Annotated in this window: 109 protein-coding genes and 1 pseudogene (1 of these 110 only partly in view); 63 read left to right on the forward strand and 47 right to left on the reverse strand. The window is 60.5% G+C overall.

Features of this window, described 5'->3' with window-relative positions; genetic code table 11:
• Positions 1–316: 316 nt before the first annotated feature.
• Together AC0Z4S_RS06250 and AC0Z4S_RS06255 are read right to left on the reverse strand one after the other, a co-directional pair.
• Positions 317–1,537, reverse strand: coding sequence for a CaiB/BaiF CoA transferase family protein (locus tag AC0Z4S_RS06250; protein ID WP_485622439.1), 1,221 nt, complete (start codon positions 1,535–1,537; stop codon positions 317–319).
• Positions 1,538–1,551: 14 nt separating this feature from the next.
• On the reverse strand, positions 1,552–2,733 hold the full coding sequence (locus AC0Z4S_RS06255) for an acyl-CoA dehydrogenase (protein WP_123417590.1): 1,182 nt from the start codon (positions 2,731–2,733) through the stop codon (positions 1,552–1,554).
• A gap of 157 nt (positions 2,734–2,890) precedes the next feature.
• Between AC0Z4S_RS06255 and AC0Z4S_RS06260 the strand changes: the two genes are divergently transcribed.
• The 10 genes from AC0Z4S_RS06260 to AC0Z4S_RS06305 all read left to right on the forward strand — a co-directional run bounded on the left by AC0Z4S_RS06260 (position 2,891) and on the right by AC0Z4S_RS06305 (position 12,743).
• Positions 2,891–3,790, forward strand: a complete 900-nt coding sequence (locus AC0Z4S_RS06260) for a LysR family transcriptional regulator (protein ID WP_485622440.1) — start codon at positions 2,891–2,893, stop codon at positions 3,788–3,790.
• A 434-nt stretch (positions 3,791–4,224) separates the two neighbouring features.
• Positions 4,225–5,346, forward strand: a complete 1,122-nt coding sequence (locus tag AC0Z4S_RS06265; protein ID WP_485622441.1) for a Re/Si-specific NAD(P)(+) transhydrogenase subunit alpha — start codon at positions 4,225–4,227, stop codon at positions 5,344–5,346.
• 15 nt (positions 5,347–5,361) lie between these two features.
• The gene (locus AC0Z4S_RS06270; protein ID WP_003220416.1) at positions 5,362–5,682 is read left to right on the forward strand and encodes an NAD(P) transhydrogenase subunit alpha part 2; all 321 of its coding nucleotides are present in this window, start codon (positions 5,362–5,364) and stop codon (positions 5,680–5,682) included.
• A complete protein-coding gene (locus AC0Z4S_RS06275; protein WP_110644713.1) occupies positions 5,682–7,115 on the forward strand; it encodes an NAD(P)(+) transhydrogenase (Re/Si-specific) subunit beta in 1,434 nt (477 codons plus the stop codon). Before AC0Z4S_RS06270 ends, AC0Z4S_RS06275 begins: the two co-directional genes overlap by 1 nt.
• A gap of 214 nt (positions 7,116–7,329) precedes the next feature.
• Positions 7,330–8,823, forward strand: a complete 1,494-nt coding sequence (scpC, locus tag AC0Z4S_RS06280) for a succinyl-CoA:acetate CoA-transferase ScpC (protein WP_485622442.1) — start codon at positions 7,330–7,332, stop codon at positions 8,821–8,823.
• A gap of 320 nt (positions 8,824–9,143) precedes the next feature.
• Complete coding sequence (locus AC0Z4S_RS06285) at positions 9,144–9,359, forward strand: DUF1127 domain-containing protein (RefSeq protein ID WP_008081135.1); 216 nt, start codon at positions 9,144–9,146, stop codon at positions 9,357–9,359.
• A gap of 334 nt (positions 9,360–9,693) precedes the next feature.
• Positions 9,694–10,011, forward strand: coding sequence for a DUF2388 domain-containing protein (locus AC0Z4S_RS06290; protein ID WP_329516873.1), 318 nt, complete (start codon positions 9,694–9,696; stop codon positions 10,009–10,011).
• 108 nt (positions 10,012–10,119) lie between these two features.
• The gene (locus tag AC0Z4S_RS06295) at positions 10,120–10,437 is read left to right on the forward strand and encodes a DUF2388 domain-containing protein (protein WP_485622443.1); all 318 of its coding nucleotides are present in this window, start codon (positions 10,120–10,122) and stop codon (positions 10,435–10,437) included.
• Positions 10,438–10,464: 27 nt separating this feature from the next.
• On the forward strand, positions 10,465–10,785 hold the full coding sequence (locus AC0Z4S_RS06300) for a DUF2388 domain-containing protein (RefSeq protein WP_253497682.1): 321 nt from the start codon (positions 10,465–10,467) through the stop codon (positions 10,783–10,785).
• Entirely contained in the window at positions 10,782–12,743 is a 1,962-nt protein-coding gene (locus AC0Z4S_RS06305; RefSeq protein WP_485622444.1) for a DUF7844 domain-containing protein, read from the forward strand. The genes AC0Z4S_RS06300 and AC0Z4S_RS06305 overlap by 4 nt, the downstream gene beginning before the upstream one ends.
• A 55-nt stretch (positions 12,744–12,798) precedes the next feature.
• Here the strand turns inward: AC0Z4S_RS06305 and trpA are convergent, their stop codons facing one another.
• Together trpA and trpB are read right to left on the reverse strand one after the other, a co-directional pair.
• On the reverse strand, positions 12,799–13,608 hold the full coding sequence (gene trpA, locus AC0Z4S_RS06310) for a tryptophan synthase subunit alpha (protein WP_485622445.1): 810 nt from the start codon (positions 13,606–13,608) through the stop codon (positions 12,799–12,801).
• The gene (gene trpB, locus AC0Z4S_RS06315; RefSeq protein ID WP_130910987.1) at positions 13,608–14,840 is read right to left on the reverse strand and encodes a tryptophan synthase subunit beta; all 1,233 of its coding nucleotides are present in this window, start codon (positions 14,838–14,840) and stop codon (positions 13,608–13,610) included. The genes trpA and trpB overlap by 1 nt, the downstream gene beginning before the upstream one ends.
• 113 nt (positions 14,841–14,953) lie before the next feature.
• On the opposite strand from trpB, the gene AC0Z4S_RS06320 reads away from it, so the two are divergent.
• Positions 14,954–15,871 (forward strand): LysR family transcriptional regulator, encoded by a 918-nt coding sequence (locus tag AC0Z4S_RS06320; RefSeq protein WP_485622446.1) that lies wholly within the window; start codon positions 14,954–14,956, stop codon positions 15,869–15,871.
• Here the strand turns inward: AC0Z4S_RS06320 and AC0Z4S_RS06325 are convergent.
• Positions 15,844–16,170 carry an ElaB/YgaM/YqjD family protein gene (locus AC0Z4S_RS06325; protein ID WP_039757078.1) on the reverse strand — a complete coding sequence of 109 codons (327 nt, stop codon included), beginning with the start codon at positions 16,168–16,170 and terminating at the stop codon, positions 15,844–15,846. The genes AC0Z4S_RS06320 and AC0Z4S_RS06325 overlap by 28 nt on opposite strands.
• Before the next feature lie 166 nt (positions 16,171–16,336).
• Here AC0Z4S_RS06325 and AC0Z4S_RS06330 point away from each other — a divergent pair, with 166 nt between their 5' ends.
• Together AC0Z4S_RS06330 and AC0Z4S_RS06335 are read left to right on the forward strand one after the other, a co-directional pair.
• On the forward strand, positions 16,337–16,552 hold the full coding sequence (locus AC0Z4S_RS06330; RefSeq protein ID WP_039757080.1) for a dodecin: 216 nt from the start codon (positions 16,337–16,339) through the stop codon (positions 16,550–16,552).
• Between the two features lie 129 nt (positions 16,553–16,681).
• Positions 16,682–16,906, forward strand: a complete 225-nt coding sequence (locus tag AC0Z4S_RS06335) for a DUF1161 domain-containing protein (RefSeq protein WP_024015026.1) — start codon at positions 16,682–16,684, stop codon at positions 16,904–16,906.
• Between the two features lie 164 nt (positions 16,907–17,070).
• Here the strand turns inward: AC0Z4S_RS06335 and AC0Z4S_RS06340 are convergent, their stop codons facing one another.
• Positions 17,071–18,072, reverse strand: a complete 1,002-nt coding sequence (locus AC0Z4S_RS06340; RefSeq protein ID WP_485622447.1) for an LLM class flavin-dependent oxidoreductase — start codon at positions 18,070–18,072, stop codon at positions 17,071–17,073.
• Between the two features lie 240 nt (positions 18,073–18,312).
• Between AC0Z4S_RS06340 and AC0Z4S_RS06345 the strand changes: the two genes are divergently transcribed.
• Both AC0Z4S_RS06345 and AC0Z4S_RS06350 read left to right on the forward strand, forming a co-directional pair.
• A complete protein-coding gene (locus AC0Z4S_RS06345) occupies positions 18,313–18,744 on the forward strand; it encodes an OsmC family protein (RefSeq protein ID WP_485622448.1) in 432 nt (143 codons plus the stop codon).
• 233 nt (positions 18,745–18,977) lie between these two features.
• Positions 18,978–19,217, forward strand: a complete 240-nt coding sequence (locus AC0Z4S_RS06350; RefSeq protein WP_485622449.1) for a DUF1161 domain-containing protein — start codon at positions 18,978–18,980, stop codon at positions 19,215–19,217.
• A 4-nt stretch (positions 19,218–19,221) separates the two neighbouring features.
• Here AC0Z4S_RS06350 and AC0Z4S_RS06355 read toward each other — a convergent pair whose 3' ends face one another.
• Together AC0Z4S_RS06355 and AC0Z4S_RS06360 are read right to left on the reverse strand one after the other, a co-directional pair.
• Positions 19,222–19,641: a PA0061/PA0062 family lipoprotein gene (locus tag AC0Z4S_RS06355; RefSeq protein ID WP_253497664.1), complete on the reverse strand. Its 420-nt coding sequence runs from the start codon at positions 19,639–19,641 to the stop codon at positions 19,222–19,224.
• Between the two features lie 40 nt (positions 19,642–19,681).
• Entirely contained in the window at positions 19,682–20,104 is a 423-nt protein-coding gene (locus AC0Z4S_RS06360) for a PA0061/PA0062 family lipoprotein (RefSeq protein ID WP_485622450.1), read from the reverse strand.
• A 58-nt stretch (positions 20,105–20,162) separates the two neighbouring features.
• On the opposite strand from AC0Z4S_RS06360, the gene AC0Z4S_RS06365 reads away from it, so the two are divergent.
• The gene (locus tag AC0Z4S_RS06365; RefSeq protein ID WP_485622451.1) at positions 20,163–21,239 is read left to right on the forward strand and encodes an aminopeptidase; all 1,077 of its coding nucleotides are present in this window, start codon (positions 20,163–20,165) and stop codon (positions 21,237–21,239) included.
• A gap of 99 nt (positions 21,240–21,338) precedes the next feature.
• On the opposite strand, the gene AC0Z4S_RS06370 is transcribed toward AC0Z4S_RS06365, so the two are convergent.
• Both AC0Z4S_RS06370 and AC0Z4S_RS06375 read right to left on the reverse strand, forming a co-directional pair.
• Positions 21,339–21,989: an HAD family hydrolase gene (locus AC0Z4S_RS06370; protein ID WP_485622452.1), complete on the reverse strand. Its 651-nt coding sequence runs from the start codon at positions 21,987–21,989 to the stop codon at positions 21,339–21,341.
• A gap of 28 nt (positions 21,990–22,017) precedes the next feature.
• Positions 22,018–22,563 (reverse strand): gamma carbonic anhydrase family protein, encoded by a 546-nt coding sequence (locus AC0Z4S_RS06375; RefSeq protein WP_485622453.1) that lies wholly within the window; start codon positions 22,561–22,563, stop codon positions 22,018–22,020.
• 62 nt (positions 22,564–22,625) lie between these two features.
• Here AC0Z4S_RS06375 and prlC point away from each other — a divergent pair, with 62 nt between their 5' ends.
• The 3 genes from prlC to AC0Z4S_RS06390 all read left to right on the forward strand — a co-directional run bounded on the left by prlC (position 22,626) and on the right by AC0Z4S_RS06390 (position 27,132).
• Positions 22,626–24,704, forward strand: a complete 2,079-nt coding sequence (prlC, locus tag AC0Z4S_RS06380) for an oligopeptidase A (RefSeq protein WP_485622454.1) — start codon at positions 22,626–22,628, stop codon at positions 24,702–24,704.
• A complete protein-coding gene (locus AC0Z4S_RS06385) occupies positions 24,701–24,991 on the forward strand; it encodes a YheV family putative zinc ribbon protein (protein WP_016772316.1) in 291 nt (96 codons plus the stop codon). Before prlC ends, AC0Z4S_RS06385 begins: the two co-directional genes overlap by 4 nt.
• A 113-nt stretch (positions 24,992–25,104) precedes the next feature.
• Entirely contained in the window at positions 25,105–27,132 is a 2,028-nt protein-coding gene (locus tag AC0Z4S_RS06390; RefSeq protein WP_485622455.1) for a M3 family metallopeptidase, read from the forward strand.
• A gap of 5 nt (positions 27,133–27,137) precedes the next feature.
• On the opposite strand, the gene AC0Z4S_RS06395 is transcribed toward AC0Z4S_RS06390, so the two are convergent.
• The gene (locus AC0Z4S_RS06395; protein ID WP_485622456.1) at positions 27,138–27,785 is read right to left on the reverse strand and encodes a phosphatase domain-containing protein; all 648 of its coding nucleotides are present in this window, start codon (positions 27,783–27,785) and stop codon (positions 27,138–27,140) included.
• 278 nt (positions 27,786–28,063) lie between these two features.
• Here AC0Z4S_RS06395 and AC0Z4S_RS06400 point away from each other — a divergent pair, with 278 nt between their 5' ends.
• The 6 genes from AC0Z4S_RS06400 to AC0Z4S_RS06425 all read left to right on the forward strand — a co-directional run bounded on the left by AC0Z4S_RS06400 (position 28,064) and on the right by AC0Z4S_RS06425 (position 35,630).
• The gene (locus AC0Z4S_RS06400; RefSeq protein ID WP_329516858.1) at positions 28,064–28,810 is read left to right on the forward strand and encodes a gluconate 2-dehydrogenase subunit 3 family protein; all 747 of its coding nucleotides are present in this window, start codon (positions 28,064–28,066) and stop codon (positions 28,808–28,810) included.
• A gap of 2 nt (positions 28,811–28,812) precedes the next feature.
• A complete protein-coding gene (locus tag AC0Z4S_RS06405; protein WP_485622457.1) occupies positions 28,813–30,597 on the forward strand; it encodes a GMC family oxidoreductase in 1,785 nt (594 codons plus the stop codon).
• Between the two features lie 12 nt (positions 30,598–30,609).
• A complete protein-coding gene (locus AC0Z4S_RS06410) occupies positions 30,610–31,911 on the forward strand; it encodes a c-type cytochrome (protein WP_485622458.1) in 1,302 nt (433 codons plus the stop codon).
• A 74-nt stretch (positions 31,912–31,985) separates the two neighbouring features.
• The gene (locus tag AC0Z4S_RS06415; protein WP_485622459.1) at positions 31,986–33,044 is read left to right on the forward strand and encodes a PA0069 family radical SAM protein; all 1,059 of its coding nucleotides are present in this window, start codon (positions 31,986–31,988) and stop codon (positions 33,042–33,044) included.
• 240 nt (positions 33,045–33,284) lie between these two features.
• Positions 33,285–34,013, forward strand: a complete 729-nt coding sequence (locus AC0Z4S_RS06420) for a carbonic anhydrase (RefSeq protein ID WP_064365244.1) — start codon at positions 33,285–33,287, stop codon at positions 34,011–34,013.
• 90 nt (positions 34,014–34,103) lie between these two features.
• Complete coding sequence (locus AC0Z4S_RS06425; RefSeq protein WP_016772324.1) at positions 34,104–35,630, forward strand: SulP family inorganic anion transporter; 1,527 nt, start codon at positions 34,104–34,106, stop codon at positions 35,628–35,630.
• A 136-nt stretch (positions 35,631–35,766) separates the two neighbouring features.
• Here the strand turns inward: AC0Z4S_RS06425 and AC0Z4S_RS06430 are convergent, their stop codons facing one another.
• Positions 35,767–36,417, reverse strand: coding sequence for a hypothetical protein (locus tag AC0Z4S_RS06430; protein WP_024015006.1), 651 nt, complete (start codon positions 36,415–36,417; stop codon positions 35,767–35,769).
• 369 nt (positions 36,418–36,786) lie between these two features.
• Between AC0Z4S_RS06430 and coxB the strand changes: the two genes are divergently transcribed.
• The 4 genes from coxB to AC0Z4S_RS06450 all read left to right on the forward strand — a co-directional run bounded on the left by coxB (position 36,787) and on the right by AC0Z4S_RS06450 (position 41,174).
• The gene (coxB, locus tag AC0Z4S_RS06435) at positions 36,787–37,914 is read left to right on the forward strand and encodes a cytochrome c oxidase subunit II (protein ID WP_016772326.1); all 1,128 of its coding nucleotides are present in this window, start codon (positions 36,787–36,789) and stop codon (positions 37,912–37,914) included.
• A gap of 82 nt (positions 37,915–37,996) precedes the next feature.
• Positions 37,997–39,583, forward strand: coding sequence for a cytochrome c oxidase subunit I (gene ctaD / locus AC0Z4S_RS06440; RefSeq protein WP_042609004.1), 1,587 nt, complete (start codon positions 37,997–37,999; stop codon positions 39,581–39,583).
• 126 nt (positions 39,584–39,709) lie between these two features.
• Positions 39,710–40,261, forward strand: coding sequence for a cytochrome c oxidase assembly protein (locus AC0Z4S_RS06445; RefSeq protein WP_039757111.1), 552 nt, complete (start codon positions 39,710–39,712; stop codon positions 40,259–40,261).
• A gap of 25 nt (positions 40,262–40,286) precedes the next feature.
• Positions 40,287–41,174: a cytochrome c oxidase subunit 3 gene (locus tag AC0Z4S_RS06450; RefSeq protein ID WP_485622460.1), complete on the forward strand. Its 888-nt coding sequence runs from the start codon at positions 40,287–40,289 to the stop codon at positions 41,172–41,174.
• A 9-nt stretch (positions 41,175–41,183) separates the two neighbouring features.
• Here AC0Z4S_RS06450 and AC0Z4S_RS06455 read toward each other — a convergent pair whose 3' ends face one another.
• Positions 41,184–41,387 carry a twin transmembrane helix small protein gene (locus AC0Z4S_RS06455; RefSeq protein ID WP_016772330.1) on the reverse strand — a complete coding sequence of 68 codons (204 nt, stop codon included), beginning with the start codon at positions 41,385–41,387 and terminating at the stop codon, positions 41,184–41,186.
• A gap of 70 nt (positions 41,388–41,457) precedes the next feature.
• On the opposite strand from AC0Z4S_RS06455, the gene AC0Z4S_RS06460 reads away from it, so the two are divergent.
• The 5 genes from AC0Z4S_RS06460 to AC0Z4S_RS06480 are packed head-to-tail and all read left to right on the forward strand — an operon-like array spanning position 41,458 to position 45,366.
• Positions 41,458–42,198 (forward strand): SURF1 family protein, encoded by a 741-nt coding sequence (locus AC0Z4S_RS06460; protein ID WP_485622461.1) that lies wholly within the window; start codon positions 41,458–41,460, stop codon positions 42,196–42,198.
• Positions 42,164–42,757 (forward strand): hypothetical protein, encoded by a 594-nt coding sequence (locus AC0Z4S_RS06465; protein WP_485622462.1) that lies wholly within the window; start codon positions 42,164–42,166, stop codon positions 42,755–42,757. Before AC0Z4S_RS06460 ends, AC0Z4S_RS06465 begins: the two co-directional genes overlap by 35 nt.
• 10 nt (positions 42,758–42,767) lie before the next feature.
• Positions 42,768–43,847 carry a COX15/CtaA family protein gene (locus tag AC0Z4S_RS06470; protein WP_485622463.1) on the forward strand — a complete coding sequence of 360 codons (1,080 nt, stop codon included), beginning with the start codon at positions 42,768–42,770 and terminating at the stop codon, positions 43,845–43,847.
• Positions 43,835–44,734, forward strand: coding sequence for a heme o synthase (cyoE, locus tag AC0Z4S_RS06475; RefSeq protein ID WP_253497606.1), 900 nt, complete (start codon positions 43,835–43,837; stop codon positions 44,732–44,734). The genes AC0Z4S_RS06470 and cyoE overlap by 13 nt, the downstream gene beginning before the upstream one ends.
• Entirely contained in the window at positions 44,731–45,366 is a 636-nt protein-coding gene (locus AC0Z4S_RS06480; RefSeq protein ID WP_485622464.1) for an SCO family protein, read from the forward strand. The genes cyoE and AC0Z4S_RS06480 overlap by 4 nt, the downstream gene beginning before the upstream one ends.
• Before the next feature lie 279 nt (positions 45,367–45,645).
• On the opposite strand, the gene AC0Z4S_RS06485 is transcribed toward AC0Z4S_RS06480, so the two are convergent.
• The 3 genes from AC0Z4S_RS06485 to AC0Z4S_RS06495 all read right to left on the reverse strand — a co-directional run bounded on the left by AC0Z4S_RS06485 (position 45,646) and on the right by AC0Z4S_RS06495 (position 48,205).
• Positions 45,646–46,416: a MetQ/NlpA family ABC transporter substrate-binding protein gene (locus AC0Z4S_RS06485; protein ID WP_485622465.1), complete on the reverse strand. Its 771-nt coding sequence runs from the start codon at positions 46,414–46,416 to the stop codon at positions 45,646–45,648.
• A 65-nt stretch (positions 46,417–46,481) separates the two neighbouring features.
• On the reverse strand, positions 46,482–47,192 hold the full coding sequence (locus tag AC0Z4S_RS06490; RefSeq protein ID WP_485622640.1) for a methionine ABC transporter permease: 711 nt from the start codon (positions 47,190–47,192) through the stop codon (positions 46,482–46,484).
• 5 nt (positions 47,193–47,197) lie between these two features.
• The gene (locus AC0Z4S_RS06495; RefSeq protein WP_016772338.1) at positions 47,198–48,205 is read right to left on the reverse strand and encodes a methionine ABC transporter ATP-binding protein; all 1,008 of its coding nucleotides are present in this window, start codon (positions 48,203–48,205) and stop codon (positions 47,198–47,200) included.
• Between the two features lie 262 nt (positions 48,206–48,467).
• Here AC0Z4S_RS06495 and katE point away from each other — a divergent pair, with 262 nt between their 5' ends.
• Complete coding sequence (gene katE / locus AC0Z4S_RS06500) at positions 48,468–50,609, forward strand: catalase HPII (RefSeq protein ID WP_485622466.1); 2,142 nt, start codon at positions 48,468–48,470, stop codon at positions 50,607–50,609.
• Between the two features lie 126 nt (positions 50,610–50,735).
• Here katE and AC0Z4S_RS06505 read toward each other — a convergent pair whose 3' ends face one another.
• Genes AC0Z4S_RS06505 through AC0Z4S_RS06520 form a run of 4 tightly spaced genes read right to left on the reverse strand, consistent with a single transcriptional unit; the run spans position 50,736 to position 53,535 of the window.
• On the reverse strand, positions 50,736–51,449 hold the full coding sequence (locus tag AC0Z4S_RS06505) for a PA5502 family lipoprotein (protein ID WP_485622467.1): 714 nt from the start codon (positions 51,447–51,449) through the stop codon (positions 50,736–50,738).
• Positions 51,450–51,486: 37 nt separating this feature from the next.
• A complete protein-coding gene (gene znuB / locus AC0Z4S_RS06510; protein ID WP_016772340.1) occupies positions 51,487–52,275 on the reverse strand; it encodes a zinc ABC transporter permease subunit ZnuB in 789 nt (262 codons plus the stop codon).
• Positions 52,268–53,053: a zinc ABC transporter ATP-binding protein ZnuC gene (gene znuC / locus AC0Z4S_RS06515; RefSeq protein ID WP_024014991.1), complete on the reverse strand. Its 786-nt coding sequence runs from the start codon at positions 53,051–53,053 to the stop codon at positions 52,268–52,270. Before znuC ends, znuB begins: the two co-directional genes overlap by 8 nt.
• The gene (locus AC0Z4S_RS06520) at positions 53,053–53,535 is read right to left on the reverse strand and encodes a Fur family transcriptional regulator (RefSeq protein WP_042608298.1); all 483 of its coding nucleotides are present in this window, start codon (positions 53,533–53,535) and stop codon (positions 53,053–53,055) included. Before AC0Z4S_RS06520 ends, znuC begins: the two co-directional genes overlap by 1 nt.
• A 57-nt stretch (positions 53,536–53,592) precedes the next feature.
• Between AC0Z4S_RS06520 and AC0Z4S_RS06525 the strand changes: the two genes are divergently transcribed.
• Positions 53,593–54,522: a zinc ABC transporter substrate-binding protein gene (locus tag AC0Z4S_RS06525; protein ID WP_485622468.1), complete on the forward strand. Its 930-nt coding sequence runs from the start codon at positions 53,593–53,595 to the stop codon at positions 54,520–54,522.
• A gap of 124 nt (positions 54,523–54,646) precedes the next feature.
• Here AC0Z4S_RS06525 and AC0Z4S_RS06530 read toward each other — a convergent pair whose 3' ends face one another.
• Entirely contained in the window at positions 54,647–55,600 is a 954-nt protein-coding gene (locus AC0Z4S_RS06530; RefSeq protein ID WP_485622469.1) for a homoserine kinase, read from the reverse strand.
• 54 nt (positions 55,601–55,654) lie between these two features.
• Positions 55,655–55,945: a DUF2782 domain-containing protein gene (locus tag AC0Z4S_RS06535; protein WP_485622470.1), complete on the reverse strand. Its 291-nt coding sequence runs from the start codon at positions 55,943–55,945 to the stop codon at positions 55,655–55,657.
• A 74-nt stretch (positions 55,946–56,019) separates the two neighbouring features.
• Here AC0Z4S_RS06535 and polA point away from each other — a divergent pair, with 74 nt between their 5' ends.
• Complete coding sequence (gene polA / locus AC0Z4S_RS06540; RefSeq protein ID WP_485622471.1) at positions 56,020–58,824, forward strand: DNA polymerase I; 2,805 nt, start codon at positions 56,020–56,022, stop codon at positions 58,822–58,824.
• 410 nt (positions 58,825–59,234) lie between these two features.
• Here polA and yihA read toward each other — a convergent pair whose 3' ends face one another.
• Positions 59,235–59,879 carry a ribosome biogenesis GTP-binding protein YihA/YsxC gene (yihA, locus tag AC0Z4S_RS06545; protein WP_016772346.1) on the reverse strand — a complete coding sequence of 215 codons (645 nt, stop codon included), beginning with the start codon at positions 59,877–59,879 and terminating at the stop codon, positions 59,235–59,237.
• A gap of 191 nt (positions 59,880–60,070) precedes the next feature.
• On the opposite strand from yihA, the gene AC0Z4S_RS06550 reads away from it, so the two are divergent.
• From AC0Z4S_RS06550 to AC0Z4S_RS06580, 7 genes are all read left to right on the forward strand, one after another.
• Positions 60,071–60,376 (forward strand): c-type cytochrome, encoded by a 306-nt coding sequence (locus AC0Z4S_RS06550; protein ID WP_039757140.1) that lies wholly within the window; start codon positions 60,071–60,073, stop codon positions 60,374–60,376.
• Positions 60,377–60,406: 30 nt separating this feature from the next.
• Entirely contained in the window at positions 60,407–61,018 is a 612-nt protein-coding gene (locus tag AC0Z4S_RS06555; RefSeq protein ID WP_042608292.1) for a c-type cytochrome, read from the forward strand.
• A gap of 199 nt (positions 61,019–61,217) precedes the next feature.
• Positions 61,218–61,859, forward strand: a complete 642-nt coding sequence (locus AC0Z4S_RS06560) for a thiol:disulfide interchange protein DsbA/DsbL (protein WP_485622472.1) — start codon at positions 61,218–61,220, stop codon at positions 61,857–61,859.
• Between the two features lie 14 nt (positions 61,860–61,873).
• The gene (locus AC0Z4S_RS06565) at positions 61,874–62,752 is read left to right on the forward strand and encodes an endonuclease/exonuclease/phosphatase family protein (protein WP_253497570.1); all 879 of its coding nucleotides are present in this window, start codon (positions 61,874–61,876) and stop codon (positions 62,750–62,752) included.
• Positions 62,749–64,764 (forward strand): GGDEF domain-containing protein, encoded by a 2,016-nt coding sequence (locus AC0Z4S_RS06570; protein ID WP_485622473.1) that lies wholly within the window; start codon positions 62,749–62,751, stop codon positions 64,762–64,764. Before AC0Z4S_RS06565 ends, AC0Z4S_RS06570 begins: the two co-directional genes overlap by 4 nt.
• A 101-nt stretch (positions 64,765–64,865) precedes the next feature.
• Positions 64,866–65,648: an N-acetylmuramoyl-L-alanine amidase gene (locus AC0Z4S_RS06575; protein WP_485622474.1), complete on the forward strand. Its 783-nt coding sequence runs from the start codon at positions 64,866–64,868 to the stop codon at positions 65,646–65,648.
• Between the two features lie 75 nt (positions 65,649–65,723).
• Positions 65,724–67,337: an EAL domain-containing protein gene (locus AC0Z4S_RS06580; protein ID WP_253497562.1), complete on the forward strand. Its 1,614-nt coding sequence runs from the start codon at positions 65,724–65,726 to the stop codon at positions 67,335–67,337.
• Here AC0Z4S_RS06580 and AC0Z4S_RS06585 read toward each other — a convergent pair.
• Together AC0Z4S_RS06585 and algB are read right to left on the reverse strand one after the other, a co-directional pair.
• A complete protein-coding gene (locus tag AC0Z4S_RS06585; protein ID WP_471878866.1) occupies positions 67,334–69,124 on the reverse strand; it encodes an ATP-binding protein in 1,791 nt (596 codons plus the stop codon). The two genes, AC0Z4S_RS06580 and AC0Z4S_RS06585, sit on opposite strands and share 4 nt — an antisense overlap.
• 10 nt (positions 69,125–69,134) lie before the next feature.
• Positions 69,135–70,481: a sigma-54-dependent response regulator transcription factor AlgB gene (algB, locus tag AC0Z4S_RS06590; RefSeq protein WP_039757147.1), complete on the reverse strand. Its 1,347-nt coding sequence runs from the start codon at positions 70,479–70,481 to the stop codon at positions 69,135–69,137.
• Between the two features lie 428 nt (positions 70,482–70,909).
• On the opposite strand from algB, the gene AC0Z4S_RS06595 reads away from it, so the two are divergent.
• From AC0Z4S_RS06595 to AC0Z4S_RS06615, 5 genes are all read left to right on the forward strand, one after another.
• Positions 70,910–71,194, forward strand: a complete 285-nt coding sequence (locus AC0Z4S_RS06595) for a hypothetical protein (protein ID WP_024014979.1) — start codon at positions 70,910–70,912, stop codon at positions 71,192–71,194.
• Between the two features lie 75 nt (positions 71,195–71,269).
• Positions 71,270–71,434, forward strand: a complete 165-nt coding sequence (locus AC0Z4S_RS06600) for a DUF1328 domain-containing protein (protein WP_003177151.1) — start codon at positions 71,270–71,272, stop codon at positions 71,432–71,434.
• A 2-nt stretch (positions 71,435–71,436) separates the two neighbouring features.
• Positions 71,437–71,901, forward strand: a complete 465-nt coding sequence (locus AC0Z4S_RS06605; protein ID WP_485622475.1) for an inhibitor of vertebrate lysozyme family protein — start codon at positions 71,437–71,439, stop codon at positions 71,899–71,901.
• Between the two features lie 716 nt (positions 71,902–72,617).
• Positions 72,618–73,949: a glutamate/aspartate:proton symporter GltP gene (gltP, locus tag AC0Z4S_RS06610; protein WP_253497553.1), complete on the forward strand. Its 1,332-nt coding sequence runs from the start codon at positions 72,618–72,620 to the stop codon at positions 73,947–73,949.
• A 215-nt stretch (positions 73,950–74,164) separates the two neighbouring features.
• A complete protein-coding gene (locus tag AC0Z4S_RS06615; RefSeq protein WP_042608285.1) occupies positions 74,165–75,394 on the forward strand; it encodes a nucleoside recognition domain-containing protein in 1,230 nt (409 codons plus the stop codon).
• A gap of 85 nt (positions 75,395–75,479) precedes the next feature.
• Here AC0Z4S_RS06615 and AC0Z4S_RS06620 read toward each other — a convergent pair whose 3' ends face one another.
• From AC0Z4S_RS06620 to AC0Z4S_RS06665, 10 genes and pseudogenes are all read right to left on the reverse strand, one after another.
• Positions 75,480–76,106, reverse strand: coding sequence for an ABC-type transport auxiliary lipoprotein family protein (locus tag AC0Z4S_RS06620; RefSeq protein ID WP_485622476.1), 627 nt, complete (start codon positions 76,104–76,106; stop codon positions 75,480–75,482).
• A complete protein-coding gene (locus AC0Z4S_RS06625) occupies positions 76,103–77,041 on the reverse strand; it encodes an MlaD family protein (RefSeq protein ID WP_253497548.1) in 939 nt (312 codons plus the stop codon). The genes AC0Z4S_RS06620 and AC0Z4S_RS06625 overlap by 4 nt, the downstream gene beginning before the upstream one ends.
• A 1-nt stretch (position 77,042) precedes the next feature.
• The gene (locus AC0Z4S_RS06630) at positions 77,043–77,846 is read right to left on the reverse strand and encodes an ABC transporter ATP-binding protein (protein WP_485622477.1); all 804 of its coding nucleotides are present in this window, start codon (positions 77,844–77,846) and stop codon (positions 77,043–77,045) included.
• Entirely contained in the window at positions 77,843–78,991 is a 1,149-nt protein-coding gene (locus AC0Z4S_RS06635; RefSeq protein ID WP_485622478.1) for an ABC transporter permease, read from the reverse strand. Before AC0Z4S_RS06635 ends, AC0Z4S_RS06630 begins: the two co-directional genes overlap by 4 nt.
• A gap of 54 nt (positions 78,992–79,045) precedes the next feature.
• On the reverse strand, positions 79,046–80,074 hold the full coding sequence (locus AC0Z4S_RS06640) for a DUF5924 family protein (RefSeq protein ID WP_485622479.1): 1,029 nt from the start codon (positions 80,072–80,074) through the stop codon (positions 79,046–79,048).
• 190 nt (positions 80,075–80,264) lie between these two features.
• Positions 80,265–81,659 carry a M16 family metallopeptidase gene (locus AC0Z4S_RS06645; protein ID WP_485622480.1) on the reverse strand — a complete coding sequence of 465 codons (1,395 nt, stop codon included), beginning with the start codon at positions 81,657–81,659 and terminating at the stop codon, positions 80,265–80,267.
• Between the two features lie 181 nt (positions 81,660–81,840).
• Positions 81,841–83,499 (reverse strand): Na/Pi cotransporter family protein, encoded by a 1,659-nt coding sequence (locus tag AC0Z4S_RS06650; protein WP_129998046.1) that lies wholly within the window; start codon positions 83,497–83,499, stop codon positions 81,841–81,843.
• A gap of 298 nt (positions 83,500–83,797) precedes the next feature.
• On the reverse strand, positions 83,798–84,436 hold the full coding sequence (locus tag AC0Z4S_RS06655; protein ID WP_485622481.1) for a hypothetical protein: 639 nt from the start codon (positions 84,434–84,436) through the stop codon (positions 83,798–83,800).
• Positions 84,433–85,589: pseudogene (locus AC0Z4S_RS06660) on the reverse strand (DUF2515 family protein). Before AC0Z4S_RS06660 ends, AC0Z4S_RS06655 begins: the two are co-directional and overlap by 4 nt.
• A 17-nt stretch (positions 85,590–85,606) precedes the next feature.
• Positions 85,607–86,104 carry a PAAR domain-containing protein gene (locus AC0Z4S_RS06665; RefSeq protein ID WP_485622482.1) on the reverse strand — a complete coding sequence of 166 codons (498 nt, stop codon included), beginning with the start codon at positions 86,102–86,104 and terminating at the stop codon, positions 85,607–85,609.
• A gap of 575 nt (positions 86,105–86,679) precedes the next feature.
• Here AC0Z4S_RS06665 and AC0Z4S_RS06670 point away from each other — a divergent pair.
• The gene (locus tag AC0Z4S_RS06670) at positions 86,680–87,039 is read left to right on the forward strand and encodes a DUF6124 family protein (RefSeq protein ID WP_485622641.1); all 360 of its coding nucleotides are present in this window, start codon (positions 86,680–86,682) and stop codon (positions 87,037–87,039) included.
• 130 nt (positions 87,040–87,169) lie between these two features.
• Here AC0Z4S_RS06670 and AC0Z4S_RS06675 read toward each other — a convergent pair whose 3' ends face one another.
• Positions 87,170–87,937, reverse strand: a complete 768-nt coding sequence (locus AC0Z4S_RS06675) for a TerC family protein (RefSeq protein WP_116658574.1) — start codon at positions 87,935–87,937, stop codon at positions 87,170–87,172.
• 85 nt (positions 87,938–88,022) lie between these two features.
• Entirely contained in the window at positions 88,023–89,330 is a 1,308-nt protein-coding gene (locus AC0Z4S_RS06680; protein WP_042608269.1) for a CitMHS family transporter, read from the reverse strand.
• 328 nt (positions 89,331–89,658) lie between these two features.
• Here AC0Z4S_RS06680 and AC0Z4S_RS06685 point away from each other — a divergent pair, with 328 nt between their 5' ends.
• On the forward strand, positions 89,659–90,069 hold the full coding sequence (locus AC0Z4S_RS06685) for a GFA family protein (protein ID WP_485622483.1): 411 nt from the start codon (positions 89,659–89,661) through the stop codon (positions 90,067–90,069).
• On the opposite strand, the gene AC0Z4S_RS06690 is transcribed toward AC0Z4S_RS06685, so the two are convergent.
• Complete coding sequence (locus AC0Z4S_RS06690) at positions 90,066–90,392, reverse strand: DOPA 4,5-dioxygenase family protein (RefSeq protein ID WP_042608267.1); 327 nt, start codon at positions 90,390–90,392, stop codon at positions 90,066–90,068. The genes AC0Z4S_RS06685 and AC0Z4S_RS06690 overlap by 4 nt on opposite strands.
• Positions 90,393–90,473: 81 nt before the next feature.
• On the opposite strand from AC0Z4S_RS06690, the gene AC0Z4S_RS06695 reads away from it, so the two are divergent.
• Positions 90,474–91,139 carry an NAD(P)-dependent oxidoreductase gene (locus AC0Z4S_RS06695; protein WP_485622484.1) on the forward strand — a complete coding sequence of 222 codons (666 nt, stop codon included), beginning with the start codon at positions 90,474–90,476 and terminating at the stop codon, positions 91,137–91,139.
• Positions 91,140–91,185: 46 nt separating this feature from the next.
• On the opposite strand, the gene AC0Z4S_RS06700 is transcribed toward AC0Z4S_RS06695, so the two are convergent.
• A complete protein-coding gene (locus AC0Z4S_RS06700; protein WP_485622485.1) occupies positions 91,186–92,136 on the reverse strand; it encodes a choline sulfate utilization transcriptional regulator in 951 nt (316 codons plus the stop codon).
• A 114-nt stretch (positions 92,137–92,250) separates the two neighbouring features.
• On the opposite strand from AC0Z4S_RS06700, the gene betC reads away from it, so the two are divergent.
• The 3 genes from betC (at position 92,251) to AC0Z4S_RS06715 (ending at position 96,527) form a co-directional block, all read left to right on the forward strand.
• Positions 92,251–93,765: a choline-sulfatase gene (gene betC, locus AC0Z4S_RS06705; protein ID WP_485622486.1), complete on the forward strand. Its 1,515-nt coding sequence runs from the start codon at positions 92,251–92,253 to the stop codon at positions 93,763–93,765.
• Positions 93,766–93,781: 16 nt separating this feature from the next.
• Positions 93,782–94,702 carry a choline ABC transporter substrate-binding protein gene (gene choX / locus AC0Z4S_RS06710; RefSeq protein WP_485622487.1) on the forward strand — a complete coding sequence of 307 codons (921 nt, stop codon included), beginning with the start codon at positions 93,782–93,784 and terminating at the stop codon, positions 94,700–94,702.
• A gap of 256 nt (positions 94,703–94,958) precedes the next feature.
• Positions 94,959–96,527 (forward strand): SulP family inorganic anion transporter, encoded by a 1,569-nt coding sequence (locus tag AC0Z4S_RS06715; protein ID WP_485622488.1) that lies wholly within the window; start codon positions 94,959–94,961, stop codon positions 96,525–96,527.
• Positions 96,528–96,604: 77 nt separating this feature from the next.
• Here AC0Z4S_RS06715 and aroE read toward each other — a convergent pair whose 3' ends face one another.
• Both aroE and hemF read right to left on the reverse strand, forming a co-directional pair.
• Complete coding sequence (gene aroE, locus AC0Z4S_RS06720) at positions 96,605–97,426, reverse strand: shikimate dehydrogenase (protein WP_485622489.1); 822 nt, start codon at positions 97,424–97,426, stop codon at positions 96,605–96,607.
• A gap of 9 nt (positions 97,427–97,435) precedes the next feature.
• Positions 97,436–98,350 carry an oxygen-dependent coproporphyrinogen oxidase gene (gene hemF / locus AC0Z4S_RS06725; protein ID WP_485622490.1) on the reverse strand — a complete coding sequence of 305 codons (915 nt, stop codon included), beginning with the start codon at positions 98,348–98,350 and terminating at the stop codon, positions 97,436–97,438.
• Between the two features lie 150 nt (positions 98,351–98,500).
• On the opposite strand from hemF, the gene AC0Z4S_RS06730 reads away from it, so the two are divergent.
• The gene (locus AC0Z4S_RS06730) at positions 98,501–99,478 is read left to right on the forward strand and encodes an NADPH:quinone reductase (RefSeq protein WP_485622491.1); all 978 of its coding nucleotides are present in this window, start codon (positions 98,501–98,503) and stop codon (positions 99,476–99,478) included.
• Between the two features lie 172 nt (positions 99,479–99,650).
• Here AC0Z4S_RS06730 and AC0Z4S_RS06735 read toward each other — a convergent pair whose 3' ends face one another.
• The 4 genes from AC0Z4S_RS06735 to AC0Z4S_RS06750 form a co-directional block, all read right to left on the reverse strand.
• Positions 99,651–100,397, reverse strand: a complete 747-nt coding sequence (locus AC0Z4S_RS06735) for a hypothetical protein (protein ID WP_485622492.1) — start codon at positions 100,395–100,397, stop codon at positions 99,651–99,653.
• Positions 100,398–100,580: 183 nt separating this feature from the next.
• Complete coding sequence (gene tsaC, locus AC0Z4S_RS06740) at positions 100,581–101,138, reverse strand: L-threonylcarbamoyladenylate synthase type 1 TsaC (protein ID WP_042608257.1); 558 nt, start codon at positions 101,136–101,138, stop codon at positions 100,581–100,583.
• Positions 101,139–101,192: 54 nt separating this feature from the next.
• Positions 101,193–102,290, reverse strand: coding sequence for a DNA-processing protein DprA (dprA, locus tag AC0Z4S_RS06745; protein ID WP_485622493.1), 1,098 nt, complete (start codon positions 102,288–102,290; stop codon positions 101,193–101,195).
• 84 nt (positions 102,291–102,374) lie between these two features.
• A complete protein-coding gene (locus tag AC0Z4S_RS06750; protein WP_253497499.1) occupies positions 102,375–103,400 on the reverse strand; it encodes a LysM peptidoglycan-binding domain-containing protein in 1,026 nt (341 codons plus the stop codon).
• A 158-nt stretch (positions 103,401–103,558) separates the two neighbouring features.
• Here AC0Z4S_RS06750 and def point away from each other — a divergent pair, with 158 nt between their 5' ends.
• From def to AC0Z4S_RS06775, 5 genes are all read left to right on the forward strand, one after another.
• Positions 103,559–104,065 (forward strand): peptide deformylase, encoded by a 507-nt coding sequence (gene def / locus AC0Z4S_RS06755; RefSeq protein ID WP_042608254.1) that lies wholly within the window; start codon positions 103,559–103,561, stop codon positions 104,063–104,065.
• A gap of 57 nt (positions 104,066–104,122) precedes the next feature.
• Positions 104,123–105,082 (forward strand): methionyl-tRNA formyltransferase, encoded by a 960-nt coding sequence (gene fmt / locus AC0Z4S_RS06760; RefSeq protein ID WP_485622494.1) that lies wholly within the window; start codon positions 104,123–104,125, stop codon positions 105,080–105,082.
• Positions 105,079–106,389 (forward strand): 16S rRNA (cytosine(967)-C(5))-methyltransferase RsmB, encoded by a 1,311-nt coding sequence (gene rsmB, locus AC0Z4S_RS06765; RefSeq protein ID WP_485622495.1) that lies wholly within the window; start codon positions 105,079–105,081, stop codon positions 106,387–106,389. Before fmt ends, rsmB begins: the two co-directional genes overlap by 4 nt.
• Positions 106,390–106,410: 21 nt before the next feature.
• Positions 106,411–107,787: a Trk system potassium transporter TrkA gene (trkA, locus tag AC0Z4S_RS06770; RefSeq protein ID WP_042608251.1), complete on the forward strand. Its 1,377-nt coding sequence runs from the start codon at positions 106,411–106,413 to the stop codon at positions 107,785–107,787.
• A gap of 150 nt (positions 107,788–107,937) precedes the next feature.
• Positions 107,938–108,252: a tetratricopeptide repeat protein gene (locus AC0Z4S_RS06775; protein ID WP_485622496.1), complete on the forward strand. Its 315-nt coding sequence runs from the start codon at positions 107,938–107,940 to the stop codon at positions 108,250–108,252.
• A gap of 51 nt (positions 108,253–108,303) precedes the next feature.
• Here AC0Z4S_RS06775 and AC0Z4S_RS06780 read toward each other — a convergent pair whose 3' ends face one another.
• Both AC0Z4S_RS06780 and AC0Z4S_RS06785 read right to left on the reverse strand, forming a co-directional pair.
• Positions 108,304–109,191 (reverse strand): lysophospholipid acyltransferase, encoded by an 888-nt coding sequence (locus AC0Z4S_RS06780; RefSeq protein WP_024014955.1) that lies wholly within the window; start codon positions 109,189–109,191, stop codon positions 108,304–108,306.
• 41 nt (positions 109,192–109,232) lie between these two features.
• Positions 109,233–109,790 (reverse strand): DNA-3-methyladenine glycosylase I, encoded by a 558-nt coding sequence (locus AC0Z4S_RS06785; RefSeq protein WP_485622497.1) that lies wholly within the window; start codon positions 109,788–109,790, stop codon positions 109,233–109,235.
• Between the two features lie 81 nt (positions 109,791–109,871).
• Between AC0Z4S_RS06785 and glyQ the strand changes: the two genes are divergently transcribed.
• Both glyQ and glyS read left to right on the forward strand, forming a co-directional pair.
• Complete coding sequence (gene glyQ / locus AC0Z4S_RS06790) at positions 109,872–110,825, forward strand: glycine--tRNA ligase subunit alpha (protein ID WP_003187265.1); 954 nt, start codon at positions 109,872–109,874, stop codon at positions 110,823–110,825.
• Positions 110,822–112,380: the 5' portion of a glycine--tRNA ligase subunit beta gene (glyS, locus tag AC0Z4S_RS06795; RefSeq protein WP_253497485.1), read on the forward strand. Its footprint extends 496 nt past the window's final position; only the first 1,559 of its 2,055 coding nucleotides appear in the window; it begins with the start codon at positions 110,822–110,824; its stop codon lies beyond the right edge, outside the window. Before glyQ ends, glyS begins: the two co-directional genes overlap by 4 nt.

A 112,380-nucleotide genomic window follows, 5' to 3' on the forward strand; every position in this document is an offset into this window, starting at 1 on the left:
GCGTTAATCGCTGCTGTCAACACCTATTTTCTCCGCTTTCGACCGAGAAGATCGAACCGTTAAAAGAGCTACACATCACTGCTCTTTCAACTCCTTCCAGGCTTCGATGATCTGAAGCAAGCCGCTGCCGAAAACTGCGTAACTCTTTGAACCTCAAGGAGTTTTCCGTTTCGACTGCGCCGGAAGTGGGGCGAATTATAGACCTCTGGAATCTGCCGTCAACCGTTAATTTCGCTTTTCTTTCAATAACTTGCGTATTGGCTAAAAAACAGGCCAATCGGAGGTGAGATCCAGGTCTTCTATATAGAAGAAAGACTCAAAGGACCCCTTCGTCCTTAAGCGCGGCCACTGCGCCCGCTCCCAGACCCAAGACTCGCTGCAGAACTTCCAATGTGTGCTCCCCCAATAAAGGAGGCGCATGACGATACTCCACCGGCGTCTCCGACAACCGAATAGGACTGGCTACCTGAGGCACCATCCCCGCCAATGGATGGGGCAGCGCGATAGCCAGGCCGCGCGCTTTCACTTGAGGATCCTCAAATACCTGAGACAAATCATTGATCGGCCCACAAGGCACCCCCGCCTGCTCGAGCTGAGCAACCCACTCGGCCGTGGTCTTGAAGACCGTCGCCTGACGAATCAACGGGATCAACGTTGCGCGATTCGCCACCCGCAGCTTGTTGGTCGCGAAGCGAGGATCGTCCGCCCACTGCGGCTGCCCAGCGACTTCGGCGAACTTGCGGAACTGTCCGTCATTACCCACGGTGAGAATGAAGTCGCCATCCGCTGTAGGAAAGTCCTGATAAGGCACGATGTTGGGATGCGCATTGCCCAGCCGCTTTGGGGCATTGCCCGTGGTCAGGTAGTTCATCGCCTGGTTGGCCAGACACGCAACTTGCACGTCCAGCAACGCCATATCGATGTGTTGGCCACCACCCTCGTGATCGCGATGAGCCAATGCCGCGAGAATCGCCACTGTCGAGTACAGGCCGGTGAGGATATCCGTCAGCGCCACGCCCACCTTCACCGGCCCGGCGCCTTCATCTCCTTCGGGACGGCCGGTGAGGCTCATCAAGCCGCCAAGCCCCTGGATCATGAAGTCATACCCTGCGCGCTTGGCGTAGGGGCCGGTCTGGCCGAAGCCGGTGATGGAGCAATAGATCAGACTCGGGTTGAGTGCCTTCAGCGACTCATAGTCCAGACCATACGCCGCCAGACCGCCAACCTTGAAGTTCTCGATCAGGATGTCCGACTTCGCCGCCAAGTCGCGCACCAGCTTTTGCCCTTCAGGACGCGTGAAGTCGATGGTGACCGATTGCTTGTTGCGGTTGGCAGAGAGGTAATAAGCCGCTTCTGACGTGTTCTCGCCGTAAGCGTCCTTAAGGAAGGGCGGCCCCCAGGCGCGAGTGTCATCACCATTGCCCGGGCGCTCGACCTTGATCACCTCGGCGCCAAGGTCAGCGAGTATCTGCCCGGACCACGGCCCGGCCAACACGCGCGATAAATCCAGTACCCGTAGATGCGACAGCGCGCCCATGGTCCGCCCTCCTGTTAATAGAACGCCTGCAGACCGGTTTGCGCACGCCCGAGGATCAGCGCGTGAACGTCGTGGGTACCTTCATAGGTATTCACCACTTCCAGGTTGACCAGGTGACGGGCCACGCCGAATTCATCAGAGATGCCATTGCCACCGAGCATGTCGCGCGCCATCCGCGCAATATCCAGCGACTTGCCGCAGGAGTTACGCTTCATGATCGAAGTGATTTCAACGGCAGCTGTGCCTTCGTCCTTCATCCGCCCCAGTCGCAGGCAGCCCTGCAGCGCCAGAGTGATCTCGGTCTGCATGTCGGCGAGCTTCTTCTGCACCAATTGGGTCGCGGCCAATGGGCGGCCGAATTGCTGACGGTCCAGAGTGTATTGACGCGCGGTGTGCCAGCAGAACTCGGCGGCGCCCAGCGCGCCCCAGGAAATGCCGTAGCGTGCGGAGTTGAGACAGGTGAACGGACCTTTCAGGCCACGGACATCCGGGAAGATGTTGTCTTCCGGCACGAACACGTTGTCCATGACAATCTCGCCGGTAATCGAAGCGCGCAGGCCGACCTTGCCGTGAATCGCCGGAGCGCTCAGACCTTTCCAGCCCTTCTCCAGAACGAAGCCACGAATGTCGCCGGCGTCGTCCTTGGCCCACACCACGAATACGTCGGCGATCGGGCTGTTGGTAATCCACATTTTCGCGCCAGTCAGGCTGTAGCCGCCATCAACCTTGCGCGCCCGGCTAATCATCGCGCCAGGATCGGAACCGTGGTTCGGCTCGGTCAGACCAAAGCAACCGATCCATTCGCCGGACGCCAGTTTCGGCAGATACTTCTGTTTCTGTGCTTCGGTGCCAAATTCGTTGATCGGCACCATCACCAGCGAGGACTGCACACTCATCATCGAGCGATAGCCAGAGTCGACGCGCTCGACCTCCCGGGCAATCAGGCCGTAGCTGACATAGTTCAGGCCGCTGCCACCGTACTGCTCAGGAATGGTCGCGCCGAGCAGGCCGACTTCCCCCATCTCACGGAAGATTGCCGGGTCGGTCTTCTCATGACGGAAAGCTTCCAGCACACGCGGCGCCAGGCTCTGTTGAGCGAACTGCGCGGCGGTGTCGCGGATCATCCGCTCCTCTTCGGTGAGCTGTTGATCCAGCAGCAGGGGATCGATCCAGTTGAAGCTAGCTTTACCGCCCATGAGTGTGCCCTCGCAATCGGGTGAATTAACGTGGCATTGATCCTAGGCGCGGTTCGCGGTCGGGGCAAACGAGGATTTCGCATTCTGTTGTGCTAATTTCTCACTCCGTATCGTCGCCAATAGCCTTTTATGCGGCGCATTAGTGAGGTTGTCGTACATGCGCAGGAAGATACCCAGCACCACCGCCCTGATCAGTTTCGAAGCCGCCGCGCGCCACGAGAGCTTTACCCGTGCAGCTGAAGAGCTATCGCTCACCCAAGGCGCCATTTGCCGACAGATCGCCAGCCTTGAAGAGTTCCTCAGCGTGGAACTGTTCCGACGCTCGCGACGTGGAGTGAAACTGACCGAGGCGGGACTTTCCTACAGCCGCCGAGTGGCGACTCAACTCGATGCAGTGGAACGCGACACCCTTTCGGTAATGGGCCAGCAAGGCACCAATGTGATCGAACTCGCGGTCGTCCCGACTTTCGGCACGCAATGGCTACTGCCACGGCTCAAGGATTTCCAGCTCAAGCACCCGGAAGTGACTGTCAACCTGACCAACCGCACCCGGCCGTTCCTGTTTGCTGACACCGAATTCGATGCCGCGATCTACTTCGGCGATGCCGATTGGTCGGGTACCGAATCCCACAGATTGATGGGCGAGAATCCGATGCCGGTGTGCAGCCCCGCCCTGCTCGGCAATCGCAAGCAGCTGACGGCCGCAGCCATCGCCGAACTACCGCTGCTGCAGCAAACCACCCGACCTTACGCCTGGCGCCAGTGGTTCAACTCGCAGCAGTTGAATATCCCTCGCGACATGACAGGTCCCCGCTACGAGCTATTCTCCATGCTTGCCCAGGCAGCCATGCATGACATGGGCGTCGCGCTGATTCCGCCGTTTCTGATTCAGCGCGAGCTGGCCGAGAAACGTCTGGTGGTTGCCAACCCTCAAGCGCTCTCCAGCATCAAGGCGTATTACCTGATGATTCCGGAGCGAAAGGTCGAATCGGCATCGCTGAAGGCATTTCGTGACTGGCTAGTAAACCAGGCACGAAGCTACAGCCTAGAAGAATAAAGGCTCTCGGCAATACCTAACCCCGTAGTCAGGTAATCTAAAGCCCTACAGATATAACTATTTGTCGCGTTTTCGCAGACTGTATCCGAAAGTCGTACAGACGTCCCACAAGCTGCCAACGACGTGGCTTTGAGCCTCTAATGGCGACTCATTAGTGCCTATTCACGCCACCCATGCGAATTTTTTTCGAATTCAGCCAGAATCCTTGCAAGGCACGGCCTGCAAGGGGTTCAACTGGCCATCTGCGACATTCGGTCACGGCATGACTTGTAGTTAATTTTCCGTCACCCGTCATAATCCCTTGAAGGGCATAAAGTTCGCCTGCAAAATGCCGCGCCCCGCCCTGATTCGGCGGGATCGTGCTGATCGGCCGCCCCAGTCGCACCATCCGTAGTGCATGGGTTTACTCAATAAGATCACGCAGGAGATTTGACGTGCACATTGGTGTTCCTCTCGAAACCCAGACCGGTGAAACACGGGTTGCTGCAACCCCGGAAACCATCAAGAAGCTGATCAGCCAAGGCCATAAGGTCACTGTGCAAAGCGGCGCCGGCATCAAAGCCAGTGTCGTCGACAGTGCCTATGAAGCGGCCGGCGCAAGCATTGGCAGCGCCAATGACGCGTTTGGCGCCGAGCTGATTCTCAAAGTGGTCGCGCCAAGCGATGCCGAACTGACGCTGATCAAGCGCGGCACGGTGCTGGTGGGCATGCTCAACCCATTCAACAACGAGACCATCGCAAAAATGGCCGAATGCGGCATTACCGCGTTCGCGCTCGAAGCGGCGCCGCGCACCTCGCGGGCACAGAGTCTTGATGTGCTGTCGTCGCAGGCGAACATTGCCGGCTATAAGGCTGTGTTGCTCGCCGCTCACTATTACCCACGCTTCATGCCGATGCTGATGACCGCTGCGGGCACCGTGAAAGCGGCGCGTGTGCTGATTCTCGGCGCGGGCGTGGCCGGCTTGCAGGCGATTGCCACGGCGAAACGTCTGGGGGCGGTGATCGAAGCGTCCGACGTACGTCCGGCCGTTAAGGAACAGATCGAATCCCTCGGCGCCAAGTTCGTCGACGTGCCGTACGAGACCGATGAAGAACGCGAATGCGCGGTCGGTGTCGGCGGTTACGCACGGCCAATGCCGGCGACCTGGATGCAGCGTCAGGCCCAGGCCGTGCACGAGCGCGCCAAGCAGGCTGATATCGTCATCACCACCGCGCTGATTCCGGGCCGCAAGGCGCCGACGCTGTTGAGTGCAGATACCGTGGCGCAGATGAAACCGGGTTCGGTGGTCATCGACCTCGCCGCCGCCCAGGGTGGCAACTGCCCGCTGACTGTTGCCGATCAGGTCGTTGTGGAAAATGGTGTGACCATCGTCGGCCCGACCAACCTCGCCGGTGAAGTCGCTGCAGACGCTTCGGCTCTATATGCACGCAACCTGCTGGACTTCCTCAAGCTGGTGTTCACCAAGGAAGGCCAGTTCGACGTCAACCTCGAAGACGACATCGTCGCCGCGTGCCTGATGTGCCGCGACGGCCAAGTCATCCGCAAAAACGCCTAAGCAGGGATTCAGACGATGGAAGAGCTTATCTCCCCCGGTATCTACAACCTGATCATCTTCGTGCTGGCGATTTATGTCGGTTACCACGTGGTCTGGAACGTCACGCCTGCGCTGCACACGCCATTGATGGCAGTGACCAACGCAATCTCGGCGATCGTGATTGTCGGCGCCATGCTTGCCGCCGCACTGACCGTCACGCCGCTGGGCAAGACCATGGGCACGCTGGCCGTGGCTTTGGCTGCGGTCAACGTGTTCGGTGGTTTTCTGGTCACCCGCCGCATGCTTGAGATGTTCAAGAAGAAAGCCCCGAAAGCAAAAGAAGAGGCGCCGAAGTAATGAGCATGAATCTCGTCACGACGCTCTACTTGATCGCGTCGATCTGCTTTATCCAGGCCCTCAAGGGCCTGTCGCACCCGACCACCTCGCGACGCGGCAATCTGTTCGGCATGCTCGGCATGGCGTTGGCCATCCTGACCACCGTCGGCCTCATCTATAAGCTCGGGGCTGAACTGGCCACGGCCGGTATCGGTTACGTCATCGTCGGCTTGCTGGTAGGTGGCACTGCCGGGTCGATCATGGCCAAGCGTGTTGAAATGACCAAGATGCCGGAACTGGTGGCGTTCATGCACAGCATGATCGGCCTCGCGGCGGTGTTCATCGCCATCGCGGCGGTGGTTGAGCCGCAGTCGTTGGGTATTGTTAAACAGCTGGGCGATGCGATCCCGGCGGGCAACCGTCTGGAGCTGTTCCTCGGGGCTGCGATTGGTGCGATCACGTTCTCCGGTTCAGTGATTGCCTTCGGCAAGCTGTCGGGCAAGTACAAGTTCCGCCTGTTCCAGGGCGCACCGGTACAGTTCGCCGGTCAGCACAAGCTCAATGCGGTTCTGGGTCTGGCTACGCTGGTGCTCGGCCTGACCTTCATGTTCACCGGCAACCTCACTGCCTTCGCGCTAATGCTGGCGCTGGCATTCGTGATGGGTGTGCTGATCATCATCCCGATCGGTGGCGCCGACATGCCGGTGGTGGTGTCGATGCTCAACAGCTATTCGGGGTGGGCGGCGGCGGGGATCGGTTTCTCGCTGAACAACTCGATGCTGATCATTGCCGGCTCCCTGGTGGGTTCGAGCGGTGCGATCCTCTCGTACATCATGTGCAAGGCGATGAACCGTTCCTTCTTTAATGTACTGCTCGGCGGTTTCGGCAATACTGCCGATGCAGGTCCTGCCGGTGCGCAGGAAGCTCGTCCGGTGAAATCCGGTTCGGCTGACGACGCGACCTTCCTGTTGACCAACGCCGACACCGTTATCATCGTCCCGGGTTACGGCCTGGCAGTAGCCCGTGCGCAACACGCGCTGAAGGAACTGACCGAGAAGCTGACCCACCGTGGCGTGACCGTGAAGTACGCAATCCACCCGGTAGCGGGTCGGATGCCGGGGCATATGAACGTCCTGCTCGCCGAGGCCGAAGTGCCTTACGATCAGGTGTTCGAGATGGAAGACATCAACTCCGAGTTCGGCCAGGCCGACGTGGTGCTGGTGCTCGGTGCGAACGACGTGGTCAACCCGGCGGCGAAGAACGATCCGAAGTCGCCGATTGCCGGCATGCCGATTCTCGAAGCGTTCAAGGCCAAGACCATCATCGTCAACAAGCGCTCGATGGCCAGCGGTTATGCGGGCCTGGACAATGAACTGTTCTATCTGGACAAGACCATGATGGTCTTCGGCGATGCGAAGAAGGTCATCGAAGACATGGTCAAAGCGGTCGAGTAATTCGGCGCTGAAATAACGAACGCCCCGACTTGTCGGGGCGTTTTTGTTTGCACCGGATGCCGGACAATTTGCCGCGTTGTTGCAGATCCGGTAACGGTGTTTTACTGCAAACCCGCGAAATAGAGGCCTCGTTTGCGACCTTGGTAGCGGGACAGGCGCCGGCCAAATTCACTAGACTGCGCATCCTGCTACTCGTTGCTCGAGATATTAATCCATGTACCGTGACCGTATTCGCCTGCCTTCGTTGTTGGATAAAGTGATGAGCGCTGCCGACGCCGCTGCTCTGATTGAGGACGGCATGACCGTCGGCATGAGCGGTTTCACCCGCGCCGGCGAAGCCAAGGCCGTTCCCCACGCACTGGCCGAGCGCGCCAAGGTCACGCCGCTGAAGATCAGCCTGATGACCGGCGCCAGCCTGGGCAACGACCTCGACAAGCAACTCACCGAGGCCGGCGTGCTGTCGCGGCGCATGCCGTTTCAGGTCGACAGCACGTTGCGCAAGGCCATCAACGCCGGCGAAGTGATGTTCATCGACCAGCATCTCTCGGAAACCGTTGAGCAACTGCGCAACCAGCAGTTGAAGCTGCCGGACATCGCCGTCATCGAGGCAGTCGCCATCACCGAGCAAGGCCATATAGTGCCGACCACGTCGGTGGGCAACTCGGCGAGTTTCGCGATTTTCGCCAAGCAGGTGATCGTCGAGATCAACCTGGCGCACAACGCCAACCTCGAAGGCCTGCATGACATCTATATACCCACGTACCGCCCGACGCGGACGCCAATTCCGTTGGTAAAAGTCGATGATCGCATCGGCAGCACGGCGATTCCGATTCCACCGGAGAAGATCGTTGCGATTGTCATCACTCAGCAGTCGGACTCGCCGTCCACGGTGTCGGTACCGGACGTCGACACCAATGCCATCGCCGAACATCTGATCACGTTCTTCAAGCAGGAAGTGGCGGCCGGGCGCATGACCAACAAGCTCGGCCCGCTGCAGGCCGGGATCGGCAATATCGCCAACGCGGTGATGTGTGGCTTGATCGACTCGCCGTTCGAAGACCTGACCATGTACTCCGAAGTGCTGCAGGACTCGACCTTCGACCTGATCGATGCCGGCAAGCTGAGCTTCGCCTCGGGCAGCTCGATCACCCTGTCCGAGCGGCGCAACAGCGACGTGTTCGGCAACCTGGAGAAGTACAAGGACAAACTGGTCCTGCGTCCGCAGGAAATCTCCAATCATCCGGAAGTGGTACGGCGCCTGGGTATTATCGGCATTAATACGGCGCTGGAGTTCGACATCTACGGCAACGTCAACTCCACCCATGTCTGCGGTACGCGGATGATGAACGGCATCGGCGGTTCTGGCGACTTCGCGCGCAACGCGCATCTGGCGGTATTCGTGACCAAGTCGATTGCCAAGGGTGGCGCGATTTCCAGCGTGGTGCCGATGGTCAGCCACGTCGACCATACCGAGCATGATGTCGACATTCTGGTGACTGAGGTTGGTCTGGCCGATTTGCGTGGCTTGGCGCCACGGGAGCGTGCGCGAGCGATCATCGATAACTGTGTGCACCCGGACTTTCGCCAGGCACTGAATGATTACTTCAGCGCGGCTTGCGCAATTGGCGGTCATACCCCGCATATCCTGCGCGAAGCACTGAGCTGGCATATGAACCTGGAAGAAACCGGGCGCATGCTTGCGGTGTAACTCATACAGATAATCACCGATGTAAACACAGTTTGCGTCGGCGGGTATCTGCAAGGCGCCGAATCGACAAAAACTGTACTGCTGTACCGGTCATTTCCTACAGAAAATTCTTACTTACATTCGAGTTACGAGGCAAAATGCACCAATCAAGTGCGGACAGGTACAGTTTGCCCGATTTCGACCCGTACACCATCCATAAACAGTTAACTGGTCACTCACAATACAGTTGAACTGTATCTACAGAGGCTAGGCAAACGAGAGGATCATGGGCACCAGTCAAACCACTACCTGATCCCGCCACAAGCGGAAGGATGTCAACCATGGAACGTACACTCAGTTCCGAACTGTTCTTCGAAGACAAAGCTGTAAACACCCAGGCTTCCCTGCCTCTGCGCGTTCTTGCCAACCTGATGTTGTGGCAGCGCCGCATCTCCAGCCGCCACCAGTTGGCTCGTCTGGACTCGCGTCTGCTGGCCGACGCCGGTATCAGCGAAGCACAACGCTACGAAGAGCTGAGCAAGCCGTTCTGGCGCTAAACAGCGTCGCTGGCTCTGGTCGTCAGACCCACCGCCAGCAACCCGAATTGCACAGGCAAAACCCGTCGTGGGAACCCACGACGGGTTTTGTCGTTTCAGGGGTCTTGAATGCTCTAAAACGCATAACTGAACGAGCACTAGTACAATTGGCGAAAATCTCAACTAACACCAGTACAGTTATCCAGAACCTTTGCAGTATCACTGGCCACCACTGGGCGAACCGGATCTGGCAGCCTAATATCCATGCAGAACGTGGCGAACGATGCGCGACAGGCGTCTGACTCCTCAGATACCGAGCCACCTCTCACTACGGTTTATCCAAAGGAGTTACATCATGATCCGTCTTCGTCTGCTCAGTGCCGCCGCCCTGCTGGCCGTGGCTGCCAACGCCAGCGCTACCAGCTTCATCGTGACTACCGATTCGATCGTCGGCGCGCTGAAAGCCTCTTCTGACGCCACTTCCGATGTGACCTCCTCGTTCCGTGACGACAAGATCGTCCTCGCCGCCCGCGACGACGCCGCCAGCTTCGTGGCCAGCGAAGGCGATATCCGTGGTGTGAAACTGGAAAGCGCGCTTGATCATATTCGCCATCAGGCGCCACAACTAAATGCCACCGACGCTCAATTGGCTCAAGCGATTCTGACCCTCTGATTGCCGGCTGCATTGCGGGACACGCCAGCCGTGTCCCGATGTTTCAATGCTGGCTCTGGCCCGGGCATTTGCGCTAGCCTTCAGGCTCGTTAACAGTTGTCGAGTCCCATGCGCTTTTTTCCAAACCTGCTCATCTCTTCTGCTTTATTCACCGCCTGCTGGGCGATGTCTGCCAACGCCTTCGATGCTTTCAATGCTTCGACCCAAGGCACCGTCGTCAGCGGTTACGCCACCAGCATGGTGTCTTCTGCGCCGTTCGACCGTAAACTGCTGCTCGCCGCCCATGATGACGCGGCCGCCTTCGTTGCCAGTGACGGTGAATGGCGAGGCGCACGGCTGGAATCCGCGCTGCATTACCTGCGCAAAACCCGGCCAAAACTTCATGCCAGCGACCTTGAACTGGCAGAGGCAATTCTCGTCCAATAGTTATCCTTTTCCTTCCGGAGTCGTTCCATGCGTAGCCCGCTGATTGCTGCCGCCCTTGGCCTGTTTGTGTTGGCCGATATGGCCCAGGCGCACACCCTGGTAGCCACCAGTAACATCATCGTTCGTGCCTCCCAGCGCACCATCGATTTCACCTCCGATACCACCACGTCGATTCGCGATTCGAAAATCATCCGCGAGGCCCACGACGACGCCGCCAGTTTCGTCGCCAGCAACGGCGACATCCGTGGCGCGCACCTCGAAGCTGCCCTCAACACCTTGCGTACTCGCGTGCCGGAAGCCCGCGACGCCAGCGATCAGGTACTCGCCGAAGCCATCCTCGCACTGTGAGGTCCGTTGGCGCCTGGCTGCTGGCCGGGGCGTTGTTGCTGCTTGGCAACAGCGCCCACGCCAGCCTGCAATTGCGGCTCAAGACCGACGGTCTGAGCCCGGCTCAACAACAGGCCAGTCAGGCGCTGATCGATGAGGCCATGCGGAAGCTGCCGCCGAGTTTCATCGAGCGGCTGGATCGGCGCATTGATGTCGGCTGGACCGACGACATGCCTGCCAACGCGTACGGGCAGGCGACGCTGGTTTCTGAGCTCGATCTGAATCGCAAGCTGCTCGCCGGTCTCACCGACGGCAGCGCGGCGAAAGAGAAAACCAATCGCCCCCACGGCACTGTGCGTCAGGAACTGCTGGCCACGGTGCTGCACGAAATCACTCATATCTACGACCGCGCGCGTTTATGGCCTACTGCCGAACGCACGTTGATCCAACGCTGCACCCGACGCTTCAACAGTGCCGGGCTGATTGGCATACCCGACGAGTGTCGCGGGCAGAATGGTCGACGCTTCACCATCAGCGACGACCCGCGCCTGCTCGATCTGGCCGGTTGGCAGCAGTACGTCGGCCGCCGTGGCGAGCGCGAACAACACAACCGCCAGATCGCCCGCAGTCCAGATCTTTACGAAATTTCCAGCCCCAAGGAATTCGTCGCGGTCAACATGGAGTACTTCCTCCTCGACCCGAGCTACGCCTGCCGCCGCCCGGCGCTGTATCGCTACTACAAAGAACATTTCGGTTGGGCGCCGCCCGCGCAGGACACCTGCAGCAAGAGTTTCGCCTTTCTCAATGCGGGCAATGACTTCGCCAAGCAACCCTTGGGGCAAGTCGATCCGGAACGGGTCTACGCGGTCGACTACCTGCTGGCCGAAGCCAACCAGAACTGGGTGAGCCGCTGGGGTCACAGCATGTTGCGTCTGGTGATCTGCGCCCCCGGTCGCCCGCGCGGCCCTGATTGCCGTCTCGACCTCGATCAGCACCTGGTGCTGTCCTATCGCGCCTTCGTTGGCGACGTGCAGCTGTCGAGCTGGGACGGACTGGTCGGCAAATACCCGTCGCGGCTGTTCGTGCTGCCGCTGGCGCAAGTGATCGACGAGTACACCAAGACCGAACTGCGCAGCCTCGCTTCGGTGCCGCTGAACCTGTCTCGCGAGGAAATCGAAGGCGTCGTCGAACATGCCGCCGAGATGCACTGGAGCTACGACGGCAACTACTTCTTCCTCTCCAACAACTGCGCGGTGGAAGGCTTGAAACTGTTGCGCAGCGGCAGCAATAACAACCAGCTCGTCGGCCTCGACAGCATCATGCCCAATGGCTTGCTGGAAGTGCTCAAGGGCCGTGGTCTGGCCGACACCAGTGTGCTCGACGATCCGAAAGAAGCCTTGCGGCTGGGTTACCGCTTCGACTCGTTCCGCGATCGCTATCAGGCGATGTTCGATGTGCTGAAGAAGCAGCTGCCAATCAAGCAGAGCACCGTCGAAGAGTGGCTGTCACTCAGCGCTGAACAACGCCGCGAATGGTTCGACCGCGCCGACCTGCGCACCAGCGCGGCGCTGTTGCTGCTGGAGCAAGCCAGTTTCCGCCGGCAGTTGTTGCTGGCTCAGGATGAGGTCAAGCAACGCTACCTCGGCGCCCGCGAGCTGGAAAACGGCGGCATGGACAAAGCCAACGCCACCTTGCAGGAGATCCTTGCCAACAGTGGCTTCCTCAGCCGCCCGGCGGAACTGCTCGATTCCAAAGGTTATGGACTGCCCCAGCCGAGCGAGTTTGGCCGACTGGAAGCGGAAAGCAGCCAGCGGCAGAAGAAGCTGCTGGCGCTGTCCGGCGATCTCGATACCGAGGTGCGCAAGCTGCTCGAACCCAAGCGGGCGGCAGAGATTGCCGCCAGCGAAGCTAACGTGAAGCAGATTGGTGAGCATTTGCGCAAGCTGCACAAGGCCTCAGGCGGATTGCAATTGCCCTGAACACAAAAAGGCTTCAGAACGCCTGTTCTGAAGCCTTTTTTATTTCCCCTCGGGCCTAACCGCGGGCGTTGCGCACACCTTGCGACAGCGCCGAACACAGACTCAACACGCCATCGATGGCCTGCTCAGGGGTATCGGCGCTGGCGATGTGATCGATCAACGCCGAGCCCACCACCACACCGTCAGCCAGACGCGCGATCGCCGCAGCCTGCTCCGGTGTACGGATACCGAAGCCAATGCTGATCGGCAGATCGGTATGCCGACGCAGACGCGCAACTGCTTCTTCCACATGTTCCAGGGTCGCCGCACCGGCGCCAGTGACACCGGCCACCGATACGTAATAGACAAAACCGGAACTGCCATTGAGCACCCGCGGCAAACGCGCGTCGTCGGTGGTCGGCGTGGTCAGGCGAATGAAATCCAGCCCGGCAGCCTGCGCCGGGTCGCACAGTTCTTCGTTGTGCTCTGGCGGCATGTCGACCACGATCAAGCCATCGACGCCAGCCTCTTTCGCGTCGGCAATAAAGCGCGGCACGCCGTACATGTGAATCGGGTTGAAATAGCCCATCAATACCAACGGCGTGTCGCTGTTGCCTTCACGGAACTCGCGAACCATCTGCAGGGTTTTCGCCAGATTCTGCTTCGCCGCCAGCGCACGGATGTTGGCCAACTGAATCGCCGGGCCATCTGCCATCGGATCGGTGAACGGCATGCCCAGTTCAATCACGTCGGCACCCGCCGCCGGCAAGCCTTTGAGAATTGCCAGCGAAGTGTCGTAGTCAGGATCACCGGCGGTGACAAAGGTCACCAGCGCGGCGCGGTTCTGTTGCTTGAGGTCGGCAAAGCGGGTTTGCAGGCGGCTCATCAGTGTTTCTCCTGCTGCGACTGTTGCATATGGTGCATCACGGTTTGCATGTCCTTGTCACCACGGCCCGAGAGGTTGACCACCATCAGGTGATCCTTTGGCAGCTGCGGTGCGCGTTTGAACACTTCGGCCAGGGCGTGGGCGCTTTCCAGCGCAGGAATGATCCCTTCCAGACGGCAGCATTTGTGGAACGCTTCGAGCGCTTCGTCGTCGGTCACCGAGGTGTACTGGACGCGGCCGATGTCGTGCAACCAGGCGTGTTCAGGACCGATGCCCGGATAGTCGAGGCCAGCGGAAATCGAGTGGGCGTCGATGATCTGGCCGTCATCGTCCTGCAGCAGGAAGGTGCGGTTACCGTGAAGAACGCCCGGCACACCGCCGTTGAGGCTGGCCGCGTGCTTGCCGGTTTCGATGCCGTAACCGGCGGCTTCGACGCCGATGATTTCAACGCTTTTGTCGTCGAGGAACGGGTGGAACAGGCCCATGGCGTTGGAGCCGCCACCGATGCACGCCACCAGACTGTCGGGCAGACGACCTTCCTGAGCTTGCAACTGATCGCGGGTTTCCTTGCCGATAACGGCCTGGAAGTCGCGGACCATTGCTGGATAAGGGTGTGGGCCGGCCACGGTGCCGATCAGGTAGAAGGTGTTGTCGACGTTGGTCACCCAGTCCCGCAGGGCTTCGTTCATTGCGTCTTTCAGGGTGCCTGTGCCGGCCACTACCGGGATCACTTCAGCGCCCAACAGCTTCATGCGGAAGACGTTGGCCTGCTGCCGTTCGATATCGGTGGTGCCCATGTAGATCACGCAGTCCAGACCGAAACGCGCAGCGACAGTGGCCGTGGCCACGCCGTGCATGCCGGCACCGGTCTCGGCGATGATGCGCTTCTTGCCCATGCGCCGCGCCAGCAGGATCTGGCCGATGCAGTTGTTGATCTTGTGCGCGCCGGTGTGGTTCAGCTCTTCACGCTTGAGGTAGATCTTCGCGCCGCCGCAGAACTCGGTCAGGCGTTCAGCGAAATACAGCGGGCTCGGACGTCCGACGTAGTCGCGCTGGAAGTAGGCCAATTCTTCTTTGAAGGCCGGATCTTCCTTGGCCGCTTCGTACTCGCGGGCCAGGTCGAGGATCAACGGCATCAGGGTTTCCGCAACATAACGGCCACCGAACGCACCGAACAGGCCGTTGGCGTCAGGGCCGTTACGCAGATCAGAGGTGTTCGAAGTCTGGGTCATGGGTCGCTCCAGGTGAATTCGGTGAGAAGACAATGACGTCCACTCTACCTCTGACGCTCTGGACTGAAAACCGATAAGATCGCCACAACCTGTCAGGAAAACTCACAGATACCATGAGCCATGACCTTCCTCCGCTGAATGCCTTGCGCGCCTTCGAGGCCACCGCCCGTCTGAACAGTGTCAGTCAGGCTGCCGAGCAGTTGCATGTCACCCACGGCGCAGTCAGCCGCCAGCTCAAGGTGCTTGAAGAGCATCTCGGCGTGAGTCTGTTCGTCAAGGAAGGGCGCGGCTTGAAACTCACAGATGCCGGCGTGCGTCTGCGTGATGCCAGTGGTGAGGCGTTTGATCGGTTGCGCAGTGTTTGTGCGGAATTGACCCAAAACACTGCCGATGCGCCGTTCGTGCTCGGGTGTTCGGGGAGCCTGTTGGCGCGCTGGTTTATTCCGCGTCTGGGACGGTTGAATGCCGATCTGCCGGATTTGCGCTTGCACCTGTCTGCCGGTGAAGGCGATCTCGATCCCCGGCGCCCGGGACTGGATGCCTTGTTGCTGTTCGCCGAGCCGCCGTGGCCGGCGGATATGCAAGTCTATGAACTGGCGGCGGAGCGTATCGGCCCGGTGATGAGCCCGTTGTTCAGCGGCTATCAAAAGCTGCAAGCCGCTCCGGCCGCAGCATTGCTCGACGAGCCCTTGCTGCACACCACCTCTCGACCGCAGGCCTGGCCCAGTTGGGCGCAGCAGTACGGCCTCGACGCCAAGGCGTTGAAGCTCGGGCAAGGATTCGAGCATTTGTATTATTTGCTGGAGGCTGCTGTTGCAGGTCTCGGCGTAGCGATCGCGCCGGAGCCATTGGTAATCGAAGATCTGAAGGCGGGTCGCCTGGTTGCGCCGTGGGGCTTCTGCGAAACCCCGGCGCAACTGGCGTTGTGGCTACCCAAGCGCGCCGCAGACGGGCGCGCCCGGCAACTGGCGCAGTGGCTCAAAAACGAGCTGCGCCAGCCTGATCACTCGCCGCGTTTGAACAAAAAGTAGGCAGCGAGCAGACCAATTGCACCAACAGCCACGCCGGCTGTGGTCCATGGGTGTTCCTGCGCGTAGTCACGAGTGGCAATGCCGGTCTCGCGGGTTTTCACTTTGACTTCTTCGTACGCGTCGCTGAGCAGATGACGGGAATGTTTCAGTGCACTTTCGGCATTGCTTTTCAGCGCCTTGAGGGTCTTGCGCGACTCGTCCGAAGCATCGTCTTTCAAGCTTTCCAACGATTTGAGCAGACTCTCGATCTCGGCTTCCATGCTTTGCAACGAGGCTTTACGTAAAGAGGTGTTGGCCATGGTGGCTCTCCTGCATTGGTGATGAGTGGCGTGTGTTGGTTGGGACTTCAGCACTTCAAGAAAGTGCAGAAATTCTGAACTTCGGCAGCGCAGCGGCGCCGAAATCAACAGTGCAATTGCCTGCCAGGTTCAATTTCACACGCCATTCCAACCCAAGGAGATCGTCATGAGTGACCATCACACGTACAAGAAAGTCGAGCTGGTCGGTTCGTCCACCACCAGCATTGAAGACGCAATCAACAATGCGCTGGCCGAAGCCAACAAAACCCTGCGCAATCTGGAATGGTTCGAAGTGACCGAAACCCGTGGCCACATCGAAAACGGCCAGGTGGCGCATTTTCAGGTAACGCTGAAGGTGGGCTTCAAGATTGTCGCCAGCTGAGTTTGATCCAGTCTTCTGAACTTGCGCGCTGGCCGAGTGCCATAGGGAATGGCAAAGCGCTACAAGGTGAGCGCATCGGGTGGATAACCCGATGCCCGCCTCTTTCAATCCGACCAGGAAGTGCGACCGATGAAGAAGTTCATGTTGGCAGTAGGTTTGTTGAGCCTTGCGGGTGGTGCGTTTGCAGCCGGCAAGCCATGTGACGAGCTGAAAAGCGAAATCGCCGCGAAGCTCGACGCCAAAGGCGTATCCGGCTATTCGCTGGAGGTTGTCGACAAAGGTGCGGCGGCTGATGGTGACGTTGTCGGCAGTTGCGAAGGCGGCAGCAAGGAAATCGTCTACAAGCGCGGTTGATTGCGCCTGAAATACAAAAGCCGACGTGGATGCGTCGGCTTTTTTTGGGGCGATGATTTTCCCTGTAGGAGCTGCGGCACGCTGCGATCTTTTGATCTTGATTTCAAATCACGATCAAGAGATCGCAGCCTCGTTTCACTCGACAGCTCCTACAAGGGTTCGCGTTACCCCTTCATGACTTGCGCAAGCAGTTCGTAGGAATGGATGCGATCGGCGTGCTCATACAAATCACTGGTGAAAATCAGCTCGTCCGCCTGGGTTTGCTCGATCAGCACTTCAAGCCTGGCGCGGATCTTCTGTGGGCCGCCGACCATGGCAAGGCCAAGAAAATCGCCCACCGCTTCACGTTCATGGGGCAGCCACAGGCCGTCCATGGTTTTCACTGGCGGACGCTGCACCAGACTCTGCCCACGCATCAGCGCAAGAATGCGCTGGTACACCGACGTCGCCAGATAATCGGCTTGCTCATCAGTATCAGCGGCCACCAGCGGCACGCCGAGCATCACGTAGGGCTTGTCGAGCACCGCCGACGGCTTGAAGTGATTGCGGTAGATGCGAATCGCCTCGTGCATGAAGCGCGGCGCGAAGTGCGAGGCGAAGGCATAAGGCAAGCCCCGCTCACCTGCCAGCTGCGCACTGAACAGACTCGAACCGAGCAGCCAGACAGGCACATTGGTGCCGGTGCCGGGCATGGCGATCACCCGTTGTTCCGGGGTGCGCGGGCCGAGATAGCGCATCAGTTCGGCGACATCTTCAGGGAAGTCATCAGCGCTGCCGGAGCGTTCGCGGCGTAAGGCGCGGGCGGTCATCTGGTCGGAGCCCGGCGCGCGGCCCAGTCCCAGGTCGATCCGTCCCGGGTACAGGCTCTCAAGGGTGCCGAACTGCTCGGCAATCACCAGCGGCGCATGGTTAGGCAGCATCACCCCGCCGGAACCCACACGGATCGTCGAAGTGCCACCGGCCAGATAGCCGAGCAAGACCGAGGTGGCGGAACTGGCGATGCCATCCATGTTGTGGTGTTCGGCAACCCAAAAGCGTGTGTAGCCGAATTTCTCGGCATGTTGCGCCAGGTCCAGCGAGTTGCGCAGCGATTGCCCGGGGCTGCCGTTTTCGCGCACCGGCACCAGGTCGAGGGTGGAAAATTTAACGTCGGACAGTTTTTTCATGAACCTGCATCTCCGGGTGGGGAGGCAGGTTTTTCTTGCGAACGAAAACCTGCCAAATCCATAAGCGTGTTTTATGGAATGAGGGCATATACCCGAGATTCAATAGCAGCGACGAAATTTCCTACTAAAAAAGTCAACGATTCAGCCAGGCTGAACTTTGTTCCGCCGTCTATCCTCAGAAGCCTTGCTAGTAAAAACCGCGACGGCGCGGCGTTCCGCGCCACATTTGAGGAGGCAGACATGGCTATCGTGAAAAAGGCATCGGCGCATTGGGAAGGCGACCTGAAAACCGGTCTCGGCTCGATCTCCACCGAAACCGGCGTACTCCGGGAAGCGCCGTACGGCTTCAAGGCACGCTTTGAAGGCGGCAAGGGCACCAACCCGGAAGAACTGATCGGCGCGGCCCACGCCGGCTGCTTCTCCATGGCGTTTTCGATGATTCTCGGCGATGCCGGCCTGAAGGCAGACAGCATCGACACCAACGCCGAAGTCACCCTCGATCAGGTTGAGGGCGGCTTCGCGATCACCGCAGTGAGGCTGATTCTCAAGGCGAAAATCCCGGGCGCGACTCAGCAGCAGTTTGAAGAGCTGAGCAACAAGGCCAAGGAAGGTTGCCCGGTTTCCAAGGTCCTGAATGCGAAGATCACCCTCGAGGCTTCGCTGGTCAGCTGATTCGGCGTTTGCTGGGCTGACGCTTTCGCGAGCAGGCTCGCTCCCACAGGGAATTGCATTTATTCAGATGGATGCGATCAACTGTAGGAGTCAGCCCGCTCGCGATGGCAATCTCGACATCACAAAATCCGAACATGTGAGCAAAGTCAGAACCCGCTCCGCAGAAATGTGGTCGAATAATCGACAGCAGCTTCAGCGCACGCCCGTGCGCGCTGCCTCAAGGAGCTTCATCGATGAAACGTATTGGCTTGGCGATCCTTTGCAGTGCACTGGCCACGTCCGCTTTCGCAGCCCCGAAGGACTGCGAAGACCTCAGAGAGGAAATCGAAAGAAATATTCAGGCGAAGGCAATCCCCTCGTACACCCTGGAGATCATCACGGCGGAAGAAGCGAAGCAGCACGACTCAGCCATGATCGTCGGCACTTGCGAGAACGGTACCAAGCGCATCATCTACCAGAAAAACGACAGCTGAAGCGCTAGATGATGCAGTGGAACTCGCGGTCTTCTGCAACGATCTCGCGCTTGGCATTGTACAAACGCGCGCTCGGCGTAAACGCCAGCGAGCGGCCTTCCAAGAGATAACGCTGGCCTGCTTCGAAGTGGTCATAACGGATCGTCAGATAACACAAACGCTCGACCGGGCCGGTGAGCAGACTGCCACCGCCGCCGAACACTTCGAAGTCAAAGCGCACCCGCAACTCATGGCTACCGGGCGTCACCTGGAAGAAACGCCCGTCGTTCAAGCGCTGGTTGTCGAGACGCTCGGCCATCAGCAGTTTGCCGCCAGGGCTTGGCGTGGAGAAGTCGACCCAGGCCATTTGCGGGTCAACCGGGGGCAACGGCGTCTGGCAACCGGCGACAAGGCCGACAACGAGCAACAGCAGCAACGTACGCATGATGGATATCCACAGATCTGAACAGCCAGCATAGCGCCGATCAACTGCTCTGACAGCCCGCCGGTGTGCCCTGACCGACTACCTTGCGCTGTTCATCATAGAGCTTGGCCCAAGGCCGGAAGCCGATGCTGCCCGCCTGCAACTGATAGCGCCGGCCGGCGTTGAAATCCTTGAATTTCACGTTCATCTGGCAATCGCGCCACAGCGGTTCGGCATTCGGGCCGATGTTGGTGGCCTCGACCGGAAATTGATAGCGCACCTTCAGTTCGTGGCTGCCGGGCTGCACTTCGAAATAGCGTTTATCGATGGCCTGGGTGGCATCGACTTGCACGGCTTGCAGCGCCGTGTCGTGTTGGCGGGCGTCGAGATCGATCCAGGCTTGCGAAGGGTCGGGATCGGGCATTCCGAATCCGGCACAACCGGCCAGCGTCAGCAGGCCTCCTGTCAGCATCAACATGCGCATAGCGGTGCTCCTTGAGGCGGGATAGTCTTGGGGCAGACTTTCCGGGGAATTTCTTATTTTGATCAGGCCGTTTTCCAGCCTTGGGTTACTTGATCGCGTTTTTCCGATTTTGTTTCCGGGTGTGTTGTTTTTGTTGCTCAACGGTTGCGCCAGCGTCAGCTACTACAGCCAGCTCGCCAGCGGACAATTGCAATTGCTGCGCGCGCGGGAGCCGGTGGAGAAAGTCATTGCCGACCCGAGCCGCGACGCCAGATTGCGAGCGCACCTGGCCCAATCACAAAAGGCCCGCACGTTCGCCAGTGAGCATCTGCACCTGCCGGACAACCGAAGCTATCGCCTGTACGCCGACATCGGCCGCCCGTTCGTGGTGTGGAACGTCTTCGCCACCGCAGAGTTTTCCCTCACGCCCCAAAATCACTGTTTCCCGATTGCCGGCTGCGTGGCCTATCGCGGCTACTACAGCCAGAGCGCCGCCCGTGGCGAAGCGGCGATTCAGCGCTTGCAGGGCATGGACGTGTCGATCGGCGGGGTCGAGGCGTACTCGACGCTTGGCTGGTTCAATGACCCGATCCTTAACTCGATGATGGGCTGGGGCGATGAGCGTCTGGCCACACTGATCTTTCATGAACTGGCGCATCAGCGTTTCTATGTGAAGGACGACACTGAGTTCAACGAGTCATTCGCGACGTTTGTCGAGCAGGAAGGCACGCGGCAATGGCGCGCGTTTCGCGGCTTGCCGGCGGAATCCGATGCCAGGCTCAAGCAGCGTGACCAGTTCATCGGTCTGGTGCTCGACACCCGCTCACGGTTGGAGAAGCTCTATGCGCAACCGCTGTCCGCCGAGCAGATGCGCGCGCGCAAAGCGGCCGAGTTCGAGCGTTTGCGCAGGGACTATCGGGTAATGCGCGACAGCCAGTGGGCCGGGGACAAACGTTATGACGCCTGGGTCAATGCGCCGCTGAACAATGCGCGATTGTTACCGTTCGGGCTGTATGACCAGTGGGTGCCGGCATTTGCTGCGCTGTTCAGGCAAGTGGGTGGGGATTGGTTGAGGTTTTATGCCGAGGTTGAGCGGTTGGGACGGTTGCCGGGTGATGAACGCAAGGCGGCGCTGAAAACATTGGCCAGGTTCTAAGGAATTCGGGGGCATAACGGCCCTTTCGCGAGCAGGCTCGCTCCCACATTGGATAGCGGTGCCCCTGTGGGAGCGAGCCTGCTCGCGAAGGCTATTTCATCAGCGCTGCAAGAACGCCTGATGCAACGCATCCAGAGTTTCAAAGTGATAAGCCGGCGCCTCGGCATTCAACTCCTCGAAACTGCCAAACCCATACCCCACCGCCGCTGCATCCAGGCCATTGCTGCGCGCACCGATCAGGTCATGCTTGCGATCACCGATCATCAGGGTCTGCGCCGGGTCCAGGCCTTCTGCCTCAAGCAAATGCGCAATCAGCTCAACCTTGTTGGTCCGCGTGCCGTCCAGCTCGCTGCCGTAGATCACTTTGAAATGCCGGGCAAAATCAAAATGCCGGGCGATTTCGCGGGCAAACACCCAAGGCTTAGACGTTGCGATGTACAACTGCCGCCCTTGCCCGCTCAAGGTCTCCAGCAGCGGCGTCACCCCGTCGAACACTCGATTTTCGTAAAGGCCGGTGACCTTGAAGCGCTCGCGATAGAAATTCACCGCTTCCCAGGCCCTGGCCTCGTCGAAGTCGTAGAACTGCATGAACGCTTGCAGCAGCGGCGGGCCGATGAAGTGTTCCAGTTTGCTCAGGTCCGGTTCGTCGATGCCGAGATTGGCCAAGGCAAATTGAATTGAGCGAGTGATGCCCTCACGCGGGTCGGTCAGGGTGCCATCGAGGTCGAACAGTACAGTCTGGTAATGCATGAGAATTCCTGAGCAGATGTAGGGCAATTCAGAGCTGGTCGTAGCCTTCGGCCAGATGCAGGTCCTTGAGCTTGACGTAGTTCGCCGCGCTGTACGTAAAGAAGGCATTTTCCTTGTCGGTCAGCGGGCGCACTTGCTTGACCGGGCTGCCGACATAAAGAAAGCCACTCTGCAGGCGCTTGCCCGGCGGCACCAGGCTGCCGGCGCCGATGATCACATCGTCTTCCACCACGGCGCCGTCCATGACGATGCTGCCCATGCCGATCAACACGCGGCTGCCGACGGTGCAGCCATGCAGCATGACCTTGTGGGCGATGGTCACGTCATCGCCGATCAGCAAAGGAAAACCGTCCGGGTTGAACGGGCCGGCGTGGGTGATATGCAGCACACAGCCGTCCTGCACGCTGGTGCGCGCACCGATGCGGATGCGGTGCATGTCGCCACGGATCACCGTCAGCGGCCAGACGGAGCTGTCTTCGCCAATTTCGACGTCGCCGATCACCACCGCCGAACCGTCGACGAATGCGCCTTTGCTCAACTGCGGGGTGTGATTCTGGTATTTGCGAAGGGACACGATTAGTTCTCTCTCTGTCGCCGATAGCTGCGGTGAGTGTCGATTGTAATTAAGATGGGCGCATGTTTCTTCCAGCCAAGGTGCCAACCGTGAGCGTGAACAACCCTCTTTTGCAGTCCTACGACCTGCCGCCGTTCTCCACGATCCGTGCCGAACACGTCCTGCCCGCCATCGAATCCATCCTCGCGGACAACCGCGCCGCCATCGCCGAGATCCTCAAGACCCAGGGCAAGAACCCGACCTGGGCCGGTCTGGTGCTGGCGATGGACGAACTCAACGATCGCCTCGGTGCGGCATGGAGCCCGGTCAGCCATCTTAACGCCGTGTGCAACAGCGCCGAATTGCGTGAAGCCTACGAGTCGTGCCTGCCGGCCCTGAGCGCCTATTCCACCGAAATGGGTCAGAACCGCGAACTGTTCCAGGCCTATGAAGCGTTGGCCAACAGCCCGGAAGCCGCCAATTTCGACGTCGCGCAAAAAACCATTCTGGAACACGCCCTGCGCGATTTCCGCCTGTCGGGTATCGACCTGCCGGAAGCCGAGCAGAAACGCTACGCCGAAGTGCAGAGCAAACTGTCCGAGCTGGGCAGCCGTTTCTCCAATCAATTGCTCGACGCCACTCAGGCGTGGACCAAGCACGTCACCGATGAAGCCGCCCTCGCCGGCCTGACCGATTCGGCCAAGGCGCAAATGGCTGCCGCTGCTCAGGCCAAAGGCCTCGATGGCTGGCTGATCACTCTGGAATTCCCCAGCTACTACGCCGTGATGACCTATGCGCAGGACCGCGCACTGCGTGAAGAAGTCTACGCCGCCTACTGCACCCGCGCCTCGGACCAGGGCCCGAATGCCGGGCAGAACGACAACGGTCCGGTGATGGAAGAGATCCTCGACCTGCGCCAGGAACTGGCGCGACTGCTGGGCTTCGGCAGTTTCGCCGAGCTGAGCCTGGCGACAAAAATGGCCGAATCCAGCGATCAGGTGCTGAGCTTCCTGCGTGATCTGGCCCAGCGCAGCAAGCCGTTCGCCGCCCAGGATCTGCAACAGTTGCGTGCATACGCAGCCGAACAGGGCTGCGCCGATCTGCAAAGCTGGGACAGTGGCTTCTACGGCGAAAAACTCCGCGAGCAGCGCTACAGCGTCGCTCAGGAAACCCTGCGTGCCTACTTCCCGATCGATAAAGTCCTGAGCGGTCTGTTCGCCATCGTACAGCGTCTGTACGGCATTGAGATCGCCGAGCAGAAAGGCTTCGACACCTGGCACCCCGACGTGCGGCTGTTCGAAATCAAGGAGAACGGTCAGCACGTCGGCCGCTTCTTCTTCGACCTGTATGCCCGCGCCAACAAGCGTGGCGGCGCGTGGATGGATGGCGCCCGCGACCGTCGCCGCACCGTCGACGGTGTGCTGCAAAGCCCGGTGGCCAATCTGGTGTGCAACTTCACACCGGCCGACAGCGGCAAACCGGCGCTGCTGACCCACGATGAAGTGACCACCCTGTTCCACGAATTCGGCCATGGCCTGCATCACTTGCTGACCCGCGTCGAGCACGCTGGCGTGTCAGGTATCAACGGCGTGGCATGGGATGCAGTCGAGTTGCCAAGCCAGTTCATGGAAAACTGGTGCTGGGAGCCGGAAGGCCTGGCGCTGATTTCCGGCCACTACGAGACTGGCGAGCCACTGCCGCAAGACCTGCTGGAAAAAATGCTCGCGGCGAAGAACTTCCAGTCCGGTCTGATGATGGTGCGGCAGCTGGAGTTCTCGCTATTCGACTTCGAACTGCACGCCACCCACGGCGATGGCCGCAGCGTGGCGCAAGTGCTGGAGGGCGTACGTGACGAGGTGTCGGTGATGCGTCCACCGGCTTACAACCGCTTCCCCAACAGCTTCGCGCACATCTTCGCCGGTGGTTACGCGGCCGGTTACTACAGCTACAAGTGGGCCGAAGTGCTGTCCGCCGATGCCTTCTCGAAATTCGAGGAAGACGGCGTGCTCAACGCTGACACCGGTCGGGCGTTCCGCGAAGCGATTCTGGCGCGCGGCGGCTCGCAAGCACCGATGGTGCTGTTCGTCGACTTCCGTGGCCGTGAACCGTCGATCGACGCGCTGTTGCGCCACAGCGGCCTTAGCGAGGACGCGGCAGCATGAGCGACGGCCCTGTAATCACCAAGAAGCGCTTTATCGCCGGGGCGGTCTGCCCGGCGTGCAGCGAGCCGGACAAGTTGATGATGTGGAACGAGGACGGCGTGCCGCACCGCGAATGCGTGGCCTGCGGTTACTCCGACACCCTCAACGAGCAGGGCCTGTCGGTGCCCAAAGAGCTGGGCACACGGGTCAACACCAGTGCATTGAAGCCTGCAGCCGACAAGAAGGTACAGGCCGTGCAGTTCTTCCCGAACCCGAAACTGAAGAAAAAACCTGACGAACAACAGTGACAACTACCGCCGCCTGCCGATGATCGTCGGCAGGTGGCGGTAACTATCTACCACCTCGCCCCCGCGCTTCGTGATTAGGCTGACCCGTTCAGCCCTCTCTCACGGAAGACGCCATGCCTGACACCAATCCGCTTTTACAACACTGGCAATTGCCGCCCTGGTCAGCGGTGCGCGCCCGGCATCTGATGCCGGCGATCGACCAGATTGTTGCTGACAACCAACTGATTATCGAAAACGTCATCGCCACTCAGGTCGATCATCCCAACTGGGACGATCTGGTCATCGCCATCGATGAGGCGGGCGCGCGCCTGGATGAAACCATCGCGGTCATCGAGTTCCTGACAGTAATCCATTCCGAGGATCCCGACTGGGTACAGCAGAGCGCCTTGAGCAGCGTAGTCGCAGAGCAATTTTTGGCCGCAAAGCGCAGAAATCCAGCGTTGCTACAGACCTATCAGCGCCTGGCAAGCAGTTCGATAGCGGGCAGTTTCAGTGATGCACGCAAAGCCTCATTGGCGAAAACCCTGCGCGGATTCCACATGGCGGGAGCCGGGTTGCCCAACGCTCAAAGCGAAAAGCTGGCGCAATTGAACAGCGAAATCGACCTCATGGAGAAACTGTTCATGAGCAATCTCAAAGCTGCCAGCGCCGCCTGGAGCAAGCACATTGTCGACGTTACGTTGCTGGCGGGGCTGAGGCCCGACGTGCAGGAGCATCTGGCTGCCAATGCAAGACAGGCGGGACTCCCTGGTTGGCGACTGACACTGGAACAAAACACTTACCAGCAGATCATGACCCATGCGCAGAATCGCGCGCTGCGCGAGGAATGTTACCGAGCGTATTGCACACGTGCCTCGGATCAGGGGGCTGATGCCGGACAGTTCGACAATGAGCCGGTACTGATGGTGTTGCTGTTCTTGCGTCACGAAAAAGCCCGGACGCTGGGCTTCGACAATTTCGCCCAATTGCGCTTGCACGATCGTATGGCTACAGACACCTCGCAGGTCAGTGCTTTCCTGCGTCGGCAAATAGCCCTCAACGCAGCGGCGCTGGCCGAGGAAACCGAGGAACTGCAGACTTTTGCCCGCACGCAGGGTATCGAGCAGGTCGAGCCATGGGATCAGGATTTCCTGGCTGAACAACTTCGTCGACAACACGCGGTAGGCGCGCTGGATGACCTGCGCCAGTATTTCCCGTTGAACACTGCGTTGCGCAGCCTCTTGCGCTTCAGCGAGCATCTGCTCGGGATCAGAATCAGCGAACAAGCGCAGCGCGACCCCTTCGACGACCAGGTCCGACTGTTCGAAGTCAGCGAGCATGGTCAACCGATCGGCTACGTGTATATCGACCTGTTCCACCGCGAAGCTGGCAATGACTTTGCGTGGTCGGGTGTGTTGCGCAACCGTCGGGTCAATGCCGAAGGCCGGCGAGCATTGCCGATTGCCTCGCTTCACAGCAACTTTACCGCCGCTGTCGCCGGCCAGGAAAACCTGCTTTCACACCAGGATCTGCGCGTACTGCTGCATGAGTTCGGACACTGCCTGCATCACGTCCTGAGCCGTTCGCCGCATTACAACCTGTCCGGCATTTCGCAGTTGAGCCGCGACGCTGCCGAATTCATCGGGCAGTTGTTTGAACAATGGGCGCACTCAGCCGAGTTTCTACGCTGGATGGCCATCCATCACAAAACCGCCGAGCGGCTGTCCGAAAACCGGATAAACGCAGCGTTGTCCGCCCTTGATGCACAACGAAGCCGGGAAACGGCCATCTTGTTGATGAGCGCGCTATTCGATTTAGAGCTACATCGCAGTCACGGTGACGGTCGCAGCATTCAGCAGGTGTTCAATGATGTGCAGCGGGAGTTTGCCCACCTGCCGATACCCGACTACTGCCGGTTCGCCAACAGTTTCGATTTTCTGGCGACCGGGTATGAGGCTTCGGTGTATGCCTATAAATGGTCCGGCGTGATGGCCAGCGAGGCGTTCAAACGCTTCGAGCGCGAGGGTGTGTTCAATGCGCAAACGGGCCGGGATCTGCGCGAGATACTGTTTTCGGGTGACACGCAGTCACTGCCCGCGGCGCTGCAAGCCTTCCTCGGTCAGCCGATCGACACTCAGCTTTTTGCCGCGCCGCCAGGTTGAGCCGATCAGCGCTGGACATGCGCCGAGTCGAACCAGTTCTTCATGGAACACATGGCGAATGCACTGGTGCTGCATTCGCCATTGATCAAGGCTTCATGCAACCGGTCGACGTCGGCCTGCATCACGTAGCGCACGCTGTCGTGAAAGTGCTGGCTGTCGCCAAAACCGCCCTCGGTCATTTCCTTCAGGGCCTGCTCTTTGCTCCAGCCTTGCACCACCACCCGGTACATCGCCGCCATCAGGCCGGTGCGGTCGGAGCCGTGCTTGCAGTGCATCAGCACCGGGCCGTCAGCCTCGGCGGACTGAATCGCGCGCAGGGCCTTGAGCACATCGCTGTCATCGACGTGATTGGTGCGATACGGCAACTGCACCTGCTTGATGGCGGGGTCAGACAGCCAGTCGCTGTCGGCTTCCGGGAGGAAATTGATCACGGTGACGACGTGCAGATGATTCAGCAGCGGCACCGCGCCACGGCTGGGCAAGGCGCTGCGATACAGGGTCGGCGACATGCGGAACAGGTTGAATTGCGCCTCGACCGGCTGCGCCCACTCGGCCGGGCGAAGTGGTGTTGCGTCGGCCGCCCGGGCGGCAATGCCATGCAACAGCGCGACAAGCGAAAAACACAAAGCGGAGAAAAATCGCACTCGAGACATGCTGGGCTGACCGTTTCGGCAATCTTTGTTGAAGGAGTTGCAGCTTCGCCGCTCAGCGGTCAAGGCCCCGTGAGCCGGCCGTCAAAGAATCGTGAATCGTTGTCTCCCGGTGCTTTTTTCCGCTCAAGCGGTTTTTCTTGATGCTTAGCCTGCTACCATTTGTCACATGATGTTGCAGACGTGGCGCCTTTTACCGGGCCTGACCTCCGTCATCGCGACGCAAAATTCCTCGAGCTGCTCGCAGAAGCGGCTGACCTTAATGCCTGATGAGGTGCCCCATGTCTGATCAAGATCGAGACAATCCGCGGCGTGAGTTCCTGCGCAAATCCCTGACCCTGATTCCGGTGGTTACCCTCGCCGGTACCGGCCTGGGCAGCAGCGTGCTGCAAGCCGCTCCTGAAAGCGCACCGGCGCCTGCCGCGGCAAAACCCGCCCCTGCCGGCGCCGGTGATTATCAGCCGAGCTTTTTCACCGCCGAAGAATGGGCGTTCATCAACGCCGCCGTTGCCCAGTTGATCCCCAACGATGCGCAAGGCCCCGGCGCCCTCGAGGCCGGCGTGCCGGAATACATCGACCGCCAGATGAACACCCCGTACGCCGCTGGCGCGCTGTGGTACATGCAAGGCCCGTTCAATGCCGACGCTGCGCCGGAAATGGGCTGGCAGAGCAAACTGGTGCCCAAAGACATCTACCGCCTCGGCATCGCCGCCACGGATCAGTGGGTAAAAGGTCTCAGCGGAAAAACATTTGCCGAGCAAGACAGCGCTACCCGAGACGACTTGCTCAAGCAACTTGAAGCCGGCAAGCCGCAATTCGACGCCGTCCCGGCGAAGATTTTCTTCAATCTGCTGCTGCAAAACACCAAGGAAGGTTTCTTCTGCGACCCGATCCACGGTGGCAATAAAGGCATGGTCGGCTGGACCATGATCGGTTTCCCCGGCGCCCGCGCCGATTTCATGGATTGGGTGGAACGCAACGAGCAATACCCCTTCCCGGCAGTGTCGATTCGCGGCGAGAGGGCGTAAGCATGGCAACGGTAATGAAGAAGGTTGATGCAGTCATCGTCGGTTTCGGCTGGACCGGTGCGATCATGGCCAAGGAACTCACCGAAGCGGGTCTCAACGTGCTGGCGCTGGAGCGCGGGCCGATGCAGGACACTTATCCCGACGGCAACTATCCGCAGGTGATCGACGAACTCACCTACAGCGTGCGCAAAAAACTCTTTCAAGACATCTCCAAAGAGACGGTGACCATTCGCCACAGCGTCAACGATATCGCCCTGCCCAACCGCCAGTTGGGCGCGTTCCTGCCGGGCAATGGCGTCGGCGGCGCCGGTCTGCACTGGTCGGGCGTGCACTTTCGGGTCGATCCGATCGAGTTGCGCATACGCAGCCATTACGAAGAGCGCTACGGTAAAAGTTTCATCCCCAAGGACATGACCATCCAGGACTTCGGCGTCAGCTATGAAGAGCTGGAGCCGTTTTTCGACTTTGCGGAAAAAGTCTTCGGCACCTCTGGCCAGGCCTGGACCGTGAAGGGCCAGTTGGTCGGTCAGGGCAAGGGCGGCAACCCGTATGCGGCGGATCGCTCCAATCCGTTCCCGCTTGAAGCGCAGAAAAACACCGTGTCCGCCCAGCTGTTCGGCAAAGCGGCTACAGAAGTCGGTTACAAACCCTACAACCTGCCTTCGGCAAATACTTCCGGGCCATACACCAATCCCTACGGCGCACAGATGGGCCCGTGCAACTTCTGCGGCTTCTGCAGCGGCTACGTCTGTTACATGTATTCCAAGGCCTCGCCGAACGTGAACATTCTGCCGGCGCTCAAGCCGCTGGCGAATTTCGAGCTGCGACCCAACTCACATGTGCTGCGGGTCAATCTCGACAGCAGCAAATCCAAAGCCACCGGTGTGACCTACGTCGACGGCCAGGGCCGGGAGATCGAGCAGCCAGCGGATCTGGTGATCCTCGGCGCGTTCCAGTTGCACAACGTACGTCTGATGCTGCTTTCCGGAATCGGCAAACCCTACGACCCGATCAGCGGCGAAGGCGTGGTCGGGCGTAACTTCGCCTACCAGAACATGGCGACCATCAAGGCCTTCTTCGACAAAGACACCCACACCAACAACTTCATCGGCGCCGGCGGCAACGGCGTGGCGGTGGATGATTTCAACGCCGACAACTTCGACCACGGCCCGCACGGCTTCGTCGGCGGCTCACCGATGTGGGTCAACCAGGCCGGCAGCCGACCGATTGCCGGCACTTCCAACCCGCCGGGCACACCGGCGTGGGGCAGTGCATGGAAACGCGCCACCGCCGATTACTACACCCATCAGGTGTCGATGGACGCCCACGGCGCGCATCAGTCCTACCGTGGCAACTATCTCGATCTCGATCCGGTGTACCGCGACGCCTACGGTTTGCCGCTGCTGCGCATGACCTTCGACTGGCAGGAAAACGACATCAAGATGAACCGTTTCATGGTCGAGAAAATGGGCAAGATCGCCGAAGCCATGGGCCCGAAAGCCATCGCGGTGATCGGCAAGCAAATGGGCGACCACTTCAACACCGCCTCGTACCAGACCACCCACCTCAACGGTGGCGCGATCATGGGCACCGATCCGAAGACCAGCGCGCTGAACCGCTATTTGCAGAGTTGGGACGTGCACAACGTGTTCGTTCCGGGCGCATCGGCGTTCCCGCAGGGCCTGGGCTACAACCCGACCGGTCTGGTCGCGGCGTTGACCTACTGGTCGGCGAAAGCGATCCGCGAGCAATACCTGAAAAACCCCGGCCCGTTGGTGCAGGCTTAAGGAGCGATGACCATGAAGACTCTCGTTATCGCCACTCTCGCCGTGCTTGGCAGCGCTTCAGTTCATGCGGCTGAAGTTGATCAGAATCTGATCAAACAAGGCCAATACCTCGCCCGCGCGGGTGACTGCGTGGCCTGCCACACGGCCAAGGGCGGCAAGCCGTTCGCCGGCGGGCTGCCGATGGAAACGCCGATCGGTACGATCTACTCGACCAACATCACCCCGGACAAAACCGGCCTCGGCGATTACAGCTTCGAAGATTTCGATCAGGCCGTACGCCACGGCGTGGCCAAAAACGGCAGCACGTTGTACCCGGCGATGCCATATCCGTCCTACGCCCGTGTCAGCCAAAGCGACATGCAAGCGCTGTATGCGTACTTCATGCACGGCGTCGAACCGGTGGCGCAGGAGAACAAGGCCAGCGATATTCCATGGCCGTTGAGCATGCGATGGCCGCTGATGGGCTGGCGCTGGCTGTTTGCACCGAAGGTCGAGGACTACCAGGCCACGGGCGACGATGCGGTGATCAATCGCGGCGCTTATCTGGTCGAAGGCCTCGGCCACTGCGGCGCCTGCCACACCCCGCGCGCGCTGACCATGCAGGAAAAAGCCCTGAGCGCGGCGGACGGTGAACATTTTCTTGCCGGCAGTGCACCGCTGGAAGGCTGGATCGCCAAGAGCCTGCGCGGCGATCACAAGGATGGCCTCGGCAGTTGGAGTGAGGAGCAACTGGTGCAATTTCTCAAGACCGGACGCAGTGATCGCAGTGCGGTGTTCGGTGGCATGAGCGATGTGGTTACGCACAGCATGCAATACATGAGCGACGCCGACCTCACCGCGATTGCCCGCTATCTCAAATCACTGCCGGCGAATGATCCAGCGGACCAGCCGCATCAGTACGACGAGAAAGCGGCGAAAGCCTTGTGGAACGGCGATGACAGTCAACGTGGCGCGTCGGTGTACATCGACAACTGCGCGGCGTGCCATCGCACCGATGGCCACGGCTATACCCGGGTGTTTCCGGCGCTGGCAGGCAATCCGGTGCTGCAGACGGACGATCCGACTTCGCTGATCCACATCGTGCTCAAGGGCGGAACCTTGCCAGCTACGCACACGGCGCCATCGACGTTCACCATGCCCGGCTTCGCCTGGCGCCTGTCGGATCAGGAAGTGGCGGATGTGGTGAGCTTCATTCGTGGCAGTTGGGGCAACAAGGGTGCACCAGTGAAAGCTGCCGATGTTGCCGAGTTGCGCAAGGAGGATATGAAGCAGACCTCCGGCGACGATCTGGGCCAGGTGACGCAACACAACTGACCACTCGCCCGATGGCACTAGCCAGATGAAGATCGCCCCGATACTGTGCGCATATACAGTATCGGGGCGTTTTCATGTCTACTCCATTGCCACCTCGTGGTCGCGGCACCGCAACCAACCCGCACAACCGCTTTGCGCCGAGTCGTTCGGTGGCCGAGGACGATGGCTGGTATCAGGAAGTGCCGCAGACGCAAAATACCGAAGTGATCATCGAAAAGGCCAAATCGATCATCAGCCGCAATACCTCGCCGGATCTGCCTTTCGACCGTTCGCTCAATCCCTATCGCGGCTGCGAACATGGATGCATCTATTGCTACGCACGCCCCAGCCACGCCTACTGGGACATGTCGCCGGGCCTCGACTTCGAAACCCGGCTGATCGCCAAGACCAACGCCGCGCAGATCCTGGAAGAACAGCTGAGCAAACCCGGCTATCAATGCGCGCCGATCAATCTCGGTTCCAACACCGACCCGTATCAGCCGATCGAGCGCGAATACCAGATCACCCGACAGACCCTGGAAGTGCTGCTGCGCTATCGCCATCCGGTGACCATCGTCACCAAGGGTTCGCTGATTCTGCGCGATCTCGATTTGCTCACCGAACTGGCACAGCAGCGGCTGGTGACGGTGATGATCAGCCTGACCACCCTGGACGACGAGCTCAAGCGCATCCTCGAACCGCGCGCCGCTGCGCCCAAGGCTCGGTTGCGAGCGATCCGGGTGATGCGCGAAGCAGGCATTCCGGTCGGCGTGCTGTGTTCGCCGATGATTCCGATGATCAATGACAGCGAGATCGAAAGCCTGCTCACCGAGGCCCATGCAGCAGGTGCGCAGAGCGCTGCCTACATGATGTTGCGCCTGCCGCTGGAGGTCGCGCCGCTGTTCGAGGAGTGGCTGCAGGCACACTATCCTCAACGCGCCGCGCATGTGCTGAGCCTGATTCGTCAGAGCCGCGGCGGCGAGCTGTATGACAGCCGTTTCGGCGCGCGGATGCGCGGTGAAGGGCCGTTCGCCGACCTGCTTGCGCAGCGCTTCGCCAAGGCCATTAAAAAAGTCGGGCTGAATAAACGCGAGGGCTATAACCTCGACTGCACGGCCTTCTGTCCGCCGGGTCGCCAGATGTCGTTGATTTAGCGACAATTGACTTTGGGTTGACGGGTTGGAATCCTACCGCCGAAACACGCCGGTCACATTTTTTGTGACCTGTAACACACGTTCTAGAGCGCTTGATTCAGTTTCAGTTAAGTTTCGGCGGCTACCTTGTTCATCGAGTGACTGCCGGGTCGGGATGACCCGGATGGTTTAAAAAACAGCCACTGGCTTCATACCGGAATACCGGGGAAGACTCCCTGAATCCGCACAAGAGGATGAATCATGAGTGACAAGGATAAACAGTCGTTGGCTGCCTCGGCGCAAAGCCCTGAAGCACAATCCGCCGATGCAGCACTGCGACAGATCGTTGATGGCTTTTTACGCTTTCACCATGACGTTTTTCCGCAGCAGGAAGAACTGTTCAAGAAGCTCGCCACCGCACAGGCGCCCAAGGCGATGTTCATCACCTGCGCCGACTCGCGCATCGTTCCCGAGCTGATTACCCAGAGCTCGCCGGGCGATCTGTTCGTCACCCGTAACGTCGGCAACGTGGTTCCGCCCTACGGTCAGATGAACGGCGGCGTCTCCACCGCTATCGAGTACGCGGTACTGGCACTGGGCGTGCAGCACATCATCATTTGCGGCCACTCCGATTGCGGCGCCATGCGCGCGGTACTCAACCCCGACAGCCTGGAAAAAATGCCGACGGTCAAAGCCTGGCTGCGCCACGCCGAAGTCGCGAAAACCATGGTGCACGACAACTGCAACTGCACCGACGAAAAAGAAAGCATGCCGATCCTCACCGAGGAAAACGTCATCGCCCAACTGCAGCACTTGCGTACCCATCCTTCGGTAGCCTCGCGCATGGCGAACGGTCATCTGTTCATCCATGGCTGGGTCTACAACATCGAAACCAGCGAAATCAAAGCTTACGACGCGGACCAGGGTCGTTTCCTGCCTCTCGACGGCAGCCATCCGATTCCTGTGGCGACGCCCAAAGCGCGCTTCTAAATCTTCCCAACAATCTGTGTGGTATGACGCCGGCCGCTGATTCAGCGGCCCGGCCTCGCCACGCCTGAAGAAAACTTCGGGAGAATCGCCATGCGTGCGGCTCAATTGAAAGCTGTGTTGCCACGGGAGCTGCTTGCTTCCGTGGTTGTGTTTCTGGTCGCCCTGCCGCTGTGCATGGGCATCGCGATTGCGTCAGGGCTGCCGCCGGCCAAGGGTCTGATCACCGGCATCATCGGCGGTCTGGTGGTCGGTTGGCTGGCGGGTTCGCCGTTGCAGGTCAGCGGTCCGGCGGCGGGGCTGGCGGTGCTGGTTTTCGAACTGGTACGCCAGCATGGCGTGGAGATGCTCGGGCCGATTCTGCTGCTCGCCGGATTTCTGCAACTCGTGGCCGGACGTCTGAAGCTTGGCTGCTGGTTTCGGGTGACGGCGCCAGCGGTGGTCTACGGCATGCTCGCGGGCATTGGCGTGTTGATTGTGCTATCGCAAATCCATGTGATGCTCGATGCCAAGCCGCAACCCTCCGGACTGGACAACCTCACGGCGTTCCCGGCGGCCGTGGCGCAGGCCTTGCCATCGTTTGGCTGGCAGGCGGGTCTGCTCGGTTTGTCGACAATTGCGGTGATGTGGCTGTGGGAAAAATTCCGTCCGCACTCGCTGCGCTTCATTCCTGGCGCATTGCTCGGTGTGGGTCTGGCGACGGTGGCGAGTCTGATGCTGGCGTTGCAGGTCAAGCGCGTTGAGGTACCGGCGAATCTGGCCGAGGCGATCGATTGGCTCAAGCCGGCCGACCTGATGAATCTGGCCGACCCGACGCTGCTGATCGCCGCGTTCGCCGTGGCGTTTATCGCCAGTGCCGAAACCCTGCTGTCCGCTGCAGCGGTGGATCGCATGCACAGCGGCGTGCGTTCGGACTTCGACCGTGAGCTGTCGGCGCAAGGTGTCGGCAACATGCTCTGCGGTCTGGTCGGCGCGTTGCCGATGACCGGGGTAATCGTGCGCAGCTCGGCCAACGTCCAGGCCGGTGCCACCACGCGTTATTCGACGATTTTCCATGGCCTGTGGCTGCTGGCGTTCGTGCTGTTGCTGTCGAGCGTGCTGCAGAGCATTCCGGTGGCGAGCCTGGCGGGTGTGCTGGTGTATACCGGTTTCAAACTGGTCGACCTCAAGGCGTTCCGTGGTCTCGGCCGTTACGGACGGATGCCGATGTTCACCTACGCCGCTACGGCGCTGGCGATTATCTTCACCGACCTGCTCACTGGCGTGCTGATCGGTTTCGGTCTGACGATGTTGAAACTGGCATTCAAGGCTTCACGCCTGAAGATCAGCCTGATCGACCTGCCGCAAGACGGTGAGATGGAATTGCGTCTGGTCGGTGCGGCGACGTTCCTCAAAGTGCCGGCGCTGACGCAGGTGCTGGGCAGCATCCCTCACGGCACCACGGTGCATGTGCCGCTGAATAACCTGAGCTATATCGACCATTCGTGCCTGGAATTGCTGGAAGAATGGGGTCGGGCGAATGCGGCGAAGGGGTCGAAACTGTTGATTGAGTCGCGCGGGTTGAAGCGCAGACTGGAAGGCAGGGTGCGGACCAATACCGGGATTGGTGCGGCAGGCTAGATCTTCCTGCCTGAGCACAAACCCTGTGGGAGCGAGCTTGCTCGCGAAAGCGGTGGACCAGTCAACCATGATGTTGAATGACACATTGCATTCGCGAGCAGGCTCGCTCCCACATTGCATCTATGGAGTATGAGGGTTACGCGGCAGGCTGATCCAGCTCCAGCCCCACACCCAACCGGCGGCTCATGCACGGCCAGCGCTTCCACGCCGCACCGGTGTCCGGGCTGCTGAGTTTCTCGCGGTAAGCTTCTACCGACTCCAGCGCAAAACTCTCCTCGTTGAGCATCTCGTCGATGGCGTGATGCACCGCTTCGTCCAGTTGGTTGGCAAATTCCTCACCGATCAACTGGTGAGCAATCAGGTTGGCGACCGTCATGTCCAAGGGGATCAGTGGCTGGCCGAAATGCTTGATGTACAGGTCGTTGACCTCTTCGACAAAACGGTGCGCCAGATAGGCCTCGTCGAGCAGGCTGTCCAGGCCGACGTGCCCGGCCATGATCGCCGGCGGCTGGAGGAAATACTGCTCGGCGATTTTCAGCACCGGTTTGATCTGCGATTCGATTCCCGCTTCCCTGGCGACTTCATTGGCTGCGTCCAGCAGGTCGGGTACTTCATCGATGTAGGCGGCGACAAAACGTGTCAGCACACCTTGGGCGTCGGCTTCCGGCAACTGGATCGCCGGGTGCAGGTGAGGCAGCTTGCTTTCCAGCTGACGGGTCAGCAGGCCGGTGTCTTTTTCGTGCTGTTGGGCTTTTTGGATCTGCTCGCGCAATGCGGCGGTGTTCATGAAAACTCCAGGAAACAAGGCAATGAAATAGGGAAGACATAACTTAGCTGGCTTACGAAAAACGCTAAGACGCATTTGTCATAATTATTTCATCCTTGATGCAGCTGCGTTATATCCATTTGCCACCACTCGTCTGCATCCTTCTCCAATCGGGCACTTGAACGCAAGCGCCGGTTGTTTCAGCTCATTTACGTGCGCGGGTTGCATTTCCCGGGCGCTGTCTATACTCGCCAATGAATGGAGTTAGCTGATGACGCCCGACTGCACCCGCAGCAAGGCCCGGCGATTCAAGTTCGTAGTCTGATGCAGCCGCTCCCTTGCCGCAGGCGAAAGCCGGCGGGATAACAAGAACGATAAGGGGAACCCGCAATGATGCGACATCCACATGTCTGGATGGGCCTCCTGTTGTGGTCGATTTTCAGCCCGGCCAACGCGGCGTGGACTGTGAATATGGCGCCTGGAGCGACTGAAATCAGTCACGCAGTATTCGACCTGCACATGACCATTTTCTGGATCTGTGTGGTAATCGGGATCATCGTCTTCGGCGCCATGTTCTGGTCGATGATGGTGCACCGCCGCTCAACCGGCCAGGTCGCGGCGAAATTCCATGAAAGCACCGGCGTCGAGATCATGTGGACCATCGTGCCGCTGCTGATCCTGGTGGCCATGGCCGTTCCCGCCACCGCGACGCTGATCAAGATGTACGACACCAGCGAACCGGACATCGATATCCAGATAACCGGTTATCAGTGGAAGTGGCACTACAAATACCTGGGCCAGGACGTCGAGTTCTTCAGCAACCTGGCCACCCCCGCCGAGCAGATCCACAACAAGGAAGCCAAGGGCGAGCATTACCTGCTCGAAGTCGACAAGCCGTTGGTGCTGCCGATCGGCGCCAAGGTGCGCTTTCTGGTGACCTCGGCTGACGTCATTCACTCATGGTGGGTGCCGGCGTTTGCGGTCAAGCGCGATGCGATACCCGGGTTCGTCAACGAAGCGTGGACGCGCATCGACAAGCCCGGTCTCTACCGTGGCCAGTGCGCCGAATTGTGCGGCAAGGATCACGGTTTCATGCCGATCGTTGTTGAGGTCAAGGAGCAGGCCGATTACGAAAAATGGCTCGCCGAGCGCAAGGCCGAGGCGGCGCAACTCAAAGAACTGACCAGCAAGGAATGGACCCTCGACGAGCTCAAGGAGCGCGGCGACAAGGTCTATCACACCACTTGCGTGGCCTGTCATCAGGCCGAAGGCCAGGGCCTGCCGCCGATGTTCCCGGCACTCAAGGGCTCGAAAATCGCCACCGGGCCGATCAAGGATCACCTGAGCATCGTCTACCACGGCAAACCCGGCACCGCCATGGCGGCGTTCGGCAAACAGCTGTCGGAAGTCGATATCGCAGCGGTCGTGACTTACGAACGTAACGCCTGGGGCAACAACAAGGGCGACATGGTCACGCCAAAAGAAGTGCTGGAGCTGAAACAGGCGGAAAGCAAATGAGCCGGTCAATTGCGTATTCAGTGAACCGGTCGGGGCAGCGCGCCCCGGCCTGCCCCGTCCACTTTCGTGAAGGAGACCGGCCATGAGCGCTGTCATCGATGACCACGGTCACGCCGACCACGCCCACGGCCCCGCCAAAGGCCTGATGCGCTGGGTGCTGACCACCAACCACAAGGACATCGGCACGCTGTACCTGTGGTTTGCGTTCTGCATGTTCCTGCTCGGCGGCTCGTTCGCCATGGTCATTCGTGCCGAGCTGTTCCAGCCCGGCCTGCAGATCGTGCAGCCGGAATTTTTCAACCAGATGACCACCATGCACGGTCTGGTGATGGTGTTCGGCGCGGTGATGCCGGCGTTCGTCGGCCTCGCCAACTGGATGATTCCGCTGATGGTCGGCGCGCCGGACATGGCGCTGCCACGGATGAACAACTTCAGTTTCTGGCTGTTGCCGGCGGCGTTCCTGCTGCTGGTCTCGACGCTGTTCACCCCAGGTGGAGGGCCGAATTTCGGCTGGACCTTTTATGCGCCGCTGTCCACCACTTACGCGCCGGAAAGCGTGACGTTTTTCATCTTCGCCATTCACTTGATGGGGATCAGTTCGATCATGGGCGCGATCAACGTGGTCGCGACCATCCTCAATCTGCGCGCCCCCGGCATGACCCTGATGAAAATGCCACTGTTCGTCTGGACCTGGCTGATCACTGCGTTCCTGCTGATCGCGGTAATGCCAGTGCTGGCCGGGTGCGTGACGATGATGCTCATGGACATCCACTTCGGCACCAGTTTCTTCAGCGCTGCCGGCGGCGGCGACCCGGTGCTGTTCCAGCATGTGTTCTGGTTCTTCGGGCATCCCGAGGTGTACATCATGATCCTGCCGGCGTTCGGCGCGGTCAGCCAGATCATCCCGACCTTCGCGCGCAAGCCGCTGTTCGGCTACACCTCGATGGTCTACGCCACGGCGAGCATCGCGTTCCTGTCGTTCATCGTCTGGGCGCACCACATGTTCGTGGTCGGCATTCCGCTGGTAGGCGAGCTGTTCTTCATGTATGCCACCATGCTGATCGCCGTGCCGACCGGGGTGAAAGTGTTCAACTGGGCGAGCACCATGTGGCAAGGCTCGATGACCTTCGAGACGCCGATGCTGTTTGCCGTGGCGTTCGTGATCCTGTTCTCGATCGGTGGTTTCTCCGGGCTGATGCTGGCGATCGCTCCGGCGGACTTCCAGTATCAGGACACCTACTTTGTGGTCGCGCACTTCCACTATGTGCTGGTGCCGGGGGCGATCTTCGGGATCTTCGCTTCGGCCTATTACTGGCTGCCGAAATGGACCGGGCACATGTACGACGAAACCCTCGGCAAGCTGCATTTCTGGCTGTCGTTCGTCGGCATGAACCTGACCTTCTTCCCGATGCACTTCGTCGGGCTGGCCGGGATGCCACGGCGGATCCCGGATTACAACCTGCAGTTCGCCGACTTCAACATGGTCTCGTCGATCGGCGCGTTCATGTTTGGCGCCACGCAGATTTTCTTCCTGTTCATCGTGATCAAGACCATCCGTGGCGGCGAGCCGGCCCCGGCCAAACCGTGGGACGGCGCCGAAGGGCTGGAGTGGAGCGTGCCGTCGCCGGCGCCGTATCACACCTTCACCACGCCGCCGGAAGTGAAATGAACACAGGTCTCCCTGTGGGAGCGAGCCTGCTCGCGAAGAACGATGACGCGGTTCATCTGATGCACCGAGTTGTCTGCTTCGCGAGCAGGCTCGCTCCCACAAGGGATCTGATGAGAGGCATGAACCATGGCTGACTCGATCTCGCTGAAGAAACTGGTCACCCGCCTGCTCTTGGTCGTAGTGGCGATGTTCGTCTTCGGTTTCGCCCTGGTCCCGATCTACGACGTGATGTGCAAAGCCTTCGGCATCAACGGCAAGACCGGCGGCCAGTACGAGGGCGAGCAAGTCGTAGACACCTCGCGCCAGGTGCGTGTGCAGTTCCTGTCGACCAACACCGCCGACATGCCCTGGGACTTCTACCCGAAACACGACGAGCTGACCGCCAACCCCGGCGCGGTCAACGAGATGGTGTTCATCGCGCGCAATCCCACCGATAAACCGATGAGTGCGCAAGCGGTGCCGAGCATCGCGCCGAGCAACGCGGCGGCGTTTTTCCACAAGACCGAATGCTTTTGCTTTACCCAGCAGGTGCTGCAACCCGGTGAACAGATCGAGATGCCGGTGCGTTTCATCGTTGACCGCGACATGCCCAAGGAAGTGAAGCACCTGACGCTGTCCTACACGCTGTTCGATATCACCGCCCGACATCCGCCGGTGGCTGTAAACACTGGCGGTTGAGCGTGCCCGATAAGGAGAACAATAAATGGCAACTCATGAGCATTATTACGTCCCGGCCCAAAGCAAATGGCCGATCATCGCCACGCTCGGGATGTTCGTCACCGTGTACGGCCTCGCCACCTGGTTCAACGATCTGAAGGCTGCGCGCCCGGATTCCCACGGCCCGCTGATCTTTTTCGTCGGCGGCCTGCTGCTGGCGTACATGCTGTTCGGCTGGTTCGGTGCGGTCATCAAGGAAAGTCGCGCGGGGTTGTACAGCCCACAGCTGGACCGCTCCTTTCGCTGGGGCATGAGCTGGTTCATCTTTTCCGAAGTGATGTTTTTCGTGGCCTTCTTCGGCGCGCTGTTCTATATCCGCGTGGTTTCCGCGCCCGGGCTGGCCGGTGAAGGCCCCAAGGGCCTGTCGGAAATGCTCTGGCCCAACTTCGAATACGTCTGGCCACTGCTCAACAATCCGGACCCGAAACTGTTCCCGCCGCCCAAGGACGTCATTAGCCCCTGGGGCCTGCCGCTGCTGAACACGATCCTGCTGGTCAGCTCAAGCGTGACCATCACCATCGCCCACCATGCGCTGAAGAAAGGCCATCGCGGCGCACTGAAACTGTGGCTGGCGATCACCGTGCTGTTGGGCATCGCGTTCCTCGGTTTCCAGGCCGAGGAATACATCCACGCCTACAAAGAGCTGGGGCTGACCCTCGGCTCGGGCATCTACGGCGCGACGTTCTTCATGCTCACCGGATTCCACGGCGCCCACGTGACCATCGGCACGATCATTCTGTTCGTGATGCTGATGCGGATCATGAAGGGCCACTTCGACAACGAGCACCAGTTCGGTTTCGAGGCGGCGAGCTGGTACTGGCACTTCGTCGACGTGGTGTGGATCGGCTTGTTCTTTTTCGTTTACGTCCTCTGATCGCGGACGCTACCAGGGTGCATGCGACACCAACTGGCCGCTGTAGAAACCCCAGGCCATCAGGCCGACGGTGACCACGGCCAGTGCCACCCGGACACTCAGGGCGATGACCAGCCGATTGGAGCTGCTGTCGTCCTTGACCAGGAAAAACAGGCCGCTGAACAGGCTCACGACCGTGGCAATCAGCATCAGGACGATCGCTGCTTTGAACATGGCAAGACTCCGGGGGACAGGCGATGCACTTGAGTATAGCGATCGCGATGACTGACTTTATGGCGCGGCCATGAAGCGCTTTCGCCCGGGCGTGATTCCCACTGTGGTGGTGACATTGTTGCTGCCGCTTATGGTTGCGCTGGGCTTCTGGCAACTGGGCCGGGGCGCGGAGAAAACCGCGCTGCTGGCCAGTTATGCCGAACGTCGCGTGGCCGAACCGCTGGCCAGCAGTGAACTGCTCGCCAGCGCCAACCCGGCTTACCGCCGCGTGCGCCTGCACGGCCAGTTCGACCCCGCCCATACCCTGTTGCTCGACAACCGCCAGCGTGGCGGCAAGGTCGGCGTTGAATTGCTGCAACCGTTTCAGGATCAACGCAGCGGTCTGTGGCTACTGGTCAATCGCGGCTGGCTGCCTTGGCCCGACCGGCGTGTGCCGCCGCAATTTACAACACCCGCCGAGGCGCTGACGCTCGATGCCTGGGTGTACGTCGCCCCCGGCGCGACGTTCCAGTTGCACGCCGACCCGGTCAGCAGTGTCTGGCCGCAAACCATCACCGCCGTCGAGCCGAGCAAATTGTGGCGAACCCTGGAGCGCGACGGCTTCGCCTACGAATTACGCGCCGAACCCGGCCCGGCCAGCTACCAGACCGATTGGCCGGTAGTCGCGATGGGCCCGGAAAAACACCTCGGCTACGCCGTGCAATGGTTCGCCATGGCCACGGCCCTGCTTGGGCTCTACCTCTATTTCGGATGGCACCACGCAAAGGAGAAACGCCATGGGAAGCGCCATGAATCCACCCAGCATGTCTGAGGCCAAACCTGCCCCCAGCCGCCGGCGCGGGCGCATTCAGTTGCTGTTGATTGTGCTTGGCGTGATCGGGCCGATGCTGCTCGCCACCGGCATGTACAAATTGCAGTTCTGGGTGCCGGAAGGACGCAGCTACCACGGCGAACTGATCGGCAACGGCCAGACCCGCGCCGACCTTGGCGTGCAGGCCGATGAGCAGCGCTGGCAAATTCTGGTCACGGCGCCGAAGGACTGCGCCGTGGATTGCCAGCAACTGGTGTACCTGGCGCGGCAGATCCAGATCAGCCTCGGCCGCGAAGCCGGACGCGCCAGCCACGCCCTCGCCGCCGCGCAACCACTGAGCACCGATTACGCCGCCAAGCTCGACCGTGAATATCCGCAGCTGCAGCGCTATCCGCTGGATGCCGGCGTGTTCAACAAGACCACCGGCGACAAGTCCGTGCCGCAGCTGTGGATCGTCGACCCGCACGGCAATCTGGTGCTGCGCTACGAGCCGAACGTGAAGGGCAAGGATCTGCTCAACGATCTGCGGCATCTGCTGAAACTGTCGAACATCGGATAAGGGCATCGTCATGGCCAAACCTGGATTTCGCCTCGCGCTGTTTGCCACCCTGCTGGCACTGATTGTCGTGCTGCTCGGCGCCTATACGCGCCTGACCCACGCTGGCCTAGGCTGCCCGGACTGGCCGGGCTGCTACGGATTTATCAGCGTGCCGAAAAGCGAGGCGCAACTGGCCCATGCCGAACTGCATTTCCCCGACGCGCCAGTGGAGGCGCACAAGGGCTGGAACGAGATGATTCACCGTTACTTTGCCGGCACGCTGGGTTTGCTGATTTCAGTATTGGCCGGGCGCGCGTGGGTCAATCGTCGCCATCCGGGGCAACCGTTGAAACTGCCGCTGTTTCTGCTGGCGGTGGTCATCGCCCAGGCGGCGTTCGGCATGTGGACGGTAACGCTCAAGCTCTGGCCGCAAGTGGTCACCGGGCATTTGCTCGGCGGTTTTGCCACGTTGAGCCTGCTGTTCCTGCTGACGCTGAGATTGTCCGGCGTGCTGCCGGCGCTGACGGTACCGAAACGCCTGCAATACTGGGCGACGGCGGGGCTGTTGCTGGTGATCGGCCAGATCGCATTGGGCGGCTGGGTCAGTTCCAACTATGCAGCGGTGGCCTGCATCGACTTTCCCACCTGCCATGGCCAATGGCTGCCGCCAGCGGACTTCGCCAATGGTTTTCACCTGACTCAGCATATCGGCCCGAATTATCTCGGCGGCCAACTGGATAGCGATGCGCGCACGGCGATTCATCTGACCCACCGCATCGGCGCTATGTTGGTGACGGTCGTGCTGCTCGGTCTGGCCTGGCAATTGAAGGTGGTCGGCATGACGCGTCTGGCCGGGCTGGTGCTGATCGCCCTCGCAGCGCAGATTACTCTCGGCATCAGCAACGTGCTGTTTCATCTGCCGCTGCCGGTGGCCGTCGCCCATAACGCCGGCGGTGCGGCGCTGTTGCTGACGCTGGTGCTGGTCAATTATCACGCGCGCACCAGCCTGCTGCGGGTGTCCCAACCGTTGCTGGCGCGCTGGCGCTTGAGTGCACACAAACCTGCCGTCGCGCCCATCGCAATGAAAGGAGAAACGCCATGGCGAGTCTGATCGGCGAGCGTGCGGCGCAAGCGCTGTGGCGCGATTATCTGGAGCTGACCAAACCGAAAGTCGTGGTGCTGATGCTGATCACTTCGCTGGTCGGCATGTTCCTCGCCACCCGCGCGGGCGTGCCGTGGACAGTGCTGGTGTTCGGCAATCTGGGCATTGCCCTGTGTGCCGGCGGTGCGGCGGCGGTCAATCATGTGGTCGACCGGCGCATCGATGCAGTGATGGCGCGCACGCACAAACGGCCATTGGCCGAAGGCCGGGTTTCACCGGCGGCGGCGCTGACCTTCGCTCTGGTGCTGGCATTGCTCGGCCAGGCGCTGCTGCTGACCTTCACCAATCAACTGACCGCGTGGCTGACCCTCGCCTCGCTCCTTGGTTACGCGGTGGTCTACACCGGTTTTCTCAAACGTGCGACGCCGCAGAACATCGTCATCGGCGGCCTCGCGGGCGCAGCCCCACCGCTGCTCGGCTGGACCGCCGCCACCGGCCACGTCAGCGCCGAACCGCTGTTGCTGGTGCTGATCATCTTCGCCTGGACCCCGCCGCACTTCTGGGCGCTGGCGATTCATCGCAAGGAGGAGTACGCCAAGGCTGACATTCCGATGCTGCCGGTCACTCACGGCGAGCACTACACCAAAGTGCACATTCTGCTGTACACCTTTGCGTTGCTGGCAGTGAGCCTCTTGCCCTACGTGATTCACATGAGCGGCGTGCTGTATCTGGTCAGTGCGCTGGCGTTGGGCGCAAGGTTTCTGCAATGGGCCGTGGTGCTGTACCGTGGCACTCGGCCGCACGCGGCGATCAACACCTTCAAGTACTCTATTTATTACTTGTTCCTGTTGTTCATCGCCCTGCTCGTAGACCACTACTTACTGTTGAACCTATGACCCGAACCCAGAAAACCGTCTTCATCCTCGTCGCCGTGATCGCGTTGATCCTCGGGCTTACCGTCAACAAGGTGCTGAGCGGCAAAGGCCAGGGCGACCCGACTGCACTGATCGACGCCGGGATCATCCTGCTGCCGCAGAGCCGCAACCTGCCGGACGTGACCATGACCGATCAGGACGGCAAACAGGTTGCGATCGATGAGCTGAAAGGCAAGTGGAGCCTGTTGTTCTTTGGCTACACCTTCTGCCCGGACATCTGCCCGACCACGCTGGCACAACTGCGGCAGATCAAGAGTGAGTTGCCGAAAGACGCCGTGGACAAGTTGCAGATCGTGCTGGTCAGCGTTGACCCCAACCGCGATACGCCCAAGCAGTTGAAGCAGTATCTGGGCTACTTCGATCCGCAATTCATTGGCCTGACACCTTCATCTATCGAAGAGCTGCAGAAGGTCGCGAACGCGGTGAGCATTCCGTTCATTCCGGCCGATACCAGCAAGCCGAATTACACCGTGGACCACAGTGGTAATCTGGCGGTGATCGGCCCGGATGGCACGCAGCGCGGGTTTATTCGGGCGCCGTTGAACAACGCCAAACTGGTTGCGCAACTGCCGGGGATGCTTGAGCGCAAGTGACAGCTTAAAAGCCAAGAGCCCCTCACCCTAGCCCTCTCCCGGAGGGAGAGGGGACTGATTGGGGGATATTCAGGAGTTACGCCGACCTGTAAGTCCTGTGCTGAATCCATAATCGCCTTGATCTGTCAGGTCGATGTAGCCCGCAAGACACCTCGGTCGGCGCCCTCTCCCTCGGGAGAGGGCTGGGGTGAGGGGCGAATTCACAGCAGATCCGAAGCCGAACACCAGAACAAAAAAGGGGACGCTCATGGCGTCCCCTTTTTCATTGCAGCATCCCAATCAGAACGCCGGCAACACCGCGCCTTTGTACTTCTCGGTAATGAATTTCTTCACTTCCGGGCTGTGCAGGGCTGCAGCCAGTTTCTTCATCGCGTCGCTGTCCTTGTTGTCCGAGCGGGACACGAGGATGTTGACGTACGGCGAGTCGTTGCCTTCGATCACCAGCGCATCCTTGGACGGATCGAGCTTGGCTTCCAGCGCGTAGTTGGTGTTGATCAGCGCCAGATCGACCTGGGTCAGCACGCGCGGGATGGTCGCGGCTTCCAGCTCACGGAATTTCAGGTCTTTCGGGTTCGTCGCGATGTCCTTGAGGGTCGACAGGATATTGGTCGGGTCCTTCAGGGTGATCACGCCCGCCTTGGCCAGCAGCATCAGTGCACGGCCGCCGTTGGTAGCGTCGTTCGGGATTACCACGTTCGCACCGCTAGGCAGCTCTTCGATTTTTTTAAGCTTGCTCGAGTACGCACCCAGCGGTTCCAGGTGCACGCCGGTCACAGCGACCAGATCAGTGCCCTTGGCCTTATTGAACTCATCAAGGTACGGCTGGTGCTGGAAGAAGTTCGCGTCGAGGCGCTTTTCCGCAACCTGGACGTTCGGCTGAATGTAGTCGGTGAAGACCTTGACCTTCAGATCCACGCCTTCCTTGGCCAGGGCCGGCTTCACGAACTCAAGGATTTCCGCGTGCGGCACCGGGGTGGCGGCGACGGTCAGGGTTTCGGCGTGGGCCGAGAACGCAGCAACGGCAGCGAAAGCAGCGATCAGTTTTTTCATTCAGCTAACTCCTGTTCAGGGCGCCCGCCATCTTGGCCAGCGCCTCTCTAGATGATCGAAACCAGTTATTTGCGCGAGAAATGCACGACCAGACGGTCGCCGACCATTTGCAGCACCTGCACCAGAATCAACAGCAGCACCACGGTGACGATCATCACATCGGTCTGGAAACGCTGGTAGCCGAAACGGATCGCCAGGTCACCCAGACCACCAGCGCCAACCACACCGGCCATCGCCGTGTAGGACACCAGTGTAATCGCTGTCACCGTAATCGCTGCGAAGATGCCCGGACGGGCTTCCGGCAGCAAGGCGTTCATGATGATCTGCCGCGTGGTCGCGCCCATCGACTGGGTCGCTTCGATGATGCCGCGATCGACTTCGCGCAGCGCAGTTTCCACCAGCCGCGCGAAGAACGGCGTAGCACCAACCACCAGCGGCGGGATTGCCCCGGCCACGCCCAGCGAGGTGCCGGTGATCAGCACGGTGAACGGGATCATCACGATCAGCAGGATGATGAACGGCAGCGAACGCAAGATGTTCACCATCACCGACAGGACCGCATAGAGGACCCGGTTCTGCAGCAACTGACGCGGGCTGCAGAGAAACAGCAGCACGCCCAGCGGCAGACCGAGCAGAACGGTGAACAACAGCGAGCCACCGAGCATCAGCATGGTGTCGTTGGTGGCGAGGCCGATCTCGAGCCAGTCAATGTTCTGGAAGAACAGTTTGATGGCTTCTATCGCAGCGTCGTATTGCTTGATTGCAGCGTCAAACATTTCCATTAGCGCAACACCTCCATGTGAACGTCAGCGGCGGTGAAGCGGGCAAACGCCGCTTCCATGTCGCCACCGGTGACAGCGAGGGTCAGTTGCCCGTACGGAATGTCTTTGATGCGGTCGATGCGACCGGCGAGGATGCTGTAGTCGACGCCGGTTTCCCGGGCGACGGTACCGAGCAACGGCGCATAGGTCGCCTCGCCCTGAAAGGTCAGACGCACGATGCGCCCGGGTACGTGGGCGAAGTCGTCACGCTGCTCGCTCTCGTCGATCTGCTCGCTTTCCTGGACGAAACGCTTGGTGGTCGGGTGCTGCGGATGCAGGAACACATCGGCCACTGGCCCCTGCTCGACGATCACGCCGGCGTCCATCACCGCGACCTGGTCGCAGACGCGACGGATCACGTCCATCTCGTGGGTGATCAGGACGATGGTCAGTTTCAATTCGCGGTTGATTTCCGCCAGCAGCTGCAGGACCGACGCGGTGGTCTGCGGATCGAGGGCGCTGGTGGCCTCGTCGCACAGCAGAATCTTCGGTTTGGTCGCCAGCGCACGGGCGATGCCGACGCGCTGTTTCTGGCCGCCGGACAATTGCGCCGGGTACTTTTTCGCGTGGTCGGACAAACCGACACGCGCCAGCAACTCGGCCACGCGCTGGTTGATTTCACTGCTCGACAGCTCACCGGCCAGGGTCAGCGGCAAGGCAACGTTGTCGGCCACTGTCTTGGAGGCGAGCAGGTTGAAGTGCTGGAAGATCATCCCGACCTGCTGGCGGAAACGGCGCAGGCCGTTGGCGTCCAGTGCGGTGACTTCTTCGCCGTCGACGATGATCTTGCCGCCACTGGAGTCTTCCAGGCGATTGATCAGACGCAGCAGGGTACTTTTGCCCGCACCGGAATGGCCAATCAGGCCGAACACCTGGCCGTTCTCGATGGCGAGACTGGTCGGGTGCAGCGCGGGAATATCCTTACCGGCGACGCGGTAAGTCTTGTGGACGTTTTGAAACTCGATCACGTAGCGAACCTTGTGGGGCGCGTTGGAAAAGGATCAGCGGTTAGCCGGGCGCGCATTTTAGCCTGTCCGTATAGAGGTTCTTAGCATTTATTTCGCAATTATCCTTCGATTTGGCAATAACGCGATCAAAGGTCAGATAAACGGAACGGCTGAAACGCTCATCAGTCACTACTTAAGCGACTTGAAACCCTGGGTGCCGTGCCCGGGAATCACTCAAGGGTCTGCGGAAGGCATCCGGGGCCAAACGAGGAGTTTACGTCTGATGAGCATCAAAAAGCCTGCACCCGATAAAAGCGAAATGGCCGGGACCGATACCCCGGATCGCGCCAACACCAACGCCAAGCTCGAGAGCCTGGAAGAATTCCGTTCCGACGCCACCGGTCAGGCACTGCGCACCAACCAGGGCGTGAAGATCGCAGACAACCAGAACACTCTGAAAGCCGGGCCGCGCGGGCCTTCGCTGCTGGAAGATTTCATCATGCGTGAAAAGATCACGCACTTTGACCATGAGCGGATTCCAGAGCGCATCGTCCATGCGCGCGGCACTGGCGCGCACGGTTTCTTTCAGACTTACGAGAACCATGCAGCGCTGACCAAGGCTGGTTTCCTACAGGACCCGGGCAAGAAAACCCCGGTGTTCGTGCGCTTTTCCACCGTGCAAGGGCCACGTGGTTCCGGCGACACCGTGCGTGACGTGCGCGGCTTTGCGGTGAAATTCTTTACCGACGAGGGCAACTTCGACCTGGTCGGCAACAACATGCCGGTGTTCTTCATTCAGGACGCGATCAAGTTTCCTGACTTCGTGCACGCGGTGAAACCCGAGCCGCACAACGAAATCCCGACCGGCGGCTCGGCTCACGACACGTTCTGGGACTTCGTCTCGCTGGTGCCGGAATCGGCGCACATGGTCATCTGGGCGATGTCCGACCGGGCGATCCCGAAAAGCCTGCGCAGCATGCAGGGTTTCGGCGTGCACACCTTCCGCCTGATCAATGCCGAAGGCAAATCGCGCTTCGTCAAATTCCACTGGCGCCCGACTGCCGGCACCTGCTCGCTGGTGTGGGACGAGGCGCAGAAGCTCGCCGGTAAAGATACCGACTACCACCGTCGCGACCTGTGGGAAGCGATCGAGATGGGTGACTACCCGGAATGGGAACTGGGCGTGCAGATCGTCGAAGAAGAGAACGAACACGACTTCGACTTCGACATCCTCGACCCGACCAAGATCATTCCCGAAGAGATCGTCCCGATCACGCCGCTGGGCAAAATGACCCTGAACCGCAACCCGGACAACTTCTTCGCGGAAACCGAGCAGGTCGCCTTCTGCCCGGGCCACATCGTGCCGGGTATCGACTTCTCCAACGATCCGCTGCTGCAAGGTCGGCTGTTTTCCTACACCGACACGCAGATCAGCCGGCTCGGCGGGCCGAACTTTCATGAGCTGCCGATCAACCGTCCGGTGGCGCCGTTCCACAACGGCCAGCGCGATGCACAACACCGCACCACCATCGACAAGGGCCGCGCTTCCTACGAGCCGAACTCGATCGACGGCGGCTGGCCGAAAGAGACACCGCCGGCGGCACAGGACGGTGGTTTCGAGAGCTATCCAGAGCGCATCGACGCGGCGAAGATCCGTCAGCGCAGCGAATCGTTCAGCGATCACTTCTCCCAGGCCCGTTTGTTCTTCAACAGCATGAGCGAGCACGAGAAAGAGCACATCATTGCCGCCTACAGCTTCGAGCTGGGCAAGGTCGAGCGTGAGTTCATCCGTGCCCGGGAAGTGAACGAGATTCTTGCCAATATCGACCTGACCCTGGCCAAACGCGTCGCGGAAAACCTCGGTCTGCCAGCGCCGACCAAAGGGACGGTCGAAGTACGCAAGACCTCGCTGGAGCAATCGCCAGCGCTGAGCCAGGCCAACCTGCTGCCGGGCAACATCAAGACGCGCAAAGTGGCGATCCTTGCTGCCAACGGTGTTGATGCTGCGGCCATCGATGCGATGAAACAGGCACTGGAAGCGGAAGGCGCCCATGCGAAACTGCTCGGCCCGACCTCGGCGCCAGTGAAAACCGCTGATGGCAAGGCATTGCCGGTGGATGCGTCGATGGAAGGCATGCCTTCAATTGCGTTCGACGCGGTGTTCGTACCGGGTGGCGCAGCGTCGATTACCGCGTTGAGCGGTGACGGTGTGGCGCTGCATTACCTGCTCGAAGCGTACAAGCACCTGAAGGCGATCGCGCTGCACGGCGAGGCCAAGCAATTGCAGGACTTGTTGAAGCTGGATGCGGATGCGGGGTTGTTGCAGGGCGCTGATGTCGGCGCATTGACCAAGCCGTTCTTCGCCGCGATCGGCGAGCATCGTGTCTGGGCGCGGGAGCCTAAGGCCAAGGCGATTCCGGCTTAAGATCTTTATTGGCTGAGCGGACGCTTTCGCGAGCAAGCTCGCTCCCACAGTGGAATTTCTTTTGAACACAACAATTGTGATCGACGAAAAATCCACTGTGGGAGCGAGCTTGCTCGCGAAGCTTTTTTAGGGTTTACGCGGGCTCAACACCATCTGCGCCGGCACCGTGCGCAAGATCTGCTTCTCGATTTGCAAATCAAACTCAGGATCGAGCTTCTTCACTCGCTTGGTCAGCAAGGTCGCCAGCCACGGATAATCCGCGGTACGCGGGGCCTGGATGCTGACGGCGCACTCATAATTCACCACATCGGCGGCGATCGCATCGAGCTGTCGCTGCAGCTTGTGAATATCGCCGATGTTCAACGCAACCGTGGTGCTTTCAGCAGTCGGGTCGATGACCTTGGCTTTCGGCCGGGCTTCGGCAGCCAACAACGCCGCTTCAGCCTTTTCCAGCTCGGCCTTGCGCGCTTCGGTGATCGCGCCGTTGACGCCGCCAGTCAGTGCAGGCGCCTTGGGCATCAGGGCGCGGGCACGGCTCAATGCAGTGGCGGCAGCGTTGACATCGCCTTTCTGCAGGACGATCTGGCTGCGGCGCAGATACGCCTCGGCCAACTGCCGCTGATACTGCTCGAGGGATTGATCGTTAGGGGTTTCGGCCTGCAACGCGGCCAACTGGTCTTCGGCGGTGGCCAGTTCGCTGCTGGCCAGGCTTTGCTCCAGCTGTGCGATGGCCGTAGCCCGCGCATCCGGGACTTCAGCCACCGGCGGCGTGCTTTGGCAGGCGCCCAGCAGCATTGAAAATGCGACAAGGAGCAGATAACGGGAGGCGAACGGCTTCATTCCTGCGACTCTCTAATTGCGCAAAAAGCGGCCAAGTCTACACCCCACGACGGGGCAGAACAAAACTCAACAGAAACAGCGCGGCCGCCGTCACCACGATCGACGGCCCCGCCGGGGTGTCCTTGAACCATGACAATGCCAGCCCGCCGCACACCGCGAGCATGCCCAGCAGGCTCGCGCCCAGGGCCATCTGCTCCGGCGAACGGGCGTGACGCTGTGCCGCAGCCGCCGGAATGATCAGCAGCGATGTAATCAGCAACACCCCGACGATTTTCATCGCCACGGCGATCACCACCGCGATCAACAGCATCAGCGCCAAGCGCAAACCTGCGACCGGCAAGCCTTCGACCCGGGCCAGTTCTTCGTGCACGGTGACCGCCAGCAGCGGCCGCCACAGCGTCACCAGCAACACCAGCACCGCCGCGGTGCCGCCGAGGATCCACGCCAGGTCGCTCGGACTGATCGCCAGCAGATCGCCGAACAGATACGCCATCAGGTCGATCCGCACTTCATGCATGAAGCTTAGTACCACCAGGCCGAGAGAGAGCGTGCTCGGCGCAAGAATTCCCAACAGCGTGTCGGACGCCAGTGGCTGGCGCTGTTGCAGGGTCACCAGCAGCACCGCCAGCAGCAGGCAACCGACCGTCACCGCTACAGTCGGGCTGACATCCAGCAGAAAGCCCAGTGCCACGCCGAGCAGCGCGGCGTGGGACAGGGTGTCGCCAAAATAGGCCATGCGCCGCCACACCACAAACGAGCCGAGCGGTCCGGCCACCAGCGCCAGCGCCAGACCTGCAAGCAGGGCATACAAGAGAAAATCAGCCATGCTTGCAGCCGTCTCCATGAACGTGAGGTTGCCCGCCCAGCGGGCCTTTGACCACCGAACCGTGCAGGTCGTGGGCGTGGTCGTGATGGTGGTGATAGATCGCCAGGCTCGGCGCATTCTTGCCGAACAGCTCGACGAATGCCGGATCGCCGCTGACCTGCTCGGGATGCCCAGAGCAGCAGACGTGGCGGTTGAGGCAGACCACCTGATCAGTGGTGCTCATCACCAGATGCAAATCGTGGGACACCATCAGCACGCCGCAACCGTGGCGGTCGCGCAGACGGGTGATCAGGCTGTACAGCTCGGCCTGCCCAGCCACGTCGACGCCCTGCACCGGTTCGTCGAGCACCAGCAGCTCAGGCTCACGCAGCAGGGCCCGCGCCAGCAGCACGCGCTGCATTTCGCCGCCGGAAACGCTCTGCACCGGGCTGTCGATCACGTGTTCGGCGCCGACTTCCTTCAGCGCGGCCAAGGCACGCGAACGATCGACGCCGGGTACCAGGCGCAGAAAGCGCAGGACTGACAGCGGCAGGGTTGGATCGACGTGCAGCTTCTGCGGCATGTAGCCGACGCGCAGCTTCGGCTTGCGCCAGACGCTGCCGCTGTTCGGCTTCAACAGCCCGAGCACGGCGCGCACCAGCGTGGTCTTGCCGGCGCCGTTGGGGCCGATCAGAGTGACGATCTGCCCCGGCTCGACGCTCAGCTCGATGTTGTCCAGCACGGTCTGCCCGGCAAACGTGACGGCGACCTGCTCCAGACGGATCAGCGCGTTGCTCATCAAGCCCCCTGGCAACCGGCGCACAGGCCGACCACTTCGACCGTCTGCGCTTCGACGATGAAGCCGACGTCTTTGGCGCTGCTGATAATTGCGTCGCTGATCACTTTTTGCTCAAGTTCGATAGCGGCGTGGCAGTCGCGGCAGATCAGGAACTGACCCTGATGCGCATGCTCGGGATGCACGCAGCCAACGAAGGCGTTGAGCGAAGAGATGCGATGGACCAGGCCGTTTTCCAGAAGGAAATCCAGCGCGCGGTACACCGTAGGCGGCGCGGCCCGGCGGCCGTCCTGCTCGCTGAGCACGGCGAGGATGTCATAGGCGCCCAGCGGCTTGTGGCTCTGCCAGACCAGTTCCAGCACGCGCCGGCGCAAAGCGGTCAGACGCAATCCTTTTTGCGCGCACAAGGTATCGGCCTCGGACAAAGCGCTGTGCACGCAATGGGAGTGGTCGTGGGGACGGCTGGCAATCGGTGTAATAGGCATGAGCGGCGACGAGATTTGCTGGAGACGTTATTATGTTACCCGTTCTCGCTTCCTTGAGTGGTCATCGTGTCCCGACTTTTTTCTGTTTTTGTGGCCTTTGTTGCCGTTTTTCTGCTGACCGGTACGGCTCAGGCCGAGGTCAAAGTGCTCACCAGCATCAAACCGTTGCAGCTGATTGCCGCTGCCGTACAGGACGGCGTGGCGATTCCCGAGGTGCTGCTGCCGCCGGGCGCCTCGCCGCACAATTACGCCCTGCGCCCCTCCGACGTACGGAAGGTGCAGTCGGTCGATCTGCTCTACTGGATCGGCCCGGACATGGAAGGTTTCCTCCCGCGTGTGCTCGGCGGTCGCAGTCAGCCGAGCGTCGCCGTGCAGGATCTGCCGGGGCTCAAGTTGCGGCATTTCGGCGCGGACAACCACTCCCATGCCGAAGAAGCCGACGAGCATGATCACGATCATCGCCCCGGCTCGCTGGATGCGCACTTGTGGCTTTCGCCGGTCAATGCGCGGGTGATCGCCGACAAAATGGCCGCCGACCTCAGCGCCGCCGACCCGGCCAATGCCCAGCGTTATCAGAGCAACGCCAAAGCCTTCGATGAACGTCTGGATGCGCTGGATCTGCGCTTGAAGAAGCGTCTGGCCAATGTCGAAGGCAAGCCGTATTTCGTCTTTCACGAGGCCTTTGATTATTTCGAAGACGCTTATGGCCTGAAGCACGCCGGAGTGTTCGCTGTGGCTGCCGAGGTGCAGCCAGGCGCGCAACATGTCGCGGCGATGCGCCAGCGCTTGCAGGAAGTGGGCAAGACCTGTGTTTTCAGCGAGCCACCGTTGCGTCCGCGTCTGGCGGAAACGCTGGTGGCTGGCCTGCCGGTGAAGCTGGCGGAACTGGATGCGTTGGGCGGGTACACCCCGGCGACGGCTCAGGGTTATGAGCAGGTGTTGGAAAAGTTGGGCAATGATTTGGCGGGATGCCTGGAATCTCTGTAGCCCCCCAATCCTGTGGGAGCGAGCTTGCTCGCGAAAGCGGTGGGTCAGTCAACGAAAATGCTGAATGTACCACCGCCTTCGCGAGCAAGCTCGCTCCCACAGTATTGAGTTTGTCAGGGTTATTTTAGAGGGCGAAAGGCAACGGTGTGTGAACCTTCTGCCGCTGCGCCAGACGCTGCTCGAATTCCTGCGGATCATGAATCAACACGTCCTGCCCGGCGAACTGCTCGGCCGCGATCAAGCGTGACAACCAGAACCGCACACAAGCCACGCGCAGCATCGTCGGCCACAATTCAGCCTCCGCCGCCGTGAATGGGCGCAGCGCCGCGTAGGCACCGAGAAACGCTCGGGCCCGCGGGCCATCGATCACGCCCGCTTCATCCGAACACCAGTCGTTCAACGCGATTGCCACGTCGTACAGCATCGGCCCCGAGCAGGCGTTGTAGAAGTCGATCAGCCCGGTCAGGTGGGTGCCTTCGAACATGGCGTTGTCGCGGAACAGATCGGCGTGAATGTTCGCCCTCGGCAGCGCGAGGATCTTGTCTTTGCGCTCAGAGATTTCATCCAGCGCGCTTTGCAGCAGCGCGCGCGGCTCATCGCTCAGGTGCGAGAGAAATTCAGTGCCCTCTTCCAGCATCCAGTCCAGACCACGATCGGTCTTGCGCTTGATCATGCGTTCGCCCTGGGTCGCCAGGTGCAGATGTGCCTGCAACTCGCCAATCTGGGCGCAATGCTGGGCATTGGCGACCTTGATGTGCTTGCCCGACAGGCGCGGCTGCAGCAGCGCTGGCTTGCCTTTGATTTCACGCAGCGCCACGCCGTCAGTGGTGCGCAGGGCATAAGGCACCGGCAGGTCCGCTTCGTGCAACACGTCGAGCAGGTCGATGAAGAACGGCATCTCCTGCACCGGGCCGCGTTCGACCAGGGTGAGGACAAACTCGCCCTGCTCAAGGCTGATGAAGAAATTGGTGTTTTCGCTGCCGGCGGCGATCCCCTGGAAATCAAGCAGGCGGCCGAGCCCGTAAGGGGCGAGAAAGGTTTCCAGCTCGGGCCGAGCCAGGGGAGTGAACACAGACATGTCTTAACTGCCAGTACGGGCGCCGCCAATTGCGGCGCCGGGTGAATTAAAAATCTACTTCCATTCGAAAATCTTCCACGACGGAATCAGCATATCCGGCTGATCCGAGCGGATAAAATTTGCATCCGTCCCGTCTGCACGCACCAGAAAGTACGGCGGCGCGCCCTTCGGCGTGACTTTGATCGCATACAGGAAGCCATTCTGACGGAACTCCTGAATGGTCTTGTCGCCCTCCGTGCGGATGGTGACCTCGGGGTCGCCGCCCGGCGCATCATCCGCCGCGATCGCGGCCAGTGGTGAGACAGCGATCAACCCGACCAGCAGCAAGCGATTTAACGTACGCATGATAACCTTGTCCCTTTGTCGTCAACGGTCCAGCTATTCTAGCCCCGGACCCGCCGAAAAGGTTGATCCTGCTCATGAGCCAAGCCCCCCTCGTCCTGGTGGACGGTTCGTCTTACCTGTACCGCGCCTTTCATGCACTGCCACCACTGACCACGTCCAAAGGCCTGCCGACCGGTGCGGTCAAAGGCGTGCTGAACATGCTCAAGAGTCTGCGCAAGCAGTACCCGGACAGCCCGTTCGCCGTGGTATTCGACGCCAAAGGCGGGACATTTCGCGATGAGATGTACGCCGAGTACAAGGCCAACAGGCCGAGCATGCCCGATGACATGCGCGTGCAGATCGAGCCGCTGCACCAGAGCGTGATCGCCCTCGGCTTTCCGCTGCTGTGCGTGGACGGCGTCGAGGCCGACGACGTGATCGGCACCCTCGCCCGCAGCAGCGCGGCGGCGGACCGCCCGGTGATCATCTCCACGGGTGACAAGGACATGGCGCAACTGGTCGACGGCCACATTACCTTGGTCAACACCATGTCCGGTAGTTCGATGAATGTGGAGGGCGTTAAAGAGAAATTTGGCGTCGCACCGGAGCAGATCATCGATTACCTGGCGCTGATGGGCGATTCCTCCGACAACATTCCGGGCGTGCCGGGCATCGGCCCGAAAACCGCGTCCGGCCTGCTGGTCGGCGTCAACGGCGGCCTGAAAGAGTTGTATGAAAATCTGGAAATCGTGCCAACCCTGCCGATTCGTGGGGCGAAAACCCTGGTGGCCAAGCTCGAAGAACACAAGGAAATGGCTTTCCTCTCCTATCAACTGGCAACCATCAAGATCGATGTGCCGCTGGATATCGGCCTCGATGATCTGCAGATGGGTCAGGAAGACCCGGCCAAACTCTACGAGCTGTACACCCTGCTGGAATTCAAGAGCTGGCTCAATGATCTGGATCGCGACGCCAAGCGTCTGGAACTGAACGCCGCGGCTGAACCCGCGCCAGCCCATGATCTGTTCAGCGCCCCACAAGCCGAGGCGGCCGCTGCCCCTGCCGAAGCCGTGTACGAAACCATCCTCGATCAGGCACGCTTTGATGTCTGGCTGGAAAAACTGCGCAACGCCAAGCTGATCGCCTTCGACACCGAAACCACCGGCATCGACGCGCAGCGGGCACAACTGGTCGGTCTGTCGTTCGCCGTACAGGCCAACGAAGCCGCCTACATTCCGCTGACCCACTCCTACATCGGCGTACCGGAGCAACTGGATCGCGACACCGTGCTGCGCGCACTCAAGCCGATCCTGGAAGACCCGAACAAACTCAAGGTCGGCCAGCACGCCAAGTTCGACATGAACATTCTGGCCAACTGCGCCATCGGCGGCGATCAGAGTGAAGGCATCACCGTGCGCGGCATCGCCTTCGACACCATGCTTGAATCCTACGTACTCAATTCCACCGCGACCCGTCACGACATGGACAGCCTCGCGCAAAAGTATCTCGACCACACCACGGTGAGCTTCCAGGACATCGCCGGCAAAGGGGCCAAGCAACTGACCTTCGACCAGATCGCTCTGGAACAGGCCGGGCCATACGCCGCCGAAGATGCCGACATCACCCTGCGCCTGCACCAGACCCTGTTCGACAAGCTCAGCGCGATTCCGAGCCTGGCCAGCGTGCTGACCGACATCGAGATTCCGCTGGTACCGGTACTGGCGCGCATCGAACGTCAGGGCGCGTTCGTTGATGCCGACCTGCTCGGTATCCAGAGCATCGAGCTGGGCAACAAAATGGTTGCGCTGGAGCGTGAAGCCTTCGAGATTGCCGGGGAGGAATTCAACCTCGGCTCGCCGAAGCAACTGGGCGTGATTCTCTATGAAAAGCTTGGTCTGCCGGTGCTGAAGAAAACCGCCAAAGGCCAGCCGTCCACCGCTGAAGAAGTGCTGGCGAAACTCGCCGAAGACGATCACCGCTTGCCGAAGGTGCTGATGGAGCACCGTTCGATGAGCAAGCTGAAAAGCACCTACACCGATCGGCTGCCGGAGCAGATCAACCCGCGCACCGGACGCATTCATACCTCGTATCATCAGGCGGTGGCCTCGACCGGTCGCTTGTCCTCCAGTGATCCGAACCTGCAGAACATTCCGGTGCGCACCGCCGAAGGCCGACGCATTCGTCAGGCGTTCGTCGCGCCGAAGGGCTATAAGCTGCTGGCGGCGGACTACTCGCAGATCGAACTGCGCATCATGGCGCACCTGTCCCGCGACGAAGGCCTGATGAACGCCTTCCGCAACAACCTCGACGTGCACACCGCGACCGCTGCCGAAGTGTTCAAGGTCGAGCTTGAGCAAGTGACCTCGGACCAGCGCCGCAGCGCCAAGGCGATCAACTTCGGTCTGATCTACGGCATGGGTGCGCAGAAGCTTGGCAAGGACATCGGCGTCGACACCAAGACTGCCAAGGCTTATATCGATACCTACTTCGCCCGTTATCCAGGCGTTCGTGAGTACATGGAGCGCACCCGAGCGCAGGCGGCGGATCAGGGTTACGTCGAAACCTTCTTCGGTCGTCGTCTGTACCTGCCGGAGATCAACTCGAACAAGCCGCAGGAACGCGCCGCCGCAGAACGCACGGCGATCAACGCGCCGATGCAGGGCACGGCGGCGGACATCATCAAGAAAGCCATGGTGGCTGTGGATAACTGGCTGGCGACGTCGGGGCTGGATGCGCGGGTCATCCTGCAAGTGCACGATGAACTGGTGCTGGAGGTTCGCGAGGATCTGGTCGAGCAGGTCAGTGCCGAAATTCGTACGCACATGAGCGAAGCGGCAAAACTGGATGTGCCGCTATTGGTAGAAGTTGGCGTGGGCAATAACTGGGATGAGGCGCACTGAGCCATTTTTAGGCATCGCCGCGACCTGCTGCCGCGGCGAGCCCGATCAAACGGGCTTAGACCGATAAATGCTTGGGCCTATTCCAAAGCTTTTTGAAAAAAATCTGAACTAATCTGCCGATGAAACACTCAGAGGTACTGAATGGCTGGTGAAGCCCTTCGATGCTCCTATGTTGTGTTAAGTGTTGGCAGATATCTGAACCCCGCCCTAGCGGTTCGGAACTTAAACCCCGGAATTCTCCCTCCCCAATGAATCCCGGGGCTTTTTTTGCCAAAAAATCGGGTGTAGCGCGGCCATGCTGCGTTAAAAGCAGGGCTAAAAATGCTCATTTAGGTTCCCTAAACTCCGCTTTTTATCCCTACTTTTGCCTTGCCTGGCCACACTACAACCAATTTTTCCCCATTCCGAATTTACTCGGCGGCGGCCTCGGTGTTTTTGTCTGCCAGTTCCATCCAGTTGGCCAGTACGGTGTAGGCCTCTTCCAAGCCCATGCGTTTTGGTGCAGAGAACAGTTGGATGGTGATCGAGTCGCCCCAGCCTTTGCGGATTTCCGACTGCACTTTCAGCAGAGTGTTCTTGGCTGCGCCGTAGGTGAGCTTGTCGGCCTTGGTCAGCAGGATGTGCATCGGCATGCCGGCGGCAACGGCCCAGTCGAGCATCAGCAGGTCGAAGTCGGTCATCGGATGGCGGATGTCCATCATCAGAATCAAACCCTTCAGACTCTCCCGACCACCGAGGTAAGCCTCGAGGTGGCGCTGCCAGTGTTGCTTGAGCGGGATCGGTACTTTTGCATAACCGTAGCCCGGCAGGTCGACCAGACGGCGATCATCGTCTAGCTTGAAGAAGTTCAACAGCTGTGTGCGACCCGGAGTTTTCGAGGTGCGCGCCAGGCTGGCGTGGGTCAGGGTGTTCAGCGCGCTGGATTTGCCGGCGTTGGAACGACCGGCAAACGCCACTTCGAAGCCTTCGTCGTCAGGGCATTGATCGACTTTGGCGGCACTGAGCATGAATGTGGACTGTTGGCACAGGCCGAGGATGGGATTTTTGAGTTGCATGGGATTTCCGATGTGGGCGGCGCCGGGAATGGGCGCGGAACGCGGTGTCGCTTCCGTTTCAGTGACGCCAGTATATAATGCCGCAGATTTTGTGTGTGCTTTGTCCCAGCGAAGGATGAAGTTCACGAGAGCGCCAGACTTTGATTGCGCATTAGAACGCAGAACGCTCTCAACCCTGAAAAGGTCGTTTTATGACGAAATGGCTGCTGGCTGCCGGAGTCTTGGTGCCGCTTTACAGCGCACAGGCTACACAGGATCCGGAAGCTGTGTACAACCGTGTTTGTGGTGCCTGTCATTCCGGCCAACTACCCATGGCGCCCGCAAGAGGCGATCAGGAAGCTTGGACGCCGAGGTTGGCGAAAGGTATGGGGACGCTGGTGCAACACGTGACCCAGGGTTTCAAGGCGATGCCGCCGCGTGGTTTGTGCATGGACTGCAGTGCCGAGGATTACCAGGCCATCATCCTGTGGATGAGCGAGAGTAAGCCCGGTCCATAACTTAACCCTTAGCCGTAGTTGGATTAGCTGATGAACAAATTGATCGTGAGTCTGCTGTTGACCGTGGGAATTTCAGGCGTCGCCCATGCTGCCGGCGATGCCGCAGCAGGCCAGGCCAAAGCCGCCGTGTGCGGGGCCTGCCATGGCCCGGACGGCAACAGTATGGCGCCGAACTTTCCGAAACTGGCAGGTCAGGGTGAACGCTACCTCGACAAGCAATTGCACGACATCAAGTCGGGCAAACGCGTGGTGCTGGAAATGACCGGGCTGCTGACCAACCTGAATGATCAGGATCTGGCCGATATCTCCGCGTATTTCGCCAGTCAGAAAGGCAGCGTTGGTGCCGCCGATCCAAAGATCGTTGCTCGCGGTGAAGCGCTGTTCCGTGGCGGCAATCTGGAAAAAGGCCTGCCAGCCTGCACCGGTTGCCATTCGCCAAATGGCGCCGGCAACGCCGCCGCAGGCTTTCCGCATCTGGGCGGCCAGCACGCACAATACATCGCCAAGCAGCTCACCGATTTCCGCAAGGAAGTTGACGGTCGCGCCAATGACGGCGACGCCATGACCATGCGCACCATCGCGCGCAAGCTGAGCGATGAAGACATCGCTGCGGTTTCCAGCTACATCCAGGGCCTGCACTGAGGCCCTTGTTCGAGTGTAGAGCAAGGTGCGCAACGCCCGCCACGTTAACGCTCGATTAATCCTTCGCAGCAAGTATAAAAAGGGTGGCTTTGGCCGCCCTTTTTTGTGGCCGCTGCCGTTACACTACAGCACTCATGCCCGCCAGGATCTGTGTCGAAACAGGTCGAGCGAGGCGACCCAAATTGTCCAGGAGTAAAGCATGCGTAATCTGATCATCAGCGCCGCCCTCGTCGCTGCCAGCCTGTTCGGCGTCACCGCCCAGGCCGCTGAAGCCCCTGCCGCGCCTTATGTCGAACTGGCCAACCCGGTCCCGGTTGCAGTGCCTGGCAAGATCGAAGTGGTCGAGCTGTTCTGGTACGGCTGCCCGCATTGCTACGCCTTTGAACCCGTCATCAACCCGTGGGTTGAAAAATTGCCGTCCGACGTCAACTTCGTGCGCATTCCGGCGATGTTCGGCGGACCGTGGGACGCTCACGGTCAGATGTTCCTGACCCTCGAAGCGATGGGTGTCGAGCACAAGGTTCACGCTGCGGTATTCAACGCCATTCAGAAAGAACACAAGAAGCTCACCGACAAGAACGACATGGCTGACTTCCTCGCCACTCAAGGCGTGGACAAGGACAAGTTCATCGCCACCTTCGACTCGTTCGCGATCAAAGGTCAGATCAACAAGGCCAAAGAGCTAGCCAAGAAGTACGAAATCACTGGCGTGCCAACCATGATCGTCAATGGTAAATACCGCTTCGACATCGGCTCTGCCGGTGGTGCCGAGCAAGCATTGAAGCTGGCTGACGATCTGGTCGCCAAAGAGCGAGCGGCGAACAAGGCTGCTGCCAACTAAGCGCGGCATTCGCCATGCGCCGCTGGAACACCCACCGCACCGTTGGCCTGCATGATCCGCAGGTCAACGAGCATCACCTGGCGTCTACGGGCCTGCCCGCAGACCAGCGTCTGCGCTTGCTCAGTTTCAACATCCAGGTCGGCATCAGCACCGAGCGCTATCGGCATTACCTGACCCGCAGCTGGCAGCATCTGCTGCCGCACACAGGGCGTTCCGGCAATCTGCAGAAGATCGGTGACCTGCTTGGCGACTTCGATCTGGTCGCCCTGCAGGAAGCCGACGGCGGCAGTCTGCGCTCAGGCTACGTCAATCAGGTCGAACACCTGGCCCATCTCGGCGCCTTCCCCTACTGGTATCAACAACTCAATCGCAACCTCGGCCGGCTGGCCCAGCACAGCAATGGCGTGCTCAGTCGCCTCAAGCCTTGGGCGATCGAGGATCACCCGCTGCCCGGTCCGAAAGGTCGCGGCGCGATCCTGCTGCGTTTCGGCGAAGGTCCGGAAGCACTGGTGGTGGTGATGATGCATCTGGCCCTTGGCGCGCGGACGCGCAGCCTGCAACTGGCCTACATTCGTGATTTGATCAGCGGCTACAAGCATCAGGTGCTGATGGGCGACATGAACACCCACGCCAGCGACCTGCTCGAACACTCGCCGTTACGCGATCTCGGCCTGCTGGCCCCGCAGGTGGAAGCGACCTTCCCCAGCTGGCGCCCACAGCGTTGCCTTGATCATATTTTGCTCAGCCCGACCCTGACCCTGGAAAAGGTCGAGGTGCTGGCCCAGCCTATTTCCGATCACCTGCCGGTCGCGGTGGAAATTCGTCTGCCGGGTTCGCTCACGGCCGACGCATTGCCCGCGTTGAGCCCTGCCCCTCGCGGAACCTGTGAATGAGCGACGACGCCCAGCGCTGGAAAGAGAAGTACCTCAAGAGCATCGAACAGCAGGACAAGCTCGAACGCCGCTGGGCCGCGCGACTCGACCTGCTGCGGCGCGGACTGGTGCGCAGCACGCTGGCGGCCGAAGGCACCGACAAGGCCGTCGATCAGTGCATGAAGGAAATGCGCGAAGTCGTGCGCACCGATGACATGGACGCCGGCCTCGCCGCCCTGCTGCCGCGTCTGGAAAAAGCCGTGCTCGACTCCGAGCAGCGCCGCGAAACCCGCATCGATCAGGTCAGCACCGCGCTGACCGCGCTGGTCACCCAGTTGCAGGCCCTTCCCTTGCCGCGCGAAGTCGCGCAACCGCTGAAGAAATTTGCCAAACAACTGGACAGCCGCGTCGGTCAGGCGCGGGAAATGCCGCTGCTGCTGAGCGAGCTCAGTGGCCTGCAGGGCAAGGCCTTGAGTCAATTGGAGACGCCTGCCGAACCAGGCCGGCCAGGGTTGTTGCAACGATTGTTTGGTAGTCGTGACAGTGAGGACGCCGCTGCTCCTACGGCAGAGCCGTCGGTAGCATCAGCGCCACAGCCGATCGCCACCGCGCAACCTGAACCGGAGCCGGCGCAAATGGCACCGGTCGCGGACGCTGAGCCGGCGATTGTGGCTCCCGCCGCCGTCGAAGCGCCGGTGCAGGCCGCGCCCGAACCGCAAATCGTTGCGTTCGCTACGCCCGCCGTCGTCATTGAACCCGAGCCGACACCGGTTGAGCCAGCCGCTCCCGCCGCGCCAGACCCCGTTGCGCCACCGCTTGCAACCGAGGCATTCAACCCCGACGAACTGAGCCACCCCGGCGATCCGTCGCCGCTGATTCCCGATAGCCTGCCGCTCCCCGAGCCGACCACTCAAGCCCTGGCCGCTACAGACCCGGAGCAGCCGGAACACGACATCCTCTTCGCCCTGCCCGACTCGCCGGAGCCGTCCTACAGCTCCGTGGCCAGGCATATCGAAGACACGCTGATCGGCCTGCTCGACGACCTGACCCTACCCGAACGTCACCGGCCTCAAGCCGAAGCCATGCGCGAAAGGCTCAAACACGGCTTGAACTGGTACGAACTGCTGCCGATCCTCGACGATCTCGCAACTTTGATGCTGGCGATTACCGATAGTGGTCAGCATGAGTTCGAAGCGTATCTGCAACAGCTCAACGAACGCCTCGAAGCGTTTCAGAGCAACCTCCAAGCGGCCAGCGAAGGGCATGCCGACAATAGCTCGGCGGCACGGGCCATGGACACGCAGATTCGCGAGCAGGTCGACGGCTTGCAGAGTAGCGTCCAGCAAGCAGCCGACCTCGATGACCTCAAGCACGTGCTGGAGAATCACCTGGAAGGCCTGCTCGGCACCATGGATCAGCACCAGAAGCAGCGCGACGCCCGCGAGCAGGAAGTCGCCGCCCGGCTGATGAGCCTGTCGGAGCGGGTCGCGCATATGGAACAGGAAGCCTTGGGTTTCCGCGAACACCTTGAGGAACAGCGGCAGAAAGCCTTGATCGACCCGCTCACGGGTTTGCCCAACCGCGCGGCCTGGAGTGAACGCCTGGAGCATGAAATCCAGCAATGGCAGCAGCACGGCAATACACTGAGCCTGGCCATGCTCGATCTCGATCACTTCAAGCGCATCAACGACAGCTACGGTCATCTGGCCGGCGATAAAGTGCTGAAGATTATCGCCACAGTGCTGCGCAAACGCCTGCGCGGTTCGGATTTTATCGCCCGTTTCGGCGGTGAAGAATTCGTGCTGTTACTGCCGGCAACGCCGCCAGCGGTGGGCGCAAAGCTACTGGAAACCCTGCGTGCGGCGATTGAGGCTTGCCCGTTTCACTTCAAGGGCGAACGAGTGACCATCACGATTTCCATGGGCCTTACATCGTTCAGAGTGGGCGAACACAGCGATCTGGCGTTGAAAAGAGCCGATCAAGCGCTGTATCGGGCAAAAAATGCCGGGCGAAACCGGGTCGAGCTGGGCTGAGGTAATTGTTCCATTTTGTTTAAATCCGCCCGCTGGCGGATTCTGGCCAGATCCGTACGTTACACTGTTGCATTATTGTCTTCTGCGTATCGTCCTCTGCCATGAAATTCTTTGCCCTGATTGCCTCGCTGCTCGTCCTCGCTGGTTGCGCCAGCGGCCCGCGCTACGACACCAGTCATCCTTCGGCCAATTACGACAGCCGCATTCAATTCGTCGTAGTGCATTACACCTCGGCATCGCTGGAGCGTTCGCTGCAACTGCTGACTCACGGCGAGGTCAGCAGCCATTACCTGATCGGCGATGACAAGGGCGCCACGATCTATAAGTTGATGGATGAGAACCAGCGTGCCTGGCACGCCGGCGAAAGTCAGTGGCAGGGTCGCACCTGGTTGAACTCCAGCTCCATCGGCATCGAAATCGTCAATCCCGGCTACAAGGACACCCCGACCGGGCGTCTGTGGTACCCGTACAGCGAAGCGCAGATTCAATCACTGATCACCCTGCTCAAGGACATCAGCCAACGCAACGGCATCAGCCCTCGGCACATCATCGGTCACAGCGATATCGCGCCGCTGCGCAAGCTTGATCCGGGGCCACTGTTCCCGTGGAAACGCCTCGCCGCCGAAGGCCTTGGCCTGTGGCCGAACGAGCAAGCGGTGGCGCGGCAGCAGGCTGTATTCGACACCAAACCATTGCCGGAAATCGGCTGGTTCCAGGCGCAACTCGCGCGGCTGGGTTACGACACGCCGCAAACCGGCGAGCTGGATGTCGCCACGCGCCACGTCCTCGCTGCGTTCCAGATGCACTACCGCCCTGCCCGCTTCGACGGTACGCCGGATGCGCAAACCGCAGCACTTCTGCTGGTGCTCAACCAGACAAAATAATGACGCCCGCCCGACGGTCAGGGCGAAATCGCAATCAGCAGCTATAACTCATGGTAATTCTTCGGAAAATCCTTGATGGCTGCGACCCGAGAGACGCTGCGTAGCTGGTTTTATCGCCCTGTATTTTTGGCGATGATCGCGGCTGTCCTCAGTGCCAGCCTGCTGATCGCCGGCGGTATGTTCGCGGCGATGCGCCAGATGGAAATGCGCGAGAGCCAGGAAATGAACGCTCAGGGCGAGCGTTTCCTCGCCCGCCTCGAACAATTGTTCGGCCAGTTGCGCGAAAGTCTCGACGATCTGGAAGCCCAGCCCTTGCGCGGCTGCGATGAAGAAATGATCGCGACCCTGCAGCAAGTCACCTTCAACTATCGCTTCGTCTACGAGGCCGCCTACATGGACGCCTCGCGGTTCTGCTCCAATCGTCCGCGCCAGGAAGGACTGTCGTTGGTGCGTGCGCCGGACATTCAGGGCCCGACCTACAGCTATTGGCTGAACACCACCACCGAACCCGATGAAAACCGCGCGGCGCTGATGCTCGGGCGCGGCAATTTTCGCGTCGCCACCTCGCGCGGGCACCTGACCGACATGGTCGATCTGTCGCCCGGCAGCAGCCTGCTAGTGGTACTCGATCACGGCACCCGTGCGATCCCGGTGCTCGGCCACGCACAGACCTGGCCGCCGACCGAACCCTGGCCACCGAAAAGTCGTGATGCGCTGCAGGTGACTCAAACACGACTGATCTACCGCATGCCCACCAACAATCCGGAATATCAATTGGTACTGATCACGCCGCGCACGGGCATGCACGTCCCGGCTGTGTGGTGGTGGCTGTTGCCGGTGTGCCTGATCGCAGGGGCCATTGTCGGCTTTCTGACCTTCCTGCTGGTGCGCCAGCGCCAGTCACTGGACGCCGAGCTGCACGGGGCGATCCGCCGGGGTGAGCTGCAGGTCCTGTATCAGCCGATCTTCGATCTCGACAGCCGCAACTGCGTCGGTGCCGAAGCCCTGCTGCGCTGGCGGCGTCCGGACGGGACGTTGACCAGTCCCGATCTGTTCATTCCGATGGCCGAGAACACCGGGCAGATCCGGCAGATGACCGACTTCGTGTTGCAGCGTCTGCTCGAACAACTGGGCCAGTTACTGCGCGCCAACCCGCAGCTGTATATCTCGGTGAACCTCGCAGCCTGTGACGTGATGGTGCCGCGCATCGGCCAGGTCATGGCGCGACTGCTGGCGCTGCACCGTGTCGCCGCGCGGCAGATCGCCTTCGAAGTCACCGAGCGTGGGCTGATCGATGTGGTGGTGGCGCGGGAGAACCTGCAAGCCTTGCGCGACGTCGGCCATCAGGTGTTGATCGATGATTTCGGCACCGGCTATTGCAGCCTCGCCTACCTGCAGACTCTGCCGGTGGACTGCCTGAAAATCGACAAAGCCTTCATTGATGCGCTGGGCCATGACGCGGCGAGCAGCGGCGTCGCGCCGCACATCATTCACATGGCGCAGGCGCTGGATCTGAAGGTGATTGCCGAAGGCATCGAGCTGGAATCCCAGGCGACATTGCTCAGCAGTGAGGGAGTGAAATTCGGTCAGGGCTGGTTGTTCGCCCACGCGCTCAGCGCCGTGCAGTTCATCGAACTGATCACCCGCGGCAGGCGCTTGGCGGGGCGGCGTATGGACGACGAGGCCTAGACTGCCAGCGCCATGTAGAACTGGGTGCCCTGCCCCGGCCGCGAATAGACGCCCATGCGCCCGCCGTGCAACTGGACGATTTCCTTGCACAGTGCCAGACCGAGGCCGGCGCCGCCCTTTTTACGTCCGACCTGCACGAACGGCTCGAAGATTCGTCCCTGTTGGCCGTAGGCAATGCCTTCGCCGTTGTCTTCAACGCTGATGATCACCCGCTCGCCATGGCGCCGCGCCTGCAGACGGATCTGCCCGTCGCGGGCGGTGTGGCGCAGGGCATTGTCGATCAGGTTGTCGAGGACGCGTTCGAGCTGCGCCTGATCGGCCTGCAATCTCGGCAGTGAGCCTTGAATCTCGACGTTCAGCGCCACACCCTTGGCCGCAGCCGCCTCGGCAAAGCGCAGCTGCGCCTGCTCCAGCAAGTCTTCGATGGAACATGGCGCCAGCGTCAATTTCTGCAGACCGTTCTGGTAGCGCGAGAAGTTGAGCAAGTCGTTGATCAACTGCATCAGGCGCTGCATTTCCTCGTTGACCGTATCCAGCAGGTCAGCCTCGCGCGACTCCGCCGGAAACTTGGCCCGCTCACGAAACAGCCCGAAAGCCATGTGCATGCCCGTCACCGGCGTGCGCAGTTCATGGGAAGCGCGCAAGACAAACTCACTGCGCACGCGCTCGAATGCACGCTGCTCAGTGACATCGTGCAGGACCATGACCGCACCGAGAATATGCCCCTGGGTGTGGCTGACCGGCGTCAGGCTGTAGGTCAGCAGGCGCGATTCGCCATCGACTTCGATGCTCAGATCTTCCGGCGCCCGCTCCAGCGTGCCGCCGCGCAGCACCAGTTGCAGTTGCGCATCCAGCTCCGGGCGACCGAGTGCAGTGCCCAGGCCTTGGCCGAGACGATCATCTTCCCAGCCCAACTGGCGCTGAGCCACCGGGTTGAGGTGTTCGAGCTGGCCTTGGCGATCGATCATCAACAAACCGTCGTCAATACTGTCGAGCACCGCCTGCAAACGTTGTTGGCCGGCCAACAGCTCGTCGACATTCATCGCCTGGTGTTCGCGCAACGCCTCGGCCATCAGGCCGAAGCGCCGCGACAGCAGGTTGACTTCCATGGCGGTGGAAATCGGCAGGGTCACGTCGTAGTTACCCTGCCCTATGTTATCGGCAGCCTTGGCCAGCGCTTCGATCGGCGCGCCGAAGCGGCGGGCAATGCCTTGCGCTGTGACAAAACCGATGATCAGCACCGCCAGCCCGACCAGACCAAGCAGCCCGGCGATCAGCAGGGCGCGTTCACGAGCGGCGTGTTGTACCTCGTTGATGCTGTCCAGGGCGTGCTTGTGCTCAGCGATCAAACCGTTGCGCAGGATATTGAAACGCTCGCGGAAATCCGCGCTGGTGCTGGCGTTCTTCGCCGCTTCGGCGCTCACATCGAAGGAGTCGAGAAAGTTAAGGTAATCGGCCTTGGCCTGGCGGAAACCGTAAGGCTGATCTTCACCCTCCGGCTGCTGGGCGATGCCCTGGTCGAGCAACTGGAAGTAATGCTGCTTGGACGCTTCAAAGGCAACGGGGTCGGGCTTTTCCGCGAGCATGATGATCAATTGATCGCCGAGGGTCTGGCGCAATTTGAGGCCCAGATCCAGGGTGACGAAATTGCTGCGCACCAGCGCTTCCTGCGACCCGGCCATCTGCATCACGCTGACCAGCCCGAGCAAGAGCCCGAGCAAGGCGACGGTGATCAACGCGGAAATGCTCAGGAACAGGCGCGTGCGCAGCTTGATCGCCAGTTTCATCGCGCAATGCTCACAGGTTGTACTGCTTGCGTTTGCGATACAGGGTCGAGGCGTCGATGCCGAGGGTTTTCGCCGCTTGGTCCAGGGTGCCGGCGGTGGCCAGTACCGCACCGATGTGCGCTTTCTCCAGCTCATCCAGGCTCAGCGCCGCGCCGACCCGTGGCGCGTTGTTGGCCGGTTGTTCGGCCATGCCCAGGTGGCTGATTTCCACGCGTTCCTGCGGGCAGATGATGCTCGCCCGCTCGACCACGTTGCGCAGCTCGCGAATGTTGCCCGGCCAGCGATAACCGAGCAGCGCTTCGCGCGCCTCATCGCTGAAGCCGCGCGCTGGACGCGCATACTCTTTGACGAAACGTGCGAGGAAGCGATCGGCAAGGGTCAGGATGTCTTCGGCGCGCTCACGCAATGGCGGCAGATGCAGGGTGATGACGTTGAGGCGATAGAGCAGATCCTCGCGGAAGCGACCGTCGCGGACCATGTCTTCGAGATTGAGATTGGTGGCGGCGAGAATGCGCACATCGGCACGGCGAGTCACCGGATCGCCCACCCGCTCGTATTCCTTGTCCTGGATGAAGCGCAGCAACTTTGGCTGCAATGTCAGAGGAAAGTCGCCGATCTCGTCGAGAAACAGCGTGCCGCCGTCTGCTTGGTTAACTCGACCGAGCGTGCTTTCGCTGGCCCCAGTGAAGGCGCCACGGCTATGGCCGAACAGCTCGCTTTCCATCAGCTCGGCAGTCAGCGAAGGACAGTTGATGGTCACGCAGGACTTCTTCTCGCGCTTGCTCCAGCCGTGGATCGCACGGGCCAGTTCACCTTTACCGGTGCCGGATTCGCCGAGGATAAGAATGTTGGCATCGGTGCTCGCGACCTGACGGGCCGTCTCCAGTACGACTTTCATCGCCGGGCTGTGGGAATCGAGGCCGTCTTTCGGTTTGCGAATCTCGCCTTCGAGCGCCTCAAGACGCGCCGATAGCTGACGCACTTCCAGTTGCTTGGCGGTGGCCAGACGCAATTGGTCGGGGCTGCACGGTTTGACCAGATAGTCGGCGGCGCCAGCCTGGATGGCATCAACGGCGGTGTCGACCGCCGAATGCGCGGTGACGATTACCACGCGCATCCATGGCGCCTGAATGCGCATTTGCGCGAGGACGTCCAAACCGTTGTCCTCACCCAGACGCAAATCAAGGAAGCACAGGTCGAAGACCTGGCGTTGCAGCAAAGCCTCGGCTTGGGCCGCGCTGTTGGCCGTGGCGACCGTATAGCCTTCGTCTTCGAGGCAATAACGAAACGTACGCAGGATGGCGGATTCATCGTCCACCAGCAGAATGCGGCCTTGTTGCTCAGTGGCAGATTCCATTTTTCCTACGCTCCATAGTGATTAGTCTTGGGTTAGTCCCGGAAAAATCGGGCAAGTTGCATGGTTGATTCTGAACGATACCAGCCATAGGAGGGTAGCTCTCTACTGCCATAACGGCCAATTCATTGATTTCATTGAGTTTTAAAACATTCGGCGTTTTGCAGGGCAGATCCTGCGTCCTCTTCTGACATCTGCGTACCGGTAGCAATTCCATATCATCGAAATTTCCCACGAAATAATCGTGCATTGCGCACGACCGCAGAAGAGCCATCGTGCAGGATGCGTCGCAGGAAATTTCCCAAGCGTACGTAACCTTTTGTTTTTATTGATATTTTCTGACATTAAAAAACTGGCATGCAGGCTGCAATACCTCACTCAGCCCGGGCAGAACAGCACTGCCCCAACAGAACAAGTGTGAGGAACACAGGATGACTCGCCCAATCGCCGCCCAAGTACGTATTTCGCCACTGCAGATCCAGCAAGGTCTGTTCGGTGTACTGGCGTTGCTGATCACCCTGATCGTCTGCCAGCAGTACATGAGCTGGGAAAACAGCCGTAAACCCGAGCCACTGATTTCGATGCAGCACAGCACTCAAACGCACTTCAGTGCCGTGAGCAGCAGCCAGGCTGAAAACGCTTCGATGCACATGATCGATGTAGACCAGGCGCAACCGCTGGACCAACTGCCACGGGAAGAGCGCTGGGTTTTCTAAGTCGTTGAACAGATTCGGACGCCTGAGCGTCGGAAACCGGAAACACCCCTAAATAGAGAAGTAAGGAGAATCACCATGTTGAGCTGGGCAATTACATTCTTGATCATTGCCATCATCGCCGCCGTACTGGGCTTCGGTGGTATCGCGGGCACCGCCACGGGTATCGCCAAGATTCTCTTTGTCGTGTTCCTGGTGATGTTCATCGCTTCCTTCTTCTTTGGCCGTCGCGGCCGAGGTTAACGATGATCGGTCTCAAGACATTGGCCGCCGCCCTGCTTCTGGGCGGCAGTGCCATGGCCATGGCGGCCAATGATGGCCAGGCCCGGGTCAACGAACTGCTCGCTTCCGACGAGCAGTACCGCAAAACCTGGGAAGGTGTGATCAAAAAGGAAGAGCGCGTTCCGGAATGGGTGATCAACCTGTCCGGAACCTCCGAGCAACAGATGCATGCCGTTACGGAAGATGGCGACAAGTATCTGGTCGGCCCGCTCTGCGAGAGTCAGGACAAGTGCCTGAATCACCGTTTGATCGTTGCCTTCAGCTTCGACAAGGATGACGCTTACGCCATGCTGGTCGATGTGCCGGAAGGTCTGCCGCAGGACAAGTCGCCGACGCGACACGCGACCTATCGCTTCTTCGGCAAACCTGATCAGGGCATGCAGGATCTGCTGATGGAAACCCTGAAGAAAGATCCGAAGTGGTACTGATGCAGGACGCACAGGATTTTTTGAACACGAAAGCAGCGCCCCGCTGCTTTCCATTGCGCCGCCCGATGAGGGTCGGTGCATGACCAGGGGGCCGGGACGTTCTGACTGATACAGGGTCGGAGTGACCTACGGGTACAGGGAGTACCTGCGTAAGGGCCGGGTCAGGGCAAAAGCTGCGCCGCAGGTTCGTCGACCCGCTGGTCTGACGAATCTGCGCTGGGCTTTGAATCAGCTAAAGCGTTGATCCAGCACGCCAATTCCCTTCTTTCAATCGTCGACACTGTGAGGAAAACATTTCGCGGTGTTTCCTGGCGACCGTATATCGACAAAGATCGCGCTCAATCGGAGTGACTTCTAGTCTTGCGATTCAGACTTTCCGGGGAAATTTCCGCCGATTTCACCTGTGCGAAATTTAACCAGCCTACGCTGTAATGGCCGGTTCACGGCACTTATGCCGGCTGAAATGTCACAATCGAACCGCTTGGGACGCCAGTTTCAATTGAAAAAGCTCATGCCGATTCGGCATAGGGTAGGCGTTTACGGCATTAGACGGCGCCACCTTGCATCGGAATAGTTGCGCCTTTTTTCGCTTGCCGAAGAGCCGTAAACACGCGCTTCGGGGCACCTTATACGGAGGCAGATGCACAGACTTTTCCGCTGATGAGCGTTCCAGTTCCTGCATGTGCCTGAGTCAAACGCAAGTAAGGGTAAAGATAATGAAGAAGGCAAAAATCAGCCTCGCCTGGCAGATCCTCATCGGTCTGGTTCTGGGGATTGCACTGGGTGCGTTGCTCAACCACTTCAGCGCCGAGAAGGCCTGGTGGATCAGCAACGTCCTGCAACCGGCAGGCGATATCTTTATCCGTCTGATCAAGATGATCGTGATCCCGATCGTCATTTCTTCCCTGATCGTCGGCATCGCCGGCGTCGGCGACGCCAAGAAGCTCGGGCGAATCGGCCTGAAGACCATCATTTACTTCGAGATCGTCACCACCATCGCCATCGTGGTCGGCCTGGTGCTGGCCAACGTGTTCCATCCGGGCACCGGCATCGACATGAGCACCCTGGGCACGGTGGATATCTCCAAGTACCAGGCGACCGCCGCCGAAGTGCAGCATGAACATGCCTTCATCGAGACCATCCTCAACCTGATCCCGTCGAACATCTTCGCGGCCATGGCTCGCGGCGAAATGCTGCCGATCATCTTCTTCTCCGTACTGTTCGGCCTCGGTCTGTCGAGCCTGCAGTCGGACCTGCGCGAGCCGCTGGTGAAGATGTTCCAGGGCGTTTCGGAAAGCATGTTCAAAGTCACCCACATGATCATGAACTACGCCCCGATCGGCGTATTTGCACTGATCGCGGTGACCGTGGCCAACTTCGGCTTCGCCTCGCTGCTGCCGCTGGCGAAACTGGTGATTCTGGTTTACGTCGCCATCGCCTTCTTCGCCTTCGTCGTGCTGGGCCTGATCGCCAAGCTGTTCGGCTTCTCGGTCCTGAAGCTGATGCGCATCTTCAAGGATGAGCTGGTGCTGGCCTACTCCACCGCTTCCTCGGAAACCGTGCTGCCACGGGTGATCGAGAAGATGGAAGCCTACGGCGCACCGAAAGCCATCTGCAGCTTCGTGGTGCCGACCGGTTACTCGTTCAACCTCGACGGCTCGACCCTGTACCAGTCGATCGCGGCGATCTTCATTGCCCAGCTGTACGGCATCGACCTGTCGATCAGCCAGCAACTGCTGCTGGTGCTGACCCTGATGGTCACCTCCAAAGGCATCGCCGGTGTACCGGGCGTTTCCTTCGTGGTGCTGCTGGCCACCCTTGGCAGCGTCGGCATTCCGCTGGAAGGCCTGGCATTCATCGCCGGTGTCGACCGCATCATGGACATGGCCCGTACCGCACTGAACGTGATCGGTAATGCTCTGGCGGTGCTGGTTATCGCGCGCTGGGAAGGCATGTACGACGACGCCAAGGGCGAGCGCTACTGGAACTCCCTGCCGCACTGGCGCAGCAAGGAAAAACTGCCGGCGGGCGAGATTTCCAAGCCGTAATGCAAAACCCTGTAGGAGCTGCCGAAGGCTGCGATCTTTTGATCTTGCTTTGAAAACAAAGTCCAAAGATCGCAGCCTTCGGCAGCCCCTACAGTAGATTGGCGTCACCCGGTGAATCGGTGGCAGCAGATCCAGACAAACCCCGGAGCAATCCGGGGTTTGTCGTTTCTGGCGACCCCGCTATCATTCGCCGCATTCTTCGGGGGATTTGACTGATGCTTAATGGCCTGTGGCTTGGCTTCTTCATCGTGGCAGCCGTGTCGGCACTGGCGCAGTGGCTGATCGGCGGCAATGCCGGAATCTTCGCGGCGATGGTGGAGAGCATTTTCGCCATGGCCAAGCTCTCGGTCGAAGTCATGGTGCTGCTGTTCGGCACCCTGACCCTATGGCTGGGCTTTCTGCGCATTGCCGAGAAAGCCGGGATCGTCGAATGGCTGGCCAAGGTCCTTGGCCCGTTATTCCTGCGGCTGATGCCGGAAGTCCCCGCCGGCCACCCTGCCCTTGGCCTGATCACGCTGAATTTCGCTGCCAATGGCCTCGGCCTGGACAACGCCGCCACGCCAATTGGCCTGAAAGCCATGAAAGCGCTGCAGGAGCTCAACCCCAGCGCCACCATCGCCAGCAATGCGCAGATCCTGTTTCTGGTGCTCAACGCCTCCTCGCTGACCCTGCTCCCCGTGACCATCTTCATGTACCGCGCCCAGCAAGGCGCGCCGGATCCGACGCTGGTGTTCCTGCCGATTCTGCTGGCGACCAGTTGCTCGACCATCGTCGGTTTCCTCTCCGTAGCCTTCATGCAGCGCCTGCGCATCTGGGATCCGGTGGTGCTGGCCTATCTGGTGCCCGGCGCGCTGATCCTCGGCGGTTTCATGGCGCTGCTCGGCACGCTTTCCGCCACTGCGTTGGCGGGATTGTCGTCGATCCTCGGCAATCTCACGCTGTTCGGCTTGATCATGCTGTTTCTGCTGATCGGTGCAATGCGCAAGGTCAAGGTTTACGAAGCGTTTGTCGAAGGCGCGAAAGAAGGCTTCGATGTGGCGAAGAATCTTCTGCCGTATCTGGTCGCGATGCTCTGTGCGGTTGGTGTACTGCGCGCCTCTGGAGCGCTGGATTTCGGTCTCGACGGTATTCGCCATCTGGTCGAGTGGGCCGGTTGGGACACGCGTTTTGTCGACGCATTGCCGACGGCGATGGTCAAACCGTTCTCCGGCAGCGCCGCGCGGGCGATGCTCATTGAAACCATGAAGACCTCAGGCGTCGACAGCTTCCCGGCACTGGTCGCGGCAACGATTCAGGGCAGTACCGAGACCACGTTCTATGTGCTGGCGGTGTACTTCGGCGCGGTGGGGATTCAGCGGGCGAGGCATGCGGTGGGCTGCGCGTTGCTGGCGGAGTTTGCCGGGGTGGTTGGCGCCATCGGGGTCTGCTACTGGTTCTTTGGTTGAAGCAAAAGATCGCAGCCTTCGGCAGCTCCTACAGGGTGTACGCCGACCCATGTAGGAGCTGCCGAAGGCTGCGATCCTGGCGATTTCAGCGTGTGACCGGAGCCAACCGCTGGCCTTGCTCGACGGCCCATGCCACAACCTTGGCCGTAAGGCGATCACTGGCCTGGCCGAACCCGGCCACCACCGCCGGCACTTGCACATCATTCAACGGCTGGCGCTCTTCGAAGCGGCGGCTGGCGAGAATGCGCTGGTCATAACCACGCACCAGCAACGCATCGACCCGCACCACAACGCCGGCCTGGGTGCCCTGATATTCGGTCTGAAACGCCTGCAAACTGCCGCCCAGTTCCAGATCCGCCTGGAAGTTGCTGTCGTCGGTGCTCAGCAATGTCACTCGACCATCCCGCGCAAAGCCATCAAGCAAGCGATTGCGCAGCAGCACCGGCGCCGGATCGCTCCAGCGCGAGCCCTTGTAGCTGCTGATCACATCGCCTTGCGGAATCACGGCAATGCTCGGCCGGTTCAGCGCTTCGCTGGCCTGCAATTTATTCAGGCGCAGCGACCACGACTGAGCTGTCATTGGGCTGGCCGAGGCGGGCGCCGGCGCGGCGGGCAGGCGATAGACATCCGAGGGTTCCGATTCGGGCAAGATCGAGCACGCGCCGATCAGGCTCAGGCCAGCGCCGAGGAGGGCGATTCGAGTCAACTTCATGGGGTGAATTCCTTGTTCTTGTCGCTGCCCAGCAGGTAGCCGCTGGGGTTGGCCTCGAGGCGTTGGGAAATGGCACGCAGCGAGGTCAGCGTCTCGCGCAGTTCGCGAATCGCCGGGGCCAGGCCGTTGAGACCCTGCATGCCGTTATCCAGCGAATTCTGGTTTTTGCTGAGCAAGCCATTGATGGTCACGCTGCTTTGCTCCAGCGACTTCATCGCCTGTTCGGCGCTGCCCAAGGCCTGTTTGCCCTGATCGTTGAGCAGGCCATTGGCGTTGCGCATCAGCAGCGAAGTCTGCTCGAGCATGCTGCCGGCCTGTTTGCCCACCGTCGCCAGTTGCTGCATCGCTTGTTTGATGTCGCCGCGCTGGTCGTTGATGGTCCCGGTGGTCTGCTCCAGATGAGCGAGGGTCTTGCTCACGCGCTCGACGTTTTCCGCGGAGAACATATGGTTGGCGTTTTGTAGCAGGGCGCTGATGCCGGTCATCAAATCGCTGCTGTCGTTGAGCAGACGCGAGATCGGCGAGGGCGAGGCGATCAGGGTCGGCAACTGGCCGTCATGGCCGCGCAGTTTCGGGCTCTCCGGGGTGCCGCCGCTGAGCTGGATGATCGAGGTGCCGGTGATGCCGGTCAGTGCCAGTTTGGCCTGGGTGTCTTCCTTGACCGGCGTGTCGCCCGCCAGACGAATCCGCGCCAGGACCCGACGCGGGTCCTGCGGGTCGAGGCGCAGGCTGACCACGTCACCGACCTTGATCCCGCTGTACTGCACCGAGCTGCCCTTGGACAGACCGCTGACCGCCTCGTTGAACACCACTTCGTAATCCTTGAACTCGGTGTCGACGCTGGACTTGGCCAGAAACAGGCCGAAGAGCAGGGCGCCGGCCACGACGATCACCGTGAACAGGCCGATCAACACATGATGGGCTCGGGTTTCCATATCAGACCTCGTTGAGCAGTTTGGCGGCGTCCAGCGCCGAGCGGCCGCGCGGGCCGTGGAAGTATTCGTGAATCCACGCGTCGTCGGTTTCCGAGACGATGTCGATCGGGCCGGCCACCAGCACTTTCTTTTGCGCCAGCACCGCCACCCGATCGGTGATGGTGTACAGCGTGTCGAGGTCGTGGGTGACCAGAAACACGCTGAGGCCGAGCGCATCGCGCAGGGTCAGGATCAGTTGATCGAACTGCGCCGCGCCAATCGGATCGAGGCCGGCGGTGGGTTCGTCGAGAAACAGGATGTCCGGATCCAGCGCCAGGGCCCGCGCCAGCGCCGCACGTTTGATCATGCCGCCGGACAGCGACGCCGGGTATTTGTCCGCCGCCGACAATGGCAGCCCGGCCAGCGCCAGTTTTACCGCCGCCAGATGCTCTGCGTCGTGGCGGCTGAGGCCGGCGTGTTCGATCAGGGGCAGGGCGACATTCTCGGTCACGGTCAGCGACGAGAACAGTGCGCCTTTCTGAAACAGCACACCGAAGCGACGTTCGATCAACGAGCGTTCATGCTCGGGCAGATTGGGCAGGTTCTGGCCAAAGACTTTGACCATGCCTTCGCTGGGCCGATTCAGCCCGACGATGCTGCGCAGCAACACCGACTTACCGGTGCCCGAGCCGCCAACCACGGCGAGGATTTCGCCTTTGTACACGTCCAGATCAAGGTTTTCGTGCACGCTCTGGCTGCCGAAGCGATTGCACAGGCCACGGACTTCGATCACCGCCTCCGAGGGCGCGCGGGAGAGACGACTCACCAGCCCATCTCCATGAAAAACAGCGCAGCCACCGCATCGAGCACGATCACCACGAAAATCGACTGCACCACGCTGGAGGTGGTGTGCGCGCCGACCGATTCGGCGCTGCCGCTGACTTTGAAGCCTTCCAGGCAGCCGATCGCGGCGATCAGGAAGGCGAAGATCGGCGCCTTCACCAACCCCACCAGAAAATGCTGAATGCCAATGTCCGATTGCAGCAGCGAAAGGAACATCGCCGGCGAGATGTCCAGCGACACTGCGCAGACCACGCCGCCGCCGACGATACCCGAGAGCATCGCCAGAAACGTCAGCATCGGCAGCGCCACCAGCAGCGCCAGCACCCGCGGCACCACCAGCAACTCGATCGGGTCGAGGCCGAGGGTGCGAATCGCGTCGATTTCTTCGTTGGCTTTCATCGAGCCGATCTGTGCGGTGAACGCACTGGCGGTGCGCCCGGCCATCAGGATCGCCGTGAGCAGCACGCCGAATTCGCGCAGGAACGAGAAACCGACCAGATCCACGGTAAAAATCGTCGCGCCGAAACTGGCCAGCACCGTAGCGCCGAGAAACGCCACCACCGCGCCAACCAGGAACGTCAGCAAAGCCACGATCGGCGCCGCATCGAGGCCGGTCTGCTCGATGTGCGCGATCATCGGCGTGATGCGCCAGCGCCTGGGCCGGAACAGGCCACGGGCGATGACTTCGAGGATCAGCCCGACGAAGCCGAGCAGCTGCAGCGTGTCGTTCCAGACCTTATCTACTGCGCGGCCAATGCGCGTCAGCAATTGCACGCTGACGCTGACTTCCGGCTCCTTGATCGGCACGCAGAAATCGTTCAGCGAGCAATACACGGTTTGCAGCAAGGCGCGGTCGGCCGTCGAAAGGGTGCAATCAGGGTGTTCGGCGGTTTTGCCCAGGCGTTCGGAACCGAGCAGCTCGACCAGCAACGAGGCGCCAGCGGTGTCGAGGGCGCCGAGGCCGTTGAGGTCGATCGGGGTATTGGCGTCGTACTGGCCGCGGAGCTTTTCGCTCAGGTGCTTGAGCGCCGTGTAGTGGGCGAGCGTCCAGTCGCCGCTGACCCGCAGGCGGGCAGGGCTGAGCGCGGTGTCCAGGTAGGCACTGCCGGGGGTTGGGCTGCTGGTCATAAGCTCCGTGCTTGTACGGCCGTTACGAGATCCTACGTAATAGCACGAACCGGATCAGTTTTCTTTGGCCGGTGTGCTGTCGGTGATTGCGAAACGCAGCACGCCGATCAACTGACCGTCCTCGGTCAACACCCGCACCTGCCACTTGCCCGCCGGGTTGCCGGGGAAATTCTGCTTGTGCGTCCACGCCCGGTAACCCTCCTTGCGCCCGCCATGGATATCGAGGGCGATGCGGTCGACCTCTTTGCCGTTGAAGGTCCAGACGTGATAAATCCGCTCGTCGAGGCCGCGCGGCGCGTTGATCGCAGTGTAGGCGTAGAGCCCGCCGCTGCGGATCTGCTCGGCGCTGACGGTATCGAGGCTGGCGCCGGGGGTGCGATCCTGCAGCTGCGTGCTGATCGCCACGTCGGTCATCCACAGCGTCGCCGGTGGCACCCACGAACGCAGCGCCCAACCGACGCCGCCGATGCCAAAGGTGATGAACAGAATCGCCAGGGCGTTGCGCACGGTGCGGATCGGGAAGATCGACGCCAGGCTCGGGAACGACAGCAGCACAGCAATCCCCAGCGCCCATTTGAAACTCTGCGCGGTGGTCAGGTGCATGATCACCGGCAACGCGGTGAGGAGGGCGGCGAACAGGGTCAGGGTATGCAGCGCGAGAAACGCCCAGCGCCGTGGCGCCAGCCATTTGTAGTACAGCGGATCGACGATGGAGATCAGTGCGGCGATGCCGAGCAGGCCAGTGAAAATCAACTGGCCGCTGTTCCAGGTGGTGGTGATGAAGAAAAACGGCAGAACGAAGAACAGGCTTTCCTGATGGATCATCTGCGTCGCGTAACGCAGCAGCGGCTGGGGAATCTCGCGCTTGAAGATCCGTGTGAACAGCCCGGTCAGGGTGTTTTCCAGCATCAGCCAGATCCAGCTGAGCAGCATGATCACCGTGATCCAGCTGGCCAGCCCCTGTTGGCGATCGACGAGGATGAAACTGCCGACCCCGGAAATGAAACCACCCGCCGCAATAACCCCGGGGTAGCGCTTGATCAGCCCGAGAATGCGCTGGACCAGAAGGGTTAGTTTCGACATGTGGGCGCTTCACTGCAGGGTAGGGAAATACCCCGACAGAGTAGCGTCCGCCGGGCGTTGTGGCGAGGTGGTGCGCGGAGCAATTTTCCCTGTGGGAGCGAGCCTGCTCGCGAAGGCGGAGTAACAGCCGCCATCACCGTTGATGGAGCCGCCGCATTCGCGAGCAGGCTCGCTCCCACAGGGTTATGTGTCAGGTCTGCGGCGGGTGTTTGCGGTGGCGATGCAGGCGCCAGCCGATCAAGATCAGCAGCAATACGCCGACCCCACCCGCGACCAGCCACAACACCTGATCATCACTGATCAAGGGCTTCTCGATCCTGATGTACCCCGGCTGTAACAACAGTTCGCGCATGGCCTTGTTCGCCGCGTCCAGCGTAACCCCTTGCAGCTCACGCGCCGGGTTGGCAAAGCGGCCGTCCTGATAATCGGCCAGGGCGCTCCAGTAATAGTCCGCCAGTGCGCTGTTGCCCTGCACGGCCCAGGCCTGATGGGCGATGGCGGCTTGTTTGATGCGGGCAAAGGTGTTCGGGTCGAGGCCGTTTTTCAGCAAGTCAGCCTTGAGGTCCTCCAGCACTTGAATGGCTTCGTCGACGTCATCGCGATCGAGGTCAGCGTTGAGGCTCATGAAACCGACACCGCCGAACACTTCGCGCTCGGCCCACGGCCCGTACGACAAGCCGTGGTTAAGGCGAATCTGCCGATACAGCGCCCAGTCGAGGTAATCCTTGAGAATGTCGAAAGTCTGGTCGTACTGATCGTCGAGCACCGGTTCCGGCACCAGCCAGTGCAGCTTGGCGCTGTCGCCGATGAAGCCCCGGGTGAGGGTGCGTTCATGGGCGGCGCTGGTGCGGATGTCCGGCAACGCCCGGTGTTCGCTGGGCTCGACCGGCTCCAGCTCGCCCCAGGTGCGCTCGAGATAGGCCGGCAGCAGTTTGTCGAGTTCGCCGACGATGATCAGGGTCATGTTGTTCGGCGCATACCAGGCCTTGCGCACCTTCTCCAATTGTTCTTGGGTCAGATGGCCGACTTCGGCGCGCTGTGGGCATTTCAGTCCCAGCTCGACAGCCAGCTGATTGCTCGCAGTGTGGCCGAGGTCCTGGCGATCAAGGAAACGCTGCAGTTTGGTGTAATGCCCGCCGTCCTCACGCTCGACCACCCGTTTGGCGGCGTTGATCGCGTTGTCGTCGATGCGTGTCTGGGTCAGCAGCGCGAGCAGCAGGTCGAGCACCTTGCGCTGATTTTTCGCCGGGGCTTCGATGACGAATGTAGTGTCGGCATTGCTGGTGAACGCATTCCAGTCACCACCCAACGCCTGCATGCGCTCTTCCAGACCGCCTTCACCGGTGGCATCGATGCCGCTGAACAGCAGGTGTTCGAGCAAATGCGGCAGCTCTTTTTCGTTGCAGTCGAAGTCATCGAGACCGACGCCGACAACCAGCCGGATCGCCACATGGCCACGTTCGGTGCCGGGTTTGAGCATCAGTTGCAAACCGTTGGGCAGCGCATAGCCTTCGACCTGGAACCGATCCAGGGCGAAGGCGGGCAGGGAACCTAGCAACAGACAGGCGAACAACAGGCAACGCATAACAGGCTTCCATACGGCTGATTTGGAGATCCGTGTCGCTATTCAGGCCGCTATTCGCGAGCAGGTCGAATCGTCGCACCGTCGCTCCCACAATTGAAATACATTCCCCTGTGGGAGCGAGCCTGCTCGCGAAGATCTTGCGGCTGAACCACTGTAACTGACTGACCCCAGCCCCAGACGTTCAAGGCGAATGCGTAATGTCCGCCATGTCATCCACCGCCAGCGCGCCAGTGTCCGCCGTTTCCAGCACCACATAGGCGCTGCTGCAGAACAGCGAATTGAGCCGCTTCATGTCGGCGATCAACTCCAGATGCAGCGAACTGGTCTCCAGACTCTGGACGATCTTGCGTTGCAAACGGCTGACATGCGCGTGGGCGAGACGCCGTTCCTGCGCACGAAAGCGGCGTTTCTCCCGCAGCAGCTGCCGGGCGCTTTCGCGGTCGCCACTGAGAAACACCGACAGGCCCAAGCGCAGGTTGGCGATCAGTTGCTGTTGCAGCCCGGCGAGGTCTTCCAGGCCCTCTTCGGAAAACGAACGGCGTTGCGAGGTCTTCTGCTGCTGGATCTTGCGCAGCATGCGCTCGATCAGGTCGGCGGCGAGTTTCAGGTTGATCGCCAGCTCGATGATCTCGGCCCAGCGCCGACTGTCGTGCTCGCCGAGATCCTCGCGGGGCATCTGCGCCAGATACAGCTTGATCGCGCTGTACAGTGCCTCGACGTCGTCGGTCAGTCGGCGCATTTCCTGAGTGACGGCGGTCTGCTTGCCGCGCAGCACATCGAGGGAAGCGTCGAGCATGTTGTCGAGCAGATCGCCCATGCGCAGGGTTTCCCGCGCGGCATTGGCCAGCGCCAGGCTCGGCGTGACCAGCGCGGTCGGGTCGAGATGCCGCGGTTTGGCGGTGCCGTTGACCTCCGGCCGCTCCGGCAGCAGCCACGCACAAAGCCGCGCCATCGGCCCGACGCTCGGCAGCAGAATCAGGCAGCGCGCGGTGTTGTAGAGCAGGTGGAAGCCGATGACCATTTCCTGTGGGCTGAAATCGAGGCTGTCGATCCAGTGCACCAGCGGATCGAGCACCGGAATGATCAGCAGCAGGCCGATCAGTTTGTACAGCAGACTGCCCAGCGCAACCTGGCGGCCGGCGGCGTTCTGCATGCTGGTGCTCATGAAGGCGAGGATGCCGCTGCCGATGTTCGCGCCGATCACCAGACCGATCGCCACCGGCAGGCTGATCACCGCAGCGCCGGCCAAGGTGGCGGTGAGCAGCACGGCGGCGAGGCTGGAGTAGGAAATCATCGCGAACAGCGCGCCGACCAGGGCATCGAGGAGGATGTCGCCGGTCAGCGAGGCAAAAATCACCTTCACTCCTTGCGCATGGGTGATAGGCGCAGCGGCCTCGACGATCAACTGCAGGGCGAGAATGATCAGCCCCAGCCCGATCGACACCCGACCCATCTGCCCGAGCCGCGTCTGTTTGCGCGACAGAAAGAAAATCACCCCGAGGAAAATCAGCAGCGGCGACAGCCACGACAAATCAAACGTCAGCACCCGCGCCATCAACGCGGTACCGACATCGGCGCCCAGCATGGTCGCCAGCGCCGGGGTCAGCGCCATCAAACCCTGACCGACAAACGAAGTGACCAGCATCGCCGTAGCGTTGCTGCTCTGCACCATGGCAGTGACGAGAATACCGGCGATGAACGCCAGCCATTTCTTCGACATGTTCTGGCCGATGACATGTCGCAGATTGGTGCCGTAAACCCGCAGGATGCCGGTTCGGACGATGTGCGTGCCCCAGATCAACAGAGCAACGGCGGACAGCAGATTGAGCAGGGTGAGCATGCAGACCCCCTGTAGTAGCAGCGCCCCAGAGGGGCAAGTGGACGGCACCGCGCGGTTTCTACGTTTTTGATACTTAAGCTGTAGTTGGCTAACGGTCTCGGCGCCAGCATTGCACAGCTAAAGCGTGGATTGAAACAAAAGTGTCATGAAAACAGCTTCACTCACATCGCTGAAACCGACACAGATACCTGTAGGAGTGAGCCTGCTCGCGATAGGGCCATCAGCCTCGACATCATCGTTGACTGACAGACCGCTATCGCGAGCAGGCTCACTCCTACAGAATTGTGGTTTTGCAGGATCAATCGCTGAAGTGGTCCCTGCTCAGGCCAACGTCGATTAAATACCTGGCCGTCTTCACATTCCGCTCATCACAACGCACATAGCATTTGACGTGCAGCAGTAGGCTGTACTTGTGAGGTATCAAAAGGATCACCCCATCCGCCTGTTCGAAAAGCTTGGCTTGCAGCTGTCGTTTCTCATCATCGCCCGACACCTTGATCCAATCGTTTCCTCCCGCAGATTCAGGAGCCCAACCGGCACCTTTGAACATTGTTTGCAGCTCGTCCAAGAGCGCAGCTGTCTTATCGAAGGGAAGCGATTCCACCATTGGCGACGTCGTTATGCCGTCTACTTTTCCCTTGGTGTAGCCCACCGCGCCGTAAATTGTTTTGGGCAAGGTAAAGCCATGCTCGGGATCATCAAAAGTAATCACGACCGGGCTGCTTATCCAGGTCGAGTCGACCTTGGGAGGGTCACTGGGATATATGGCTGTTTTTCGTTCAACAGGGAAACTGGAGTCTTTGACGACTTCGGCGTATGGCTTCCCAATATGAGCATAGATCCTGTCGACACCGGACATGGAGTAGGCGACAACAACCGCCAGAACGAGCGCTATCCCAGTCCCGGCAAATGCCAGTCGACGCGAAATAATCGTCACTTTATTCCGCCCCCGTTAGCAATATCCGTAATTGACTGTTTCAGTTGAGCACGAGTCGCTGGGTTCTTGAGCAAAGCATCAAATTGGCCAGCAGCTCGTAACACGAACTCCATTCGCTGATCCCGGTCCGCGAGATTAGCGATAGGATTCTTGGAAAATGAAACTTGTCTGTTATCGGGCGCCTTGCACTGACTAGCAAGCGTTAGTTGAATTTCCTCTGCTGCACCAGAGAACATGCCAGTCACCACGGATACGTAGTTGCCCGCATGAGTACCGCGCATCAGTGTTGCAAATTGCGTGTCCTCATACATTGCGGGCTGCAAGATATTCAACTGTTCGTGTCGTGCCATCTGTTGAACGCTTTCGGCAATTTCACCGGCATCAATCGCTTCAAAGGTTCGGTAAATCTCACCCGCATCAATCCCAAACTGCACCTTATTCGCTATCGGCCACATTACATCCTTCTCAATGCCACGCCGGCTTCTCAAACACTTCTCCATTTCCTTGTACCCCCGCACCATGAAAAACCGGTGCAACGGATAAACGTCGAGAAACAGCGACGTATTACCCAGCGCCAACATCTCATACACATAGTCCAGTTGCTGCTGAACCACTGAACGTGGATTGTCACCGAAGGTAATGTCTTCAGTTGGCATCGGATTGGCTGCCCGAGCCTTGGCCAGCTCCTGCTCTGCCTCGGGATTGGTTTTGCTGAACTTGAAGCCGAAGCCTTCGAACAGGGTTTCCGAGGGAGCGGTTCGGAGCTTTCCTGTGCCGCTTTCTGTGCAGCGATGGCGGTTTGCAGTTTGGTGGCGTGGATCAGCCCACACCCCACCTGCTTCGAAGCAAACGCCGCCAACCCTGCCCACTGAAAGCGGTTATCCGCCAGCCACAACTGCGCATACGCGGCGTTGATCTTGCGGTTGCGGGCCTGGGGGTCGGCGATGAGGACGCCGCCGGGGGCGACCCACTCTTCGGCTTCTTTCTGGAAGCGGCGCCACAGGCAGTTGCAGGTCAGCAGCGGGACTTCGACGCGGGTTTTCGGGTTGGGGCCGGCGGTGCTGGTTTCCCGTTTGCAAGTGGGCAGCTCACAGGTGCTGTCCCAGAGTTTTTTCATGTCCAGGTCGTCTGGAGCGATGCATTGTCCGGTCATTGTTTCTTCCTTGAAGCTCAGGCTGTCCAGCGAACGATGGCGAGATCGGGCTGCAGGGTCGCGACGCTCTGGGTCATGCCCTGCGCATTGGTCAGTCCTTTGACGATGCGGCCTTCGGCGGTTTCGATTTCGTAGCCCTGTTCGGCAATGGGTTCGCCATTGCCGGCGCTGACGGCTTTGAATTCGACCAAGGGCTGGCCGATGATCGGCAACGGTGGAACGAACGGAGCAGGGGTATGCGAGCTGCCGATGATCACATTACCGGAACCGCCAATCACGACGCCGCCATGGCTGGCGGTGCTGTCGAGGGTCATGGCGTTCTTGCCATTGATGAACACGGTGGACGAAAAGGCACCGCTGAGCGCTTGGCCGCAGGTGCATTTGTCGCCCAGGCGAGCGGCGGCGAGGCCGTTGAAGAAAACGTCGCCGGAGCCGCTGGCAATCGGGTTGGTGCCGTGACCGGGAATCGGGCAAGTGGTCGGGTCCGTGACGCGCGCGGCGGGTTTTCCAGACATGAACGTTCCTTGTTTGTCGTTTGAGGCGAGGGGCGGACGCTAACGAGCGAAGGTCGGTGAGTCAACCTTTTCGGCCCGTTTCGAATGGATGCGATATGCCTCTGTGGGAGCGAGCCTGCTCGCGAAAGCGGTGCGTCAGACAGCCTCTTTTTTCGACCGATATGACGCCTTCGCGAGCAGGCTCCCTCCCACAGGTTGTGTGTCTGATCCAAGAGAGGATAAACACGGATTGCGCTGGGTGTTTATGCACACGCCATGTTACGCGGCGACAGGCTACAAATCCTTGCGCCGTTGCCTACGGCTACGCCAGAATCCGCCGGCTTGTGCGCTTTGGGGCTGGTCTCTATCGTTTGCTGGCCACTGCTCATCAGTGGTCGGGATTAGTAGCCCGGGTTGCTAGTTATTGTGCGCAAGCATCGTTGCGTCAGGTTATGCCTGATCCTGATGGTGGTTGTGCGCAGGGCGCCTTCGGGTGCGCCGGAAAAGCTAGCTCCCCGGTCTACTAACCTGCGTACAGCCGCCTCCCTTCTTTTAGTAGAGAACGGCAGTGGCTTCATTTTATGGAGCAGCTGAATATGAAAAAGATAACGCCAGATCCACCGGTCAGCGATCTTCCTCACCCCGACCTCGAAGCGCAAAGACTCAAACAAGCCGCCGACCGCGCCCTCGATTTCTACCTCTGTCCCGGTCTCAAACAAGACCCCGGCGCCGCGCGCAAGCCCAGCACCATTTTCCTCGTCGATCCGGCTGTGGATAACGAAACGCTGCTGGTGCACGCCTGCGAATCTTTGGCGTCGGCGAGCATCATGGCCAGTGATCTGGCCGGGTTTATTGATGGACCGCAGCGCAATTCACTGTTGGGAATCCAGCAAGTCATCATGTTGGGTGAGCTGGCCGTCAACCGCGTCCTCGACAACCTCGTGCCGCCTGCCTGAACACAGAAACAAATGTAGGAGTGAGCCTGCTCGCGATAGGGCCATCAGCTTCAACATCATTGTTGACTGACAGACCGCTATCGCGAGCAGGCTCACTCCTACAAGGGGGTGTTGCCTGAAGACTACCGGATCACTGCCCCGGCACATCCTTGCGCAGTTTCACCGGATCCTGCTGTTGTTTCTTCTTGGCCATCGCGCCGCGCAGTTTGATGTTGATCGCTTCCACCGCCAGCGAGAACGCCATGGCGAAGTAGACGTAGCCCTTTGGCACGTGCACGTCGAACGATTCGGCGATCAGCACGGTGCCGACCACCAGCAGGAACGACAGGGCGAGCATTTTCAGCGACGGGTGCTTGTCGATGAATTCGCTGATCTTGCCCGACGCCAGCATCATCACCAGCACCGCGACGATGATCGCCGCGACCATGACCGGGACGTGGGAAACCATACCGACGGCGGTGATCACCGAGTCCAGCGAGAAGACGATGTCGATGATCGCGATCTGGATGATGGTGTAGAGGAAGTTGCCGCCCTTGCCCGAAGGCGCGTCGTCGCTTTCGTCTTCGCCTTCCAGTGCGTGGTACATCTCCTGCGAGCTTTTCCACAGCAGGAACAGGCCACCGAAGAACAGGATCAGGTCACGACCGGAAATACCCTGGCCGAACACTTCGAAGAGGTCGGCGGTGAGGCGCATGACCCAGGTGATCGACAGCAGCAACAGGATCCGCGTGATCATGGCCAGGCCAAGCCCGAAGATCCGGGTGCGCTGCTGCATGTGCTTGGGCATGCGGCTGACCAGGATCGAAATCATGATGATGTTATCGATACCGAGGACGATTTCCAGGGCAGTCAGGGTAAAGAAGGCAACCCAGATTTCGGGGTTGGTCAGCCAATCCATGTGTATTCCTTTGAGCAATTGTTGAACCGCAAAAGGTCCGGGCTTCAAACCGCGAAGCCAGGACCCGCAACGGTGAGTCTTGGGCTTATAGAGTGCTGAACACCGGGAAAGTCCCCAACAGCAGTGCAGCAATCAGAATGCAGATACACACCAGGATCGCCCATTTCAGGGTGAAACGCTGGTGATCACCGAAATCGATGCCGGCCAGCGCCACCAGCAGATAGGTCGACGGCACCAACGGGCTCAGCAAGTGGACGGGCTGGCCGACGATCGAAGCACGAGCCATTTCCACCGCAGTGATTCCGTAGTGGCTGGCCGCTTCGGCCAGCACCGGCAACACGCCATAGTAGAACGCGTCGTTGGACATGAAGAAGGTGAACGGCATGCTCACCAGCGCCGTGATCACCGCCAGGTACGGGCCGAGGAACTCCGGAATCACCGCCAACAGGCTCTTCGACATCGCATCGACCATGCCGGTGCCCGACAGGATACCGGTGAAGATACCGGCCGCAAAGATCAGCCCGACCACTGCCAGCACGCTGCCGGAATGCGCGGCGACGCGATCCTTCTGCATTTGCAGGCAGGGGTAGTTGACGATCATGGCAATACTGAACGCCACCATGAACAGCACCGGCAACGGCAGCAGGCCGCCGATCAGCGTGCACATCAGGCCAAAGGTCAGTGCTGCGTTGAACCAGATCAGCTTCGGACGGCGTGCGTCGGGGAATTGCGAGACGCTGATTTCGCTGTGATCGATCTCGTCGCCGACCAGATGCAGCTCGCCGAGGCGGGCACGTTCGCGTTTGCCGTAGAAGTAGGCAATCAGCAGGATCGCCACGACACCGGCGGCCATGGCCGGGATCATCGGTACGAAAATGTCCGACGGATCGACATGCAGCGCACTCGCGGCGCGGGCGGTCGGGCCGCCCCACGGGGTCATGTTCATCACGCCACCAGCGAGGATGATCAGACCGGCCATGATCCGCGGGCTCATGCCGATGCGGCTGTACAGCGGCAGCATCGCGGCCACGCAGATCATATAAGTGGTCGCGCCGTCACCATCGAGGGAAACGACGAGCGCCAGAACGGCGGTGCCGACCGAAACTTTCAGCGGGTCGCCCTTGACCAGTTTGAGGATCTTGCGCACGGCCGGGTCGAACAGGCCGGAGTCGATCATCAAGGCGAAATACAGGATGGCGAACATCAACATCACGCCGGTCGGCGCCAGTTTGGTGATGCCCTCGAGCATCATCGGACCGATCTTCGGCGCGAAACCACCGAACAGGGCGAACAGAATCGGGATGATGATCAGGGCGATCAGCGCAGACAGGCGCTTGGTCATGATCAGGAACATGAACGTGATGACCATGGCGAAGCCAAGGAAAGTCAGCATGGGAATACTCCAGGCGTAGCGCGGCTAATGGAATGAGCGGATCGGGCGGGATCAGCGCAGAACGGGAGGCGCGAGGCGTACGGGCGGAGTAAGAAGCAGGAAGCGGGAGAGACGGCGGGTTGCAGAGGACATCAGAATCACCATTGTTGTTGTTAATTGGGCCGGGCCTGCGGGGAAAACACAGGTCTTGGGCCAACCGGTCTGTTGCCGGGAGTGAGGCGATCCTAATCGGGGAAGCTTTCAGCTACCTTTCGCTAATGAACGCGAAGAATGAACGGTCAACCGGCGGTCGGATGCAGCGAGCGCCAATAAAAACGGGAGAAGGGCGGTGGAAACCAACCATGCACATCACGGCGGCTGTCACTGCGGACACATCCGCTATCAGTTCAGCGGTCCGTTGCGCGATATCGCTCACTGCCATTGTTCGATCTGCCGCAAGGTCAGCGGCGGCATCGTCACCACCTGGATCACCGTGCCGGCGGCGAACTTTCAATGGCTGGCCGGGACGCCGGCGCGCTATGACTCGTCGGCCAGTTGCGCGCGGTTCTTCTGCGCAAACTGCGGCGCACAATTGGCTTTGCTGACCTCGCTCAGCCCAAACAGCATTGACGTGACCATCGCTACGCTGGATCACCCGGAAACCGCGCCGGCCGAGCGGCATATCTGGACCGACAGCCGCTTACCCTGGCTGCATCTGGATGAACATCTGCCCGGCGAAGCCGAAGAAACCCTCGATTAAAACACCGACAGATTCAGTGGCCGCACCGCGCCCATCCAGATCGCATGTTCGGTGTGGTCGAGCAAGTCATCCCCCGTGTCCGGATGCAGGAACACCACCAACCCCTTGCGGTTAAGCGCCAGCCACGGCAGCACCTCGCCGATCAGCTCGGGGCCGAAGGCCAGTTGGCAGCTCCAGTCGGGGTGCGGCCCCACCGGGCGTTCGTGCACGCGACCCATTTTCAGCGCAAACAACTGCGCGGCCTGTTCGCACAAGGCCCGCGCCTGGTCGATGGTTTTCGCGTCGAAATAGACATGGGCGTGGTAGCCCTTGATCCCTTGCATCGTGTCGCCTCTCAATCGGTTCGAACCCTTGGCTGTTTCCACCGTCACAGGCCATATAGGACAACTATAAGGAAAACAGCCATGAAAAATGCCGAAACCCCAGTGGTGAAAGTGGTGCTCTATGGTGCCATGGGCAGCCTGGGCGGCGCGTTGATGGCTGAATTGCTGCGCCGCCAACACGAAGTCATCGCCATTCTCGACGATCTCACCGCACTCGCGCCGCGTCCGGGGTTGCGCACCAAAACCGGCGATCTGTTCGATGCCGAGCGGGTCAATCAGAGCGTCGCCGGCAGTTCGGCGGTGATCTGCCTGCTGGATGCGCCGGGGCTGCCGTTCAGCAGCGACCATGTCGAGCGCTCGGTGACACTGGGGCCGGTCGAGCAAGTGCTGGCAGTCGACGCGCTGGTCGAAGGCTTGCAGCTGGCCAGCGTGCCGCGCCTGTTTCTGGTGGGCAATTTCGGCGTGCTCGACGAGCCAGACGGTGACGACCGCCTGCAACGACATGCCGCCAAGGAAATCCTTGAGGCGGTGCAAAGCAGCTCACTGCGCTGGACCTTGGTCAATGCGCCGCATGGCGTTGCCGGGTTGACCATCGAGCACTTCAGTCAGGTTGGCGGCAATCTCGAGCCTGGTCTGGCTGAACCGCTGGAGCGCTTGAACCGTGTGGCGGTGGGGATTGCCGATGAGCTGCGGTTGAACCTGCATGTCGGTGAGCATGTGAATTTTGTGGCGGCTTCAGATTTTTAAAAGACCGCGCCTGTAGGAGCTGCCGAGGGCTGCGATCTTTTGCTCTTCACACCGCAATTGAAGGCAGAGTCAGACCGTTGAGAGATTCGGCGCTGCTGGCCTGCTCGGCCATCAACCAGTCAACGAACAGTTGAATCAACGCACCCCGGCGCTTGCGTTGCGGCAGCACCACGTAATACCCCAGCCGCGACAACGTGGTTTGCGCCAGTGGCCGGCACAGCAACCCCTGAACCAGCAAGTTATCCACAAGGTGCCGCCAGCCGATCGCCACACCTTGGCCGCCGATCGCCGCTTGAATCAACAACGTGTAATTGTCGAAGCGCAACTGCCCAGGCGCTGGCGGCGTGGTCAGGCCCAGTTTGCGAAACAGCCCGCTCCAGTCGAACCAGTTGCTGCTGTTTTCGCCGCGCAAATGCAGGAGTGGAAATTCCAGCAAAGCCTGCGCGGGCAGCGGCAGTGGGCGCTCCTTGAGCAACAGCGGACTGCACACGGGGAACACTTCCTCGCTGAACAGCCAATGGCTCTCGCCCTGCTTGAAGCGGCCGTCGCCAAACAGGATCGCCACATCGATATCGGTGCGCAACATATTGTGATTGCGCTCGCTGGTGACCAGGCTGACATCGATGTGCGGATTGGCTTCATGGAAGCGGTGCAGGCGCGGCATTAACCAATAGGCGGCGAAAGCGAAATCCGTGGCTACTTGCAGCACCTCATGTTGCTGCTGTGTGCTGATCGCGCTCAAACCTGCGTCGATGTTCTGCAAACCGAGGGCAACTTGCTCGAAGAGCAGGGCGCCAACCTCTGTCAATTCGATGCCCCGATAAATGCGATCGAACAGACGCGTTCCGAGCTGTTCTTCCAGACGTTTTATCTGCTGGCTGATCGCCGGTTGCGTGGTCCCGAGCTCTACCGCAGCAGCGGTAAAACTGCGATGGCGGGCCGCCGCCTCGAAGGCACGCAGCAGATCGAGGGACAGGTCACCGAGAGCGTCATACATAAGCTGTGCTTATCCTAGTCATTGTCCGGCGCAGGCTTTACCGAAACAGGCATGGACTCCATGCTCGGTCACAGCACTCTCGCATAAATATTCAACATGGAATGCCGCGATCACATGAAGCGCAAGAACATTCTTTTCATCATGGCCGATCAAATGGCCGCGCCAATGTTGCCGTTCTACGGCCCATCGCCCATCAAACTGCCGAATCTGTCCCGCCTCGCCGCCCAAGGAGTGGTGTTCGATGCTGCTTACTGCAACAGCCCGTTGTGCGCGCCGTCGCGTTTCACCCTGGTCAGTGGTCAGTTGCCGAGCAAGATCGGCGCCTACGACAACGCTGCTGATTTCCCTGCCGATATCCCGACTTACGCGCACTACCTGCGCCGTCTCGGCTACCGCACCGCGTTGTCGGGGAAGATGCACTTCTGTGGGCCGGATCAGTTGCACGGTTATGAAGAACGCCTGACCAGCGATATCTATCCGGCCGATTACGGTTGGGCGGTGAACTGGGACGAGCCGGATGTACGGCCGAGCTGGTATCACAACATGTCTTCGGTGCTGCAGGCCGGGCCGTGCGTGCGCACCAATCAGCTGGATTTCGACGAAGAGGTGGTGTTCAAGGCGCAGCAATATCTGTTCGATCACATTCGCGAGGACGGCGAGCAACCGTTCTGCCTGACCGTGTCGATGACCCACCCGCACGACCCTTACACGATTCCCAAGGCTTTCTGGGATCTGTATGACGACGCCGATATCCCGTTGCCTACAGCCTTGAACCAGGACGAACTCGATCCGCACTCGCAACGGCTGCTCAAGGTTTACGACCTGTGGGACAAGCCACTGCCTGTGGATAAAATCCGCGACGCGCGTCGCGCCTACTTTGGCGCTTGCAGCTATATCGATGCTAACGTCGGCAAACTGCTGCAAACCCTCGAGGAAACCGGATTGATCGATGACACCATCATCGTTTTCTCCGGTGATCATGGCGACATGCTCGGTGAGAAAGGCCTCTGGTACAAAATGCACTGGTACGAGATGGCCGCGCGGGTGCCGCTGCTGATCAGCGCGCCGGGACAGTTCGAGGCCGGCCGGGTCAGCGCCGCCGTTTCCACCGCCGACCTGCTGCCGACTTTCGTGGATCTGGCCGGGGGCACGCTCGAACCGGGCTTGCCACTGGACGGCCGTACGTTGCTGCCGCATCTGCAAGGGGAGGGCGGGCACGATGAGGTGTTCGGCGAGTACATGGCCGAAGGCACCGTCAGCCCTTTGATGATGATCCGCCGGGGCGCCTACAAATTTATCTACAGCGAAAGCGACCCGTGCCTACTCTTCGATGTGGATAACGATCCGCGCGAAGAAGAGGATCTGAGCCAGTCGCTGCAACATCGTCAGCTGTTCAACGATTTTCTCGCTGAAGCGCGGGCCAAGTGGGACATTCCGGCGATCCATCGGGACGTGCTGGCCAGCCAGCGCCGACGCCGTTTCGTTGCCGACGCTTTAACCATCGGCAAGCTGAAGAGCTGGGATCACCAGCCGCTGGTCGATGCCAGTCAGCAGTACATGCGCAACCACATTGATCTCGATGATCTGGAGCGCAAGGCCCGTTATCCACAACCCTGCCAAAACCAATAATGTTAAGGGGAAGTCCATGCGCAAGTTATCCACAGCTGTCACTGTCGGCCTTATCGCATTGAGCAGCGCCTCGGCGTTCGCCGAGCAAAGCTGCGAAACCGTGAAGATGGCCGATCCGGGCTGGAGCGACATCGCCGCAACCAATGCCATCACCGGGTTTCTGCTGGACGGCATGGGCTATAAGGCCAAGGTCGACACCCTTGCGGTGCCGATCACCTTCGGTGGCTTGAAGGATGGCCAGGTTGACGTGTTCCTCGGCAACTGGATGCCGGCGCAGCAGGGCTTCTATGACAAGTTCGTCGCCACCGGCGATGTGACGCAATTGGCGAAAAACCTGGAAGGCACCGAATTCACCCTCGCCGTCCCCGACTATGTCTGGGAGGCGGGTGTGCACGATTTTGCCGACCTGAACAAATTCGCCGACAAGTTCGACAAGAAGATCTACGGTATCGGCTCAGGCGCGCCAGCGAACATTTCGTTGCAGGAGATCATCAAGAAGAATGACTTCAACATGGGGCAGTGGAAGCTGATCGAATCCAGCGAGCAGGCGATGCTTGCCGAAGTGTCGCGGGCGGTGAAGAAACAGAAATTCGTCACCTTCCTCGGCTGGACCCCGCACCCGATGAATGTGCAGCTGAAAATGCGCTACCTGAAGGGCGGCGAAAAATACTTCGGCGACACCGGCAGCGTGTTCACCCTGACCCGCAAGGGCTACGCCCAGGCCTGCCCGAATGTGGGCAAGTTGCTGACCAATCTCGCGTTCACTCAGGACATGGAGAACAGCATCATGGCCGAGGTGGTGAACAAGAAGATCAGCAATGCCGAGGCGGCGAAGGCGTGGATCAAGGCGAATCCGGCGGTGCTGGACAAGTGGCTGGATGGCGTGAAGACGTTGGATGGCAAGGATGCGCTGGCGGCGGTGAAGGCGAAGCTTTGATCGTCGGTTGCCTGGGATTGGTGACCGGCTTGAGATTTTTGCCCCCTCACCCCAGCCCTATCCCCCAAGGGGGCGAGGGGGAAAGGGAGCCGATCGCTGTTGAATCAAAACGTGCGTTCAACGCCGAAATCGCAGGTCGGTGAATATTCAACAAACAGTTCGGTCAGTTCCCTCTCCCTCCGGGAGAGGGCTAGGGTGAGGGGCTTTTCCACCTGACACCCTGATAACCTGAACAAAACCCCAACCGCGAGGACCCATGGCCTTTCCCAGCCGTCATTCACTATTTCCGTTCCTGAGCTGGCTGCCACGACAGACCCGCGCCAGCGTCGGGCGGGACCTGATTGTCGGCCTCAGCGGTGCGATTCTCGCGTTACCCCAGTCGATCGCCTACGCACTGATCGCCGGGCTGCCGCCGGAATACGGCCTGTACGCAGCGATCATTCCGGTATTGATCGCCTGCCTGTGGGGTTCGTCATGGCATCTGATCTGCGGCCCGACCGCAGCGATTTCGATTGTCCTGTACGCCAGCGTCAGCCCGCTCGCGGTGCCAGCGTCCGAGGACTACATCACCCTGATCCTGCTGCTGACGTTCCTCGCCGGCATTTTCCAGTGGTTGCTCGGCTTGCTGCGCTTCGGCGCGCTGGTGAATTTCGTTTCGCATTCGGTGGTGCTCGGCTTCACCCTCGGCGCCGCTGTGGTGATCGCCATCGGGCAATTGCCCAATCTGCTCGGATTGGAATTGCCGGCCAACACCACGGCGCTCGCCAGTCTGATGGACCTGTTGCGGCATCTGGGGGCTGTGGATAAACCGTCGCTGATGCTTGGCGTCGCCACGGTAATCGTCGGCGTAATACTGAGAAAACTCGTGCCGCGCTGGCCGACGCTGTTGATTACCCTGGTGCTGGCCAGTCTGCTGGTGTGGATCTGGCCAGCGATGTTCGGCCATGTGCATCTGGTCAGCGCTTTCGTCGGACGCCTGCCGCCGTTCAGCCCTTTGGCGCTGGATCTTGAAGTGATCCTGCGCCTGCTGCCGAGCGCTGTCGCGGTGGGCATGCTCGGGCTGGTCACCAGTCTGTCGATCGCCCGTTCGATTTCGGCGCGCTCGCAGCAGCTGCTCGACGCCAATCAGGAAGTCCGCGCACAGGGTCTGTCGAACATCGTCGGTGCGTTCTTTTCCGGGTCGCTGTCGGCCGGATCTTTTACCCGTTCAGGTCTGAGTTACGAGGCAGGTGCCTGCTCGCCCCTGGCCGGGGTGTTTTCGGCGCTCTGGGTAGCGCTGTTCGCGGTGTTCGGCGCAGGGCTGATCGCGCACATTCCGATCCCGGCCATGGCGGGCAGCATCCTGTTGATCGCCTGGGGCCTGGTCGATCATCGCGGCATTCGCGCTTTGCTGCGGGTCAGCCGCGCCGAGTTCGTGGTGATGGCCCTGACCTGTCTCGCGACCTTGCTGCTGGAATTGCAGACGGCGATTTACGCCGGGGTGCTGGCGTCGTTGTTCTTTTACCTCAAGCGCACCTCGCAACCACGGGTGCAGCATTGGCGCGACGGTGACGACGATGTGCTGCGGGTGGGCGGTTCGATCTTTTTCGGCGCCAGCCATTACCTGCAAGTGCGCCTGCAACGCCTGCATGGCGCGCGGGTGGTAATCGAGGCACAGCAGATCAACTTCATCGATTATTCAGGGGTAGAGATGCTGCATCAGGAAGCGCGACGGCTGCTGGGCCAGGGTCGCAGCCTGACCTTGCGCCGGGCGCGGCCGCCGGTGGTGGAGGAGTTGAGGAAGCTGGAAGGGGCGCAGAAGTGTCCGATCCGGTTTGAGGATTGATCTGATATCGCGGTGGTGATGCGATTCGCGAGCAAGCTCGCTCCCACATTGGTCGCATTTCAATGTGGGAGCAAAGCTTAAAGGGCCAACTGGCAGCGCAGCTCGGCGAGTACCGGCGCGGTATCCGGGCGCACACCGCGCCACAGCCAGAACGCCTCGGCCGCCTGTTCGGCGAGCATGCCCAGACCATCCATCGCCAGCGCCGCGCCGTGCTCAGTGGCCCAGCGGCAGAACGCGGTAGGTTCCTTGCCGTACATCATGTCGTAGCACAGGGTCTGGCCCGGCTCGATCAGGCTTGGCGCGATCGGCGGCACGTCGCCGGTCAGGCTGGCGGAGGTGGCGTTGATGATCACGTCCACCGGCTCGCGCAGCCAGTCGAAACCACTGGCCGACACCGGTCCCAGGTCGCAGAACAACTCGGCCAGCAGTTCAGCCTTGTCCACGGTGCGATTGGCGATGATCACCGAAGCCGGCTTCTCCGCCAGCAATGGCTCCAGCGCACCGCGCACCGCGCCGCCAGCGCCGAGCAAAAGGATGCGCTTACCGGTCAGGCTGAACCCGGCATTCACCGTCAGATCGCGGACCAGGCCTGCGCCATCGGTGTTGTCGCCGAGCAGTGAGCCATCGTCCAGTTTGCTCAAGGTGTTCACCGCACCGGCGCGCTGCGCGCGGGCGGTCAGGCTGTTGGCCAGACGATAGGCGTCTTCCTTGAACGGCACCGTCACATTGGCGCCGCGCCCCTCTCGAAAGAACGCGGTGGCGCAGCCAGCAAAATCGTCGAGCGGCGCCAGCAGCGTGCTGTAATCGAGGCGCTGACCGGTCTGCGCGGCGAACAGTTGGTGAATCATCGGCGACTTGCTGTGGCCGATCGGGTTACCGAAAACGACGTAACGATCCATCACCCGTCCTCAGGCCTCGGCCAGCCAGTCGCGATCCTGCAGGAAGTACTCGGTCAGGCGCGCTTCTGCGCTGCCCGGTTCAGCCTTCCAGTCGTAGCCCCAGCGCACTTGCGGCGGCAGCGACATCAGAATCGACTCGGTACGCCCGCCAGATTGCAGGCCGAACAACGTGCCACGGTCGTAAACCAGGTTGAACTCGACGTAGCGGCCGCGACGGAATTCCTGGAATTCGCGCTGCTGTGCGGTGAAGGCGTCGTTCTTGCGTCGTTGCACAATCGGCAGATACGCCTCGATGTAGGCGTCGCCGATGGCGCGCATGAAAGCGAAACTGGTATCGAAATCCCACTCGTTCAGATCGTCGAAGAACAGACCGCCAATGCCCCGTGGCTCATGACGATGCTTGATATGGAAATAGGTGTCGCACCAGGCCTTGTAACGCGGATAGACGTCCGCACCGAACGGTGCACAGGCTTGCTCGGCGACGCGGTGCCAGTGGATGCAGTCTTCTTCGTTGCCGTAGTAGGGCGTCAGATCGAAACCGCCGCCGAACCACCAGACCGCTTCTTCGCCTTCTTTTTCAGCAATGAAAAAACGCACGTTGGCGTGGGAGGTCGGCACATGCGGGTTGTGCGGGTGGATCACCAGCGACACACCGAGCGCCTCGAAACCACGCCCGGCCAATTCCGGCCTATGCGCGCTGGCCGAGGGCGGCAGGCCGCTGCCGAACACGTGGGAGAAGTTGACGCCGCCCTTTTCGATCAGCGTGCCGTTTTCCAGCACACGGGTGCGCCCGCCACCGCCCGCCGGCCGGGTCCAGGCGTCTTCGACGAAGCCCTTTCCGCCGTCTTCGGTTTCCAGTGCAGCGCAGATGCGGTCTTGCAGATCGAGCAGATAGGCCTTTACGGCGTCGGTGCGGGTCGTCATGGCTTCACCTTGAATCGGGCGGCGCCCCGGCAGGCGGGCGGCGCAAATGGGCGCACAGCATACCATCGCAGACCGGCGCGCCGCAGTTGACGAAGATCAACCAGCGGAGTTGGATAGAGGGCTTACCGACGACCCAAGGAGAGCAGGCAGATGGCACAGCGTATCCAGTTCCGCGCCCACGGCGGTCCCGAAGTGCTCGAATATGTTGACTACGAACCCGCTGCGCCCGGGCCGAATCAGGTGCGCGTGGCCAATCAGGCGATCGGCCTGAACTTCATCGACACTTATTACCGCAGCGGCCTCTATGCGCCACCGGCATTGCCATCCGGCCTGGGCTCGGAAGGCGCCGGCACCGTCGAGGCGGTGGGCAGCGACGTCACCCGCTTCAAGGTCGGTGATCGCGTCGCCTACGGCAGTGGCCCACTCGGCGCCTACAGCCAGGTACATGTTCTGCCGCAGGACAATCTGGTGCACCTGCCCGATGAAATCAGTTTCGAAACTGCTGCCGGGGTCATGCTCAAGGGCCTGACCGTGCAGTACCTGCTGCGCCAGACCTACGAACTGCAGGGCGGCGAAACCATTCTGTTCCATGCAGCGGCCGGTGGCGTCGGCTCGCTGGCCTGCCAATGGGCCAAGGCGCTCGGCGTGAAACTGATCGGCACCGTCAGTTCAACGGAAAAAGCCGAACTGGCCAAGGCCAACGGCGCCTGGGCTACCATCGACTACAGCCATGAAAACGTGGCCGAGCGCGTGCTGGCGCTGACCGACGGGAAGAAAGTCCCGGTGGTGTATGACGGTGTCGGCAAGGATACCTGGCTCACGTCCCTGGACAGCGTGTCGCCACGCGGCCTGGTAGTCAGCTTCGGCAATGCTTCGGGCGCCGTTGACGGCGTCAATCTCGGCATTCTCGCCGCGAAGGGCTCGCTGTACGTCACCCGACCGACGCTGGCGACCTACGCGAACAACGCCGAAAATCTGCAACACATGGCCAACGAACTATTCGAGATGATCATCAGTGGCAAGCTGAAGGTCGATATCAGCCAGCGCCATGCATTGGCGGATGCGGCGAAAGCACAAACCGAACTGTCGGCACGGCGCACTACCGGATCCACGATCCTGCTGCCGTAAAGTTGATACCCGGCGAACTCTTCCATGAATTCGCCGGGTATCTTCCAGCTATATCAAGTACATCTTCCGGTGAAGTTTCTTCGCCGCCGGCCTACGACCGGAAAACTTCCTGCGCAACTTCTTCGATTCATATACAAGCCATTTCTCCGCCCACTCTTCGATCACTGGCGGATCAATACTGACGGTTATATTCATCACGATACTCCGGTTGATGCGCGTTCATGTTCACAGGCTGATCAAGGGCCATCAGTATTTGTCGCCACTCGGCAGACAACAACCAATAATCGCCACGGGCGCGTTGTTCGAGATGCATCGCGTGCGAAGCGATCGGGGTAAGGCCGAATCGCTGAAACAGTTGCCGCTGTGGCGTTCTGCACAAAGCCGTCACCCCTTGATATCCGCGATCGATTGCCCACTCGGCAGCAGTGGCGAGCAGACCATTGATCGACACCGGCCGATGCTGCTGGGAATGGGTAATCAGGCGACTGAACTCGACGTGCCGCGCCAATGCCCCGGTGGGAGAAACATGATGCTGCGCCAGTGAGGCCCACTCGAACGGCGCCGGGGTTGCCCGCAGCACTGCAATGAGTTGACCACGCTGGTACAGCAAAAAGTGCGTGCTGCGTGAGGTGATCGCCAAGCGGGTCTCCAGTGCCCGGGCTCTGGAGGTCAGCATGTAATGCTGCAATCGCAGGCGAAATTGCCGATTGATGAAGCGTTCAAATTCCCCGGCATCCGACCCCGCCTCAAGAACGGCCACACGATAATCGGCCTGTTGATTCTTGAGTGTCTCCTGAAAGCCCTGCAGATAATCCTTGAGGTGTAAATCCGTAATATCCATTACTTCTCCGCAGCCATTAACATTTCGAAGTTGTTTCAAGCACATTGAAAGAATGGATGCTTTTGGAAATCTCGCCACTGCACGCGTTCTGATAATCCCGTGGGAAAACTTACTGATATTTCAGACTCAAAGATCCGTCTGACGCATGAAAGAACAATGGCTACAGATAAGTTTTAACAGATGCAGGAATAATCGCAGGCATGCGCAAAACTCCTCGCCGATACCGCCGAGGAGTGCGCAAAAAATATAAAAAGAATGGCGTCAGTCAGGACGAATGACGTTACCGCTGGCCAGATCGCGAATCACGCTGGGGTTCTTGCGTCCGCCAAGGCTGCCGCCCAGCACCAGATCAACTTGCCCACGGAAATACTGCTCGACGCGCAAGCGCGTGCGCGCTGGCGGTCGCCCCTGGGGATTGGCCGACGTCGAGATCAGCGGCCCGACCAGCGAGCACAAGTCGCGCACCTGCGGGTGATCACTGACCCTCAGCGCCACGGTGTCATGCACACCTGTCACCCATTCCGGCAACAGGTTCTGATGCGGTACCAGCCAGGTATTCGGCCCTGGCCAGGTGCTGGCCATGCGGTCGATCCAGTCCTGCGGAAAGTCTTCGAACAGGAAATCGAACTGGCGGATATTGTCGGCGACCAGGATCAGCCCTTTGCTGACCGAGCGATTCTTGATCGCCAGCAAGCGGTCCACTGCGTCTTCATTCCACGGGTCGCAACCCAGCCCCCAGACGGCTTCGGTTGGATAGGCAATCACCGCGCCGGCGCGAACTTCACGCGCGGCTTGTTGCACACGCCAACTGTTGACCATGAAAAACTCTCCACAAACAGGTTTCGCGCAGTTTACCGATCTTCCCCGTAAAACCTAGCTCGACCGTGCCAGCCAGCGACCGTTTTCGCATACCGCCCGGCCGTCGATCTCCAGCTCGGTCAGCGTCGCCAGCACTTTGGGCAGCGCCCAGCCACAGCTCGCAGCCAAGGCTTCGCTGGTGTGCGGCGCCGCGTGAAGCAACGCCAGCAACGGGTGGTCGGCCTGGGTTGGCGCTGTGGATAACAGCGGCTGCTGCCAGCCACGCAGGGCTTCGAGGATGTGTTCAATGGTCTCCACGAGCACCGCGCCGTCGCGGATCAACTGGTGACAACCGCGGGCACCGGGGTGATGGATCGAGCCCGGAATCGCGTACACCTCACGCCCTTGCTCAGCCGCCAGTCGTGCAGTTATCAACGAACCGCTGGCTACGCTGGCCTCGACCACCAGCACACCGAGGGACAAACCGCTGATGATGCGGTTACGACGCGGGAAGTTGCTCGCACTCGGCCCGGCGTCCAGCGGAAACTCGGAAATCACTGCGCTGCCCGAGGCGATCATCGCTTCAGCCAGGCGTTTATTGCGTTGTGGATAAAAATTTTCCAACCCGGTGCCGAGCACGCCTACGGTAAGCCCGCCAACGTCGAGTGCGGCCTGATGCGCAGCAGCATCGATGCCCAGCGCCAGACCACTGGTGATGACAAAACCGGCACCGGCCAGACTGCGGGAAAATGCCGCCGCCGTGTCCATCCCGGGACGCGAGGCGCGGCGGCTGCCGACCATAGCCAGCTGCGGTTTCTCCAGAATCGACGGATCGCCGGCGACGAATAGCAGCGGTGGTGGATCGGGAATTTGCGCCAGCAACGCTGGGTAATCCGCTTGATCCCACATCAGCAAATGTTGACCGGGGCGCTCTAGCCAGCGTATTGCGTGGCTGGCGCCGTCGCGCACCGTAGGACAACGCCGCGCCTCGGCACAGGCCGTCGGCAACCCCAGCGAGCGCCAGGCACTGGCCGGCGCACTGATGGCTTTCGACGCCGAGCCGAAGGCTTCGAGCAGTTTGGCGAAACGCTTGGGGCCGATCTCCGGCATGCGGTGCAGGCGCAGACGCGCCTCCAGTTCCGCCGGGGAAATGGCCGTACTGACAGACAACATGAATGGATCATCCTTGATCGTTCTATGCTCCGAACCATTCGGAACAAGCTGTGGATAACTCTGTTGGTAACTTGTTAAGCAAGCTTACGGATTTCGCACCTTGTCGAGCACCGCCAGCGAACGTGAAGCGTTGAGCACCAGGCCGTAACTGAGTTTGTCGTAGGTGCGGAACACCATCAGCAGGCCGGCGCGCTCATCGGGAATCTTCAGCGGCTGGCCGGTAATCCGGTCGCGCACGGTTTCACCGGTTTTCATCACCGCCAGGACATTGCCTTCGGCCAGACCATCGCGCTTGCCCTTGTTCAGGGTGACCACATCCATCACGCCGATCTGCGTGACGCCACGCGGCACGTCGATGATCACGCCGTCGATGGAACGCTTCGGCGCGCTGGGCATGAAGGTCGAATTGATCGAACGTTCTTCCCCGCCGAACAGGCGGTCACCGAGGCGCACTTCCTGGGTGGTGCGCTGCAAGGCGAGGGTAGCGACATCGCCTTCGGTGGCAACAATTTCGCCGCCACCGATATCGTCGGCGTTGATGCCGAGAAACTCCTTGGTCTGCGGGTCGGTGTAGACCTTGCCCTGGCGGAAGATGCCGTACACCGGTTGTTCCGGATCGAAATGGCCGCGGGCGAAGATGCGATCGCCAGTACCGCTGAGCACCCGTTCGGCGTCGCCGGCGACGATGTACGGCGCCTTGTCGAAATCTTCAGCCTTGTCGACGATGCGGTTGCTCAGCAGAAAGCTGTTGATCGATTTCAGCGGAATGCTCGGAATCGCCTCGGCCACCGGACTGGTGCGGATTCGCGGCGAGAGCTTGATGGTGCCGCGCGACTCGCCACGGTTGACGGTCAGTTGCGGCTGGCCGTTGACGTAGCTGAGGGTCAGCGTGTCGCCGGGATAGATCAGGTTGGGGTTTTCGATCTGCGGGTTGGCCCGCCACAGTTGTGGCCATTGCCAGGGCTCGCGCAGGTATTTGCCGGAAATGTCCCAGAGGGTGTCCCCGGAAACCACCGTGTATTGCTGTGGAAAACCATCCCTGAGTTGCACTTGCCCTTGAGCGCCGCCGGCCGCAGCCAGAAGCAGCAGGGCGAGTAGTGTTTTCCTCATGCAGTGAATCCCTTTATCATGTGCATTCGCGTGAATCGTCAGAGCCCCCGTGGCTCGCTTCTGTTTTCGGAAGCTACGCTTCACAACGGTAGCCTGCATCTTCGGACCCGCCAGGCCATCGACCCGACTTTACTCAACGTGTGCAGCAATCGAAGCCTATGGCCATTTTAAACATCCTCGAATTTCCGGACCCGCGTCTGCGCACTATCGCCAAACCCGTGGCTGTAGTGGACGACGAAGTGCGTCAGTTGGTCGACGACATGTTTGAAACAATGTATGAAGCGCCGGGCATTGGCCTCGCCGCGACCCAGGTCAACGTGCACAAACGTATCGTCGTGATGGACCTGTCCGAAGACCGTACCGAGCCACGGGTGTTCATCAACCCCGAGTTCGAACCGCTGACCGACGACATGGACCAGTATCAGGAAGGCTGCCTCTCGGTGCCGGGCTTCTACGAAAACGTCGACCGTCCGCAGAAGGTCAAAATCAAAGCGCTGGACCGCGACGGCAAGCCCTATGAGCTGATCGCCGAAGGCCTGCTCGCGGTGTGCATCCAGCACGAATGCGACCACCTCAACGGCAAATTGTTCGTCGATTACCTGTCCACGCTCAAACGCGACCGGATCAAGAAGAAGCTGGAAAAGCTGCACCGCCAGAACGCTTGATGCCCCTCTTCAAAGGCTTGCTGCGGCAAGCCTTTTTCTTTTTATGAGACGCCTTTCATGACTGAGCCACTGCGCATTGTTTTTGCCGGTACCCCGGAATTCGCCGCCGAACACCTCAAGGCTTTGCTGAGCAGCCCGTACGAGATCGTCGCGGTCTACACACAGCCGGATCGCCCGGCCGGGCGTGGGCAAAAACTCATGCCGAGCCCGGTCAAACAACTCGCATTGGAAAATAATATCCAGGTGTTGCAACCGCCGACCTTGCGCAATGCCGACGCTCAGGCAGAACTGGCCGCGCTGAAGCCGGACTTGATGGTGGTGGTCGCCTACGGTCTGATCCTGCCGCAAGCGGTGCTGGATATTCCGCGCCTGGGCTGCATCAACAGCCATGCCTCGCTGCTGCCGCGCTGGCGTGGTGCGGCGCCGATCCAGCGCGCGGTCGAACACGGCGATGCCGAAAGCGGCGTAACGGTGATGCGCATGGAAGCCGGTCTCGATACCGGGCCGATGCTGCTCAAGGTCGTCACTCCGATCAGCGCCGAAGATACCGGCGGCAGCCTGCATGATCGCCTCGCCGAAATGGGTCCACCCGCCGTGGTCCAAGCGATTGCCGGTCTGGCTGCCGGCACGCTTGAAGGTGAGGTGCAGAACGACGAGCTCGCCACCTATGCGCACAAACTCAACAAAGACGAAGCGCGCATCGACTGGAGCCGTCCGGCGCTTGAGCTTGAACGCCTGGTACGCGCCTTCAACCCGTGGCCGATCACCCACAGCACGCTCAATGGCGAAGCGTTGAAAGTGCTGGCCGCGACAGTGGCTGAAGGCAGTGGCGCTCCGGGCGAAATCCTCAGCGCCAGCAAGGACGGCCTGATCGTCGCCTGCGGCGAACAAGCGCTGTGCCTGACCCGCCTGCAACTGCCCGGCGGCAAAGCCCTGAACTTCAGCGATCTGTTCAACAGCCGCCGCGAGAAGTTCGCCGTCGGCAGCGTGCTCGGCGCAGCGGTGGACGCGCAATGAACCCGCGTCTGGCCGCCGCCAAGGCACTCGCTGCCGTACTCAGCGGCAAGGCTTCGCTGAACAGCTCACTGCCGACGCAACTGGACAAGGTCGAGGATCGCGATCGCGGTTTCACCCAGGATCTGGCCTTCGGCACCGCACGCTGGCAGCCGCGTCTTTCAGCGCTGGCGGAAAAACTACTGCAGAAACCGTTCAAAGCCGCCGACGCCGATGTCGAGGCGCTGCTGCTGGTCGGTCTGTATCAATTGCTCTACACCCGCGTACCGGCCCACGCCGCCATCGGCGAAACCGTCGGTTGCGCCGACAAGCTGAAAAAGCCTTGGGCCAAAGGTTTGCTCAACGCTGTGCTGCGAAATGCCCAACGCGAAAGCGAGACGATTTTCGCCGAGCTTGAACGCGACCCCGTAGTGCGCACCGCTCACCCGCGCTGGCTGCAAAAATCCCTGAAGGCCTTCTGGCCGGAACAGTGGGAAGCGATCTGCGACGCGAACAACGCGCATCCGCCGATGATCCTGCGGGTCAACCGCCGCCATCACAGTCGCGACGCTTATCTCGCGCTGCTGGGCGAAGCCGGAATCGCCGCAACGCCGTGCGTGTACAGCCGCGACGGCATCGTCCTTGAGGCCGCCGCCGACGTGCGCAGCCTCCCGGGTTTCGCCGAAGGCTGGATCAGCGTGCAGGACGAAGCCGCGCAACTGGCCGCCGACCTGCTCGATCTGGCACCGGGACAACGCGTACTCGACGCCTGCTGCGCCCCTGGCGGCAAGACCTGCCACATCCTCGAAGCCGAACCGGCGCTGGCCGGCGTGGTGGCGGTGGATCTGGAAGCCAAACGGCTGGTGCGCGTTAAGGAAAACCTTGAACGCCTCGGCCTCAACGCTGAACTGATCGCTGCCGACGGTCGCGATACAGCGAAGTGGTGGGACGGCAAACCGTTCCAGCGCATCCTCCTCGATGCGCCGTGCTCGGCCACCGGGGTGATCCGCCGCCATCCGGACATCAAGCTGACCCGCCAGCCCGACGACATCGTCGCCCTCGCGCAACTGCAAGGCGAGCTGCTCGATGCGATGTGGAAAACCCTCGAGGTCGGCGGCATCCTGCTCTACGCCACCTGCTCGACACTGCCGACCGAGAATACCGAAGTGATTGCCGCGTTCCTCGAGCGCACCCCCGGCGCCCGCGAACTGGATCTGGCCACGGCGGCCGGAATCAAGCAGCCCCATGGTCGCCAACTGCTGGCCCAGCAGGGCGGGCATGACGGTTTCTACTACGCCAAGCTGATCAAGATCGCTGCCGCGCGCGGCTAAACGGATTCATGGAGTGACTGGATGAAAATCATCATCCTCGGTGCGGGACAGGTCGGCGGTTCGCTGGCCGAACATCTGGCCAGCGAGGCCAACGACATCACCGTGGTCGACACCGACGGCGAGCGCCTGCGCGACCTCGGCGACCGCCTCGACATCCGCACCGTGCAGGGCCGCGGCTCGCTGCCGTCGGTGCTGCGTCAGGCCGGTGCCGACGACGCCGACATGCTGGTCGCCGTGACCAACAGCGACGAAACCAACATGGTCGCCTGTCAGGTCGCGCACACGCTGTTCCACACGCCGACCAAAATCGCCCGGGTGCGCGAAGCGTCGTACCTCAACCGCGAGGAACAGCTGTTCCAGAACGAAGCGATTCCGGTCGACGTGCTGATCAGCCCCGAGCAAGTGGTGACCAATTACATCAAGCGCCTGATCCAGCATCCCGGCGCCTTGCAGGTGATCGACTTCGCCGAAGGCGCGGCGCAACTGGTGGCGGTGCGCGCCTATTACGGCGGGCCGCTGGTGGGTCAGCAACTGCGCCAGTTGCGCGAGCACATGCCGAACGTCGAAACCCGCGTGGCGGCGATCTTCCGCCGTGACCGGCCGATCCTGCCCCAGGGCGACACGGTGATCGAGGCCGATGACGAGGTGTTTTTCATCGCCGCTCGCGAGGACATTCGCGCGGTGATGAGCGAAATGCGCCGCCTCGACGAAACCTACAAACGCATCGTTATCGCCGGTGGCGGGCAGATCGGCGAGCGCCTGGCCGAGGCCATCGAAAGCCGTTATCAGGTGAAGATCATCGAGATGAGCCCGGCGCGCTGCCGCTACCTCTCCGACACTCTCGACAGCACCGTGGTCTTGCAGGGCAGCGCCTCGGACCGCGATCTGCTGCTGGAAGAGAACATCGCCGACGCCGATATCTTCCTCGCCCTGACCAACGATGACGAAGCCAACATCATGTCGTCGCTGCTGGCCAAACGGCTGGGGGCGAAAAAGGTCATGACGATCATCAACAACCCGGCCTACGTCGACCTGATCCAGGGCGGCGACATCGACATCGCCATCAGCCCGCAACTGGCGACCATCGGCACCTTGCTCGCCCATGTGCGCCGCGGCGATATCGTCAGCGTGCACTCACTGCGACGGGGCGCGGCGGAAGCGATCGAAGCGATTGCCCACGGTGATGCGAAATCGAGCAAGGTGATCGGCAAGCCAATCGAAAAGATCGGCCTGCCGCCGGGCACCACCATCGGCGCGGTGATCCGCAACGAGAAAGTGATCATCGCCCACGACCACACGGTGATCGAAGCGGGCGACCATGTGATTCTGTTCCTTGTGGATAAAAAACATATTCGCGATGTGGAGAAGCTGTTTCATGTGGGGCTGAGCTTTTTCTGACCTGAAGACAACGCTGCCCGTGATGGCCCCTTCGCGAGCAGGCTCGCTCCCACAGGGGGAATGCATTCCAATGTGGGAGCGAGCCTGCTCGCGAAAGCGGTATGAAAAGACTCGCAGGTTCTCTGACGAACAAAAGAAAGGAATCCACCAATGCTCGAATCCCTGGAAAAAATGCTCGCCAAGGGTGTGGATAACGCTCTTTTGCGCTTCGGCCTGGGCAAGGGTTATCTGGATCTTGGCGAAAACGCCAAGGCTGCCGAGCATTTTCAGCGCTGTGTGGCGTTCGATCCGAAATACTCGGCAGCGTGGAAATTGCTGGGCAAGGCGCACCTGGCGCTGGCCGATCACGCCGCTGCGCGTCAGGCCTGGGAGCAAGGCCTGGAAGCGGCCCGCGCTCATGGCGACAAGCAGGCCGAGAAAGAGATGACGGTGTTTCTGAAGAAGCTCGAGCGGCAGGCGCCTTGAGCTACAGATAGCGCAAGGCGTCTGCATTGACCGTCACCCTACCGAAGCTGCTCAGTACCAGCGAGCCTCGCCCGGCGGGCGTTTCTTGAAGCGCTTCATGCTCCACATGTACTGACTCGGGTACGCCGCCACATAACGCTCGACGACTTTACTCATGGCTGCGCAGGACTCTGCGGTATCGGTGCTGTACATCGCTTCTGGCGCAGCTTCGAGGATCACTTTGTAGCCGGAACCGTCAGGCAGGCGCAGGGCATGCAGGAACACACCGACCGCTTTGCCGCCGGCGAGCATGTTCGGCACGAATTTGCTGGTCAGCGCCTGCGTGGCGAAAAACGGCACGAAGATCCCGGCGGACTCGGCCGGTTCCGGGTCGGCGGGAATGCCCACTGCACCACCCTTGCGCACTTCCTTGATCACACTGAGAATGCCTTCCTTGGTCGACGCCGCGACCTTGTTGCCCAGCTGCACGCGCTGTTTGCGCAGCAATTCATCCACTGCCTTGAGCTTCGGCGGACGGTAGAAAATGATCGGTTTGCACTGGCTGCAATAGAAGTGGTTGAGCACTTCCCAATTGCCCAGGTGGCTGGTGATACCGACCACGCCTTTACCCGAAGCCAGCGCATCCTTGAGCACATCGAGGCCTTCGACTTCGCGGACAAGATCAATCGAACGCTGCGCCGGCCAGATCCATGCGCAGGCGCTTTCGGTCAGCGACTTGCCGATGTCCTTGAGACTCTGACCGACCAGACGCTCGCGCTCGGCTGCATCCATCTGTGGAAAACATTTGGCGAGGTTGATCCGCACCACGTCGCGGGAACGGTTGGGGGTTTTCCACATGATCCAGCCGATCGCCGAACCCACGGCTTGCACGGCTCGCCATGGCAGCAGGGCAAACAGCCGCAGAGCGCCTACCAGCAAGGCGCCTTTAAACTTTTCCACAGGTCACTCCTGATCTTTGTGCTGTGCGCGAGGCAGGCATTCTAACCGGCGTTGGCGAGCTGCGCGTAGCGGTCGCAATCCTGGGTGTGGTCCATGACCATGCCCGAGGCCTGCATCAGCGCGTAGCAAATGGTCGGGCCGACGAAGGTGAAGCCGGCTTTTTTCAAAGCCTTGCTCATTGCCAGCGCTTCGGGGGTGATCGCCGGGACCTCGCTGCGATCCTTGAAATGGTTGATGATCGGTTGGTCGCTAACGAACGACCAGAGAAACGCCACCGGATCCTCCAGCGCCAGCCAGGCCTGAGCGTTGCGCCGCGCGGCGTTGAGTTTCAGGCGATTGCGAATGATGCCCGGATCGAGCATGAGTTCGTCGATCTCGGCGTCGCTCATCTGCGCCACGCGCTGCACATCGAAGCCGAACAGCACCTGACGATAACGCTCGCGTTTGCGCAGCACGGTGATCCACGACAGCCCGGCCTGGAACCCTTCGAGCAAAAGCAACTCGAACAAACCCTGCGCATCGCGTAGCGGCGTGCCCCACTCCTGATCGTGATAAGCCATGTACAGCGGATCTTCGGTACACCAAAAGCAGCGTGGCATAAGGCTCCAGGGGGCGTGCGCAGCAACGAATCGGGTATACTCCCGCTCTTTAAATCGCAGCCCAAGAAACAGGTGAATTTCGTGAGCCAGCCTACGCCAGCCGTGCGTACCTTCCAAGACTTGATCCTCGCGCTCCAGCAATACTGGGCCGAGCAAGGTTGTGTGGTACTTCAGCCCTACGATATGGAAGTAGGCGCCGGCACTTTCCACACCGCGACCTTCCTGCGCGCCATCGGCCCGGAAACCTGGAACGCCGCGTACGTGCAGCCAAGCCGCCGTCCGACTGACGGCCGTTACGGCGAAAACCCGAACCGTCTGCAGCACTACTACCAGTTTCAGGTTGTCCTGAAGCCTAACCCGGACAACTTCCAGGAACTGTACCTGGGCTCGCTCAAGCATGTCGGCCTCGACCCGCTGGTCCACGACATCCGCTTCGTCGAAGACAACTGGGAATCGCCGACCCTCGGCGCCTGGGGTCTGGGCTGGGAAGTCTGGCTCAACGGCATGGAAGTCACCCAGTTCACCTACTTCCAGCAAGCGGGCGGCATCGAGTGCTACCCGGTGACCGGCGAGATCACCTACGGGCTCGAGCGCCTGGCCATGTACCTGCAAGGCGTGGATTCGGTCTACGACCTGGTCTGGGCTGACGGCCCGTTCGGCAAAGTCACTTACGGCGATGTGTTCCACCAGAACGAAGTGGAGCAGTCCACCTACAACTTCGAACACGCCAACGTCGACAAACTGTTCGAGCTGTTCGACTTCTATGAAAGCGAAGCCAAGCGCTTGATCGAACTCGACCAACCGCTGCCGTTGCCAAGCTACGAAATGGTGCTGAAGGCGTCGCACACCTTCAACCTGCTGGATGCGCGCCGGGCGATCTCGGTGACTGCGCGTCAGCAATACATTCTGCGCGTGCGCACCCTGGCGCGTTCCGTTGCGCAAGCCTACCTGCTGGCACGCGCCAAGCTGGGCTTCCCGATGGCGACCCCGGACCTGCGTGACGAAGTACTGGCCAAGCTGGAGGCTGCACAATGAGTGCGCAAGATTTTCTGGTTGAACTGGGCACCGAAGAACTGCCGCCAAAAGCCCTGAACACGCTGGCTGAAGCGTTCCTCGCCGGTATCGACAAGGGCCTGCAAGCCGCCGGCCTGAACTACGAAAGCAAAACCGTGTATGCCGCGCCGCGTCGTCTGGCTGTGCTGATCACCGCGCTGGCCACCCAGCAGCCGGATCGCAGCATCAACCTCGATGGCCCGCCACGTCAGGCCGCGTTCGACGCTGACGGCAATCCAACTCAAGCAGCACTGGGCTTCGCCAAGAAGTGCGGCGTCGACTTGAGCGAAATCGACCAGAGCGGTCCGAAACTGCGCTACAGCCAGAACATCGCCGGCAAGCCGACCGCGAGCCTGCTGCCGACCATCGTCGAAGATTCGTTGAACGACCTGCCGATCCCGAAACGCATGCGTTGGGGTGCGCGCAAGGAAGAGTTCGTGCGTCCGACCCAGTGGCTGGTGATGCTGCTCGGTGATCAGGTCATCGACTGCACGATCCTCGCGCAGAAGGCTGGCCGTGATTCCCGTGGTCACCGTTTCCACCATCCGGAAGCCGTGCGCATCGGTTCGCCGTCGAGCTACCTCGCCGACCTGCGTGCCGCGTACGTATTGGCCGATGCCAACGAGCGTCGCGAGATCATCAGCAAGCGCACCGAAGAACTGGCCACGCGCCAGGAAGGCACCGCAATCGTGCCACCGGCGCTGCTCGACGAAGTGACCGCGCTGGTCGAATGGCCGGTGCCGCTGGTGTGCTCGTTCGAGGAACGTTTCCTCGACGTGCCGCAGGAAGCGCTGATCACCACCATGCAGGACAACCAGAAGTACTTCTGCCTGCTGGATGCCGACGGCAAGTTGCTGCCACGTTTCATCACTGTGGCCAACATCGAAAGCAAAGACCCGCAGCAGATCATCGCCGGTAACGAGAAAGTGGTGCGCCCACGTCTGACCGACGCCGAATTCTTCTTCAAGCAGGACAAGAAGCAGAAGCTCGAAGCGTTCAACCTGCGCCTGCAGAACGTGGTGTTCCAGGAAAAACTCGGCAGCGTCTACGACAAGGCCGAGCGCGTATCGAAACTGGCCGCGTACATCGCCGCACGCATCGGCGGCAACGCTTCGTGGGCTGCCCGCGCAGGCCTGCTGTCGAAGTGCGACCTGGCCACCGAAATGGTCGGCGAGTTCCCGGAGATGCAAGGCGTCGCCGGCTACTACTACGCCCTCAATGACGGCGAGCCGCAGGACGTCGCGTTGGCGCTGAACGAGCAGTACATGCCACGCGGTGCCGGCGCGGAGTTGCCGGCGACCCTGACCGGTGCAGCCGTGGCCATCGCCGACAAGCTCGACACCCTGGTCGGTATCTTCGGTATCGGCATGCTGCCAACCGGCAGCAAAGACCCATATGCCCTGCGCCGTGCTGCGCTGGGTGTGCTGCGTATCCTGATCGAAAAGAAACTCGATCTCGACCTGAACGACGCCGTGGCGTTCGCCGTGACTGCGTTCGGCGGCAAGGTCAAGGCTGCCGGCCTCAACGAGGCGGTGCT

This window comes from Pseudomonas sp. 1L-B-1-E-C1 (assembly GCF_057291835.1).

Bases quoted from the DNA above. Each gene is read 5' to 3' on its own strand.
- AC0Z4S_RS06250 (WP_485622439.1), bottom strand. From the start codon at position 1,537: ATGGGCGCGCTGTCGCATCTACGGGTACTGGATTTATCGCGCGTGTTG.
- AC0Z4S_RS06255 (WP_123417590.1), bottom strand. From the start codon at position 2,733: ATGGGCGGTAAAGCTAGCTTCAACTGGATCGATCCCCTGCTGCTGGAT.
- AC0Z4S_RS06260 (WP_485622440.1), top strand. From the start codon at position 2,891: ATGCGCAGGAAGATACCCAGCACCACCGCCCTGATCAGTTTCGAAGCC.
- AC0Z4S_RS06270 (WP_003220416.1), top strand. From the start codon at position 5,362: ATGGAAGAGCTTATCTCCCCCGGTATCTACAACCTGATCATCTTCGTG.
- AC0Z4S_RS06275 (WP_110644713.1), top strand. From the start codon at position 5,682: ATGAGCATGAATCTCGTCACGACGCTCTACTTGATCGCGTCGATCTGC.
- scpC (WP_485622442.1), top strand. From the start codon at position 7,330: ATGTACCGTGACCGTATTCGCCTGCCTTCGTTGTTGGATAAAGTGATG.
- AC0Z4S_RS06285 (WP_008081135.1), top strand. From the start codon at position 9,144: ATGGAACGTACACTCAGTTCCGAACTGTTCTTCGAAGACAAAGCTGTA.
- AC0Z4S_RS06290 (WP_329516873.1), top strand. From the start codon at position 9,694: ATGATCCGTCTTCGTCTGCTCAGTGCCGCCGCCCTGCTGGCCGTGGCT.
- AC0Z4S_RS06295 (WP_485622443.1), top strand. From the start codon at position 10,120: ATGCGCTTTTTTCCAAACCTGCTCATCTCTTCTGCTTTATTCACCGCC.
- AC0Z4S_RS06300 (WP_253497682.1), top strand. From the start codon at position 10,465: ATGCGTAGCCCGCTGATTGCTGCCGCCCTTGGCCTGTTTGTGTTGGCC.
- trpA (WP_485622445.1), bottom strand. From the start codon at position 13,608: ATGAGCCGCCTGCAAACCCGCTTTGCCGACCTCAAGCAACAGAACCGC.
- trpB (WP_130910987.1), bottom strand. From the start codon at position 14,840: ATGACCCAGACTTCGAACACCTCTGATCTGCGTAACGGCCCTGACGCC.
- AC0Z4S_RS06320 (WP_485622446.1), top strand. From the start codon at position 14,954: ATGAGCCATGACCTTCCTCCGCTGAATGCCTTGCGCGCCTTCGAGGCC.
- AC0Z4S_RS06325 (WP_039757078.1), bottom strand. From the start codon at position 16,170: ATGGCCAACACCTCTTTACGTAAAGCCTCGTTGCAAAGCATGGAAGCC.
- AC0Z4S_RS06330 (WP_039757080.1), top strand. From the start codon at position 16,337: ATGAGTGACCATCACACGTACAAGAAAGTCGAGCTGGTCGGTTCGTCC.
- AC0Z4S_RS06335 (WP_024015026.1), top strand. From the start codon at position 16,682: ATGAAGAAGTTCATGTTGGCAGTAGGTTTGTTGAGCCTTGCGGGTGGT.
- AC0Z4S_RS06340 (WP_485622447.1), bottom strand. From the start codon at position 18,072: ATGAAAAAACTGTCCGACGTTAAATTTTCCACCCTCGACCTGGTGCCG.
- AC0Z4S_RS06345 (WP_485622448.1), top strand. From the start codon at position 18,313: ATGGCTATCGTGAAAAAGGCATCGGCGCATTGGGAAGGCGACCTGAAA.
- AC0Z4S_RS06350 (WP_485622449.1), top strand. From the start codon at position 18,978: ATGAAACGTATTGGCTTGGCGATCCTTTGCAGTGCACTGGCCACGTCC.
- AC0Z4S_RS06355 (WP_253497664.1), bottom strand. From the start codon at position 19,641: ATGCGTACGTTGCTGCTGTTGCTCGTTGTCGGCCTTGTCGCCGGTTGC.
- AC0Z4S_RS06360 (WP_485622450.1), bottom strand. From the start codon at position 20,104: ATGCGCATGTTGATGCTGACAGGAGGCCTGCTGACGCTGGCCGGTTGT.
- AC0Z4S_RS06370 (WP_485622452.1), bottom strand. From the start codon at position 21,989: ATGCATTACCAGACTGTACTGTTCGACCTCGATGGCACCCTGACCGAC.
- prlC (WP_485622454.1), top strand. From the start codon at position 22,626: ATGTTTCTTCCAGCCAAGGTGCCAACCGTGAGCGTGAACAACCCTCTT.
- AC0Z4S_RS06385 (WP_016772316.1), top strand. From the start codon at position 24,701: ATGAGCGACGGCCCTGTAATCACCAAGAAGCGCTTTATCGCCGGGGCG.
- AC0Z4S_RS06390 (WP_485622455.1), top strand. From the start codon at position 25,105: ATGCCTGACACCAATCCGCTTTTACAACACTGGCAATTGCCGCCCTGG.
- AC0Z4S_RS06395 (WP_485622456.1), bottom strand. From the start codon at position 27,785: ATGTCTCGAGTGCGATTTTTCTCCGCTTTGTGTTTTTCGCTTGTCGCG.
- AC0Z4S_RS06400 (WP_329516858.1), top strand. From the start codon at position 28,064: ATGTCTGATCAAGATCGAGACAATCCGCGGCGTGAGTTCCTGCGCAAA.
- AC0Z4S_RS06405 (WP_485622457.1), top strand. From the start codon at position 28,813: ATGGCAACGGTAATGAAGAAGGTTGATGCAGTCATCGTCGGTTTCGGC.
- AC0Z4S_RS06410 (WP_485622458.1), top strand. From the start codon at position 30,610: ATGAAGACTCTCGTTATCGCCACTCTCGCCGTGCTTGGCAGCGCTTCA.
- AC0Z4S_RS06415 (WP_485622459.1), top strand. From the start codon at position 31,986: ATGTCTACTCCATTGCCACCTCGTGGTCGCGGCACCGCAACCAACCCG.
- AC0Z4S_RS06420 (WP_064365244.1), top strand. From the start codon at position 33,285: ATGAGTGACAAGGATAAACAGTCGTTGGCTGCCTCGGCGCAAAGCCCT.
- AC0Z4S_RS06425 (WP_016772324.1), top strand. From the start codon at position 34,104: ATGCGTGCGGCTCAATTGAAAGCTGTGTTGCCACGGGAGCTGCTTGCT.
- AC0Z4S_RS06430 (WP_024015006.1), bottom strand. From the start codon at position 36,417: ATGAACACCGCCGCATTGCGCGAGCAGATCCAAAAAGCCCAACAGCAC.
- coxB (WP_016772326.1), top strand. From the start codon at position 36,787: ATGATGCGACATCCACATGTCTGGATGGGCCTCCTGTTGTGGTCGATT.
- ctaD (WP_042609004.1), top strand. From the start codon at position 37,997: ATGAGCGCTGTCATCGATGACCACGGTCACGCCGACCACGCCCACGGC.
- AC0Z4S_RS06445 (WP_039757111.1), top strand. From the start codon at position 39,710: ATGGCTGACTCGATCTCGCTGAAGAAACTGGTCACCCGCCTGCTCTTG.
- AC0Z4S_RS06450 (WP_485622460.1), top strand. From the start codon at position 40,287: ATGGCAACTCATGAGCATTATTACGTCCCGGCCCAAAGCAAATGGCCG.
- AC0Z4S_RS06455 (WP_016772330.1), bottom strand. From the start codon at position 41,387: ATGTTCAAAGCAGCGATCGTCCTGATGCTGATTGCCACGGTCGTGAGC.
- AC0Z4S_RS06460 (WP_485622461.1), top strand. From the start codon at position 41,458: ATGAAGCGCTTTCGCCCGGGCGTGATTCCCACTGTGGTGGTGACATTG.
- AC0Z4S_RS06465 (WP_485622462.1), top strand. From the start codon at position 42,164: ATGGGAAGCGCCATGAATCCACCCAGCATGTCTGAGGCCAAACCTGCC.
- AC0Z4S_RS06470 (WP_485622463.1), top strand. From the start codon at position 42,768: ATGGCCAAACCTGGATTTCGCCTCGCGCTGTTTGCCACCCTGCTGGCA.
- cyoE (WP_253497606.1), top strand. From the start codon at position 43,835: ATGGCGAGTCTGATCGGCGAGCGTGCGGCGCAAGCGCTGTGGCGCGAT.
- AC0Z4S_RS06480 (WP_485622464.1), top strand. From the start codon at position 44,731: ATGACCCGAACCCAGAAAACCGTCTTCATCCTCGTCGCCGTGATCGCG.
- AC0Z4S_RS06485 (WP_485622465.1), bottom strand. From the start codon at position 46,416: ATGAAAAAACTGATCGCTGCTTTCGCTGCCGTTGCTGCGTTCTCGGCC.
- AC0Z4S_RS06490 (WP_485622640.1), bottom strand. From the start codon at position 47,192: ATGTTTGACGCTGCAATCAAGCAATACGACGCTGCGATAGAAGCCATC.
- katE (WP_485622466.1), top strand. From the start codon at position 48,468: ATGAGCATCAAAAAGCCTGCACCCGATAAAAGCGAAATGGCCGGGACC.
- AC0Z4S_RS06505 (WP_485622467.1), bottom strand. From the start codon at position 51,449: ATGAAGCCGTTCGCCTCCCGTTATCTGCTCCTTGTCGCATTTTCAATG.
- znuB (WP_016772340.1), bottom strand. From the start codon at position 52,275: ATGGCTGATTTTCTCTTGTATGCCCTGCTTGCAGGTCTGGCGCTGGCG.
- znuC (WP_024014991.1), bottom strand. From the start codon at position 53,053: ATGAGCAACGCGCTGATCCGTCTGGAGCAGGTCGCCGTCACGTTTGCC.
- AC0Z4S_RS06520 (WP_042608298.1), bottom strand. From the start codon at position 53,535: ATGCCTATTACACCGATTGCCAGCCGTCCCCACGACCACTCCCATTGC.
- AC0Z4S_RS06530 (WP_485622469.1), bottom strand. From the start codon at position 55,600: ATGTCTGTGTTCACTCCCCTGGCTCGGCCCGAGCTGGAAACCTTTCTC.
- AC0Z4S_RS06535 (WP_485622470.1), bottom strand. From the start codon at position 55,945: ATGCGTACGTTAAATCGCTTGCTGCTGGTCGGGTTGATCGCTGTCTCA.
- polA (WP_485622471.1), top strand. From the start codon at position 56,020: ATGAGCCAAGCCCCCCTCGTCCTGGTGGACGGTTCGTCTTACCTGTAC.
- yihA (WP_016772346.1), bottom strand. From the start codon at position 59,879: ATGCAACTCAAAAATCCCATCCTCGGCCTGTGCCAACAGTCCACATTC.
- AC0Z4S_RS06550 (WP_039757140.1), top strand. From the start codon at position 60,071: ATGACGAAATGGCTGCTGGCTGCCGGAGTCTTGGTGCCGCTTTACAGC.
- AC0Z4S_RS06555 (WP_042608292.1), top strand. From the start codon at position 60,407: ATGAACAAATTGATCGTGAGTCTGCTGTTGACCGTGGGAATTTCAGGC.
- AC0Z4S_RS06560 (WP_485622472.1), top strand. From the start codon at position 61,218: ATGCGTAATCTGATCATCAGCGCCGCCCTCGTCGCTGCCAGCCTGTTC.
- AC0Z4S_RS06565 (WP_253497570.1), top strand. From the start codon at position 61,874: ATGCGCCGCTGGAACACCCACCGCACCGTTGGCCTGCATGATCCGCAG.
- AC0Z4S_RS06570 (WP_485622473.1), top strand. From the start codon at position 62,749: ATGAGCGACGACGCCCAGCGCTGGAAAGAGAAGTACCTCAAGAGCATC.
- AC0Z4S_RS06575 (WP_485622474.1), top strand. From the start codon at position 64,866: ATGAAATTCTTTGCCCTGATTGCCTCGCTGCTCGTCCTCGCTGGTTGC.
- AC0Z4S_RS06580 (WP_253497562.1), top strand. From the start codon at position 65,724: ATGGCTGCGACCCGAGAGACGCTGCGTAGCTGGTTTTATCGCCCTGTA.
- AC0Z4S_RS06585 (WP_471878866.1), bottom strand. From the start codon at position 69,124: ATGAAACTGGCGATCAAGCTGCGCACGCGCCTGTTCCTGAGCATTTCC.
- algB (WP_039757147.1), bottom strand. From the start codon at position 70,481: ATGGAATCTGCCACTGAGCAACAAGGCCGCATTCTGCTGGTGGACGAT.
- AC0Z4S_RS06595 (WP_024014979.1), top strand. From the start codon at position 70,910: ATGACTCGCCCAATCGCCGCCCAAGTACGTATTTCGCCACTGCAGATC.
- AC0Z4S_RS06600 (WP_003177151.1), top strand. From the start codon at position 71,270: ATGTTGAGCTGGGCAATTACATTCTTGATCATTGCCATCATCGCCGCC.
- AC0Z4S_RS06605 (WP_485622475.1), top strand. From the start codon at position 71,437: ATGATCGGTCTCAAGACATTGGCCGCCGCCCTGCTTCTGGGCGGCAGT.
- gltP (WP_253497553.1), top strand. From the start codon at position 72,618: ATGAAGAAGGCAAAAATCAGCCTCGCCTGGCAGATCCTCATCGGTCTG.
- AC0Z4S_RS06615 (WP_042608285.1), top strand. From the start codon at position 74,165: ATGCTTAATGGCCTGTGGCTTGGCTTCTTCATCGTGGCAGCCGTGTCG.
- AC0Z4S_RS06620 (WP_485622476.1), bottom strand. From the start codon at position 76,106: ATGAAGTTGACTCGAATCGCCCTCCTCGGCGCTGGCCTGAGCCTGATC.
- AC0Z4S_RS06625 (WP_253497548.1), bottom strand. From the start codon at position 77,041: ATGGAAACCCGAGCCCATCATGTGTTGATCGGCCTGTTCACGGTGATC.
- AC0Z4S_RS06635 (WP_485622478.1), bottom strand. From the start codon at position 78,991: ATGACCAGCAGCCCAACCCCCGGCAGTGCCTACCTGGACACCGCGCTC.
- AC0Z4S_RS06640 (WP_485622479.1), bottom strand. From the start codon at position 80,074: ATGTCGAAACTAACCCTTCTGGTCCAGCGCATTCTCGGGCTGATCAAG.
- AC0Z4S_RS06645 (WP_485622480.1), bottom strand. From the start codon at position 81,659: ATGCGTTGCCTGTTGTTCGCCTGTCTGTTGCTAGGTTCCCTGCCCGCC.
- AC0Z4S_RS06650 (WP_129998046.1), bottom strand. From the start codon at position 83,499: ATGCTCACCCTGCTCAATCTGCTGTCCGCCGTTGCTCTGTTGATCTGG.
- AC0Z4S_RS06665 (WP_485622482.1), bottom strand. From the start codon at position 86,104: ATGTCTGGAAAACCCGCCGCGCGCGTCACGGACCCGACCACTTGCCCG.
- AC0Z4S_RS06670 (WP_485622641.1), top strand. From the start codon at position 86,680: ATGAAAAAGATAACGCCAGATCCACCGGTCAGCGATCTTCCTCACCCC.
- AC0Z4S_RS06675 (WP_116658574.1), bottom strand. From the start codon at position 87,937: ATGGATTGGCTGACCAACCCCGAAATCTGGGTTGCCTTCTTTACCCTG.
- AC0Z4S_RS06680 (WP_042608269.1), bottom strand. From the start codon at position 89,330: ATGCTGACTTTCCTTGGCTTCGCCATGGTCATCACGTTCATGTTCCTG.
- AC0Z4S_RS06690 (WP_042608267.1), bottom strand. From the start codon at position 90,392: ATGCAAGGGATCAAGGGCTACCACGCCCATGTCTATTTCGACGCGAAA.
- AC0Z4S_RS06695 (WP_485622484.1), top strand. From the start codon at position 90,474: ATGAAAAATGCCGAAACCCCAGTGGTGAAAGTGGTGCTCTATGGTGCC.
- AC0Z4S_RS06700 (WP_485622485.1), bottom strand. From the start codon at position 92,136: ATGTATGACGCTCTCGGTGACCTGTCCCTCGATCTGCTGCGTGCCTTC.
- betC (WP_485622486.1), top strand. From the start codon at position 92,251: ATGAAGCGCAAGAACATTCTTTTCATCATGGCCGATCAAATGGCCGCG.
- choX (WP_485622487.1), top strand. From the start codon at position 93,782: ATGCGCAAGTTATCCACAGCTGTCACTGTCGGCCTTATCGCATTGAGC.
- AC0Z4S_RS06715 (WP_485622488.1), top strand. From the start codon at position 94,959: ATGGCCTTTCCCAGCCGTCATTCACTATTTCCGTTCCTGAGCTGGCTG.
- aroE (WP_485622489.1), bottom strand. From the start codon at position 97,426: ATGGATCGTTACGTCGTTTTCGGTAACCCGATCGGCCACAGCAAGTCG.
- hemF (WP_485622490.1), bottom strand. From the start codon at position 98,350: ATGACGACCCGCACCGACGCCGTAAAGGCCTATCTGCTCGATCTGCAA.
- AC0Z4S_RS06730 (WP_485622491.1), top strand. From the start codon at position 98,501: ATGGCACAGCGTATCCAGTTCCGCGCCCACGGCGGTCCCGAAGTGCTC.
- tsaC (WP_042608257.1), bottom strand. From the start codon at position 101,138: ATGGTCAACAGTTGGCGTGTGCAACAAGCCGCGCGTGAAGTTCGCGCC.
- dprA (WP_485622493.1), bottom strand. From the start codon at position 102,290: ATGTTGTCTGTCAGTACGGCCATTTCCCCGGCGGAACTGGAGGCGCGT.
- AC0Z4S_RS06750 (WP_253497499.1), bottom strand. From the start codon at position 103,400: ATGAGGAAAACACTACTCGCCCTGCTGCTTCTGGCTGCGGCCGGCGGC.
- def (WP_042608254.1), top strand. From the start codon at position 103,559: ATGGCCATTTTAAACATCCTCGAATTTCCGGACCCGCGTCTGCGCACT.
- fmt (WP_485622494.1), top strand. From the start codon at position 104,123: ATGACTGAGCCACTGCGCATTGTTTTTGCCGGTACCCCGGAATTCGCC.
- rsmB (WP_485622495.1), top strand. From the start codon at position 105,079: ATGAACCCGCGTCTGGCCGCCGCCAAGGCACTCGCTGCCGTACTCAGC.
- trkA (WP_042608251.1), top strand. From the start codon at position 106,411: ATGAAAATCATCATCCTCGGTGCGGGACAGGTCGGCGGTTCGCTGGCC.
- AC0Z4S_RS06775 (WP_485622496.1), top strand. From the start codon at position 107,938: ATGCTCGAATCCCTGGAAAAAATGCTCGCCAAGGGTGTGGATAACGCT.
- AC0Z4S_RS06785 (WP_485622497.1), bottom strand. From the start codon at position 109,790: ATGCCACGCTGCTTTTGGTGTACCGAAGATCCGCTGTACATGGCTTAT.